Below are 115,343 nucleotides of genomic sequence, written 5' to 3' on the forward strand. Positions count from 1 at the left end.
TGACGTGGTGCGTAGTGTTTATATTTCATTCCTGGAGAAATCGGACGTTCCATTGTATCTTGATGCTCTAAAACTTCTGCTTCTAACACTTCTTGTAATTCATCGATAGAAATATGACCAGGTCTCGCGATTTTATACGGAAATTGCGTACAATCTAATACTGTACTTTCTAATCCAATCTCGGATTGTTCAGATACTACAATTCCAAAAATCTCACCATTTAAATCATTGATAACGTGACCTGCATCTGTCGGTGAAGGCTTACCACTCAAATTCGCACTTGGCGCCGCGATTGGAATACGAGTATATTCTAAAATCTTTCTCGCTACAGGATGTGAAGGCATTCTCACAGCGACGCTATCCATTTCAGCGACAGTACTTGATGCAAGCACTCCGTCTTTAAGCGGTAAGATAAAAGAAATCGGTCCAGGCCAAAAATAATCCATAAGTTTTTTTACTTTATCGTCAACATAAGACGTAAAAGATTCTAGTTGCTCATAGTTATGAATATGAACAATTAATGGGTTATCACCTGGACGGTTCTTCGCGTGAAATATTTTTCCAATTGCTTCAGGGTTTGTTGCATCTCCCCCGAGTCCATAAACAGTTTCTGTTGGGATTGCTACAATTTCACCGTATTCATATGCAAGTTTAATTTCTTCAAGTTTACTCGTCGTTTCTGAGGTTAACGGCGTTTTTACGTCTTCTGATGTAATTCCCCAAATTTTAGTATCCATTACTTCACCCAATCTATATATAAAATTCGGTCATTTCCATTAATATCTTTAATAACTTCTCTTTTTGATTTTGGCCAATATTTATCGACAAGTGCTATAACATCGTCTTTTTCTTTCCAGCCAATCTCAAAAAACACTTTACCCCCATCATTTAAAACATCATCTAATGATTTAATCATTTTCCTATAAAAGTATAAGCCATTCTCTTTAGCAAATAACGCAAGTTTTGGCTCAAACTTTTTAACTGAATCTGACATATCATCTAATTCACTATAATCGATATATGGTGGGTTTGAAACAAGTACATCTACTTTTATATTTCTATTAACGATTGGCTCGAATAAATCACCGTGGAGTATTTCGACATTTGCGTCTAATTTTTCTTTATTACTTTTAGCAACTTTCAGCGCATCTTTAGACACATCTGTTAAATACACTTTAAACGCATCATTCTCTAATTTTAAACTTATTCCTATAGCGCCTGTTCCTGTGCCAATATCAGCAACAGTTCCACCTTTTGTTCTATTTAAAACAAGCTCGACGAGTTCTTCTGTTTCGTTCCTTGGAATGAGGGTATCTCTCGTTACATTAAATATTCTTCCATAAAAGTGTTGAACACCCGTAATATATTGAACAGGTTCATCGTTCAACGCACGTTTAATGCTGTCTAGAAAGAGTTTATAATCCTTTTCGTCCATCTTTTTATGGCCGTTAACTAATAAAGACACCGTATCCATCGAAAATAAGTCTTCCATCAATATATCTACGATACGTGGTTCTTTATTTTCTAAAGAGAGTGTCTTTTTCGCTTCAGAAAGCGCGGCATTAAAACTCGGCATTATTCAACTCTTCTAACTTAGATTTTTGATCTTCGATCATTAACGTATCTAACAGTTCGTCTAAGTTACCGTCGATAATTTGGTCAAGTTTATTAATTGTTAAACCAATACGGTGATCTGTCACACGGTTTTGTGGGTAGTTATACGTACGAATACGTTCTGAACGGTCACCTGTACCAACTGCCAGTTTACGCTGCTGACTATATTCATCTTCTGCTTCTTGTTGCATCATATCGTAAATTCTAGAGCGCATAACTTTCATTGCACTTTCACGGTTTTTAATTTGTGATTTTTCATCTTGAGACGTAACAACAAGTCCTGTTGGTAAGTGTGTAATACGTACTGCTGAGTCAGTTGTATTAACGTGCTGACCACCGGCACCACTTGAACGGTACGTATCGATTTTTAAATCTTCGTTACGAATATCCACTTCAACTTCTTCAACTTCTGGAAGTACCGCAACAGTTGCTGTTGACGTATGAATACGCCCACCAGATTCAGTTTCAGGTACACGTTGCACACGATGTGCGCCGTTTTCAAACTTTAGTTTAGAGTACGCACCGTCTCCGTTAATAACGAAACTGATTTCCTTAAAGCCACCTTGGTCAGATGCACTTCTATCCACAACGTCGATTTTCCAGCCTTGATCTTCAGCATATCTTGAATACATACGGAATAAGTCTCCAGCGAAGATTTGCGCCTCGTCTCCACCTGCAGCTCCTCGGATTTCCATAACAACGTTTTTGTCGTCGTTTGGATCTTTTGGAATAAGTAAGAATTTAAGTTTCTCTTCAAGTTCAGGAAGAATTAATTCAGATTCTTTAATCTCTTCTTTTAATAACTCATTCATTTCCGGATCATCAGACTCTTCTAACATTTCTTTAGACTCCGAAATTGTATCTCTATGTGATTTATATTCTCTATATACTTCTACTTTTTCAGATAAATCACTCTGCTCTTTAGAGTATTCTCTTAATTTATCTGGATTGCTTGTGACATCTGGGTCACTTAGCAATTCGTTTAACTGTTCGTATCTATCTTCTAATATATCGAGTTGATCAAACATATCTTTCGTCCTTTTCTTATAGATTCTTGTTAATTATATCATAATTTAAATAACTTTTATTTTATTTAAAGTATTAAAATTCCTTATTAATTATGCTGATATACGTATTTAAAACATTAAAAAAAGCTACACAGAATTTCTCTGTGTAGCTATTTAAGCAATTAGTTTTCTTCGTTTTGTGATTTGAAACCAAATTTCTTGTTGAAACGTTCTACGCGGCCATCTGCTGCAGCGAATCTTTGACGTCCAGTGTAGAATGGGTGACAGTTAGAGCACACTTCTACTTTAATATCATCTTCTAAAGTTGAACCAGTTTCAAATTCTGTACCACATGAATCACAGATAACATTTACTCTGTGGTATGCTGGATGAATACCTTGTTTCATAATAACATTTCTCCTTTGCCCTGAACCATCTGGAACAGAGTTATTTAGGGTCTTTCCCTTTATCAATACTTAAAATATTATACATGCCTTTTTAAGGAAAATCAACCATTAAATCAGATGATTTATCTACCTTTTTTACTTGAATCAATCATCTTTTTTCTAAGCACTTCAAAGAATTCATCATTTGATTTAGTTTGTTTAATTGTCTTAATAAAGTTCTCTGTAAAATCACTACGGTTAGTAAATAAGTTTCTTAATTGCCATAAAATTTCCAGCTCTTTTTCTTCTAGTAATAAGTCTTCTCTACGTGTACTTGAACGTTTAATGTCGATTGCTGGGTAAATTCTACGCTCTGCTAAGTTACGGTCGAGATGTAACTCCATATTACCTGTTCCTTTAAATTCTTCGTAAATCATATCGTCCATTCTTGAACCAGTGTCGACGAGTGCTGTTGCTAGAATCGTTAAACTACCACCTGCTTCGATGTTTCTCGCTGCACCAAAAAATGCTTTTGGCTTAAATAAAGACGCTGGATCGAGTCCACCTGAAAGTGTTCGACCTGATGGTGGAATGACTAAGTTATATGCACGCGCAAGTCTCGTAATAGAGTCCATAAGTACGATAACATCTTCCCCCATCTCAACGAGACGTTTACAGCGTTCAAGTAATAATTCAGCAACTTTTACGTGATGTTGTGGGTGCTCGTCAAATGTTGAATAGACCACTTCAGCATTTTCTACTGATCGTTCAATATCCGTAACCTCTTCAGGTCTCTCACCAATTAAGAGTATAAAAAGCTTAGCGTCTGGCGAATTTTTAGTAATTGCTGTTGCAACTTCTTTTAACATTGAAGTTTTACCTGCTTTAGGTGGCGCAACAATTAAACCACGTTGACCATACCCAATCGGTGTAATTAAATCCATAATTCTCGTTGAATAGTCTTTTGGATTTGTTTCTAAAGATATTTTTTTATCAGGATAAAGTGGAGTTAACGCTTGGAAGTGCGGGCGTTTTTTAATTTCTTCAGCGTTGTTGTCGTTAACGAAGTCGACTTGTAGGAGTCCGTAATAATTTTCTTTTTCTTTCGGTTTTCTAACTTTACCAGTGACTTTGTCACCTTTTTTTAGCTCAAAGCGGCGAATTTGTGATGCAGAGATATAAATATCTTTTTCACCTTTAGAATAGTTCACCGTTCTTAAAAACCCGTAACCGTCTGGTTGGATATCATCTAAGATTCCTTCCATATAATAGTTACCATCTTGCGCCATCTCAGCTTCTAAAATCGCTAAGACAAGCTCTTTCTTGTTTAGCTTACTATAGTTTTGTAAATTTAAATTTTTAGCTCTAGCAGTTAATTCTTTTGTTGTATTTCCTTTATATAAAGCATCAAAAGTTTCATACTTCATACCTTCATGTACTTTTTCATTATCTTGTGTCATTCATTACACTCTTTCTTATATATCTATTTTTCATTTATATTTGTTGGTAAGTAGCTATTATACAATAAATTTAATCACGATTAAAATAATAAAAAGTCCGAGTTGAATCTCGGACTTTACAATTCATTATTTATCTTCTACAACCATTTTAGGTTTTTTCTTCATTGAGTGTTTACCTTCAATAAAACGAACTGTTCCTGATTTTGCACGCATGACAAGGCTAGAAGTGTTCACGTAATCTCCTTTAAACTGAACACCTTTCATTAACTCACCATCTGTTACTGCTGTTGCTGCGAAGATTGCGTCGTCTCCTTTAACTAGATCTTCTAGCATAAACTTCTTCTCGTGATCTACACCCATTTCTTTACAACGTGCGAGTTCTTCATCGTTTTTAGGCATTAGACGACCTTGGAAATCTCCGCCAAGTGATTTAATACCAACTGCTGCAAGTACACCTTCAGGTGCTCCACCTGAACCGAATAAAATATCGACACCTGTGTAATCAAAGCATGTGTTAATTGCTGCAGCAACGTCACCGTTATCTACGAATTTAATACGTGCGCCGAGTTCACGTACTTCGTCGATGATGTGTTGGTTACGATCTCTTTTAAGTAATGTAACTGTCACTTCTTCAACTGATTTGTTTTTCGCTTTCGCAACTGCTTTTACGTTTTCTGTCACTGAAGCGTCTAAATCAACGAGGCCTTTTGCTTCAGGACCAACTGCGATTTTATCCATATACATGTCTGGTGCATGTAGTAAATTACCTCTATCTGCAATTGCAATAACTGTTAATGCGTTCCAACCACCATCAGCGACAATTGTTGTACCTTCGAGAGGGTCCACAGCGATATCGATATCTGGACCTTCTTTAGTTCCGAGTTCTTCACCAATATATAACATTGGTGCTTCGTCCATTTCTCCTTCACCAATTACAACAGTTCCGTTCATTGGGATTGTGTCGAATACGTGGCGCATTGCTGTTGTAGCTGCGTCATCCGCTTCATTTTTAAGACCTTTTCCAACCCATTTTGCACTTTCTAGTGCTGCGGCTTCTGTTACTCTTACTAATTCCATTGATAGACTACGTTCCATCTATTGTTTCCCCCTCGAGTTTAATCATATAGTATTATATCACAACAAAAGTAATCGATAAAAATAAAAAAGAGAGTAAAATTACTCTCTTTCGACAAGTTTAATATCCGCACCGAGCTGTTCTAACTTTTTAATAATATTTGAATATCCACGCATAATATGGTGAATGTTGTATATTGTCGTTGTCCCTTCTGCCATTAAGCCAGCAATAACTAAACAAAAACCTGCACGTAAATCTGATGCGTAAACATCTGTGCCACTTAATGTTGACGGATGAATAAATACAGATCCACCTTTATTTTCAACGTTCGCATTCATTCGACGTAACTCGTCGATATGTCTAAACCTCGCAGGGTAGACCGTTTCAGTAATTTTACTTGTATCATCCGCTAAAAATAAAAGTGGTGTAATGGGTTGTTGTAAATCCGTTGCGAACCCTGGATATACTTGAGTTTTAAGTTGAACGGGTTTGAGTTTTTCGGAACGTCTGACAATAACGTCATCGTCATCGATTTCTAGCTCAACACCCGCTTCTTCTAATTTAGAAAATAGTGCTTCTAAATGCTCTGGGATAACGTTTTTAACTTTTACTTCGTCACCTATCGCAGCTGCAAGTGAAATATAAGACCCTGCTTCAATTCTGTCAGGGATAATCGTATGTGAGGCCCCATTTAAACTTTCAACACCTTCAATACGAATCGTCTCAGTACCTGCACCTTTAATGTTAGCACCCATCTTATTTAAAAGTGTAGCGACGTCAATAATTTCCGGTTCTCTTGCAACGTTTTCTAATACCGTACGTCCTTTAGCCATTGACGCTGCAAGCATAACGTTAATCGTTGCACCAACACTCACTACGTCAAAGAAAATCTTAGCACCAACAAGTTCCTCAGCAACAAGGTGAAGTGCCCCATGTTCATTTGTCACTTCCGCACCTAATGCTTCAAAACCTTTAATGTGCTGATCGATTGGTCTAGGTCCTAAGTGACATCCACCCGGTTGACCGATCACAACTTTTTTAAATCGACCAAGCATCGCACCCATCATATAATAAGACGCACGTAATGACTCAACCTTTTCGTTTGGTAACGGGATATTTTCTGCATTTTCCGCATTCACTGTTAATGTGTTATTAGAAAGAGACGTTTTAATTTCTAAATCTTCGAGAAGACTCACCAACGTCTCAACATCAGAAATATTTGGTAAACCTTTTAACGTGACTTCCCCATTACTCGCCATAAGTGTTGCAGGTATTAATGCGACTGCACTATTTTTTGCACCACTCACATAGACTTCACCAGAGAGTGTATTCCCACCATTTATTTGAATGACTTCTTCCATAATCTCCACTCCTGTACTCTATAAGTCTTTTTGGTTCCAATCTTGTAAAAATTGTTCAATTCCTTTATCAGTTAACGGATGATCTGTTAACTTTTTAAGTACCTTATATGGAATTGTCGCAATATCTGCACCACTTAACGCTGCACCATGTACATGCCCTTCGTTACGAATGCTCGCTGCGATTATTTCAGTATCGATATTATGAATCACGAAGATATCGTGAATATCACGTATTAATTCTAAACCATCTAAACCGATGTCATCTAAACGACCGATAAACGGTGACACATACGTTGCACCTGCACGTGCTGCAGTGAGTGCTTGTACTGAGTTGAAAATTAACGTCACGTTCGTTTTAATACCCTCTTCAGATAATACTTTTACTGCTTTCATACCTTCCGCACACATCGGTATTTTAACTACAATATGTTCATGTAACTTTGCAAGTTCTCTTCCTTCTTCAATCATACCGTCTGCTTCAAGTGAGATGACCTCTCCACTTACAGGGCCATCAACGAGTTCACAGATTTCAACTAAACGTTCGTGAAATGAGATGTTTTTCTCTTTTGCGACAAGCGACGGGTTTGTCGTCACTCCGCTTAGCACACCCCATTCATATATTTCTTTTATTTCATTCATATTTGCTGTATCGATAAAATATTTCATTACTTTTGTGTTCTCCTTTTCACATATATATATTGTCATTATAGATAAGTATTTCTTACTCTTCAACGAATACAACATGTTACGATATAACAAACGATTTAATTAAAGGAGTTATTATGGATAAAATACTACACACTCAAATGACAAATATATTTAATAATATAGAACATCAAGAAGAAGAAATAGAAATTGCTGCACGACTACTTGCTCAAGCAGTGATGTCTGAAGGTAATATTTTACTTAAAACTTTTAATGAGGCATCATATTTTAAAGATTATTTTTTAAATAATGAAGAAAGTCTTTCGTCAATTCGACCGTTAAATTCAATAGATGAAATCACAACACCTGATCGTCTTTTAATCATTACAAAAGAATATACTGATGAGGTGAGAACATTTATCGATCAGCTAGATGAAAAATTTATCGACTACGTTTTAATTTCAAATACGACAAAAGACAATAAAGAAGAGTTACAAGAAAAACATCACTTTATCGACCTTTCATCTAAACGAAAGCTTGTACCGATGCCTGACTTTGAGCGCGTGTTAAACCCTTACGGTACTGCGCTATTATTCATTTACTATCACTTATATATATTAATTGAAGAGATGACGAATCCTAAATATGAATAAGTTCGTCGCTTTAGACTTTGAAACCGCAAATAGAAGTCGCGTGTCGGCATGTAGTATCGGTATGGTTAAAATAGACGGTCAACTTATGACTGAAGAATTTTACACACTTATTAATCCTGAAACTTATTTTAGTGAAGGTAATATTAGAGTACACGGCATTACGTATGATGACACGAAACAGTCTCCAATATTTTCTGAAGTTTTTCCTTATATGATGGATTTTATTGGGAATTATCCAGTCGTTGCACATAACGCTCGTTTTGATATGAATGTTTTATACCACTCATTACTAAAGTACGAATTAGACATTCCAGAAATGACGTATTTTGATAGTGTACTACTCGCTAGGCAAACGATTAAAAACGATAGCTATAGTCTAGACAACTTAATGCGTTACTATAATATAACATTTAATAATCACCATAATGCACTTGCTGATGCTAAAGCATGTGCGATGATCACATATCGATTATTGCAGTCGTATTCGTCATTAGACGATTATTTAAACCTCAATAAAAAATATTTACACAGATTAAAATATTAAAACGGCGTGCAGAGCACGCCGTTTCTTATTTTTCATTATTTTCTTTTTCTTTTAATGCCGCTTCAACTAATCCTTTAAATAATGGATGTGGTCTAGTCGGTCTAGATTTAAATTCTGGGTGGAATACTGCACCAATATAAAATGGATGATCTGTAATTTCAATAATTTCTTTATATTTACTATCTTCACTCATACCACTAAATGTAAGTCCTGCTTCTTTCATCTGTGTTTCGTATTCGTTATTAAATTCGAAACGATGACGGTGACGTTCACTAATGTCTTTAACACCGTATAATTGTGAAGCGAGTGTATCTTCGACTACGACAGAATCATAACTTCCAATTCTTAATGAATGTGCGCGGTCTAATAGTTCCGCATCTTCACTCATCAAGTTGATAATTGGGTAGTGTGTCGTTGGATCGATTTCTGTTGAATTGGCATCTTTCAGTCCTAAAATATTTCTCGCTGCTTCAATCGCCATTAACTGCATACCTAAACTGATTCCAAGTACTGGTTTACCTGTTTCACGTGCATAACGTAGCGTTTCAAGTTTACCTTCAATACCTTGGTCGCCAAATCCTCCAGGAACGACAATACCATCTAATCCACCGAGTATTTCATCTACATTTTTGTCAGTCACGTCTTTTGCATAAATCCAGTCAATTTCAATTTCTGTTAACTCTTCAAATCCTGCATGATTTAATGATTCAACAATTGAAAGATATGCATCTTGAAGTTCGACGTATTTACCGACGATACCAATTTTTACTTTTTGATTTAGATTACGAATATTTTCTAACACTTGTACCCAGTCGTCTAAGTTAGCTTCACGTCTACTTTCTAGCCCTAATGTTTTAAGTACAATGTCATCCATATGTTGACGTTGTAAGCTTAAGACGATGTTGTAAATAGTTTCTTCATCTTTTGCTTCAATGACATTTTCTTCACTTACGTCAGAGAATAATGCAATTTTCCCACGTAAATCTTCTGTCATTTCGTATTCAGTACGTACGACAATCATGTCTGGTTGAATGCCTAAACCGCGAAGTTCTTTAACACTGTGTTGTGTTGGTTTAGTTTTCATTTCGCCTGCTGCTCGAATGTATGGTAACAATGTACAGTGTATGTACATTACGTTTTCTCTACCGAGCTGTGTTCTTAACTGGCGAATCGCTTCGATGAATGGAAGACCTTCGATGTCACCAGTCGTCCCACCAATTTCAGTGATAACAATTTCAGAATCTGTCGCTTCGCCGTTACGTAACATTCTAGATTTAATTTCATTTGTAATGTGCGGAATGACTTGAACAGTACCACCTAAATAATCACCGTTACGTTCTTTACGTAACACTTCTGAATAAATCTTACCTGCTGTAGCGTTTGAGTATTTGTTTACTGTAATATCGATAAATCGTTCATAGTGCCCTAAATCTAAATCAGTTTCTGCACCATCTTCAGTCACAAAAACTTCTCCATGTTGAAACGGGCTCATTTCACCTGGATCCACGTTTAAATAAGGATCGAATTTTTGGACTGTTACTTTAAATCCGCGTGCTTTTAAAATTCTACCGAGTGATGCAGCTGTAATACCTTTACCAAGAGAAGATACAACGCCACCTGTTACAAATATATACTTAGTCAAGTAAGATTCCTCCTATAAATAAAAAAATCTCCCTCCCAAATGCACTTGGAAAGGAGCTCGTTCACTTTTCCCTAATTTAGGGAGCCCAATTAAAATAATAGCACGATTTCATGATTTGTCAATAAAATTAATACTCTTCTCCGTCGCCATAATCATCTTCAATCGTATCGCCCTCTTCGATATTTAAATCTGCTGTGTCGATATCCTCGTCATCGATCACTTCATCGATATCTTCATCCTCTTCAAGGTCTTCTTCAAGCGCTTCTTCATCTTCTTCGAATTCCTCTAAATCATCATCATCGACAACTTCAAATTTATGAACTGTTGGTGCGATTTTGTCGTTAATATCATCTACTGTAAACCATTTTCTTAGGCCCCAAACACCATCTTCAGTTGAAACGAAGCGACCGTCTGTATTTAAGTCTGTATAGAACTGTAAAATACGATTTTCAATTTCTTTTTCTGTGTAGCCACCAATTTCTTGGAACTTGTCGATAATCGAATATAAGTCCGTTTCTTTTCCTAATTCTTCTAAGTAAATATATGCCATGTCAATAAATGCTTGTTCATCGATCATTTCTTTAGTGAATTCATCTAGTTTCATAATTTGACATCCTTTCATACGTTCCATTAAACAATAAAAAATATCTTACATTCAATACTAATATAATGCAAGTATTTTTAATAGTGTAGTATATGAATTTTTTATAAGTATTTTGTATAAAATTAAGTGTGTTTATTTCACTCATTTTAGGGTAAGCTATTAAGCAAGTTATATAAATGAGGAGGAAACAATGCGTGACAAATAAAAACGCCACTGAAAGTAGACAGAAAAAAGCTCCTAAACTTAACCTCGGAATAGTGTTTTGGACTTCGGCAATTATAATTGTCGGTGCGTCACTTATTGCAATGATAATACCAAAACAATTCCAAGCAGCTTCTGAAGCTGTTTATGCGGTTATTTCTCAGAATTTTACGTGGTTCTTTTTACTACTTGTATTTGGATTTGGTGTGCTACTTATTTTCTTAGCACTATCACCATACGGTCGTATTAAACTCGGTGACGATGATTCAGAACCAGAATTCGCATTTTGGCCATGGATCGGAATGCTATTCTCAAGTGGTCTTGGTGTAGGTCTCGTATTCTTCGGGGTCGCTGAACCAATGCAACACTTCGTTGAAGCACCATTTTTAGGTGGACCAGTTCAAGATGCTGAAGCGGCGAGAATCGCAATGGGTTACACATATTTCCACTGGGGAATTTCACAGTGGTCAATTTTCGGGGTCGCTGGACTTGCGATTGGGTATTTCCAGTACCGAAAAAATCGTGACGGACTAGTTTCAACGTCACTCGAACCATTATTTGGTTTTAATTACAACCAAAAGAGTAGAAACGCTATCGATATTTTAGCAATCATCGCAACAATTACAGGAATGGCAACATCCGTTGGTCTTGGTATTTTACAAATGGACGGTGGGTTAAACCATGCATTCGGTTTACCACAAGGTCCTGTGACTCAAATTGTTTTAACAGTCGCTATGATAACTATATTTATTTTATCGACTGTAACGGGATTAGAAAAAGGAATGAAATTCTTTAGTACATTAAACATGGTACTTGCTTTATTCCTCACAGTATTTATGATTTTCTTCGGTCCGTTTAGCTTTATTATGGAGTCAATCGTATTAGGTATCGGAGACTATATTTCAAACTATGTTTCATACTCATTACGTGCAGAACCTTATAATAATAGAGATTGGACAAGAGAATGGACAGTATTCTACTGGGCATGGGTAATCGCTTGGAGTCCATTTATCGGATCATTTGTTGCTCGAGTATCACGTGGTCGTACAATTCGTGAATACGTCGCGGGAATTTTAATCGTACCGCCGATTCTATCATTCTTATGGGTAGGTGCACTTGGTGGTACAGCAATTTACTCAGACTTATTTAAAAACACAGATATCGCTTCAATCGTTCAAGAAGATGAAACACGCGCATTATTTGAGCTATTCAATACGATGCCATTTACTACACTCACTTCAATTGTAGCTATTTTACTCATCTTCTTATTCTTAGTAACATCTGCTGACTCTGCGACATTTATCGTTTCAGGGATGAGTTTAGGTGATACCGAGAACCCTCCACTACGCATGAAAGTGTTATGGGGTGTGTTACTCGGAGTACTTACAATTGCGTTAATTATTGCAGGTGGACTTACGAGTCTACAAGCAGCAAGTTTACTTGCCGGACTGCCGTTTGCGATTGTGCTTATATTAATGATTTTCAGTGTACTGAGAAGTATACGTAGAGAACCAAACAAAGCGCTCGCTAGACGTCGCCACAGTGATAACGCAAAAGAAGAGCATAAACAATATTAATTGAATAAAATTTAATATATTTTTAGCACCCATCATGTAGTATAATGGGTGCTAAATTTATGTATGTTGGAGGAAAATTATGAGAATCGGGATTGACGCTGGTGGAACACTAACAAAAGTTGTAACACAAAATGACGACGGAAGCTTTCATTATGAAAGCCGTCCATCAAAAGAAATTGACACACTAATCGAAGAGTTAAATAAACTAGATAATGTTACGTTATATTTAACTGGTGGCGGTAGTGTTTATATTTCAGAAAATGTAAAACACGAGACGCATTTACAAATTGAATTTGATGCGGCGTATACTGGCCTTACTTATTTAATGAAAAAACAAAATATCGATTTAGACCGATTTGTTTACTTAAATATCGGGACAGGAACAAGTTTTCACGTCGTTGAAAATAACACACAGCGCCGCGTTGGGGGTACAGGAATCGGAGGCGGTACATTAATGGGCTTATCACAACTATTAACAGGTTATGAAACATTTGAGAAAATCGTTGAAACTGCCAGAAAAGGAAACCGTGACACGCTAGATTTAAAAGTAAAACACATTTTTAAAGATGGTCCAATTCCAAAACCGTTAACTCCTGATTTAACCGCGAGTAACTTCGCACGTGTCGAACCGCATCACCATAAGACCGCTTCAGATGCTGACAAACTCGCATCCGTCATTGGCATGGTTGCTGAAGGTGCGATTTCATTCGGTGTTACACTCGCTCAAGGTTTTAAAACGAATGACCTCGTATTAATCGGTTCAACGTTAAAAGATAATGACGTGATGCAGTCAGTCATCCATAGCTACGGATCACTTAAAGGTATTCAACCGCATATTATTGAAAATGGTGAATATAGCGGTGCGCTTGGTGCGATTTTAGTTACAGAACAATAAGCCGTTTACCGTTGTACGTTGTAATTTCAATTGGTACGTTAAAAACATCTGATAAATCATCTGCAGTGATATCATTTGGCAAGGTCGTCATGTTGACCTTGCCTTTTTTCATACCAAAAATCTTATCTGCATAACTTAGAACTAGTGATAAGTCATGCACATTTAAAATAACTACCCGTTCTTTAGATAACTCTTTTATATATTGAAACATCTCTTTTTTATATTTAATATCTAATCCTTGTTCAATTTCATCGAGTATTAATATTGGTTTGTTTTCAAGTATAGCTTGGACAAACGCTGCACGTTTAAACTCACCACCAGAAACATTTAAACAAGATAAGTTTTTAAGGTGATATAAATCAAACTGTTTTAATAAATCATCACTATTTTGACCACTCGTTAACTCTGTGAAGTCTTTAATGGTCATGTCTGGTCGATTTAAATTTTGTGGTAAATACGTAACATCTTTATTTAAGACGAGCTGCTCATTGTTAAATAAAACGTTTCTATGCTTAAATTCATAGCCAATGATGCCGTTTAATAACGTACTTTTTCCACTACCATTTCCACCGATTATCATGTTAATCCCTTTTTGAAAAGATAAATTATGAACGTCTAAATCAAAATTAGTATAGTGAACAGACAATTCTTTTATAAAAAGTTCCATATGTAAAAATAAACTGAAGTTGCCTTCAGTTTATAATTCTTCTCCGTTATAAATCACTTTAACGTGGCTATTTGCTTTTAATGAGTTAATTGCCGAGCAGTATTTTTCATGACTTAACTCGACTGCTCGTTTAATATGTTTACCATCAATACTTCCTTTAGCAGTCACTGTAATCGCGACATCTGTAAAGTATTTTGGAAATTCCTCATTTTGATCTGCATCTACATGAATTTCAATTGAATCCACCCCATCAATACGATGACGAATAAAATTGTTAATGTCGATGCCCATACAACCTGCGACTCCGTGAAGTAACATTTCCATTGGTGAAGGTGCTTTACCTTCTCCACCTGCTTTAACGCCCGCATCCATAACGACAGAATGTCCACTGTTAACTCCGACAGATTCATAAGACAATCCGTCATTCCATTTTGCTTTAACTTCCATTGATTATCCCTACTTTCTTCAGTCAGTATAATTCATACCCTTTAAATTTTTAAATATTTTTGCTCATTCTTTTTCGTCAGCGAGTCTTCTTAATTCATCGCGTGTATCTTTTGGTAATCCTTCTCCATAGTCCATCATTCTCACGATATCTTTAAATGCTGCTTGTGGTATTTTTAAATCGTTTAATTCATCGATTTCAAACTGTAAAGTAATCTCATCTTCGTTACCCGCTTCTAACTTTTTAACAAAATCCGGTTCAGTAATAAATGGACTCGACATGCCGACCATATCTCCAAACTGTAGCGCTTCTAATGCTTTTTCTGGAGTATTAATACCACCTGTGACCATTAATGGTATTTTACCTTTGACATGTTCGTAGACAATTTTATTGACATACTCGCCCTCGTTTTTACCTTCAGCACGTACTGTTGCTTTATAAATATTTCTACCCCAACTTGCGATCGCAAGATAATCTAGCGGACGGATTTTTTCAAGTGCGTCGACAAACTGTAAAAATTCTTCAACAGTATAGCCAACATCACTTCCTCTTGTTTCTTCAGGTGTTCCTCTAAACCCTAACATAAAACCTTCTGGCGCATGTTTTTTAACCACGTCAGCGACAGCTTCATATACTTCTAAACCAAATCTTGAACGATTTTCTAAACTATCGTTACCGTATGCATCATCACGTTCATTAGAAAATTTTGAGAAAAATGTTTGAATTAAAAGACGCTGTGCCGCTGACACTTCAACGCCGTCAAATCCTGCTTCAATCGCACGTTTAGTCGCGTCTCTATAGTTTTCAATCACCATATCGATTTTACGTTTAGACATCGGTAATACTTGGTGCTTTACTGGTACATTTAACTCCATAAAACTCGGCCCGTATACAACACCTAAGTCCAAAATCGCTTGGTTTGCAAATCGTCCGGCATGTGTCAGTTGTAAAATTGCTTTACCGCCAGACTTTTTCATTGAGTCCGCAAGTCTTTTTAAACCGTCGATTTTTTTATCATCTGCGACACTGTAGCCATATTCAAAGAGTTGCCCGTAAGGCTCGATGTACGCTGCACCTGTAACGAGAATCGGTGCTGAGTCACTACGTCTTTCATGGTATAGGACGTCTTCAGTTGTCACTTCACCATCTTTTGTCGATGAATTAGTAATCATCGGTGATAGGACAAAGCGGTTGTTGATGACGTCACCATTTGGCATTTTAAAATCTTCAAATAATGGTTTGAATTTTTCGTTCATCATAATACTCCTTATATCGTAGTTATTATCGTTAAGCATAACACATTAACTTTCTTTGACTATAAAATACACTGCCATTATAATAATAGTTGCTTGACGAATTATTTTAAATTGAGAAGGATTGGTTATTATCGTTAAAGTAAGTATTCTCGATTATGCAGTCGTTGACGAAGGTAAAGATGGAGTAACAGCAGTAAACGAAACAGTCGAGCTTGTAAAACACGCAGAACAATTAAACTTTAGTCGTTTCTTTGTCGCAGAGCATCACAATGTTAAAGCATTCGCAAGCAGTAGTCCAGAGTTACTAATTATGAAGTTACTCGGTGAAACTAAAACGATAAACATCGGTTCAGCTGGTGTTATGATTCCGCACTATGCACCGTTAAAAATCGCAGAAAATTTTAGTATGCTTGAAGCACTCTACCCTGGTCGTGTAGACTTAGGTGTTGGAAATACACTCGGAACAACTATTGTTCAAAAGGCTATGGAATCTTCAAGAGAAAACTTTGACTATGAATCGCATCTAAAAGAAGTTCAGGATTTACTTTCTAACGATTCAAAAGAGAATATTACAGTCCATCCACTCATAAAAACACCTCCGAACATGTGGGTGTTAAGTACAAGCCAACGCTCAGCAAAAATGGCAGCAAAATTAGGTATGGGATATATTTTTGGTTTCTTCCCTTATGCATCAACAGATAAAACGTTAGCAGCAAAACATGCGATTGAAATTTACAAGAATGAATTTAAACCTTCAAAAACAAATGACACAGCACACGCAGCAATTGCAGTGTTTGTCGTTATCGCAGATACTACAGAAGAAGCCAATCGTTTAACGAAATCATTAGATGTATGGTTACTCGGTAAAAATAATTTTAACGAATTTAGTCATTTTCCATCAGTAGAAACTGCTGAGAATTATAATTTTACGCAGACAGATTTAAGACGTATAAAGAGTAATCGTACACGTATGGTCATCGGTAACAAAACAACGATTAAAAAAGAACTTACTGACTTGGCAGAAGAATTAAATGCCGATGAACTAGTCGTCATTCCACTTATGCCAGAATTTAAAAATAGAAAACATGCGTTAACACTATTAAGTGAAGCATTTGATTTATAAAAGGAAGGATTGTTTTATATGAGAAGAACAGCAAACTATTTATGGATTGAAAAAAAAGGTGAAGAATATACACTTATTTTAACACCTGAACTACAAGATGACATTGGAACTGTTGGTTATGTTCAATTTAGTAAAGACGACGAAGTGAAAAAAGATGATTCACTTCTAGAATTAGAAGGCTCAAAAACTGTACTCGATTTAATGTCACCACTTAACGGTACAGTTATTGAAAGAAACACTAAAGCAATCGACAACCCTGAAATCTTAAACTCTTCAGATCCAGAGGAAAGCTGGGTAGTAAAACTAACAAACGTTGATGAAGGCGAATTTAACGCTCTAGACGAAGCAAAATAATATGAACTAAGCTTACAATTTTAAAATTGTAAGCTTTTTTAAAGCGAGAAAGGCTGGAGTCACGTGAATTTAAAAGAAAACACAAAAGATTTAATCACATATCTACAAAATGAAGCACATATAACGAATACACTACCAACTAACATCGATCATGCATTTAATATGTACCGTGATCTCGTCAATGTGCGTAATCCTAAATTATTACCCGAGAAATATTTAAATATTCAAGACGAATTTTTAAAAGAATATAACCATGATATCGTCAACTTTAACGATCTATCACCTATAAAAAATAATTCACAGCTTTATTTATTTCAAGGTGACATAACTACGTTAAAAATTGATGGGATTGTAAATGCTGCAAACTCTGATTTACTCGGTTGTTTTATCAAAGGGCACCACTGCATCGATAATATTATCCATACGAAAGCAGGCGTACAACTACGCTACGAATGCTCTAAAATTATGGAGGTACAAGGTAGAAAAGAAGCTGTCGGTCGTGCGAAGATTACAGACGCGTATAACTTACCGTCAAAATACGTCATACACACTGTCGGTCCTTATGTGAAAAGTAAACAAGCATCGAATATGCAAAAAGATTTACTCAAAAAATGTTATACGAGTGTATTAAAATTAGCTGATGAAAACAATTTAAAGTCAATCGCTTTTTGTAGTATATCTACAGGAGTCTTCGGATTTCCAAAAAAAGAAGCGGCAACAATCGCAACAAATGCAGTTAAAGAATATTTAGAAGATACACACTCTACTATAAATGTTGTGTTTAACGTATTTTCTGATGAAGATTATGAAATATATAATCGTATTTTAAACTAGAAAGGGATTACTATGTCTACTTGGAATATTAAAACAAATACTTCAGATGAGGAAACACTCGCTGAACTGATTAAAGAAGCAGATGCTGTTGTCGTTGGTATTGGTGCTGGAATGTCAGCATCTGATGGATTTACTTATGTTGGAGATCGTTTTAAGAAAAACTTCCCAGACTTTATCGAAAAATATGGATTTTTCGATATGCTACAAGCAAGCCTCTTTGATTTCCCAACAACAGAAGAATATTGGGCATTTCAAAGTCGTTTCGTAAAATTAAACTATCTCGACCAACCTGTCGGTAAATCATACACTTTGTTACGAGAAATGTTAGAAGAAAAACCATATTTCGTCATTACAACAAACGCTGATAATGCATTTTACAAAGCAGATTATAATATGGATAAAGTATTCTACTATCAAGGTGAATACGCACTGATGCAGTGCAGTCAATTCTGTCATAACGACACATATCGTGACGATGAAATGATGTTAAAAATGGTCGAACAACAAGAGGATATGAAAGTTCCGTACGAGCTCATTCCATTTTGTCCTAAATGTAACGCTAAAATGGAAATTAATAAGCGTAACGCTGAAAAAGGAATGGTCGAAAGCCCTCATTTCTTTGAACAAAAAGAGAGATACGAAACATTTTTAAACGAGCATCAAACCGGGAAAGTAATCTACTTAGAAATCGGCGTCGGCTATACGACACCTCAGTTTATTAAACATCCGTTCTGGAGATTCACTAGAAATAACCCCGATGCTAAGTTCGTTACTATGAACCAAAAAGCTTACCGAATTCCTAATGATATAAAACCACACTCTATTACTTTAACTGACGATATTCAAAAAACGATCGTCGGTGCAAATCAAATTTTAAAGGAGCAAAATTATGTATCTAATTGAACCATTTCGTAACGGAGAATATGTAGACGACGGTGCCTACGCACTTGCAATGCAAGTATATGCAAACGAAAATATTTTCTTAGATGAAGGAATCATCTTTCCTTATTACTGCAAACCTAAAATAGAGATTGGACGTTTCCAAAACGCACGTGCAGAAGTTAATCAAGATTATTTAGATGAAAATGGAATTATCGTTGTACGACGTGATACTGGAGGTGGCGCGGTACTTGTTGATGAAGGTGCAGTCAACGTTTGTTTCTTAATTCCTGAAGAAAGTGGTCTATATGGTAACTACAAAATGATGTACGAACCAGTGATTCAAGCACTGAAAAATTTAGGCGTTAAAAATGTTGAACAAAGTGGACGTAACGACCTACTCATCGACGGTAAAAAAGTATCAGGTGCTGCGATGACAAAAGCACACGGTCGTGTCTATGGTGGTTTCTCATTACTGTTAGATATCCACCCTGAACGTATGCTTGAATCATTAAACCCAAATCAAAAGAAAATCGAGTCTAAAGGGATTAAATCAGTCAGAAGTCGTGTAACGAGTATTCGTGAACATTTAAAACCAGAGCTTCAAGATATTACAACAGATGAATTTAAAGATTTAATTATTAAAGAATTACTCGATATTACGTCAGTTGATGACGCAAAACGTTATGAATTTACCGATGAAGACTGGAAAAACATCGACAAACTCGTCGACGAGAAATACAAAAATTGGGATTGGAACTATGGGAATTCACCAAGCTATAGTTACCAAAGAGATGGTCGTACCACAGCGGGAACAGTTGATATTCACTTAGAAATTGAAGAAGGACGTATTGAAAAATGCCATATTTATGGAGACTTCTTCGGCCAAGGTGAAATTACTGACGTAAGTAATCATTTAATTGGTACAAGAGTAAAACGTGAAGACTTACTTGAAAGACTTTCTGAAATCGATCTTAATTATTACTTCGGTAATATTACTAAAGAAGAACTCACTGATTTAATTTTAAGCTAATTGAATATAAGAAAAGACGACTGCGATTATTATTCGCGGTCGTCTTTCATTTCTTCAACGCTCGGACGGTGTTTTCTATATGAGAGTAATAGTAATGTAAAAATAATAAATAGTACAATTAGTAATCCGAATATAAGTACATAGCTCAGTGGGTTCTCTTGAGTAATTGCTCCAGTTACTGAAAAGATTGTACCACCTGTAAACAATGCACCTATAAATGCATATACAAATACTTGCCAAGTTTTCATCATAAGATATCTCCTACCTCTTATTAATTCCAATGTAACATGACTATCGTATCACTTTACATGCATTTTTGAATATTTCGTTACATTTACTATTCTTCCCATAAATGTTTAATTGATTTAAATCGCTCAATACATTCTTCTAAATCTTCATCTGGAATCGCAAGAGATACTCTAATTCTGTTTTCACCAAGCGGTCCAAACGGAACTCCTGGAATAACCATGATGGATTGTTCTTTTAATAAGTATTCAAAGAACTCTTCACCGTTAAATCCTTTTGGTGTCTCTACCCATCCGAATATTCCACCTTCGATATTATTTACCGGAATACCCGCTTCACGAAGTCCATTTAAAAATTTATCGCGTCGACGTTTAAAGATTTCATTTTGCTTTACTAAAAAGTCATCTGAATCATTTAATGCTGTTGTAGCAGCTTCTTGTTGAACTCCCCACATACCAGCTTGTGAATATGCGTGGTATCTATTTAAAGTACCAACCATATCTTTATTTCCTACAGCAAATCCGATACGAAAACCAGACATGTTAAATCCTTTAGATAATGAGAATAATTCCATTGATGTTTCAAAGTTTTGATCGCTTTGTAAAATACTCGGTGCTTTTTTATCAAAACCAAATGCAGAATAAGCAAAATCGTTAATAATCATAGTGTTCGTATTCTTAAAACGTTCAACTGTTTCATCAAAAAATTCTTTAGTTGCTACTGCACCGAGTGGATTTGAAGGATAGTTTAAAACAATTAAACGCGCATTATCTAATTCTTCTTGGTTTAAACGATTATAGTCTGGTAAAAAATTATTTTCTTCTGTTAAATCTAAGTTATATTGCTCACCACCTGCAAGCTTAACTCCTGGTAAATAATCCACATACCCAGGATTAGGAAGAAACACACCTTCACCAGGCTCGATAAAGAAACTTGGAAATGTAAGTATTGCGTTCTTAGTACCGTAAAGTAATGCAATATTTTCATCTTCTAAATGTACATCATAATGTCTTTTATAAAAATCTTTAACTGCTTGAATTAAATTCTCTCGAACTTTAAATCCTGCATATTTATGATTTTGAATATCATCTATCGATGATTTTACGCTTTCTAAAACGTGATCCGGAGTACGCCCATCTGGTACTCCAATCGACATGTTGATTAATTCTTTGTCGCTAATTTCAATATCTTTTAAACGGTCATCAAGCGTACTAAAGAAATCTACTTCTAATCTTTTTAAGCGTGAGTTTGTCAATATTATTCATCCTCCGGTTTGTCAAAACCTTTAAATTCCTCGTCTATAACTTCGTTAAATCCTTCAGATTGTACTGCTTTAATTAAGTCTTCACGAACTTTATCAGATGCTAAATCATCGTTTACAACGATTCTATTTCTAAAGTATTTTGACATTTTTTCTAAGACGAGCGCATCTTCTAGTTTCATATCACTTGCGAGGGCGAAGTTACCTGGGACAAGTGATAGCCCGATTTGATCGACACTTCTAGGAAGCTGACCTGCATCTTGGAACACAAACTTTAAGTTCTTGTTATTTTCTATAATATCATCTTCTGTGATATCAAAGATATCAACATCTTCTTTTAATTTAATTAAGCCAGCATCATCTAATACCATAAACGCTCGACTCATGTTTGTCGGATCTGGTGGTAAAGCGACTTCGCTACCACTTTCAATCTCTTCTAAAGAATCATATTTACCAGAATATAGTCCCATTGGTGCAGTCGGCACTTGAATTAAATCTATTAAATTTGCGTCGTTTTTATCATTATAGTCATTCATAAATGTAATATTTTGAAATAGATTTGCATCTAAATCACCGTTTTCAAGTGCGGTATTAGGTTGAATCCAATCTGAATACTCAACGACCTCAACAGTATAGCCCATATCTTCAAGTTCAGGTCGAATCGCTTTTTCAACCATATCTGTAAATGGCCCACTCGTTGCACCGATGACAATTTTTTCTTCTGCTTTTTCTTGGAGTAAAAACCAAGATAAAAATACAACAATGAGTGTACCAACTAAAAATTGTATTATTCCTTTCATCTAATCCCTCTTTTACTCTTCACTTAGTACGAATCCGTCGAAGTCTTCTTCAATAACTTCTTTAAAATTTTCAGATTCAACTGATTTTATTAAGTCTTTTGCTAATTGTGAATCTTTGTTTTCTTCATCTACAACGACTAGCGTTGTAATTTGATTATGCATTTTTTCTAATTGAATTGAATCATTTAAATCTAATCCACTGACAATCGCATAACTCCCTGGAACCATTGATAACCCGATTTGGTCTACACTTCTTGGTAGTTGTCCTGCATCTTGGAATATAAATTTCAGATCTTTTTTATTTTCAATAATATCTGATTCTGTCAGTCTAAATAGATCTGCATCTTCTTTTAACGTAATTAAACCAGCGTCATCCAATACTTTAAATGATCTTGATACGTTGGCTGGATCTGGTGGTAAGGCAATTTCACTGCCCTGCTCGATTTCATCTAATGAGTTATATTTATTAGAATAGAGTGCCATTGGTGCAGTTGGCACCTCAATTAAGCTGACTAAATTTTCATTTTCTGAATCATTAAAGTTATCCATAAACCATTTATTTTGATAAACGTTCGCATCTAAATGACCGTTAATTAGTGCATTGTTTGGCTGAATGTAATCTGAATATTCTACAACTTCTACAGTATATCCCATATTTTCTAACTCTGGCTTCATACCATTATTCACCATATCTGTATAAGGACCACTCGTTGCACCTATCGTAATAATTTCGCCTTCTTTTTCATTTAGTAAAAAGAGAGATAGCCCGATGACAACGAGACAAGATACTAGAAATAAAACAATATTTCTCATATTCCTACCCCTCTCTATTACTTAAGAAATCTCCAATCCACTGAACAAGTTGAACGATAATTATTAATAATACAACCGTAATTAACATTACGAACGTATCATAGCGGTAATAACCATATCGGATCGCTAAGTCACCGATACCCCCACCACCAACAACTCCTGCTGTCGCACTAAATGCGATAATAGAGATGATTGTTAACGTAATCGCTTGTGTTAAACTTCTTTTTGATTCTGGGATTAACACGTCAGTAATAATTTGTGAAAGTGGTGCACCACCAGCAATACTTGCTTCAATTACTCCTTTGTCGATACTGTGAAAACTTGATTCTGCAAGTCTCGCAAATAACGGAATTGCCGCAATACTTAGTGCGACTGATGCAAATATTGGACCGTGTGATGCATTTACTAACCAAGTTGCAAATGGCATAATTGCAACGATTAAAATAATGAACGGGAAACTACGTACAACGTTTACTATAAATCCTAAAACTGTATTTAAAGTTTTGGCTTTAAATAATTGACGTTCACTCGTTACAAAAAGTAAAATTCCTAATGGTAATCCAATTAATACCGCAAAGAAAATTGAAATAGATACCATCAAAACTGTTTCTAAAAATGAGCGGTATAGTAATGGTAAAATAGTGTCTAATTTATCCATAAATTTCAGCCCTCTCTAACCCTTTAGTATCATCAATATGTTCAAAGAATCGTTTAATTTCAGCTTCATCTCCAACTACTTGCAACATAAGTAAGCCAAGTGGATCACCATTAATATATTCGATACGACCGTTTAAAATACTAATATCTAAATCAAATAGCTTATATAACTGATTTAAATGATTTCCTTCCGCAGTATCTTTTACGAACTTTAACGTAATTATACGATTCGTATTAGACGTTTGAATATGCGGAGGTACTTCGAAATCGTAAATCTCTTGAACAAACCCTTTTGTCACACTGTGTGTTGGGTTACTAAAAATGTTATATACGTTATCAATTTCGATAATCTCACCATTTGACATTACTCCAACGCGATGTGCGACTTCTTTAATGACTTCCATTTCGTGAGTAATTAATACGATCGTTAGCCCGAGTTTTTTATTGATATCTTTTAATAGATTTAATATCTCTTTAGTAATTTCCGGGTCTAATGCACTTGTTGCTTCGTCACAAAGTAATACTTCTGGGTCATTGGCAAGTGCTCTTGCAATTCCGACACGCTGTTTTTGACCACCACTTAGATTACTTGGGAGGACGTCTTTTTTATCAGATAGGCCAACGAGTTTCAACAACTCATTGACTTTAGCATCTCTTTTATCTTTTGGATATTTCGCTGCTTTTAAAACGAATTTGATATTTTCAGATACTGTTTTACTACTAATTAAGTTAAAGTGCTGAAACACCATACCAATCTTTTGTCTTTTAACACGAAGTTTTTCTTTAGATAATTTTGTTAAGTTATCCTCTCCGACAATCACTTCACCACTTGTTGGAGTTTCAAGTAAGTTAATCAGTCGAATTAAAGTACTCTTACCTGCACCACTAAAACCAATCAGACCAAAAATTTCACCAGATTTAATATGTAAATCTGTCATTTTTAACGCTTCAACTGACTTATCTTTTAACTGATATGTCTTTTTAACGCCTTTTAATTCAATACTACTCAAAACAAATCCCCCCTGTAATAATAAAAAAACCATTTACTCTATATGAGAGCAAATGGTGTTTAGATATCTGTCAAGCATCTGCTCGTTGGATTTAGCACAGTACTATAAAAGCCCGCTGCTGAACTGTCATTGGGCCAAATCCCTCGAGTTCTCTTGATATTTATTATTTAATTTAATGATAATCGTATATTACTTTTTAATGTTTGGCAATACCTTTTTCTAAATTGTTTGAAAATTCTTTATTAAACCCATTTAGACATATAAATTAAATCCGTATAACTGCCATCGTTTAGTTTAACTTGGTCTTTTAACGTCGCTTCGGTTTCAAATCCGAATTTTTCGTACAGTCGAATCGCGCCGTCATTATTACCGAACACTGTTAAAATCAGTTTTTCGATATGTTCATTCTCTTTAGCGAATTGCACAACTTCCTCTATTAATTTAGAACCAATACCGTGACCCGCGTATTCTTGTTGAACACTAATTCCAAATTGTCCAATGTGACGGAATTTATGACGATGATCGTGGAACATATTAATGATTCCAATCACTTTATCGCTATCTACTGCAACGAGTTTTAAGTCATTTTCACCTGTATTTTTTATCTTTTCTATTTGATCATTTAAATCTGGTTCTTGGTTTTCAATTGCTGTTGCAAGTGTGTCTGGATTTTCTTTTGTTACTTTAATTTTATGTTCTATCACTGATTCTGCATCTTCAATTCTAGGTTGACGTATTTCAAAATTCATATAATCCCATCCTTTTCAAAGTTAAATCTATAGTAACATGTAAATTTTACTATCTCACTTCGTCTGTTTAGCGCTTAAATAGACATCTCTCTAATAATTTGTAACAATTAAGATGATTATAAAGGAGGGCATTAATATGAAACATCTTTCTAATGAACATTATTTTTACCACATGTCTAAAGATAACGAACCTAAGTTAACTGTAGAGGCTGGAGATACAGTTAAAATAGACACTCTTGATTGTTTTACAAATCAAATACAAGATGAAAGTTACGAATTTGACGCACTCGACTGGGACAAAATGAATCCTGCAACAGGGCCAATTTACGTGAATGGTATTCAAGCAGGTGACGTTTTAAAAGTAACGATTGAAGATGTTGAAATCCGTGATAAAGGTGTTATGCTAACTGTTCCTGATGCTGGAGTAATGGGTAAATATTTACACGAACCAACAATTAAAGTCCTCGAAATTAAAGACGATACAGTCGACTTTAACGGTATTAAAATACCACTAAATAAAATGGTCGGAGTCATTGGGGTTGCACCAAAAGATGAAGCAATCAATAACGGTACACCAGATACACACGGTGGTAATATGGACTCTGTTAAAGTCACTACTGGTGCAACACTTTACTTACCGGTCTACCACGACGGTGCATTATTTGGATTAGGAGACTTACACGGTGCAATGGGTGATGGTGAAATTTCTGTCACTGGTCTAGAAGTTGAAGGTTCTGTCACGGTAACGTTAGAAAAAGCTGAAAACATACAAACTGAACACCCTATTTTAGTAAATGATGACGGAATTTATCAGTTTGTTTCTCACGAAAGTTTAGACGAATCAGTTGATCAGTCCGTACAGGTGATGATTCAAAATATTTTAGAGCCAAGAACGACGTTAACACTACCAGAGCTGACAATGCTGATGAGTTTAGTCGGTCAAACTGAAATTAACCAAGTCGTTGATCCTTTAAAAACTGCACGTTTCTTCGTACCACAATATATTTTAGATGAATTAAATATTAACTTAAAATAATGAATAGGAGGCTTTCATATGAAAGCAGTCGCAATAGATTTAGATAGTACCGCTTTAACAAATGATGGTAAGTTCAGTGACCATTTAAAAAGAACAATTGAAACACTTCACGAAAATGGCACATTGGTTTTTATCGCTACAGGACGTTCGATGAAATCATTAAAAACTAAAATTCCTGAAGACTTACCAGTAGACGGATTCGTTGCAGCGAGTGGCGTTGTCGTTATGGCTGACGGAAAAACGTTAAGAAATTCAACGTTTAAAAAAGAAACGGTTGAAGAAGTCATCTCTATTGCTCGAGACCAACATGTCTACTATGAAATCAATACGACAAATGATGGGCCGTTTACATTTAAAGAAGATAAAGAATATTCATTAGAGGATTTACTTCACCCTCCTGAAGAAGATGTACTTGCGTACGAAACAATCGGCGCGAATCGTAGTATTAAAGATAGTAATCAGTGGGTAGATACGGTCGATCTAGAAGATGTTATTAAACTATACTTCTTTAGTAACTCTAAAGATAAAATTAATAAGTTTTACAAAACACTTGATAACAATTCAGAGAAAAACACAAAATATGCACTATACCAAACAGCAGCGCATAACTCTGAAATTATGGTACCAGGCGTCGATAAAGCTACAGGGTTAAAAGTATTGTCGAAGTATTTTAATATCGAGTTATCAGACATTCACGTCTTCGGAGATAGTATGAATGACATTCCGATGTTTAAAGTAGCGGGTAAATCTATCGCGATGAAAAATGCGATTAATGAGTTAAAGTTGTTAAGTGATGATATTACTGAACACACAAATGATGATGATGGCCTCGCACGATATATTGAAGCGCATTACTTATAATGCGCTTCTTTTTTGAATATAAAATACGTGACCTTGCTGCGACATCAAGTAAATCAGTTTCGTGTCCAACTGTACCTTGAAGGAGAATTAACTTCTCTTCAAAATTATATTTACAAAATATTGAAGACTAAAAAAGACTAGCCCCGGCTAGTCTTTTACTCTATTTCTTTAGGGAGTTCTATTTCTTTTACTTCGTTAAATTGGCTGAAATTACTTTCACCTTTTAACTCTACGTTGCCTTCATCATCATTAATTTCCACATCAAATTCTACTTTTTCGATAAGTTTGTCATTATTAATTACAAACTTAAGTTTTGTATCGTTATTTGAAACATCAACATTTCCGAAGTTCACATGAATTAACCGTTCAATCGCACGGTAAACATTTTCGTCATTTCCTTCGTATTTATAGACATCTTTACCGTCCTTTGTTTCATGTTCAAGTTTATCTTTAACTGTCATGAGTGTGTTTACGACTTGTTGATAAGTCACACTAAATAATGCAGATTCTTCAACAGAATCTGTAATTTCAACCCACTCTTCATCGTTATTAAAATATGTGTGACCATCTTTAGAAACAGTTCTTAATACATCGAAAGAAGAGAGCGAAATTTCTGGTGGGTTTGAATTGATATAATCGACTTCTACGTTGATTGTCTCATCTTCCTCTTCATCTAGTTCAGCTTCAATGTCTAGTGAAGTATGATAAGATTCTACTTCTTTTGATTGATCTACAACTTTTTGTAAGACTTCGTCATCTATGTCCGCTTCAGTCACTTCTTTTGGTTCTGCCTTTTCTTCTGTTGTACTTTCTTTTACCTCTTCTTCAGTCGAACAAGCAGTCAGTATTAAAAAAGAACTTAAACCTAATATAAATAAGCGTGTTAGTCTCATCCATGATTCCTCCGTTAATACTCTTCACTTTTGATAATACCATGACAATTACACGAAAACTAATAATAACTACCTTACATTGTTAATGTGTCGATTAAGACATCCATATGTTTTTTTAGTTCATTAAATTTAATACCTCCAAAGCCAATCACAAATGATACCGCTTTATGTTCTTTGTCGTACGTATACATTGGCTCTATTTTTAAACTATTTTGTCGCGCACGCATTAAACATTCTTCGAGCGTTAAATCATTATTTACAGTTAACACAAAATGCATACCCGCTTGTTCCCCGCTGATTGTTAACTCATTTTGATAAGGTTTAAGACGTTTAATAATATATGATATTTTCTTTTTATAAATATGACGCATTTTATTTAAGTGTCGATCGAAATGACCGCTTCTTAAAAATAACGCCATTATTTGCTGCATATGAATCGGCACAGTATTTGACTCGATATATTCTAACTGATGAAAATCTTGTAACAACTCTTTTGGCAGTACCATATACGCCATTCTTAGTGACGGAAATAATGCTTTAGAAAATGTACTAATATATATTACTCTGTTTTCTGTATCTAAACTTTGTAATGCAGGTAGTGGCTTTTTAAAATATCGAAACTCTGAGTCATAATCATCTTCAATAATATACCGATTTTCTTTTTCATATGCCCATTTTAAAAGACGCGTACGCTTTTCAATCGTAAGTACTGTACCCGTTGGAAAATGATGACTTGGTGTAACAAAAATAACGTCGTGATTACTCTTTTTTACAGATTCCATGCAAATACCATCTCTTTTAAGCGGTATTTTAACGTAATCTATATTATATTTTTCTAAAACATCACGCGCTGGTGGATAGCTCGGTGCCTCAATCATAAACTTTTGCTTTTTTAAAATTTGAACGACATGTTCAATCAACTGATTTGTCGACGACCCGATAATAATTTGGTCATGAGAAGCGTTTACCCCTCGACTATTAAATAAGTAAGTAGCGATTTGTTGACGAAGTTCAAATAAACCTTGTTTGCTGTCTTCATTTACGAGTGTTTCAAATGATTCATCAAATACTTGTCTTGAAAGTTTTCGAAACATATCAAACGGGAAGTGTTCGACGTCAACTTGTGCAGTTTTAAACTCGTAATCATAAGTTTTTTTATCTTTTTGAATACTCACTTCTTCAATTTCTTTTCGAACAACTGGTAGCACTTCTAGTTTACTCACGTAATATCCACTTCTTGGCTTAGAGTAAATAAACCCTTCGTCTAGAAGGAGTTCATAGGCGCGTTCTATTGTCGTTTGTGATAAGTTTAAATGTTTTTCTAACTGGCGTTTTGACGGTAATTTATCGTTTGTTTCGTAATCTCCAGAAATTATTTGTCTTTTTAGTGACTCGTATAAGTCTAAATATAATGCCATAACTGACCTCTGTTTTTTATATAGTTTTGAGTATTTCTAAGTATCAGATTATCAACTACACTGAAGATAATCAATCAAATAGAGGTGGAACACAGTGAGTCAATCATATGTACATTTAGAATCAGAACTTAGCCAAAAAATGAAAGGTGGCGTCATTATGGACGTCATTAACGCTGAGCAAGCGAAGATCGCTGAAAAAGCAGGAGCGGTTGCTGTAATGGCATTAGAAGCTGTACCTAGCGATATTCGTAAAATGGGCGGTGTTGCACGTATGGCGAACCCTTCAATTATCGAAGAGGTACAAAATGCAGTGTCAATTCCAGTAATGGCAAAAGGACGTATCGGGCACATTTCTGAAGCACGTACGTTAGAAGCGTTAGACGTTGATTATATTGACGAATCAGAAGTATTAACACCAGCTGACGAAGATTTCCATTTAGACAAATGGTCATACGATACACCATTTGTTTGTGGATGCAGAAACTTAGGAGAAGCTGCACGTCGACTTGGTGAAGGTGCAACAATGCTACGTACAAAAGGTGAACCAGGTACTGGAAACATCGTCGAAGCTGTAAGACATATGAGACAAGTCAATAAAGAAGTCGAGTACATTTTAAACTTAGATGAAGCGGAATTAATGACAGCAAGTAAAGAATTTGGTGCACCAATTGACGTACTTCGTGCGATTCGTGAATACGGTCGTTTACCAGTATTAAACTTTGCTGCAGGTGGTGTTGCAACACCACAAGATGCTGCACTCATGATGGAACTCGGTGCGGATGGTGTATTCGTCGGTTCAGGAATCTTTAAATCAGAAAATCCTGAAAAATTTGCTACAGCAATCGTTCAAGCAACAGAAAACTATCAAGATTACAAACTCATTGGAAAACTTGCAAAAGATTTAGGTTCTGCAATGAAAGGTTTAGACGTTAGAACACTTGACGATAAAGACCGTATGGCAGACAGAAGTGAATAATTTTAAAAAGAAAAGGCACTCTGAGAGTGCCTTTTTTCATTATACTGGTCGAACGACTATTTCATTGACGTTGACATAATCTGGTTGTGTGAGTGCGTATATCACTGCGTTCGCAATGTCTCTTGCTTCTAACTTTTTACGATCTGACTTCACGTTTTCAGCGAGTCTCGTATCAACCATCCCTGGTGAAATACTCGTCACTCTAACACCTGTATGTGCGAGTTCTTTTTCTAACCCTTGACCAATTGTAAGTGCAGCAATTTTTGTCGCTGAATAGACTGTACTTTGTTTAGTCACTTCATGTGCAGACACACTTGTCGTATTAATGATATGACCGTTTCCTCTTTCTTTCATATCATTAACGACGTGATGTACTCCGTAAAGGACACCTTTAATATTCGTATCAATCATACTTTCCCATGACTCAACATCACCATCAGTTACTCGGCTACTCGTCATAAGTCCAGCATTATTGACGTAAATATCAATTTCACCAAATTTTTCTTTAGTTTTTTCGACTAAATTTTTTACTTCATCAAATTTTGACACGTCTGTTTTTAATGCAAGTACATGATCACTATTTAATTCTTTTACAGCATCTTCTAATTTATCTTCACTACGACCAGTAATTGTCACGTTCGCACCTTCTTCAACGAGTCGTTTCGCGATTCCTAGACCGATACCTCCGTTACCACCTGTTACAATTGCTGTTTTACCTGTTAATTCCATGAAATTCTCCTTTATACATTCATAATTGCTTCGTAAATTACTTTTGCGCCGACTGGCATCATCTTATGATCAAACGTCATATTTGGATGATGAAGACCTGGCGTTAAATCACATCCAAGACCAATCATCGCACCTTTTAAATGCTTATTATTCACTGTATAATTATGAAAATCATCTCCCCCACTCGTTACAATTGGTTCGAGGAGATTTTCTTCTCCGACAGTATTTATAATCGCTTGTTGTAATACTTGAATCGCGTCTTCGTGTGATTCACTTGCGACTGTTTTGTCGGTTTCTTCAAATTCAACTTTAACGTCATATAGTTTCTCTATAGTACTTATCACTTCTAGCACTTTATCAAACATTTCGTCCATAACATCATTTTTCTGCGCGCGTAAATCAATGCCGATGGATGCACTCCCTGGAATTATATTTAATGACTGACCACCCGCAATAAATTTCGTTAATTTAATCGAGTGTGGGACCATCGGATTTAAGTGTATATTTTCAATCATACGCATCATTGTCGCACCAATTTCAATCGCATTCGTATTTAAATGTGGACGTGCGCCGTGCGCGTCATCTCCGATAATTTTAAACGAAATTGTACCTGTTGCGCCGTGCTCGATACTTGGAGATATAAATCCACTTTTCGCCTCCTCAACTGGTCGTAAGTGGATTCCAAACATGTAGTCTAAATCATCTATAATACCTGTTTCACTTACTTTTATTGCACCAATTCCTATTTCTTCAGCTGGTTGAAAGATAAACCGTACACCCTTATTAATGAGTGTTTCATCTTGTAGCATTAACATCGCTCCGATAACCATCGATATATGAGCGTCATGTCCGCATGAATGATTCGCTTGCTCAACACCGTCAACTTCTTGCCATAATGCATCTATATCTGCACGAATTCCAATTTTTATATTATCTTTAGAAAAGTCACCGACGTCACAATATAACCCTGGAAATCCGTCAAACTTTACAGGAGAAAATCCTTTATCTTTTAAATAATTAAAAATGTAATCCGTCGTTTCGTATTCTTCTAAACTTAACTCCGGATTGTTATGAATATGATTAAATATTTGATTTATTTCACTTTCGACCATAGTACCCCTCGATTTCGTTATTATAATAATTAGATATTACCCTTAATTCTCGAAAGACAAAACAACATTCATATCATATATAATAGATGTAACAGAAAAAAGGAGACATTCTATGAAAATCGAAACAGTAAAACTACATAAGTTAAAAATGAAGATGAAAACCCCGTTCACAACAAGTTTCGGGACACAAATTGACCGCTACATCACGATTGTTGAAGTGATTGACGAAGATGGCCTGAGTGGATTTGGAGAAACCGTTGCTGGAGAAGATCCGCTATACTCTGAAGAGTTTATGGATAGCGCAGTCATCGCAACGAAAAAATATTTTGCGCCATTATTAATCAATAAAGAAATTAACCATCCAAAAGAAGTTACAGAAATCTTTAAACCGTTTAAACGTAACAATATGGCTAAATCTGGGATTGAAACTGCAGTGTGGGATTTATACGCAAAACAAATCGGAGAGCCATTATATAAAGTTCTTGGTGGTAAAAAAGCTGAAGTCGAAGTTGGAATTTCACTCGGTTTAGAAGAAACTGACGAAGCAATTATTCCGAAAATTGAAGAGAAAGTAAATGAAGGTTATAAACGTATTAAAGTTAAAATTAAACCTGGACGTGACATTGAATACGTGCGTTTTATCCGTAAACATTTCCCGGATATACCACTAATGGTCGACGCAAACTCAGCATACACGTTAGACGACGTTGAAACATTAAAAGCGTTAGATGAATTTGATTTAATGATGATCGAGCAACCACTTGGTAGTACAGACATCGTCGATCACGCAACACTTCAAAAACAAATTAAAACACCGATTTGTTTAGATGAATCTATCGATAGTTATGAAAATGCGAAAGCTGCGATTGAACTCGGCAGTTGTGAGATTATAAATGTAAAAATCGGTCGTGTCGGTGGATTAACAGAATCTATTAAAATTCATGACCTCGCAAAAGGAAATAATATCCCGTTATGGTGCGGTGGAATGTTAGAAGCAGGTGTTGGACGCTTAACAAATATCGCAATCACGACATTATCTAACTTTACACTACCTGGGGACACAGCATCTTCAAGTAGATACTGGGACATGGACATTATTACGCCAGAGGTGGTTGCTAAAGACGGTGTCGTTACGGTAAGTGAAGCACCAGGAATCGGTGCAGAAGTTGACTTTGATAAGTTAAATGAATATTTAATTGAAACAGATGTTATAACTAAAAATGATCAGCCACAAATGGTATTTTTCAATTAAAAAAATAGGTATCACTGTAATTACAGTGATACCTATTTATTTTGATTTCAGTGTGACTGAAATGATTTCTGGTTTATTAAACACACGCCACGGAAAACGGCTATTACCAAGCCCCCGACTCACAAGTAATGTTGAGTCATTTAGCGTATGTGTGCCTTCAGTATATGTCGGTAAGATACCTTGGTCTGGTGCGTATAATCCTTTAACAACCGGCAATCTAATTTGACCCCCATGCGCGTGGCCACTAAAAATAAGGTCGACCGGGTATTTAGAGTATCTTTCAAACTCTTCTGGACGATGCGCGAGAAGAACTGTGAAGTTATCGTTAAGATTTTTAAAACGGTCTTCGAGCATTTTATCGTAATCAGAAAATATACTTGGATTTGTTTCGAGATCTCCAAGTACTCTTAAATCATGGATACCTGTAATCGTTATTGCCTCTTTACCGCGTGTAATTTTAAAATCGTGAATCGATGCATTATATACACCGGTGTTTAATATTTTCTCGTAAATGCCTAGAAAGTTTTTGTAAAACACTTCATGATTTCCTGTGACGTAATAACATGGTGCGATTTCCATTAAATTTTTTAGCATTTTAATACCGCGTGCTTCGTTTGGCGTTCTTCGGTCTATTAAATCCCCCGTGACTAAAATGATGTCAGGTGTTGTGTCTTTTACTTTTTTAAGTAAGTGTTTACCTCCACGTCCGTAATACGTATTATGAAAATCCGACACTTGAGTTATTTTAAAATTATTGAAGCTTTTAGGAATTTTCGGTGACTCGTACGTGACTTCACGCGTGTAAATATCTTTATTTTGTACCCATAAAAATCTCGATACCGCGATTAAAAATCCGAGTCCACCAGCAGAAAGTTTAGACCATTTCTTCATCTTCTTCTACCTCTAACTTCGTAATTCGAACGAGACGAATCGTGTTTTCTTCCATGACTAAAATTTCATAGTGGTTTTCATCGTCTTCAACGGTTTCAAAGCGTTCAGGGATATCTTCAAACAAGTAATATAAATATCCAGATAATGTGTTTTCCTCTTCAGGTATGTTCGATTGGAAAATTCCGTTCAGTCGATGAAGCGTAATTTTACCGTCACAGATAATCACGTCATCTTTTAAGTACCTAACAATCGCACTTTCTTTCGTATCAAGTTCGTCTTTAATTTCAATACCAAGGAGTGTTTCAATAATATCCTCGTGAGTGAGAAGCCCTTCAGTTCCACCGAATTCATCGAGTACAATTGCCATATGTCTACGATGCTTTGTCATCAGTCGTAACACTTCTTCAATATTGTTAAACTCTCTCACTCTTAATGGGTCCATATCACAAAATTCTATAAAACTACGCTCAGGTTCTAGAGACCACTTTAGTAGATATTTCGTATGAAAAATACCAACAAGGTCATCCGTGTCTTCATCATACACCGGATATCTCGTATACATTCCTTCAATCACGAAGTCTCTCACTTCATCGAATGTCGAATCAATCTGAATTGCCTGCATTTCAGTACGTGGTGTTTGCAGAACGTCTTTAACGTTAAGCGTATCAAAGTCTAATACACCGCGAACTCGTAACGATTCACTACGTCTTAATGCACCTTCGCCACCAGCAATATCCACCATTGACATTAATTCATCTTTTGTCACTGTCCAAGACTCACGCTCGCCTTTAGATAGCTTTTTTGTAATCAGTTCTGTAATTTTATTTAAAACGATTGTAATCGGCTTTAAAATAAAAATAAATAGATTAATAATCGGCATAACTAGCTTTCCGACTTCCTCAGGAAAAGCTGCTGCGATAGATTTTGGAATAATTTCAGCAAATAAAATAATACTTACTGTTAAAATCATCGTAAGTATTGTTAAATTTAAACCATACTCCATCGCTATCATCGTCAGAAGTACTGGCATAATAAGGTTAGCGATATTATTTCCAATCAAAATCGTCGTAATAAACTCACTCGGTTTAGACACTAAATTATGTAATCTTTTCGACTTTAAATCTCCAGCGTTTGCTTCACTTTGAAGCCTTAAATGATTCGCTGCAGTCAGCGCCGTTTCACTACCAGAGAAAAATAGTGACACAAAAAATAATATAAAAATGACGATAATCATAATCATAGTCGTCGACTCCTCATTTGTATTAATTATCATTTTACAAAACTCAACGTACGAAAACAAAATAATCAAAATAAAAATCGGTGGAGTTAGTCGTTTATCTTAAGGATAGGTGGCGATATGGTGATTACACTTTAAATTTCTAATGTTCTTTTCCTTTGATGACATCTAACGGAAGTTTTAATTCACAGTTTTTCATCGTTTTTGTTAATTATTTCGATATATTTAACATATCTTCATGGAAACGACCTAATTTTGTTAATTAAAACTTTTTATTTAACAAATTCTTTCGTGCACACTCTATTTCTGTTAATTAAACTATTTTATTTAACAAAATTTAGATAATCTTACTATTTTTTGTTAATTATCCATCACTCATCACTCGCTTGCCTAACTACCTAACACTTATATACAAGATAAACTACCCTCACCAACACCATATAAAAAAGCTCCACGCCAAATGCGTGGAGCTACCGCTTTAAACAACGTCGTAGCCTTGATCTTCGATTGCTTCTGACATTGCTTCTTTCGTAACACTGTCTTCATGTTTGACTGTAACGTCGCCGTTTTCTAAGTCAACTGTTGCTGATTGTACACCGTCTAAATTGTTTAATGCTGTTTCTACAGACTGTTTACAATGACCACATGTCATACCTTCGACTTTAATAATTGATTCCATTATATAATCACTCCTATAATTTTACACGTTTTAATCGTAATGCATTTGATACTACACTCACTGAACTAAATGCCATCGCACCTCCAGCAACCCATGGTGCTAAAAGTCCTAAGGCTGCGATTGGTATTCCGAGTGTATTATAGAAAAACGCCCAGAATAAGTTTTGCTTAATATTACGAATAGTTTTATGGCTCAGTGAAATTGCTTTATGAATGAGTGTTAAGTCTTCACCAAGTATTGTTAAGTCCGCTGCTTCAATCGCAACGTCAGTCCCTGTTCCAATCGCAATACCAATGTCAGCGAGTGCTAAAGCTGGCGCGTCGTTTACACCGTCACCAACCATCCCTACTACTTTACCCGAATTTTGGTATTTTTTAACAACTTCTGCTTTTTCCTCTGGTAAAACTTCTGCAATGACTGTATCAATTCCAACAGTTCTTGCGATTGCTTCTGCAGTACGTTTATTGTCTCCAGTTAGCATGACGACCTCTAATCCGTCTTCATGGAGTAATTTTACCGCTTCTTTTGCAGTATCTTTTACAGTATCTAGTACAGCAATCGTTCCCTTATATTCTCCGTTTACTGCAACAATCATCGCTGTTTTACCGTCATATTCATAGACTTCCATATCATCTGCTGCTGATAAATTAACCGCTCGATCACGCATTAGTTTTCTCGTACCAACTAACACTTCTTTACTTTCAATCGTCGCTTCAATACCATGACCTGGTATTGCTTTAAAATCGTCGACAGATAATAATTCGAGTCCTTCACTTTTAGCGTATTTAACAATTGCATTTGCGAGCGGGTGCTCGGAATGATTCTCTGCACTTGCGAGCAATTGTAATGTCTCATCACTACCAGTATAATCCGTTACTTCTGGTGTGCCGTTCGTGATTGTACCAGTCTTATCTAAAATGATCGTGTCGAGTTGGTGAGTTTTCTCTAAGTGTTCTCCTCCTTTAAAGAGAATTCCTTGCTCTGCACCTTTACCCGTACCAACCATAATTGACGTTGGTGTTGCAAGTCCTAACGCACATGGACATGCGATAACTAATACTGACACACTCGCAACAAGTGCTGATTCAACTTTACCTGTAATTAAATACCAAAGGATAAATGTCACAATTCCAATTCCAATAACGATTGGCACAAAGTAGTTTGAAATAACGTCTGCCATACGTTGAATAGGTGCTTTCACACCTTGTGCATCTTCAACGATTTTTACGATAGACTGAAGTGCAGTATCTTTACCCACTCTCGTCGCGCGCATTTCTAATGTACCGTTTTCGTTTACAGTCGATCCAATTAACTCGTCACCTTTATTTTTTTCGACTGGAATAGATTCACCCGTTAACATCGACTCATCGATTGATGAATTTCCTTTTAATACAATACCATCTACCGGTATCTTTTCACCAGGTTTAATCATTAATATATCGTCAACAACAACTTCTTCAACAGGAATCATTACTTCTTTTCCGTCACGAATGACTCTTGCTTCTCGCGCTTGCATATCAAGAAGTTTTGAAATTGCACTAGACGTTTCGGATTTTGCACGCGCTTCTAAATATTTACCGAATAAGATTAATGTAATAATAACTGCTGACGCTTCAAAATATAAATGTGGTTCTGTACCAAATTTCATCCATTTATACGTCTCATATAAACTGAATAAGAATGCTGCACTTGTACCCATAACGACGAGTACGTCCATATTCGCGTTAAATGTTTTTAAATTTTTATAGGCACTCTTATAAAATTGCCAACCAATTATAAATTGTACGGGTGCCGCGAATGCGAGCTGAAACCAAGGGTTCATGAAAATTGCTGGTAAATGAACACCAAGTAAGTGATCGAGCATCGTTAGTAAAAGTGGTGCTGAAAGAATCGCACTAATTATCACTTTTCGTTTTAACTTTTCAGTTGCTTCATCTTTTTTAGAAGCACTGTCTGTGTCATCTTCTACTGTTTCAGCATCATATCCAATTTTTTGGATACGTTTAATAATGTCATACTCTGATAATTCTTGTTCGTTATATGTTACTGTCGCTTTTTCTGTCGTTAAGTTAACAGTCGCTGTTTCGACACTATCCATTTTGTTTAGTACTTTTTCGATTCGAGATGAACAAGACGCACACGTCATACCTGTAATATTAAACTCTGACGTCTTCATTTGAACGTCGTATCCTAGGTTTTTAATTTTATCTTTTACGTCTTTGGTCGATAACTTGTCATTATCATATTTAACTGTCGCGAGTTCAGTCGCGAGGTTCACTTGTGCATCTACGCCGTCCATTTTATTTAGTACTTTTTCAATACGTGAAGAACACGCACTACACGTCATGCCTGTAATTTTGAGTGTTTCTTTTTTCTCACTCAATTTAAGTCACCTACTTTTTTGAAAATTGTTTTAAAATACCCATTAACTCTTCAATATATTCGTCACCTTCACCAGTTTTTACCGCGTGTGTGACGCAATGTTTCATGTGACGCTCGGTTACTTCTAATCCAACATTATGAAGTGCGGATTCAATCGCACGAAGTTGAATTAAAATATCCATACAATATCTATCATCTTCGACCATTTTCTCAACACCTCTTACTTGCCCTTCAATTCTTTTTAAGCGATTAAGAAGTTTCGTTTTTTCTTCATCTGGTCGAATTGTGTGTGTTGCTTGCACACTCATCACCTCAACTCTCATTTCTCATTATATACCCTATAGGGGTATAAATCAAATGCTTAATATATAAAGTATAAAATCAATCATTGTAATGTTTTCTAAATGTTGATAATATTAAGATAATTCAAACGAAGTATTAAAGGAGATATCGTTATGTCACTTAAATTTGTAGAAAGACAACAATTAAAAGAAAAACCAAATATAAAAGAAGTCGCGTTCGGCACAACATTTACAGATTATATGGTCAGTGCAGATTACAATAAAGATGATGGGTGGCATGACTTTAAAATTATACCGTACGAACCACTTTCACTCGATCCAAGTACTGCTGTCTTACACTACGCACAAACGGTATTTGAAGGACTGAAAGCATATAAAGTTGATGGTGAGACTGTCCTATTTAGACCAGAAGAAAATTTCAAACGCTTAAACCGCTCATTAGAACGACTATCGATGCCTAAAATCGATGAAAATCAAGCACTCGAGAGTTTAATCGAGTTACTAAAAATAGAAAAAGACTGGGTGCCTAATGGTAAAGGTGAAGCATTATACATTCGTCCAGTCGTATTCGCAACGAGCAAGTCCATTAACGTACTTCCAAGTAGCGAGTATAAGTTTTTAATTATTTTATCGCCAGTTGGTGGCTTATTCTCTCAAGATGGACTAGGCACAACTAAAATTTACACTGAAGATAAATACGTCCGTGCAGTTCGCGGAGGTGTTGGTGAAGCAAAATTCGGTGGGAACTACGCTTCAAGTATGCTCGCTCAAGAGTATGCAAACGAAAAAGGTTACAGTCAGGTGCTATGGTTAGATGGTGTTGAACAACAGTATTTAGAAGAAGTCGGTGCTATGAATATATTCTTCGTTAAAAATGGAGAATTATATACACCAAAATTAAACGGATCAATCTTACCAGGCGTGACACGTAAATCAATCATTGAATTCGCGAGAGACCGTGGATATACCGTTCATGAAGACCGCATCCATATTGACGACTTTAAAAAAGGCTTAGAAGACGGGTCAGTGACTGAAGTGTTCGGTGCAGGTACGGCAGCAGTTGTAGCTCCGGTATCACACTTAAACATTCACGGTGAAGAGTTAAAAGTTGGTGACGGTGAAGTAGGACCAGTCGCAAAAGAAATTTACGACACGTTAACAGGCATTCAAACGAAACGCGTAGAAGATAAATTTAACTGGGTAAAAGAAGTAAAATAAAGCAAAATAAAAAGGCGTTACGATGTAACGCCTTTTCTCTATTCTTCTTCACGGCCTGTATAATATAAGTACACAATCGCTAATATAAGTAAAACAAATGAAACACTTAATATTACAATCCACGTCGTATGTTTAGGCATCGTTTTTACGTTTGACTCTTCACTCATAAACTTATTTTCTTCGCCTTCAATATTTTTTTCCATAATACGTGGTTGATATATTTTGTATGCTTCACTTAATTCATTTGTTGCTTCATCGATGTCTGATTGTGTCACATTGTCATCGGATTCTTGCTCTAAGAGACGTGTCGCTTTTTCTTTAGAAGTTTTTAATTCTTCTGTCATATTACCGTCACCAATTTTACCGACTTCAACGAGTAACGTACGTAGTGAATTTGTATCGACATCTTGTTGAACTGCTGTGTAGATTGTTTCAGAATACGTCGTTGTGATAACTTCATCATTCTTATCTACTGATTCCACTTTCACCTCGTACATCGTACTTGGATCTAGCCCTTCAACGACAGCACTTAAGTTTGTCGTCGTCTTTACAACTTCGTCATTTACGATGACATTATAGTGATCCGCATCGAAATCATCCCAATATAATGTAAATCCGTCACTCATAATATCTGTAATCGTAGAAACTTTATTATGTATACTCTTTATAAATGCTGCTGTTTTTGGAGCACGTGCTTCTAACACGACTTTCGTACTATTATTTAAATAATAATAAGCAAACGCTTCAGCAAAATATTCTTCAACGTAGTTAAAATACGGTTGGTTCGGAAACATTGTTTCATGTTCTTCAGAATGAATTTGTTTAAATTCATCTTTTTGTGAAATCGTTGTTCCATCAACTAAAAAGCTATCGACGATATGACCAAACTCGTGAAGTTCTAAATTTACGTCACCGTGATTGTTTTCAATACCTGGCTCACTCGCTCCCACTCTTACGTATGATTCAAAACCACCAAGTCCAGGTATATCATCCCACGGGTCTGTATGCCCTCTTGGCACAACTCCTTTTAAATAGCTAAACTCGTCGAATTCTGTCATCGGAAGATCAGACAGTATTAATGTCACACCACTTGTTTGCACGTTTTCTAAAATCCGACTATCGATTTTGTTCAGTCGCTCTAAAATATCATTCGTATTCTCCACGTTTTCAGGTGTTTCTTCACTTAAACGAATATCGACAATCTCAGATAAATAAGGATTTATATCTTTCTCAATCGTTTCAGCATATACTTCTAACGGCAAAGCAATTAAAAGTAATGCACTTATAGATATAATCACTCTTTTATACGAACACATAGTCTCACTCCTAGTATGGACATACTATCATATAAATAGTTGTAATCGCTATATTCACGACTAACTTCCCAAAAAATAGGGTAATTTAACAATATGTTATAGTTATTATATGCATTTTATCGATTTAAAAAAGAAAAGGAGAATACGATGTTAAAGATTAGAAACTTAACAAAGGTCTTTGGTGGAAAAAATAAAGCCGTAGACAATATTTCGCTAGATGTTAAAGAGGGAGAATTCATTGCATTTATTGGTACAAGTGGTAGTGGTAAGACAACCGCACTTCGTATGATCAATAGAATGATCGAACCAACATCAGGAACGATTGAAATTAACGGTAAAGATGTGACACATATGAACCCTGTTGAACTTCGTCGTAGTATCGGCTACGTCATTCAACAAATTGGGCTTTTACCACATATGACGATTAAAGAAAATATCGTACTCGTTCCAAAACTTCTGAAATGGTCAGAAGAAAAGAAAGATAAAATTGCTAGTGAACTCATTCAACTTGTAGATTTACCTGAATCATACTTAAACCGTTATCCATCTGAACTATCAGGGGGACAACAACAACGTATCGGAGTTATCCGAGCACTTGCTGCTGAACAAGATATCATATTAATGGACGAGCCATTCGGGGCACTTGACCCAATCACTCGTGACACATTACAAGACTTAGTGAAAGAACTACAACAAAAATTAAATAAGACATTCATTTTCGTAACACACGATATGGACGAGGCAATTAAACTCGCAGATAGAATTGTCGTCTTATCAAAAGGTAAGATCGTTCAGTTCGATACGCCGGATGAAATATTAAAAAATCCAGCGAATGACTTCGTACGTGACTTTATTGGTCAAAACAGACTGATTCAAGACCGTCCAAACATCAGAACAGTTGAAGAAGCGATGGTTGAAGCGATTAAAATTACACGAGATGCTTCTATTCAAGATGCAATTAACATTATGCGTGAGCGCCGCGTCGACTCAATTTTTGTAACTGAAGAAGATGGTACGTTAATCGGTCACGTCGATATCGAAGATATAAACGAAGCATTCCGTAAAGGATATAACTTAATGGACGCAATTACTGTGAATCAATTCGTCGTGAATATAAACAGTAAACTGCAAGACTCAATGCGTGCGATTTTAAAACGAGGTATTCGTACGATTCCTGTCGTCGATGAAAATCATAAGCTTGTCGGAATTATTACACGTTCAAACCTCGTAGATATCGTATATGACTCAATGTACGGTGAGCCAGAAGTAGAAACTGGGGTTGATAAGTAATGGCTGAAGTTCAAACATTTTTTAGCCAGTACGGGACAGAGTTTTTATTTAAGATTTGGGAACATTTCTACATCTCAATGATTGCTTTAGGTATCGGTATTATAATTGCTGTACCGATTGGGATGCTTCTCGCTCGTACTGAAAAAGTTGGAGACTGGATTTTAACAATTGCTGGTGTACTTCAGACTATACCTACACTTGCGGTTCTAGCATTAATGATTCCGCTATTTGGTATCGGAAAAGTACCTGCAATTATCGCACTATCGATTTATATTTTACTGCCGATTTTAAATAACACAATCGTCGGTGTTCGCGGTGTAAGTAAAGATGCTAAAGAAGCGGCAGTCGCTATGGGTATGACAAAAAGACAGTTATTATGGCAAGTCGATTTACCGCTTGCGTCACCGCTTATTTTAAGTGGGATTAGACTCGCGAGCGTTTACGTTATTTCATGGGCAACAATCGCGAGTTATATCGGTGCAGGTGGATTAGGTGACTTTATCTTTAACGGATTAAACTTATATGACCCAGTCATGATTGTTATAGCGACAATTGGTGTCACATTACTTGCACTCGTGACTGACTTTATACTCGGAATTATTGAATCAAAAGCAGTACCAAGAGGACTAAACATTTCCAGATAAGGAGACAATTTATGAAGAAATTAACTAAATTTTTTATCATTGTAACACTGTCACTCACTGTCTTATCTGGATGTACACTTCCAGGTTTAAGCGGCAGTGATAAGGACTCTATTAAAATTACGTCACTCGCTACGAGTGAATCTCAAATTTTATCGCACATGATGCGTTTAATGATTGAACATGAAACTGATGGTGAAATTAAGCCTACGCTAATTAACAACTTAGGCTCTAGTACAATTCAGCATAACGCAGTTTCAAGTGGGGATGCACAGCTTTCAGGTGTGCGCTACTCAGGAACGGATCTTACTGGTGCTTTAGGCGAAGAACCAATTAAAGACCCCGACGAAGCATTAAAAGCAACACAAGATGGTTTTGAAGAACGTTTTGACATGAAGTTTTACGACAGTTACGGTTTTGAAAACTCATACGCATTTTTAGTTTCTAAAGACGTCGCAGAAGAGTTTAATTTAGAAAAAACTTCTGACTTAAAAGATCACGCTGACCAATTAGCATTCGGTGTCGATTCGAGTTGGATGAACCGTAAAGGTGACGGATATCAAGGATTTATCGATACGTATGGATTTTCATTTAATGACATTAGTCCAATGCAAATTGGTTTAGTTTATGATGCTTTAAACGCAAATAGTATTGATGTTGCGTTAGGTTATACGACAGACGGAAGAATCGCAGCATACGATTTAGTCGTATTAGAAGATGATTTACAATTCTTCCCACCGTATGACGCATCACCATTCGCAACTTTTGAAGCACTTAATAATCACCCTGAAATTGACGTTGCGTTAAGCAAATTAGTTGGTAAAATTTCAACAGAAGAAATGCAACGATTAAACTACCGTGCAGATGGTGAAGGTATCGAACCAGCACTCGTTGCTGAAGAATTTTTAGAAGAACATAACTATTTTGACGATGAAGAAACGGAGGCTAAATAATGGTTCTTTCAAATATATTTACAGAACTATCGACGTATTACTCAAATAACTTTACGTACTTACTTCGCCTCTTTTTTGATCACTTATTAATGTCAGTATACGGAGTATTATTTGCTGCGATTATTGGGATTCCACTCGGTATTTTAATCGCGCGATTTGGTAAACTTGCAAATCCAATTATTACGCTTGCAAATATTATCCAAACAATGCCAGCGTTAGCATTACTTGCTATTTTTATGCTCGTCATGGGACTTGGACAAACAACAGTCGTATTTACAGTGTTTTTATATGCTCTACTACCAATTTTAAAAAACACATATGCTGGAATACGCGGTGTCGACCCAGATATTAAAGATGCTGGAAAAGCGATGGGAATGACGAAAAATCAGGTGTTACGTATGATTGAATTACCACTCGCATTATCTGTAATCATCGGTGGGCTTCGTATTGCACTTGTCGTTGCGATTGGTGTCGTTGCAATCGGGTCATTCATCGGTGCACCGACGTTATCAGACGTCATCATTCGTGGTACGAATGCAACAGACGGCACAGTATTCATATTAGCAGGTGCATTACCGATTGCTTTAATTGCAATTATTATTGATATTGCTTTAAGATTTTTAGAATTTAAATTAGACCCAACTAAAAAGACATCTGCTTAACTGTAGATGTCTTTTCTTAAAGGAGAAATTACTATGGCAATGTTAGACATAAATTTTCACTCAAATACTCTTGGCAAACATCATGAATTTAAAGTTTTTTTACCAGAAACTACTGATATGTTTGAAAATAATGACGTTCAGCCACTTCGTACCTTAACTGTCCTCCACGGATTATCCAGTGACCATACAATGTTTTCAAGATATACAAATTTAGAAATGTATGCAAATGAACACAACTTAGCTGTAATATTACCAAATGCAGATCATTCATTTTACTTAAACATGAAATATGGTCATAGTTATTTAGATCATATTAAAGAAGTCTGGCAATATGCACATAATATACTACCATTATCTAAAAAACGTGAAGATAATTATATTAGTGGGAATTCAATGGGTGGCTTTGGTGCATTTTATGTATCATTTAATTTTCCAGAGTTATTTAGTAAAACTATCCCAATGAGTGGCGCTTTAGGCGTAGATGAAGACTTTTTAAACCTCGATTGGTATGACTTTGATATTCAGTCATTAATCGGTGAACATACTAAAATAAAAGGTTCTGAGTTAGATAGTGAAGCTATCATCCATCGAGCGATTGAAACACATGGCAAAGAGAACCTTCCAGAGATTTATGTTTTATGCGGTATTGATGACTTCTTAATTGAATCAAATAAAAAATTTATTGAACAATTAAAATCAGCAAATCTTAACGTAGAATCTCAATTTAAATCTGGTGGTCATACATGGAGTTATTGGAGTGAATCTATTAGAGATGCTGTGGATTGGATATTTAAAGATATAGAAGTCGATAAAAGTAAACAAATCATCAACTGGGTCGGATAAATAATACCCCCTTAAAACAAAATCGTTTTAAGGGGGTATTTCATTATTTTAATCCTTTTTCACTAATAAATTCTGAAAGAATAGAATTTAAATTAGGAGTTGTAACCTCATTTAAATTATAAAATACACGTGCAGATGGCTTTTCAATATTAATGACACGATTTAAATCAATCGGTGTTCCGATAATAACGACATCTGCATCAGATTGATTAATAGTTGCTTCTAAATCTTTCAGTTGCTCCTCGCCATATCCCATAGCTGGTAGCACATGATCTAAATGTGGATATTGTTTAAACGTATCTATTAAGGATCCCACCGCATACGGTTTAGGGTCAATAATTTCTTTTACACCTAATCGTTCTGCTGCTACAGTACCTGCACCAATCTTCATCTCTCCATGAGTTAACGTCGGCCCGTCTTCAACAATTAATACACGTTTATCTTTCACTAATTCAGGATTGTCTATTGTAACTTCTGATTCTGCCTTAATAATTGTACTATTTGGTGCAACTGCTTTTATATTTTCTTCTACAGTTTCAATATTTTCTTTTTTAGCACTGTCAATTTTGTTAATAATCGAAACATCTGCAGTGCGTAATGAGACTTCACCAGGATAATACTCTAGTTCATGGCCAGCACGATGCGGATCTAAAACAGTAATCGCTAAATCTGTCTCGTAGAAAGAAAAGTCGTTATTACCACCATCCCATAAAATAACGTCACATCCGTCTGGATCATTTTCTGCTTCATTTAATATCGCTTCATAATCTACACCAGCATATATAATATTTCCACGTTCAACGTGTGGTTCGTATTCTTCCATTTCTTCAATTGTACAATTATGCTTTTTTAAGTCCTCAATTGTCCCAAAGCGTTGGACACGTTGAGCAACTAAATCACCGTACGGCATTGGATGACGAATCACCACTACGTTTAATCCTTCATTCAGTAATGTCTCTACTACTTTACGAGATGTTTGAGATTTCCCTGTACCTGTACGTGTTGCACATACAGAAATCACAGGTTTACTACTTTTTAATTGTGTATCTTTTAGTCCAAGTAATTTAAAATTTGCACCTGCTGAATTCACACGCGCACCAATTTGCATCACTTTTGTATAATGCACGTCACTATATGCAAATACACATTCGTCTACATCATATTTTTTAATTAGCGTTTCTAATTCTTCTTCTTTAAAAATTGGAATACCTTCAGGATATAATTCACCCGCAAGTTCTTTAGGGTACTTACGTCCATCGATATCGGGAATTTGTGCTGCTGTGAAAGCAACTACATTATATTCTTCATTATTGCGGTAGTACGTATTAAAATTATGGAAATCGCGTCCTGCTGCTCCTATAATTATTACGTTTTTCTTTGCTTTCATTAACAATCAGCTCCTAAAAATTTTCTATGTAATTAATAATACATATTTATGTATATTAATTCAATTATTTTCTGAAAATTTCTTAAATAAAAAAAGCATTATCGAGAAAATCGATAATGCAAATATATTTATATTAAATTCCTCTTTGATCACTTGTCTCATCAATATAATCTTGAATATCTTGACTATGTTCCTCTGGTGTACTCGATAAATATTGTTTCATATTCTCTTCGTCTGGTTGTAGGGTTAAACCTAAATATTTACGTTCATTGTTTGCATCTTTGAAGAAACTTATCGTCATTAAAATAACTATTACACTAAATGGGAGTGCGGCAATAATTGCTGCAGCTTGAATCGCGCTTAAAGCATTTTCACCACCTGCAATAATGAGTGTGTATGAAATTAGCGATAACGCAATGCCCCAAACAATTTTAATACGTGTTCTTGGTGTAAGTGATCCATCTGTCGTTTGCATCCCTAAAACAAATGTTGCAGAATCAGCACTCGTTATAAAGAATACTGATACTAAAACTAATGCAATAATTGATAACAGCGTGCCTATCGGCATAACATCGAATATGGCAAATAATTGTTTTTCTACTGGTAAGTTAAAGATATGTGGATGTTTAAGTCCTGTTGTCATACCAGTCGTACCAAACACACTAAACCATACCATACAAATCGTTGCTGGTACTAATATTACTGCGAGGATAAACTCACGAATCGTACGTCCACGTGACACACGTGCGATAAATATCCCTACAAATGGACACCAACTGAACCACCAACCCCAGTAATAAATTGTCCATTCCTGAATCCATGCTGCTTTTTGTGAATCATTATAACCAGTATCTAACGTTAAATATAAAAATTGTTGTAAGTATGATCCCGTTGCAGTTGCGAACATATCTAGACTCGCAATTGTTGGACCGACAAATAAAATTATAAAGAATAATAGTACTGCAAGTACCATATTTGAGTTACTTAAAATTTGAATTCCTTTAGATAACCCGCTCCATGCACTGATTAGAAATAAAATCGTTACAACGAGTATAATGATTCCTTGAATAATGACTGTTTCTGGTACACCGAGTAAATAGTTCAGTCCACCATTTATTTGTAGAGCACCCATACCAAGTGATACCGCAACACCAATCACTGTAGCGAAAACTGCCATCGTATCAACAATTTGTCCAAGAGTACCGTCAACCTTATCTCCAAATATTGGTCGTAACGTCTTTGAAATTAAGCCACTCTCACCTTTACGATATGCTGTATACGCAAGTGCTAAAGCAACTATACCGTACACACACCATGCATGTAGTCCCCAGTGAAAAATTGTCGAGCGGACTGCTTGAACTTGTTGATGTCCGCCACCTTCTCCTGTCGGTGGGTTCATCATATGATTCATCGGTTCAGCAGCACCCCAGAACACTAAACCAATCCCCATTCCTGCACTAAATAACATCGCAAACCATGAGATCGTACTGAATTCAGGTTTCTCATGAGGTTGCCCAAGCTTTAATTTACCAATCGGACTAAATATAATGAAGACCGCAAAAAAACCTAGACCGGTAGTGACAAACATATAATACCAACCGAGATTTTCAGCTATAAATCCTGAAATGCCACTAGCTGTCTCATAAAATTTATTCGGCATTAAAACACCTAAAAACACGAGTATTAAAACGACAATTAATCCATATGTAAATACGGGAGTAAACGGCTTTTCTTTCTTTCTTTTCTTTTGACTCATCATATTTCTCCTTATAAAAAAACAGGTGCTAACATTAGCACCTGTTGATTATAACATTAAACAACTCTATTTAACTAAATACCTTTGTCTTCTGAAGTTTCTTCAATATAATTTTGTACTTCTTCAGAGTGCTCTTCAGGCGTATTGTGTAAGTAATTGTCGAGATGTTTTTCATCTGGTCGAATTGTAAGACCGAGATATTTACGTTCGTTATTTGCATCTTTAAAGAACGCAAATACCATTAAAATTACGACAACACTAAACGGCAATGCGGCAATAATCGCTGCGGATTGAATCGCACTAAGTGCTTCTTCTCCACCAGCAAGTAGTAATACAACCGCGATTGCTGATAAAGATATACCCCAAACAATTTTTAGACGTGTAGAAGGTTGTAATGAACCATTTGACGTTTGCATACCGAGTACGAATGTTGCTGAATCTGCACTTGTAATGAAGAATACAGCAATTAAGAATAGTGCAATAATTGATAATAAAGTACCAAGTGGTAACTTATCAAATATCGCAAACAACTGTTCTTCAGGTGCAAGGTCTAAGATTCCTGGGAATTGTAACCCGATATTCATACCAGTTGTACCAAATACACTGAACCACATAATACTAATTAATGTTGGAACGAGTAATACCGCAAGTACGAATTCACGAATCGTACGTCCACGTGATACACGTGCAATGAAAATACCAACGAATGGGCTCCAGCTTAACCACCAGCCCCAGTAGTAAATCGTCCAGTCTTGTAACCACTGAGATTTTTGTGGGTTGTTAAATCCTGAGTCTAACGTTTGGAATAAGAATTCTTGTAAGTAAGCACCAGTTGATGTTGTCATCATTGTAAAGATCATAAGTGTTGGTCCTACAATTAAAACAATAGCGAATAATAATGTTGCTAAAACCATATTCGTGTTACTTAAATACTGGATACCTTTAGATAATCCAGTATACGCACTAATTAAGAATAATATTGTGACGATAATAATAATAATCAGTTGAACTGAGAATCCATTTGGGATACCTAATAAATAAGATAATCCACCGTTAATTTGTAATGCACCCATACCAAGTGATACCGCAACCCCTACAACTGTTGCGAATACCGCAAGAACATCAATTATCGTACCGAGCCATCCATCGACTCTATCTCCGAAAATAGGACGTAATGTTTTAGAAATTAAGCCATTTTCATTTTTACGGAATGCTGCATATGCAAGTGCTAAAGCAACAACTCCGTAAACTCCCCATGCGTGGAAGCCCCAGTGCATGAATGTTGAGCGCATCGCTTCTAGTGCTTGATCCGCTCCACCTTCACCAGCTGCTGGGCTCATCATGTGACTCATCGGTTCAGATGCACCCCAGAACACTAAACCAATACCCATACCTGCACTAAATAACATCGCAAGCCATGAGAAAGTATTGAATTCTGGTTTCTCATCAGGTTTACCGAGTTTTAATTTACCGATTGGACTCAGTAATAAGAATACTGAGAAAAATACAAAGGCTGTCGTGATAATCATGTAATACCATCCGACATGTACAGAAATCCAGCTAGAAATACTTCCTGCAATATCACCGAATTCTTCAGGGAATATTGCACCAATAATAACAAGTAGAAGTACAGCTGCTGCACCAATTTTAAATACGTTCGTCATTTTACTTTTTTCTTTGGCCAATACATTCACTCCTTTTAAAATTTTACAACAGTCCTATTATAAGACATATATTTTTTGATTGGTCAAGCCAGTAAAATATCCTTTACCACTTTATTTCAATATGTTTTAAATTTTATTTGCTTTTTTGGACTAATTTATGCATTGATATTTGGACCATACAATCTACTTATCTGACTTTCTTCTTCACCACGGAGTCTTGCACGTAATGTTTTTTTAAAACTCTCCGGAATATACTCACAGTCTATTAGACTTTCTGCGAGCCCTAAATTATCTGTATATACATACATGACGTCGTTGACCTTTTTTATCGTCCACTCTTTGCACGGACGTTTAAGTAGTTTGAGAGTATCATCTTTAGTAATCTTACCTTCTTGAATTACTCTAAAGTACCAACCAGTTATACCTAAATCTTGAATTGTCTTTGAAAAATCCAGTGCTCTATGGCGCCTTGCAGGTTTCCAGCAAGGACGTCGTGGCTGTGATACTTCAATCACTGATTCACCTAGCTGATATACGTCACCGACACAAACATCTCTTTCATTAATACCAATAATTGAAATGTTTTCACCGTTACCTCCAACTGGTATCTCTTTTCCAAGTTCACAACTTAATTCTAAGTAATTTTCTTTTGGGTACATAAACAGTGCTTTTTCTTTTCCACCATGAAATCTTTTATCTGCTTGCTCATCCCCCGTTAAGCCAAGTGTTGATAAAAACACCGAACCGTTAATAGGTGCTTTATATCCTGCTGTAATGTACTTATCATCAAATGGATCTTCAGCATTTTCTGTTCCATGTGTTTTAATTTCACCGACATAAATCTCATGTATTTTATTGCGCTTCACTCACCACACCTCTATTCTCTTTATGTTAGTATTAAAGTTACCCTATTGGGTGATTATACAACCATATATAAGGAGATTTTTTTATGGGACACATTGCAGAAACTGAAATTCAATTATTATACGCAGATACGGATATGATGGGAGTCATGTACCACGGGAATTACATTAAATGGTTAGAACTCGGTAGAATTAAACTCATTGAAGATCTCGGATTTAGTTACGTTGATATGGAACGTGAAGGATTCGTTGCACCCATTCATAATGTCAACATTACATATAAAGTTCCGATTATGTATGGTGACCGTGCATTCGTTAGAACGTGGGTGACAAAAAACACGGGTATTCGCGTCACGTATGCATTTGAAATCGTTAATCAGCATAACGACGTGTGCGCAGATGGTGACGTCACATGTATTGTTGGAAAACGTACGGAAAAGGGATTTAAACCAGTAAACTTTAAAAAAGCATATCCAGAGTGGTTTGCCAAATATGAAGAGATAAAATTTGAAGAATAGTACATTCTTTTTCAATAATTTTCTTCAGTATAATTGAAATAGTGTTATAGTTGTATTGGGGAGTGGATTAAAATAGATATTTTAATTGGAACGGGATTACTTCTTCTTATTCTCGTTTTCTTCACTGTTTTTACTTATTACGCTCCAGATGGTAGCGCTGTTATGAGTGCGCTTGCATCTGCAGCAATTGCAACATTTTTAGTTGAAGCACTACAAGGGTTTGTACTTGGAGATATTTTACAAATTGAATTTTTAAAAGAAACTGGACAACTCGCAGGTACGTTAAGTGGTGTAATCGTCGCATTCTTAATCGCGATGAACCGCAAAATCAATCCGCAAAACGCGGCATTACTTGCTGTAGCCTTTGCTGAAATCGGTTTAGTTCCAGCATTTTTAGCAGCATATTTAATGTCATTTTTAGTGAGATTCGTTGAAAGAAAGATCACGAATGGTCTCGACTTTATTGTAATCGTTATATTCTTAATTCCATTAGCGAGATTTTTAGGTGTATTATTTACACCACTCGTCGACGGATCATTACTAAAAATTGGAGGCGTTATCGACGGGGCGATGTCGACAAGCCCATTCCTTATGGGACTTATCTTAGGTGGAATCGTCACAGTAGTTGGTACTTCACCACTGAGCTCGATGGCACTTACTGCAATGCTCGGATTAACTGGTGTACCAATGGCCGTTGCAGCACTCACAGCATTTGGTTCAAGCTTTATGAACACAACAATTTTACACCGTTTAAAAATCGGTAGCTTAAAATCGGTGATTTCAATTGCGATTGAACCACTATCAAAAGCAGACTTAGTATCTGCAAACCCCGTACCGGTATACGTTACAAACTTTATCGGTGGTGCGTTAGCAGGAATTGTACTCGCGTACTCTGGTTTAATTAACGACGCACCAGGTACTGCAGCACCAACGCCAGGGTTACTCGTTATGTTTGGATTTAACCCAGCAATGGAAGTTGTAAAATACGCAGCGATAACTGCAGCCATCTGTTTCACAGTTGGTATTATAATGTCATATGTATTTAGAAATTATCCAATTAAAAACAGTGAAGTATTACCAAATGAAGATGTAAACAGTAAAAAAGCATAAGAAAAAAGGTCGCTAATAGCGACCTTTTATTTTTCTTCAGATAATCCATTACGTTCAAATCTAAATTTATGCTTATTAAAACTCACTTGGCCATCACTCATTTCTGAGTCTTCTACGACAATCCCTTCTTTAATGAGTGCATCTAGCTTTTTACTATCATTATAATTAATAGTCATCTTTTGACTCACGGTCTCATCACTATGCACTGTAAAATCAAATTTTACAGTTCCTCTTGGTAATTTCTCATAATCTTTTTTTAGTTTCTTTTTTTCGTCTTGTAAATTGTCACGTGCTTCATTTTTAGTTTTATAGCCCCAATATTCAAGTGGTGCTGTCGTTTCATAGACTTCTTTAGTAACGATGTTATTTTTATGATATACCGTTACTTTACGATTATAACTCTCAAATTCACCAGAAAATATAGTCTTTTTCGTACTGATACAACCACTTAAAATAAGTACAACAGACAGTACAGTAATTATTACTTTTAATTTATTCATTTAAACAAACCTTTTAAACGTTGTGCTTGTCATATCGTATCATATGTCTATGTTTAATTAACAGTAAATATAAAAAAGCACGTATAAAAAACGTGCTTCATGTACTATTCTTGCTCTTTTAAACCGTCCGCTTCATATTGTTCTTTCGTCTTTTTAAAGCTAACAAATTCTGATTCTTCACTATCCTCTAAAAATCCTTGTTCAGTTAATGCTTCGATATTTTCTGAAGTTGAATAGTCTAGATCATAATTCATAATAATCGCTTGTTTCTCTTCATCTGCTGTTACTTTAACCTCTACCGCACCTTCAGGCGTGTCTTCAATTAAAGAGTTATATGCTCTCTCCTGAATACCCGCAGCTTCTTCAGCTTCATCTTGGTTTGAAATACTCGCTGCGTCATATGGTAACTCATACGTTAAATGTTCTTTTTGAATTTTATCGCCATCTACAGTTAATACAGACTTAACATCCATATCTTCTATTGTACCTTCAAACACATGCTCTGACGGAGTTTTATTACATGCAACAAGCACAATAACCATTAAAGATAGCAATATAGTTCTTAATTTCATTGTCACAACCCCCTTTTATCACTTATAAACATTATATATATATCATTAAATATTATGTATTAGAATAAGTCCAGAAGAACTTATTCTATTTCATGAACGTTGATTATTTAACTTCTCTCAAACCGCCTTCTTCACTAAGGGTTTTTATCGTTTTTGAATGACTCACGAGATCTTCACCTTTACCACTATCATCTTCAGTTACTAAGTCCGCATCCGTTAATGCTTTAACATTTTCAGGTGAATCATAGTTTACGATGTGATAAACTTTTATCATTTCATTTTCTTCATCGTTAAAAATTTCAAAAGTTGCGATATCGTCAGAAACACCTTTTAATTCCTCTTCAAACTCTTTACTCTTTTCTTCAATCAATTGTTCTATATCTTCTTCAGTTTCAACACCTAAATCACTGTATGCGACTTCAGATGCCTGAACTTCATAGAGTATTTGATCTTTTTTAGTATCGACGACATACATCTTATAAAAATTTTCTATGTCATTATTTGCTTCATAATAATACTTGTCGTATTTCTCAACTTCCTGTTTATCTGCAACAAGTAGTACTTTTTCTTGTAGTGTTTCTTTATCTAATTTAGAGTTTGAAGTTGAATCATCTTCAATCACTCCAATCTCTTTTAGTGACTCAATATATGATTCATAACTGACAGTCTCTTCAGTGCCATCTCCTTCAACGATATCATATGCTAAAAATCTCTGAACGTTCTCAGGATCTGAGTAGTTATAGAACTTATCAATCTTTAAAGCTTTTTCATCTGGAAGGTTTTCTGCAGTCACTTTTGCGACGTCATCCGGGAAGTCTGATAGTAATTCGTTTTGATAATCATTTTCATCTTTAACGAGTTGGTCCGCTTCTTCTTCGTTTTGTAAGTCATAATATTCATACGGAATTTTTTCAACTTGGTGTTGGGTGAGCAAAATGTCGTTTTCTTTGTCTGCTGTAATCTCTATTTCTACTTCAATACCATCCACAACATTTGAGTACGTTTCTGTTGTCACTTCACCTTGAGATGTATTATCATCACTATCGTTGTTCGCTAGCGTGTCAATTTTATTGTCTCCATTGTCTTTTGACGTATCTTCACTTGATTCATTTTCTTTTGACGTATTTTCTTGAGAGGTCTCTTCGTTGTTCGTTTCATTTTTAGTAGAAGTATCTTCGTTTGTCTCTTCGGTCGGTGACTGACATGCTGTTAACATCACTATAGTAGCAGATAAAAATAATAATTTACCTTTCATGATAGTCTCCCTCTTTCTAAAACACCTCAAGTTTTTAAAGCGTTCTTATATTTTACAACTATAAATTTGTCTTTTTTAGTCATTCAGTCGATGACTGACACGTTGAGAAGTACACATATTTAAAGTAAGTAAAATAATATTACTCTTTAAAAGAAAATAAACCTCCCATATTTTAGATTTGAATGACATACATCGCATCACGTATCTCTTGAACGATTTCTTTAGTTCTCCATTCTCTTCTATAACCGAGACACGCACATATAAATGTGACACCATTCTCTATAAAATTATAACGAAAATGAATATGCCCAGAAATACTATACTTAATGTCATATTCACTATAAAATTCGTCATATTTCGTTGTACCCATATAAGCATTGTAATAATCGAATATTTTATGCGGCATTGGGACTCTAAACCTTTTATTCGTCGCAACGTGTGTGACAAGAATGATCTTTTTATCTTTCACTTTTTCAAGATCTTTTTTTGTAAGCTCTGCAAAATAATTCGCTACATCAATATCTGAGATTTTAAAATCCACATAAAACTTATCTTGCCAATGACCACCTTTAAACGCGCGACGTTCTAAATCTTCATAGGAAAACCTTTCGCTCGCAAATGAATAATCATACCACGCTGGACTCCCAACAATCGCCCACTCATCATTAATAATATACGGACGCTCTAAAAGAGACTCCGGTTGCTGTTTAAAATAATCGTAAATCTCCCAACTCGATCTATTATTATCATCAAAATTCCAAAAATCATGATTACCAGGGATAAAAAGCACCTTCACACCCGTCATCATCTCGACCGTTTCAATAAAATCATGAGTTTTAACATAATTATTCGACACATCACCCGCAATTATAAATAAATCCAGCGAGAGACGATTCACTTCATTAGAAACCTCACGCAAAAACGTCGTTTCGTTAATTTCATCATTATGATATCTATCGACATGCAAATCAGAAATCACACCAATATTCATACCCATCTACTCCAAAACATTTGTATAGAAATAGTGTAGCAAAGAAGTGATACAAAATTACAGAAATGAAAAAAGAAGCTAACTGAATGTTAGCTTCTGAATAGTTTTTTACCTCTCATATAGCGGTGCGATTTCTTTAATGTAAACGTCTTTTAGATTTTCTTTCAATTTACGGCGATATTTCGTAGGTTTTACAGCATCTTCGTTTCTTGATTTATATACTTGATAGTCTCTTGATTTAATCAAGTCATTTTCTCCTAATTGATTATCTGAAGAGACTTTAAAGTTATCAACGACAAACATTAAATCGTTCTCGTCTACAGCGTACTTATACGCAAAGTTTTTTACAACACTCTCTTTTTCTTCTTCTTTCAGTTGTTCAAAAAGAATCAGAACGTCTTCTTTATCATATTTCTCTGGATTTTGTTTAATATTTTTCCAAAGTTCTTCAACGAGATAACCGAGTTTTTCATTCGACTGTTTTAAATCTAAAATGTATGATTCTATTTCCGACTGTTTTGCTTCGACTCGTTCTTTTGATTCATCTTGAGTAATACGACTTTCCATCACACTTTGAATCAGCCCTAATATATATTCATGATTGACAGTATCTTTTGAAACTGAATTTATTTCGTATGCAATGTCGATGATGATATCATCGTCTTCATCGTCTTCACCTGATTCTGCTTTAATTTCTTCGATGATGTTATTGTATTTCGCAGTATAGTCTTCTAGCTTTTCATTTGTAATTCCAAATTGCTCAGCAATTCCCTCACTGTAGTTCGAATACACTTGTAACTCTTGAAATTTTTTATCAAATGCTTGGAATGCTTTAGCGAATTTTTTCTTGCTCGTAATTTCTGATAAAAGATCAATACTTTCTAAGTTCGGCGCAATATCCATTAACTCGTTAAATGCTTCTTTAAAAGCATCCATAGCATCTTCCCATGTCGGAGCTTGGACAAATGATTCTCCACCATTTGAGTATAAGTAAAGTGCTGCATCTACTTTTTCTTCAAATGTATGCGGTGTTCTAAATGTCATAATTTGACCGTATTTTTTACCTTCATCATACAATCTATTCGTTCTAGAAAAAGCTTGAATTAAGTTATGTGGTGGCATTGGATTACGGTCCATAAATAGAATTGCTAAACTTGGCGCATCAAATCCTGTTAATAGTCGGTCAACAACAATCACTAGATCTAATTGCTCTTCTCTAAACTTATACTTATCTTGTTTTCTAGCAAGCCGATGGTTAACATCTCTGTTGTATGCTGAAACTTGATCTAATGTAAAGTTTGTTCCAAACATTTTATTGTAGTCTTCCATCGTTTCTTTCATTTGCTCTTGATTTTTAATGGATGTCTCCTCATTTTCAGAGATTGAATACGTAATCGCGACTTTCGGGAAATCTGGGAGTCTTTTCTTCACTTGTTCTGAGACTTTAACCTCTGATTTACCGTCAATTACTTCTCTAAATAACTTGTAATATTCTTGTGCACTCGCGATAGAATCAGTTGTCAAAATCGCACTATATTGTTTGCCAAGATCATTATGCATACCAAACTTCTGACGAGATTTATTAATAATTTGATCAATAACAATTAGCTTATGTTCTCTTGTTTCAAAAGCTTCTTTTTTAATTAATTCTTCTCGCTCAATGTCGTTAAGCTCATCATAATTTGTAATATTGCCACCATATTGTCTATCCACGTGGTCTCTTAACTCGTCCTCTGTAAATGTACTCTTATATTCAATTTGAAAACCGAGCACAGCGTTATCATGAATTGCTTCTTTTACAGTATATTCGTGAAGTCGTTTGCCGTACTGCTCTTCTGTTGTACGTGCGAGATCTCCAAATTCTTCTTTTGCATTCTCTTCAAAAATAGGAGTCCCAGTAAATCCGTACCAAAGCGTGTCGTTAAAGAACTTTTCAATTTCTTGCTTTTTAAGTGAGGATACTGCACGGTGACACTCATCGACAACAAACGCGAGCTTTTTATTTCTAATTGATTTCCATTTAGCGCTGTCCTCATTACCACCATATCGGCGCATCACATGATTTAATTTTTGGATTGTCGTAACAATCACTGTTTTATCTTGTGAGTATAATTTTTTAATTAAATCATTCACGTTATCTGTATCATCAATAGAAATAACGTCATGCGCAGAGTAAGACTTAAACGAATCACCAGTTTGTTGGTCAAGGTCTACCCTGTCGACAATAAAAATCGTTTTTTCAATGCTATTCATGAGTAGTAAGTTTCTTGCGACTTTATAAGACGTTAATGTTTTACCAGAACCTGTTGTATGCCACACGTATCCAGATTCATGAAGTTTAGACGCTTCTTGAACCGCTTCAATCGCATGGATCTGATAGGGTCTTAGTAAAATAATCGAACGTCTCTCACTATCTAATACAGAATATTGTCCGACCATTTTATGTGCCTGTGGAATAGATAGTACATCTTTTGCAAAGTCTAAATAGTTATTTACTGGCTTATTATTCTCATCCACCCAACGTGTTAAAAACTTAGAGTTCAATTTCCCTTTTTGGGCTGCCGCAATATAGCGCGTATCAACACCGTTTGTCACAACAAACATTTGAATCGAAGAAAATATCCCTTTAAACTTACCTTCACCGGAATACTTATCAATTTGTCTAAATGCATCCATGTAAGACGTCGAACGATTTTTAAGTTCGATATGAATCATCGGTAACCCGTTAATTAATAATGTCACGTCAAAAATACGATTACGATCTGTACTACTCGTCTTACTCGCTTGATACTGATTAATAATCTCATAAGAAGACGAACCACCTGCGATATCACGGTTATTCATGACCATTAAACGAATCTCACCAACACGTGGATCATCACGAACGACACGCACATTCGCAATCCCATTTTCACCCGCTAAAAACTCAGCCGCACGATAAAAATTCGGGAAACTCAGTTCGTTCTTAACTTGCTCAAACTCCTTATCAGAAAGCGGCACATCATCTAAAACCGCTTTGTTGTTCATATTCAACTTATGACGTAAATTCTCCCACAAATCATCCTCAGTCCGTAAATCATCACGATATGTCCACTGAGACACATTCTTCGTCAATTCTTCAATCAAACTACGCTCCATCGCCTCTTCAGCCGTGAACCTCATACACTCACCCCAAATAAAATACCTAGTTACTATATTATTACATATAATCTATTTAACGTTTATGTAGATTTATACATACCGTTTAATCTTAATCAGAAAAATAATTAAATCGTGCATTTATATCAAATGATTTTTTGTAACATGTATGTAATAATAAAAATGTAATTTCAATTAATTAGGAGGGGTTTTATGAAGAAAGTTTCTAAAATCGTTTTAGCGAGTGGTATCGCTCTGAGTTTCTCTGTAACACCCGAACTACTTAATACAACTGAAGCACAAGCAGAAGAGTACGTAGAACCTTATTATAATTATGAAGGTCATACTGAATATCAAAGTGATTTTATATTAGACAAGAATTTTAAAGAATCATTGAAGTACGATAATTTTACTATCAATGGATATCAAATTTCCAAAAATGAAAATGTTAAAAAACAAAAAGAGCTATATGACCAAACACTTTACAGTGTATCTGGAAATAAAGCGAATGGTGTTTTCTTCTCATTAGATGGTCAATCCGTTAGTAAAAAAGCATTAGTTAGCACTTATGGAGAACCTATTTACACATCTCCATCAGCATGGGGCGAAGAATATGTTTATGAAGTTGGAAAGAAAGACGTCAGATTCTTCTTTAATGAAAACGGATATGCAATCAAAGGTCAAATTACGAGTAATTAAAGATACTTTATATATAAACTTATAAAACATGGGAGATGAATTTCTCCCATGTTTTTTATTTAGAATTAGTGAGTATAAAGCATAATATAAACTATTTAAATGTATACAAAAATTATAAACAAAGTGAGTGAGTGAATTGGTTAATTATAACTGTGCATGTTTAGTAAATATCGAAGAAAAAAGCATATTTTTAGTAAGATCTTATGATAATAATAAATACTATCTACCTGGCGGAAAAATTGAGGATAATGAAAGTTTTGACGACACACTTATAAGAGAATTAAAAGAAGAACTTTCTTTAAACGTTAAGAAAAATGAAATAACATTTTGGAAGTCAATAGAAGGTCCTGCATATCCTAATACTAAAGAAAGTGTATTATTAAATTGTTTTCTCTACTCTGGTGAAAATTTTGATTATAAAATTAACAATGAAATAACCGATGCTAAATTTTTCTCAATCAATAACAAAGACATAATGGCTCCGGCAGTTTTAAAAGTGATAAGTGCCCTAGAGCAAGATGGATATGTGTAAAATAGAACACGTATCAATGACGAAAAAGTAATTTTGAAGCGAACTAAAACCTTTAATAAACTTAAAAAAAGGAGGTTTTAGATGCTTTTAACAGTTTTAATAATCTTATTATTAATTAATATTTTACCTGCCCTGTATTTCGGTAAAAAATATTTGAATTTAAAAAATAATGAATCTGGAGATAAAGAATTTGAAAGATTATCAGATTCTATGATGAATGCAGATAAGTTAATAATCCCACTTTCTATAATCATAGTTATAATACTCTATTTTATTCATAATTAAGCTTTCGATTTAAAATTATTAAAAATAACCCTCTAGTAATATTAAGAAATCCTAATAACTTAGTATTACTAGAGGGTTTCTATTTGCCTATTAATAAGTAGTGTAAATCAGTACTCAAAGTCTTCAATGAATTAAAACAGTTTAGACAGTACTCAAGTATGCTATGAAAATAGTGACAATCAATATCTATATAGGATTTTATACTTAATTGGGAGCAGTGTAAGTTTGAAAAACTACTAGATTATGATGATGGAATACGACGTGGTCCGTTTGGAAGTGCTCTTAAGAAAGAGTATTTTGTACAAAATAGCGACTATGTAGTGTATGAACAAAATAATGCAATCTCTAACCACTTTAAAACAAGATATAAAATAACTGAAGAAAAATTTAAAGAGTTACATAAATTTGAACTATTACCAGGAGACTTTATTATGAGTGGAGCTGGTACAATTGGTAGAGTTTCATTAGTTCCTCCGAACATATCAAGAGGGGTAATCAATCAAGCTTTAATAAGAATAAGACTTAATGAGACGACAGATTCAGGCTATTTTTTAGAATGGATAATGTCACCTAAAATGCAAAGAAAACTAACAGAAACAAACCCAGGTTCTGCGATGGTTAACTTAGTACCTATGAGGGAGTTAAAAAACTGGAAAGTAAAAATCCCTACTGTAAAAGAACAAATCAAAATCTCTAGGCTATTAAACACCTTACAAAAGACTATTTCCCTTCATAAGCGAAAATTAAAGATTATAGATGAGACAATTCATGAGTTAAGGGAGCAACTATTCTCAACAAAATATATTGCTGGCAAAAAAGTGAAGTCAGAAAAAATGAAATTAAATGATTTTCTGGAAGAAGTCATCGAACATTCAAATAAAGAGAATCAATATCCCCTTTTGAGCTCAACTAACAATGGAATTGAAACGCGATCAGGTAGAGTAAGTGGATCTAGTAATATTGGTTATAAAATTTTACGTAAAAATCAATTAGTATTATCCCCCCAAAATTTATGGTTAGGGAATATAAATATTAACAGAGATTTCGAAGTTGGTATTGTATCTCCATCTTACAAGGTTTTTGATATAAAGAATATTAAAATCATATATTTAGAAAATATTTTAAAAACAGAACGAATGAAATATAACTTCGACAAAATTTCTATTCAAGGTGCAAGCGTAGTAAGAAGAAATCTAGATATGAAAGAGTTTCTTAACCTAGAAGTAAGAGTAACTCAAAAGAATGAGCAAGAAAAATTAGTTAAGACTTTTGTACAGTTGCGTAATATAAAGTTTAGTTTAAGAAGCAAGATTAAAATTTTAGAAAAACTTAAAATTTTATATTTAGATAAAATGTTCATTTGATTAAAAATACCTTTACACTAAACCTCTAAAAACTATTTTGGAGGTTTATTTTTATGGTTAGAAAATTAAGTAAGAATCGTTTGTTTCACAGTTATTTTAAGGATTGGGTGGAACTCTATAAAGTTGGAGCAGTTAGGGATGTAACTTTAAATAAGTACAATATCACCTATCGTCGACTTAAAGAGTTAGCGCCTGATTTAAAAATATCTCAGTTGAACAGAATGACATACCAAAAGTTGATTAACGATTATGCTTTAACCCACGAAAAACAGACTACAATGGATTTTCATCATCAAGTTAAAGCTGCTATTTTAGATGCTGTAGACGAAGGTTTAATTGAAAGAGATCCAACTAGAAAAGCAGTAATTAAAGGGAAGAATCCAGGTGATAAGAAACAAAAGTATTTAAACCAAAGTGAGTTACAAACTCTTATTTCTACTCTAGAACTTAAGAGTGTGATAAATAGAGATTGGTTTATACTACTCGTTGCTAAAACAGGACTTCGATTCTCTGAAGCACTTGCACTTACTCCAAACGATTTTGATTTTAAGAACCAAACATTATCAATAACCAAATCTTGGAACTACAAAAATAAGAGAGGTGGGTTTATACCAACAAAGAATGAGTCATCTAATCGTAAAATACAACTAGATTGGCAAACATGTATGTATTTTTCGAACTTAACTATAGGTCTACCAAAAGATAGACCAATGTTCATTAGACGAAGAATATTTAACTCAACAATTAATGACTATCTAAAAAGAAAATGCACAGATGCTGGAATACCAGTAATTTCAATCCATGGACTTAGACATACACATGCATCGTTATTATTATTTGCAGGTGTATCGATTGCAAGTGTATCAAGAAGACTCGGACACTCAAACATAACGACAACTCAGCAAACATATTTACACATTATTAGAGAATTAGAAAATAAAGACAATCATAAAATGATGCAATTCCTAGCGACTATAGTATAAAAAAGAGTCCCAATGAAAATTGGGACTTTAATTTAGATAAAAAGATAATTTAAGTATTCTTTCTTTAAAGACTCAAGTTTATTTAGTTTTTTGTTATGAAGAGTAATCATAGAATCTAATCTATACATCATTTTACCAATCTTTTTCTGTTCATTAATACTCGGTAATGCAATTTCTAATTTCATGACATTAGTTTTAGAGATATTATATCTAGAAATCCCTTGTGCAAGTATATACATTTTCTTTCGGAAAGTTGGTGTCCTGAATAAATAACTTGAAAAAACTACATCTAAATCTGTTTCTGTATGTGGCCTAAACCCAAAAGAAAAACTGTTTAAATAAAGGTCTTTTATATTTTCTATCATTACAGAAGACATACCAACTTCTTCTGGAATCTCTGAAGAAATTGTAAAGAATATATCACCATACTTAACTTCATTTTGTTTATTTTTAACATTTACTTTTTCTAAATTATTTACATCAACAATATGATTATTAAATATATTTTTATATGGGACATATAAAGATTCTCCATGTCCAAAGTCTTTTTTTGTTTTACCACTTAGACCTGAATAATCTTCTCCTATTTCTTTTAACTCTCGCTGCTCCCAAGGCTCGATAAACCCTTTAAATCGTAATTGAACATCACCTTGTTGTGAAATAAACATTTTATTTAAATATAGATTTTTCTGATCTTTTAACACTTGTATTTTACGCTTATGAAGATTTATAAGATCATTTATTTTTTCTAAAGTTTTAGCAATCTTTATTTGTTCTTCAAATTTTGTAGAAAAAACATTGATGTTTTCAATTGTTTTTTTTGACAAACTGGGAACTCCTGTTGACTCATCATATTTTTTCCATCGTATTCTTAGAAGGAGGTAGAAAATAAAATTTATATGATTATCTTTTTCCGACGTTAGATAAAATAGTGTGTCGACTGTCCAAAAAGGAGGTTCGAGAAAGAAAGGATTATCTATTGTCCCCTTTCTACCAAGACCAACGGCAGGTTGATTTGATAAAAAATCATCGACACGGGCGATTAAACCTCCAGTTCCATATACAGGAATATCTCCTTTAGCAAAATGCTTATAGTCTCGTCCGGAGTTAACTTTTAGAATGTCTTTAAGTTTACACTGCTCCCAATCTTCACTGAATCCTTTGAATCTTAGCTTAGGCACTAGTCTCTGTTCATTTTGTTTTTTCATTATTTGAACATCTCCCTTGTCGCCTCAATGATTTCTCTTGATTCGTCTGTCACTTCTAACTCATCAAGCATTGCAAGGAATTCTTTCTCCGCTTCAGCGATTTCTTTATTAATTTCCTGCATTTCTTTTGATAATGCTTTTATATCGATTGGTTCTGGCTCTTCAAATGTATCGACGTATCTCGGGATGTTTAAGTTAAAGTCATTTTCTTTTATTTCTTCAAATTCTGCAACATAAGCATATTTGTCTACGAACTCTCTGTTTCTATATGTTTCTAGAATTTTTTCAATATTTTCTTCAGTTAAATGATTCTGATTTCTCTTTTTCTCAAATCCCGCTGACGCATCGATGAATAGAACGTCACGATTTGGACGGTCTTTTTTCAAGATTACGATTGTCGTTGGAATGGATGTGTTAAAGAATAAGTTTGAAGGTAATCCAATTACTGTGTCGATTGATCCATCTTCTAATAATTTTTTACGGATTGCTTCTTCTGCACCTCCACGGAATAGTACACCGTGCGGGAGTACAATCGCCATCGTTCCTGTATCTTTTAAGTGATAAAATCCATGTAGTAGAAATGCGAAATCTGCTTTAGATTTTGGTGCAAGTCGGCCGTATCTAGAATATCTGTTATCCATTAAGAAGCCTTTTTCTGCTGACCATTTTGCTGAATATGGTGGATTCATAAGGACCATATCAAAGTTTGTTGGCTCTTCTGTTGGCCAGTCAGCATCTAACGTATCCGCGTTATGTAGATGTTGCTGCTCGATTGGTACACCGTGTAAAATCATATTCATTCGTGCTAAGTTATATGTCGTATTGTTTAATTCTTGACCGAAATATGAGATTTTTCCTGGATGATTTGAATATTTCTTCGCGTTTAGCATTAAAGATCCAGACCCCATCGTTGGGTCATATACAGTAAGTCCTTCTTTATCTTCTTTTTCTTCAATTGCGATACGTGTCATTAACTCTGATACAGGTTGAGGTGTATAGAACTCCCCTGCTTTTTTACCAGATTCAGACGCAAATTGTCCGATTAAATATTCATACGCATCACCAAGCACGTCACCAGCGTGACCTGTTAGATTTAATGTAGATAATTCTTTCATTACAGATGCGATTAATTGGTTTTTCTTATGATCTGTTGTTCCGAGTCTACGCGCATATAAATCAATATCTTCAAATAAATCTTCAAACGCTTCAGAAGACTGCTCGATATCTTTAAATCCTCTAGCAAGTGATTCTAATTCAAACGTACCTTCATTAATTTGTGTCATTAAATTTGTGAAAGTTAATTCTGGTTTAATTGTATATGAAAATGTATCTTGCACATCATATAGTAGGTCTTCGCGGTCTTCATCATCACTGTAAATTTCCTCATAAATTTGCTGTGCTTCATTTAAATCTTGAGTTGGTGACTCCATTAATTCAGATATGTAATATAACATTTTGTCAGATAAGTATTTATAGAAAACAAGCCCTAGAAGATAGTCTTTATATTCATTCGCATCCATTCTAGAACGTAAAATATCAGCTGAATTCCATAATGTTTGGTACAACGTTTTTGTATTTATTTTTTCTGCCATTGTAAGAACTCCTATATTAATATCAATTATTTTCCTAAATTAAGGCAAAAAAAGTCCATTATACTTTGCCTTATATGTCAATAATACATCAATTATGTTTAATATTAAATATATTGATTTTTAACTTTCTCGTTATATTTTATTACCTTAATTTCACCGCTTCGTAGTATAATCAAGGTACTAATATAAGGAAGTGTTTTAGATGAAAGCGGTTGTTTACTATGACACTAAAGATGTTCACATTGAAGAGGTTGAAGAGCCTAAAGTTCAAGAGGGACTTGTGAAAGTTAAAGTTGCATGGACGGGTATTTGTGGTACTGATTTACATGAATACCTTGGCGGTCCGATTTTTATTCCTGGTGACGCGCCGAACCCAATTACTGGTCAAGAACGTCCGGTGATTATGGGGCACGAGTTTTCTGGTGTTATTGAAGAAGTTGGTGGAGATGTTGATGGTCTGAATGTTGGAGATAAAGTTTGTATTAACCCAGCGTTAACGAACAATTTACATCCAGATCCATTATATGATTTCTATAAAGAAGGTACTTTTATCGGTCTTGGTTGTGACGGTGCATTCGCAGATTATGTCGTTGTTCCAAAAGAGAATATCATTAAATTACAAGATTCAACGTCACTAAAAATCGGTGCGCTTGTTGAGCCGACGGCTGTTGCGTTACAAGCGATTCGCGAATCTGAAATGGAATTTGCAGAGTCTGTTGCGATTTACGGTGCAGGCCCTATTGGTTTAGTGACTGTACTTGCGGCACGTGCTGCGGGTGCTAAAGATATTTTTGTCTTTGACTTATCGAATGAACGTTTAGAAAAAGCAAAAGAATTCGGTGCCACTCACATTTTAAATAGTGGTGAAAATAACCCGATTGAGTACATCCATAAATTCTATCCTGACGGAGTAGACCGTACTTTTGAAGTTGCAGGTGTACCGATTACGTTAGAACAAGCGATTCAATCGACTCGTCCAAGAGGTATGGTGACAATCGTTTCTATCTTTGAAAGAGCGATCGACTTTAACCCAATGCTACTCACAACAAGTGGTGTGAGAATTTCTTCAACACTTGGATACGAGCCAGACATTTTTGAAGCAACTGTTAAAATGATTGAATCTGGTCAAATTGACCCAAGTCCAATGATTACAAGTGAAATTGAACTCGATGAAATTATCGAAAAAGGCTTTAATCAACTGATTGAAGATAAAAAACAAGCAAAAATCTTAGTAAAACTTAGCGGTGAAGAATAAAAACACTAGCGCATCAAAGAGAAATTCTTTGATGCGTTTTTTTATTTTATCGTCTGATAAGCGTATTTTAAAAAAAGTTATCGAAAATCTAGTAAAATTTATATAAGTCTAATACTTATCATAAGAAAATTTTAGGAGGCACTTAATTTGGAAAACTTAGAAATGCTAAATTTCTCAAAAGAAGATTTACAAACACTTGCGGATAACAAGCAACTCATCGATGTCCGTACAAAAGAAGAATTTGATGAGGCGAATATACCGGGTGCGATTTTACACCCACTCGATGAAATCGATACGTTCAATCTACCTAAAGACCGTGAGTATTATATTTATTGCCGTGCAGGTCAGCGTAGCGCGCTTGCTGCAAACTATTTAGAACAATTCGGATATACAGCAAATAATTTAAACGGTGGAATTTTATCATATTTAAATAACGATGAATAATTGAATCCTTAAGGAGATATACATTTGATATTAAGAGAATTGACCCCACTAGATAAAAAAAGCTACGAAAAATATTACAACTCGTGGAAGAATGAAGAAATCATTCTAAAAAATACTGATTTAAAAATTTACGATAGTTTTGAAGATATGGTTGAAAAATTATCATTATCAAAAATGAATAAAATAAATCTGTTAGTACCAAATACGACTTTATTCCTATTTCACAAATCTGAAATACTCGGTGCTGTGAATATTCGTTTTCGTTTGAATGAGGATCTTGAAAAACACGGCGGACATATTAATTTTGGAGTCACACCGAACGCTCGCGGAAATGGCTATTCTAGATTTATGACACGATACGCACTTGATTACTTAGAAACACTCGGCGTCGATAAAGTGTTACTAAATGCAGATATTGAAAATGCGCCGTCTATAAAAACGATACTTACACATAATAGTGTCGAAATTGAACCGCTTCAAGAAGGTGAACGTAAAATCCGTAGATTCTGGATTAATAGACACTAAGATACGTATTGAATACGTATCTTTTTTATTTTGCGTTTAGATTTTAATTTTTGAGGGGGTTGAGAAGTAACTCTCAAATAATCTGTCGATTGATTTACTATATTTCAAAAAGTGACTTCTGTTCTTTAAATATCGCTTGCGGGCTGAAGTTTTCACGAGGTAGTCTATCAGTTAATATAAGCGTAAAACTACTGGAGGTTATGTATGCTAGAAAGAAGTTTTGCGCATGAGGAGTTGCGGGCGCTGAAGTGGCGCTTACCGTTAAATGATGATTTTGAGAATTATTTAAGTCGCTTAGAGCGTGGATTTCATGGGGAGAATGAGTTTTCAAAGAAATTAGCTGACTATAATGAGTACGCGCACGTCTATGATTTTACGTTTGAAATAGATGGATCGACGCGGCGCAAATTGATGCGCTTTTACTCTTTAATAATGAGTGTGTGCTTTTTGAAGTTAAAAATTACATAGGGGATTTTATTTATAAAAATGACGAGTTTTACACGTATTATACGATGCAGAAAATATCGTCGCCCATTCGTCAACTGGATGACGCAGCGGAGAAATTTAGTGCGTTCCTTTATCGGCTAGGTATCAGACGTTCGGTTCGTAAGTTTGTTGTATTTATAAATGAAGAATTTCACTTATATCAGGCACCAGACCACCAGTCGATCATCACCCGACCGCAGCTTCGAAGAGCATTAAATCAGTTAACGAGACATCAGCGACCAGCAAATAGTGCGACATTAGAACTAAGAGATACGTTACTTAAGCTAAATATTAAAGACACTCGGCCAGCGAAAGTACTTTATCAGTATGAAGATTTAAAAAAGGGACTATTTTGTTATAAGGACGGTACGGTGTTGGAGAATTATAATCGCGTGACTCTCATATGCCCAACTTGCGGAAATAAAACTTCTATAAAAGATGCTGTGCTGCAATCTGCACAGGACTTTAATACGCTATTTCCTCGAGAAAAATTGACGATACCTGCACTCTATGACTTTTCAGGTGGCCTTTTATCAAAATACAATTTAAGAAAAGCATTATCCGAAGCGTGTGAGCGTCATAGCCAGGCACGTGGGACATACTATACCTTCCCTAAAAGATAAAAGACTGATACCACTTTGTTTGTAATTTGGTGCAAAGAAATCATCAATTTGATTAATGTTATCGGTATTTTTTAGTATCGTATACGGAATTTAATTTGAATTGACGCAGATGAGAGTATCGTATACATGATTTTATGTCGTATACAATAAACGGAGTATCGTATACGAGATTGACGAAATTCAATTTTCGTTGACGATATACTCGAAATCGTGCATACGAAGAAATCTCATTAACGATACTCCTTTCTGCGTAAAATAGTTTTCTTTTTCGTAAACGATACGGCGAACTGTCTATGACTCCACAGTCTTGTTGACAATATTCACTAATTTCACCAACAATCCATGATTCTTCACCCTACTCCACTACTCGCAGACGATAATCCTTACTGTTCTCTCTAAAAAATCCCCTGAACTCTTCTATCAGTCCAAGGGGGGTCTATTGATTATGCACTTTCTTTATCTTTAATTTTTTCTTCTTCTAATTCTCCGCCTTTAAGTACATATAAGCGATCTGCGTATTTAAATATTCTTTGGTCGTGCGTGATGAGTATGCATGATGCGTTATTTTCTTTGACGCGTTTTTGAATGACTTCGACGACTTGTACTGCACGCTCAAAGTCGAGTGAAGCGGTTGGTTCATCTGCTAATATTAATGACGGATTATTCATAAACGCACGTGCAATCGCTACGCGTTGTTGTTCTCCTCCAGATAGTGCTTTTGGATAATGTTCTAATCTGTGGCTTAAACCAAATAAGTCTAAAATTTCTTTTGCACGTTTTCGTGCATCTTTTTTATCCATCCCAGCTTCTCTACCGACAAATTCAAGTTGCTCTCGAATTTTTAAATACGGTAATAAGTGTGATTCTTGAAATATAAACCCAATCTCATCTAAACGTAGCGCCGTCATTTCACTGTCTTTATACGATGTCCAATCATTATCATCCATCATAATTTTTCCAGAAGTTGGTGATAAAAGTGCACCAATAATTGAAAGTAAAGTGCTTTTACCTGAACCTGACGGACCATATAATACAACGAGTTCTCCTTCATCGACTTTTAAGTTAATATCTTTTAAAACTTCTGTTTTCGTATCTCCACTACCAAATGCTTTTGTTACATCTTTTATATCTAACATATATTATTCTCCTCCAATCGCGCTTAATGGATCAATTTTTACCACTTTAATAATCGATAATAGTGCACCTAATAATGAAACGAGTATGAATGATCCAAATAATAGTAATACTAATTTATTATTCACAAAAAATGGCATAGTTACCGGTAATAATTCTCCAAGTAGATATGTTAAACCTATCGCAATTAACGTACTGACAATTACAATCGTTAGAACTTCTGTCATTATCATTGAAATCATACGTGAACTTTTAGTACCAATCGCTTTTAATATTCCGTATTCTTTCGTCTTTTGAATTGTAATGACGTAAAAGAATGCACTAATCACAATGGCTGAAATGACGAATAAGAAAACGACCATTAAATTTAACGGTAACTGCTCTGCTTGATAGCTTGGTATTCCGTTCATTAATTCTTTTTTCTTAATTGTTTTTGCTTCATCTAAATTACTTAAATTTTCACTACCAACCATAATATTTACGTCCGCAGGTTTAATTTCTTCAAAACCATCTTTTGTCGTAAATGCGATTGGTGTATGTGCGTACATTTGACGTTTCGCAAATCCAGTAATTTTATATTCAGTATCTGAATCTTTCACTTTAACAACGTCACCGACGTCGTAATTTTCACTCATTGTAGAATCGACGACGATTTCGTTACCACTTTTAGGTTTACTTCCACTTGTTAATTTATAATCGACAGCATCTGTATAAATTAACTGAACACTATCGTTGTTATCAAAACGTAGCGGTGTCATTGATAATACTTTAAAGTCTTTATCTTTTGCTTGTTGGATGACATCATCACTTAATTTCGATTGTTGAATTTCATCATTCGCATCCTTCTCAATGACGATATCTTCTCCAGATAATGACTCAATCATTGAAATATTATCTTTTCCAAGTCCTTGTGCTAAACTTGAAACAAACATCACTAAGAATGCGAGTAAAAACAAAATCACTCCGATCATTAAGTATTTAAATTTATAGTATTTGAGTTCTTTAAATGCTATTTTCATTGATAAATCCCTTCCTTCACACTGTATATTACAGCCTCAATGTGAACTCAATATGAACAAATTATTTTAGGAGGAAATTATGGTTAACATTTTAATCGTAGACGACGAAAAATCTCTTCGTGATATGGTTGCGTCAAAACTTAAACCAACCTACACCCCATTTCTTGCTGAAGACGCCATGCAAGCATTTGACATCTTACAAGATAAAAACATTCACCTCGTGGTCGTTGACGTCATGATGCCTTATATGGACGGGTTTGAACTATGTAAAAATATAAAAGAAGATTACGACATACCTGTCATCATGCTCACTGCACGTAGTGAGTTATACGATAAACGTGAAGCCTATCAAGCAGGTACTGATGACTATATGACAAAGCCATTTGAACCTGAAGAATTAAAATTTAGAATTGAAGCGGTACTATCACGCTACGGAACAAGCACCGATATGACTATTGGAAACGTAAAGATAGATAGTAATGCCTATTTAGTGGATGTAGAATCAGAAACATTATATTTCCCGAGAAAAGAATTTGAGTTACTCGAACAGTTATTCATCAATTATCCAAACGTCTGTAGTAGAGATATGTTAATTGAAGAAGTTTGGGGATTTGATTTTGAAGGAGATGAACGTACAGTTGACGTCCACGTAAAGCGAATCCGTAAACGACTAAGTATTGTAAATAGCGGTATTGAAATTAAAACTGTCCGCGGAATAGGGTACCAAATTCATGAACTTTAAACGACTATCCACGCGCTTTATTGTAAACACACTTATAGTCATGGCGATTAGTAGTACGCTCGCATTTATACTCTCAAACGTTTACTATCATTTTTATGAAAAAGATAAAAACGACGCGCGCATCACAGAAACATTACTTACACAAAAAGAGTTTATAGAAAATGATGATAAGAGATCACCAGAAGAAATTTTTAACCAGATCGCAAGTTTAGACTTTCAACTTGTAGTAATTAAAGACGGTAAAAAAGAATTTTACGGTTACCCTTTTAGACTAGACAACTTGCCAGAAGAACCGTTAGAGAAAGAAGAAATCTATCACGGCATAAAAAATCGCCCGTTCAATATTCTCATTACAGGATTTTTTGATAACGAAACTAAAAACACTGTTGGTACGAATATAACCATTAATAACGAAACATACTCAGTATTTATGCGCCCAAGTGTTGGAGATAGTATGGGAGAATTCCGTATATTTTTAGCAATACTACTCATTTTATTAATTGTATTTTCAATTATATTTGTCGCGCTATCATCAAATTTAATCGTCGCACCAGTCGTTCAACTTAAAAATTTCGCACAAAAAATACGATTCGGGAAATACGATTCAAAAAATATCGTCAATCGACGAGACGAAATTGGAACACTGCAGCGTGAAATGGCGAGAATGAGTCAAGCAATTAAAGAACAACAAGAAACGAACGAACGCTTCGTCGCGAACGTATCACACGAAATCCAGTCACCAATTGCGAACCTTCTTATGCAACTTGAAGCATTAAAACAATCTAATGATGAAGCAACCATTAAAACTATGGAACACCAAGCAAAGAGACTGAGTGGCCTTACAAAACAATTATTACTACTCGCTTCTATAGAACAATCAGAATCTCAACTTGAAACAGAATACTTTAAAGCAAAACCTTTTATAAACGAACTCGTTCAAAGTCATATGTACATGTTAGATCAAAAAGAAATATTTTTAATGACACATGTCGAAGATATCGAAATATATGGAAACAGTCATCTACTCTTCCAAGCGTTTACTAATCTATTAACAAATGCGATTAAGTACACAGAAAACTTTGGAGAAATCACAATTTCTGTTAATAAAGAAGAACATAACACAAAAATTAGCATTGAAGACAACGGAATCGGTATGAGTGAGGAAACTAAAAAACACTTATTTGAAAGATTTTACAAAGACCACCGCGCAGAAGACAACGTCCCGTCAAACGGACTTGGCATGGCAATCGTAAAAGAAATTATCGACCTACATGGCGGTGAGATAGAAGTAGAATCTCGTGAAGGTGAAGGCACGAAAATAGTGGTGATAGTTTAAATAGACCGAATTTACGCAGTAAATTCGTACATTATAGAAGGTTGGTGCTTTTAAAAACATGGTGAGGTGGCCGTTTCGGCGATACGATGCAGTTTATCGGCAGTGATTGTGTATTTTTCTACTATTACTTATGATAAAGGGAACTTTATAGTAAGTCATAGTATCCTATTACACTATCTCTTGCGATAAACGACGCTTTATCATAAATCATAGTGTAAATTTCTACTATCTTTTGCGATAAACCGCCCGTTATCTTAAATCATAGTATCTTATTACACTATCTCTTGTGATAAAGGACACTCTATCATAAGTCATAGTCCCTTTTTTACTATCATTTGCGATTAATGCCGATTTCTATTATTATTAGTCATAAGGAATAAGGAAAGTCCTACCTTGCTGCGTCTAACCACGCGGATAGAGGCAAAAGACATGTCAAAATGACATGTCTTTTTACGTTATTAATAATATTTAACTTAATAAATTATAATTTAAATAACTCGTACAGTAAGTATTAAAATACCTACTATACGAGTCATTTCTACTCTATCTCTAAATTCTCTTTATACTTTCTCTCTGCTTCTTTTAGACTTTCTTCGAATACCATAATCCGTCTTCCATAGTTTCTCCAGTACCCTCTAATTGAATACGTTCAACATTACGGCGTGCACCATTATACTTTGTACCAATATCTTGGATATCCGCCATTTTTAAGTCTGTTCTCACGTTATTCCCTAGTGTGTCTAAAATTGAATTAATTCTCGTAATTGATCCTGCAGATAATAACTTATCTCCTAAAGCTTCTACAACTAATTGTTGACGCTCTTGTCGACCAAAGTCACCACCAGACCCGTCCTGATAACGACTTCTTGTAAATGCAAGTGCCTCTTCACCATACATATCATACGGTAATCCTTCAACATAAGAATTACCTTTGACCTCAAACGTTGAGTTACTTACTACTGTAACCCCACCAACAATATCTATTAAATCTTTTAAACCATCCATATTAATACTCACATAATGGTCGATTGGCACATTCATTAGATTCTCAATTGAGTCTTTTGCCATTTGTGAACCGCCGTAAGCATATGCGTGGTTAATTTTTTCTACTGAATCATTACCTACAATCTCTGTACTTGTATCACGTGGGATACTAACCATCACTGTTTTATTAGTGTTTGGGTTTACTGATAAAATCATAATTGAGTCCGAACGCTCACCTAAGTCATCACGTGATTCGTCAGAGTTCACACCAAATAATGCGATTGAGATTGGATTTTTCTTATCAACACGTCAGCTGAACACAATTACTATAGAAAATAAGATTAAGCAGAGTATGTCAAGACGTGAGAATTGCGTAGATATTTCACCGATGGAGAATTTTCTTTAGATTAGTTAAACAAGAAATTTATTATGATGTTACTTACATATAAAAGTATTAAAAAATTAATACGAAGATTAGAAGAATATGTTGATTGGTACAACAAGAGAAGAATTAAAGAAAAGTTAAATGGCCTGTCTCCTGTTCAATTCAAGGAACAAGCCATATAAGAAATTCTCGGACAATTAATGTCCAGGTTTAAGGGTTCAGAACAAAAATGAAATATACAATAGAGCATTATTTTAATAAATTCTCTATCATAATAGCTATTTTTTCAGAAGATTGATTTAAATTTAAATTATAGTACTTAGACGGTAAGTCTATAAGAAGCTCATTTTGTATAAGCCTTACTAAATCCTCTTCATTTTTACACACTATTGGAGAGAAGTCATTAATCATATCTTTATAAACACCTCTAGTTACTGTGTATTTGTGATAGTCATTGATAAATAAATAAAAAGGTTTATTTATATGAATAGCATCGAATATTATTGATGAATAATCCGTTATTACAATATCTGAAATAAGCAGTAATTCTTGGGTTTCCATGAAATCTTTTGCCTCTATGAGTCTATGATCACGCGATAAATTTTTAGACATTTCGAGATTATGTGATTTATTAATTATAATATATTCCGATCCTAATCTATTTAACACCTTTGGACCATTCAGTAAGTATGTCAAATCAATATCATTTATGTTCTTTTTATAATTATAATCTCTCCAAGTTGGGGCGTATAATATAATTTTTTTATCAATAGGAATATTATATTTTAATTTTATTTCTCTTTTTAGTAAATCATTTCTACAGTTTTGAATTAAATACTCATTTCTAGGATATCCTAGTTTCTTTATTTTTTGTTTACTAATATCAAAAGCAGATGAAAACTTATTATTAGCAACTTCCGTATCAGCCAGTAATAAATCCCATCTCTCAATATCATATTTCATTCTAACTTTATGATAAGGATTTAAACTGATAAGGTTCGATTCATGAGAATCAAAAAGCAATTTTTTAAATGGTGTACCATGCCATAATTGAATCCAAGTCTGTCCTTCTCTTTTTTTAAAAGCCTTAGGTATCCAAGATTCAGCTATTAAAATTTTACAGGTTCCCAATATTTCCCAAAATTCTTGACTTCTCGGAGTAATTCTATGTTCACTAGGAACTCTCATATCATCAGTAACAAATTTCAGACTTTCTCCAGAATACTTATCTTTTAGAAACTCAAATAAGTATCTAGAGTTCCCAGTATATCTATAATCAAATCCTATCATTAGAATAATATTCTTTATATTTTGATTTTCTATATTACGTATATAACGTATCTTTTTATTTCTTCTATATTTATGTACTGCTCTACGTGTATTATAGATAAGTGGTTGGGTGTAGTAATTGTTATCCAATTTATTCTTTAAAGTTTTAATTTTATATTCTCTATTTTTAATCTTGTTTTGATGTTTTTTCGACCGGCTATTAAAGTAATTGATTTTACCCTTCTTATACATTTTATGTATTTTTAAAAGCCTCTTAACATCTCCATTAGGAATAAGATTACTATTAAAGATAAGATTATTATATGCGCTTAGCCCATACGGTATATACATTTTTTTATTGTAATTATAAACTATTTCTAATACTTCCTTCAAAAACTTCTTTCTAATATTTCTTTTGTTTGGAATTCTTTTTTCTGCATATATTAGGGACCTCCCTATAACATATCTTGTGAAATGATAAGGGGTCTCCACATTTCTATATCCATCACTAAATAAATCGTAAGATGCAGAAATTGCTTTTTTGAAGGACACATAGTGTTCCATAGTGTCTGAATTCGTTTTTGTAATTGAATTACCATGTACTCTTACTTTATAAAGTATATTCGATATTCTAGGGACTCGTTGGGCTCTTAAAGATCTCTTTACGAAAAACTCAAAATCTTCGTAAATGTAACCTTCTCCATAATATATTTGATTATTCTTTAAAAAACTCGTTTTGTAAAGACTATGTACTGTAAAATATGAACCGGATCTAAGTAATAATTCGCATCCTTTTTCTCGTAACACTGAAAATTTATCATAAGGTTCTGGTGATGAATACACAGTTTTTTTACTATCATCTTCATAAAAAGCCCAATCATAGTGAACAAAACTATTTACTTCATACTGAAACAACTCATTATAAGCTAACTCTAGTGTATTAGCCATTAGAAAATCATCAGAATCTAAAAATTGTATTGCTTTACCAGTCGCTAAGTTAATACCTTGATTTCTACGTGTTCCAGGACCTAGATTTTTCCCATCATCTAACAACCTGAAATTTATATTTTTCATAGAATTATTTAGAATATATTTCTTAACATATTCAACAGAGTTATCCGTAGACCCATCATTAATAATTATAACTTCTATACTACCCTTAAATGATTGATTCACAACAGAGTCAAGTGTTTCATATATATATTTCTCTGCATTATACAGGGGAATTATAACCGTAACATCCATTTTAGTATCACCTTTTCAAAATTCTCTTTAACGTTCTTTTTACTAAAGATTTACTTGTTATTTCTATATTTATATTTTTACTAGAGTTTATTATAATGAATTTTTGATCAAATAATGATTCAAATATATTTAAATGAACCATGAAAACTTTATTTATAGTATTTTTTTTATTAAATAATGGTTCAATATAATACTCCTCATTTATTAGATTAGCAACTTGATTAGTTAAAAATTTTGTTCTCTTATACACCTGATAATCTGAGTCTATTTTTTCAATTTCTTTTGAAAAAGAAAAATATAATTTTTGTCTCAAAAAATCATATTTCTGTCCATAAACTTTAATCTCTGACTTATTTAATTCAGTATTATATTCCAGTTCTTTTAATTTAAATAGTATGGACTTATAAAAATACGAAGTTCTTAAATTTTCTATAACATCAGTATCTATATAATTAAAGATTTGTTTTGAAGCATATAAAAAATCAGAATCTTGTTTTATATAATCTTTATTAATTAAATCACTATTTGATTTAATAATGAACTGAAGGTAATGACTAGCAATTAAGAATTGTATATAATCAATAACTTTTCCATATAAATCAATGGACTTTATTACTAATTCTCGATAATTTTTTTCTATATGATATTTATATCTCTTTTCATCATTCCAACTTTGTATAGTTAACGAATTATGGGGATCACGATTGTAGTAATAAACAGATTCTTTAAGTAACCCATACTTTTTTTTCTCTAAAAGAATAGAGTTAATTAATTTCGCATCTTCCCAAAAAGATATCTCTTCATCGAAACGAAATTTTTCCTCTAAAAAAAGAGCACTTCTAAAAACTACTCCTCCCATATGATAATGAATCATTTCTGGAGCGTTAATTATGTTAACTTTATGCGACATATTATTAAATCTAAAATTTAAATTATGATCTTCTAATACATTATTAGTAAGTTTTTCTATCCTGCAAATTGCTAAATCCACATCTTTATAATCTCTTAAAAATTGAATACCATCGCTAAGAAAATTTTTAGAGATCAAATCAGAATCATCAATAAAGGTTATGTATTTTGATTTTTTAGATATATTTTGAATTCCTGTATTTCGTGCTGAACTGACCCCTCTATTATCTTGGTTAATAACCTTAATGTTGCCATTTGTTTTTAACTCATTTAAAATCTGTAGACTGCTATCAGTACTACCATCATTTACTACAATTAACTCGTAATTCAAGTGGGTTGCACTCTCAATTATATTTGTTATAGTTTTCCTAATAGTCTTTTCTCCATTAAATGTCGGTACAATTATAGAAATCATATTATTCCTTCCTGTTTTTAAAGTTTATGATTAAATGTATATCGTGAATTAACCCAAACCCTAGTGTCAGATAAAATTCCATAAAACCAAACATTCTTACCAATCATCACAGTTCTTGTAACATAAAAAGGATTGTTTTTAAATTTTGACAAATCTTTATGTACAATTTCACTACCTCCACCCCAAGGTGCTGATAGTGCATAGCTTTCTCCAGTTAAAGAAACCTTAAATTGATCATAACTAATATCTTTATATTCTAAATAAGTTAAATCTTTTTTCTTAACCCATCCAACTACTTCATACTTAAAACTTTCCATTTTACTTAATTGAAAATATACTTCATTATTTATTATTGCTTGTTTTTTTACGTAATACACTTTTTTTAAATATGTTTTTGATAGCTCAAATGAATTTGGTTCACTAATATTTTTATAAATTTTAGTATCACCGCTTTTGAAATGGCATAAGTAGCTAGTTAATTCAAAACGCACTTCATGTTTTTTTTTCAACCAATCATAGTTTTCTTGAAGTGGATAATATAATCTAATATTTGGATTGTCTAATCTTTTATAAACTGTCGCATTGGTGACCATTTCTAGATACTCTTTTTTTTCATAGGCATTAAGTTTCTTCCAAAATTCAGAAAATTGTTTGTAATAATGTATAACTTCTTTTGTTTTCCCAATAGATTTAATTCTTCCAACTTCTAGCCACAGGATTTTATCACAAAACTTTTCAATTTGTGATAATGAATGGCTTACAAAAATCATGGATTTACCTTTATGCTTATATTGCTCTAACCTGTTTAAAGCCTTACTTGTAAAAGCACTGTCACCAACTGACAGTGCCTCATCAATTATGTAAAGATCTGGTTCTAGAGAGATCGATATTGAAAATCCTAACTTTGCTTTCATTCCACTAGAATATAGCTTAACCGGTTGGTCGATAAAATCATTCAACTCTGAAAATTCAATAATCTTAGGCTCTAGTTCTTTTATTTTCTTTTTTGTTAACCCCAGCATTAAACATTTTAATTCAATATTTTCTCTGCCTGTTAATTCACCATTTAAACCCGCAGATATACTTAATATAGAGGAGGAACCGTTAATTTTTATAGTTCCTCTAGTTTGATTTCCAAGTCCTGCTATTATATTCGATAATGTTGACTTACCCGAGCCGTTAATACCAACGATGCCTATACTTTCGCCCTTTTTTAAATCAAAATTAATACCATTTAATGCTAAAAATTTTTTAGTATTAACTTTTGCTCCCAGTAAAGATTTTAATTTATGTTTATTATTTGTGTATAATTCATACTCTTTAATAATATCTCTTACTTCTAATATATTATCATCCATTTTATGAAACATTCTCCATTTCTATATATACAAGATATACTAGAGAGTAAATTATTCTAACTCTAGATTCTCAATATATTCATTAGAGATTTCTTCTAGATTATTTTCATCCGGTAAGAAATACCATAATCCATCATCTAGAGTTTCGCCTGCACCCTCTAATTGAAGACCTTCAACATTACGACGTGCACCATTATATTTTGTTCCAATATCCTGAATATTAGACATTGTTAAGTCTGTTTTTACATTATGGCCTAATGTATCTAAAATTGAGTTAATTCTCGTAATTGAACTCGCAGATAATAACTTATCTCCTAAAGCTTCTATAACTAATTGTTGGCGCTCTTGTCTGCCAAAATCACCACCAGAACCATTTTCATAACGACTTCTTATAAATGCAAGTGCTTCTTCACCATACATATCATACGGTAATCCTTCAACATAAGAATTACCTTTGACCTCAAACGTTGAGTTACTTACTACTGTAACCCCACCAACAATATCTATTAAATCTTTTAACCCATCCATATTAATACTCACATAATGGTCGATTGGCACATTCATTAGATTCTCAATTGAGTCTTTTGCCATCTGTGGACCTCCATAAGCATATGCGTGGTTAATTTTTTCTACACTATCATTACCTACAATCTCCGCACGTGTATCACGCGGAATACTAACCATCACTGTTTTATTAGTGTTTGGGTTTACTGAGAGGATCATAATCGAGTCAGAACGTTCACCTAGCCCTTCACGAGTTTCATCAGAATCAATCCCAAATAGCGCAATAGATATAGGATCTTTGTCATCAACATTTACATCTTCTCTTCTTAGTTTAGATGGTTGCCTTTCTTCCGCACCATCATTAATCGTTGCACCTAGTTGATTTAATTTATAAAAAGTAAAACCTGCAAAAGTGACTCCTGCAATAATAACTAAAAGAAAACTCATAAATAGTATTTTAAGCCATATAGGCATCCCTTTTTTATGAGCTCTTTGTTTTCTTAATTTCTGTGGATGATTTACCATAAGAATTCCTTTCTCACTTTAGATGAATTAAAATGTTTTTCAATATTTTTATCATAAGAAAATAACATTCAGCAGCTTTTAAGCTCGATTCTACAAGCAAGTAAATATCTATATTAAATCGGACTTGTAACAGATTATTATTTTATAAAATGTATGAATAATATTAGAAGTTAAAGCTTTATTAAATTATATTTATCATTGTTATCTAATACTCATATTTAAACTATCTTTTAAGGATTAAAGCTATTATGTGATGTATTTTGTTAAATTAAAAACATCCAAAATCAATTTTAAACATTAAGAATAATTATATCATTTTAAATATAAGTTAACAATGTACTAATTTTTCAATCGAATATATCTTTTCTTCGAAAAACTTTTACTATCTTTATCATAATTAGTTCACATTTTTATTTAACTAATCTTATAAAAGCGACTAACTCTCTAGTCAGTCGCTTTCACTCTTTCATCGTTTAGATCATAAAATTTACGTTTAACGATTTTTCCTTTATTGTTTCCTACTTCTACAACACTGTTCTCTTTTACTTTTGATGTATCAACGAGTGCAAATCCAATATATTGCTCTACTGTGTAACCGTAGATGACACGAATGACTTTTCCCACTTTCTCTTCATTAAACGTAATTGGTGTGTCACTTTTAATATACTGATCAACAAGTAATCCTTTTACTTCATTTGGTGAACGCGTCTCTTTTTTATGGTCATTTAGAATTTTTTCTTTACCGATAAAATCTTTACTCCAGTCGACGGTCCAACCTAGACCCGCTTCATGGGGTGTTAAACCTTTAATATCTTCTAAAAGAATATATCCTTTTTCCATTGGAATACTGTCGTGATATATATTTGTTGTGACTTCCGTTAGATTGTATTTCTCTCCAGCTGTTTTAAGGCGACCAATAAACTCATCCTTAAATTCAGGTCGTACATATACTTCGTAACCGAGTTCCCCAGTAAATCCTGCACGCATGATTTCAACTGTTTCATCTGAAACTTTATACTCCCGAACGTGAAATCTTTTTAAATCGTCGATAGTTTCATTTATCAGCTCATTCACTAAATCACGTGATTTTGGCCCTTGTATTGTGATCATACGATTTTGATGTTTCACATTTTTAATTGTTACTTTAAAATCATTTTTATGAGATTCTAACCACTCAATCATTTTTTCTCCACGTAACGTTGAAACGTGGAATGTATCTTCATTTTTACGAATAATGATGACGTCGTCTATAATTCCGCCACTCTCATCAAGCATTGTTGTATAGACGTTATCATCTACATTTAAGTCGTAAACATCGTTTACAAAAATATAATCTAGAAATTTTGCAGCATCTTCGCCGCTCACTTCTATTAAATCGTGCGTATATTCATGAAAACCGACATTATTTCTTATTGCTTCATGCTCTAAACGGCGTCTTTCATCATTTTTTAGCATGTAACATCGACTCTCCTAAATAATTCACAATATCCATTGCAGTCATTGCTTCAACTGCTTTGAATTTACTTACGTATTCTGCAGTATACCCGTGCATAAAAACTGCACTATGAATCGCATCAATTAAATTTTCATAGCGATTTGAAAAACCTAAAATCATCCCCGCTAATACATCCCCTGATCCTCCTTTAGAAAGACCGGTGTTTCCTCTATTTAAAACTGTTGTATTTGTTGGTGATGAAACTATTGTTTCACTTCCCTTTAATACAACATAGACATTATTTTCTTCAGCGAATCTTTTGGCAACTTCTTTTTGGTTATTAATAACTTCTTGAATATTCACACCTAAAATACGTGCCATTTCACCAAAATGCGGTGTGATAATTGTTGGTGCTGTTCTTTCTCTTATATATTTAAGTAGTGGCTTCACATGTGTCAGACCATCAGCATCAATAACTAATATGCCTTTAAATTTTTGAATCAGAGTTTTTAAATAATCTTCTTCAAAATCTCCAAGTCCTGGTCCAATCAAAATGCTGTCGAGACCTTCATAAAAATCTTCTAAATTATCTTCACGATTATAAAGCATCGCTTCAGGGACATGCACTCCGAGAATAGAAAAATTTTCGTTCGGTATATTAGCTGTCGTAAGACCCGCACCGCTTCTAACAGCAGCTTTCGTAGCAAGGACTGAAGCACCAGGCATATGAATACTACCCGCAATTATTCCCACTTTACCAAAAGTTCCTTTGTAAGAATTTTGATCTCTTTTTGGCCATAATTCTACGACATCTTTTAGTTCAAATTTATTCATATTAAACCTCTAACCGCTTCACTGTAATTTCTCCGATAGATTTCGCACATATGAGTAACGCTTGTTCATTGATCTCAAATTTTGGATGGTGGTTTGGGTATGCTACCTCTACGCCTTCTGGTTTTGCACCGACGTTAATATATGTCCCTGGTGCTTTTTGTAAATAATATGCAAAGTCTTCAGATCCTGTGAGTGGTTCTGTCACTTGTACGTCTGTTAAATAATCTCCGATACTATTTTTCAGTAACTCTCTGACGTACTCTGATTCTTCTGGATGGTTATATAATACTGGGAAATGGAAGTCGTAGTTTAAGTCACACTCCACATCAAACGCGACTTCTAACCCTTTCACCATATCTTTAAATCGTTCATAGACAAATTCTTTATTTTCTTCTTGTAAATAGCGGACAGTTCCGCGTAATGTTACTTTGTCTTGAACGACGTTATAACCGCCTGTTGCGTCCTCTAAAGAAGTAATTGAAATGACCGTCATATCTAACGGGTTCATGTTTCTAGAAACTATCGTTTGAATGTTTGTAATAAAATAACTCGCGGCGACGAGTGCGTCTCTCGTTTTATGTGGAAGTCCACCGTGACCACCGCTTCCTTGAATGACTAAATCAAAGTTTGAGCATCCTGCCATCGCATTGCCTGTCGCAAATTGTATAACACCTGTGTCAAACATTGGGAATACGTGCGCCCCGTAAACTTCGTCAAGATCATCTAAAATCCCAGATTCTACGATAGATTTCGCACCACCAGGTGGCACTTCTTCCGCGTGCTGATGAATAATTTTAATCGTACCGTTCCATTCATCTCTTAACTCATAGAGAGATTCTGCAAGTATAAGTATATATGCGGTATGCGCGTCGTGACCACACGCATGCATAACGCCTTCGTTTTTAGATTTAAATGGTACATCTGCTTCTTCAGTCACTGGTAACGCATCAAAATCTGCACGAAGTCCAATTGTTTTACCTTCGTTTTTACCTTTAATTTCAGTGATAATACCGTAACCATTTCCAACGTTAGTAGTAACTTTTACATCTTTATCTTTATAAAAATCTTCAATAAATTGTGCTGTTTTTTCTTCTTTAAAAGATAATTCAGGGTACTCATGTAAATGACGTCTAATTTCAATCATTTTACTTTCTTTTTCTTCGAGCTTTTTAAATAATTTTTCTTTAACACTCATTTCAATCCCCACTTTTATTTCATTATTAGTTACACTCTTTTAAAACATCAAAAATGGATGCATTAATAATCGCAATTCCTGGTTGGTAAGGCATGACAAGACCAGATACCATTACTTCTTCCCACGGATATTCATCCATCGTAAATAGAATTTCACCCGCTTCAATTTTCTTAATAAACGCATGACGTTCTTCGTCTTCCATCGTTTCTAATATTAGTTTTAAAACGTCTCTATTTGTTAAGTGCTTACTAATCATATTAATTAATTGTGATCTTGTTGTTGTATCGTCAAATTCTAAGTTTAAATAACTCGCAATCATATATAACTGCTCTTCTCGAGTGAGCATATTGTAATACTCGATAATTGGGTAATCAAATAAGTTTACTGCCGTTGTATACTCTGCATGATTTAAGTCAACATTTTTAAGGTTGATATCTTCTCTCACTGTTGGTAGTTCGATTTGTCTTCCAAAGCTACGTAAAATACCGTCAATAACCTCTTCATGAATGACCCCTTCATCTTCACCAATAAACAATAGATGGTGGTTAAACGTAAGATATGGGTATTTGTCTAAATCAAATGGTACAACTTGTACGTTTGACTCATGATGGAAGTTTGAAAACCGTGTAATTAGTTCAATTTCATCTGGTGTCAGTGACTCTGAAAGTATTGATAAGTACTGATAACTCATAGCTTCTTCGATTTTTTCATCGATTAATTTATATAGATTCGTACCTTTTTCTCCTACTTTTTCTAGATGAATATCGGTGAGGTACATTTTATAAAAGTTTGCTAAATCCATGTATTTCAATCCTTTACATTAGTAAATAGTGGACGTTCTTGATGTATAAGTTTTGATAAGTGTGTATTAATTGCGGTTAGTGGATATCGTTCTCTATAGTTACGTTTACGTGCTTTTGTATAGATTGATGAATAGTTCGGATGTTCTTTATGATGTAACACTTCTAGCATAGATAATACATCATCCACTGTTCCAACATTATCTATAGGTGCTTCACCTGAATAACTAACGACTGTCGGTGAGAAATAATCTGTCGTTACGGTTTTATTAAGGATGCCCTCAACTATATAATTTTCTGAACTATTATAGTTAAATGTAAATTGTTTATGTTTCGTTAGTAAACCATCGACTTGTATTAGGTCTGATTGAAGACCTTCTTGATGTTCATGTATTGTAAACTCACCGATTTGAATCGTATTTTTATTATTTTCCCATATAAAACTTGATTTAATGATTTGAATCAATTCATAAAAATTTAATCGTGTCGGTATGACTACTTTACGCTGAATCGTCGGGATATTTTTAACTGTGAGTGATAATTCATAGCCATTATAATATTTACTCTTTTCAATGGCGGTGATATTAGAAAAGTTAATCGTTTGTATCGTTTTTAAAATATCCTCATGCATGACTAAATAATCACGATGGACCGGAACTAAAATACCGAGTGCTTTTGCTTCATACCACATCGTTTTGTTTTCATAAATATAAATTTCATTGTCTACGTTATGTTTTATAAGTGACAGTATCTCATTTGGTAATAAACTTAACGCGTGAGTCAGATGCTCTTTAGTCGTTAAATAATGAATCACATTTTCAATATAACTATCTTTATAAGATCCATAGTCTGTAATATTTAATTTACTAATAATTCGTCTTAACTCTCGAGTTGTTAAATTATCGTATAGCCATATTTTACTACCAGTATATATTGGTTTTAACTTATAAATATCTCTTGGTGCAGAAATGTCTTTATCTTCTAACATCGTTTTTACTTGACTCATTAAACCTTCAGAAAGAAGTGCATCATGAATGGGCTTGATAATATCCTCATGTACTAAAGTTCCATTAGATGTTTCAATTCCATATTGAAATTCTTTTAAAGATGTCAGTAAGTCATTATCTTTAATGACATAAATATTATCTTCAGGCACGTCTTGAACTAAACGCTCGATCCATTTAATCTCAGGCAAAGAAAATGTATGAACGAGTTGTTTAATTTCTTTACCCTCTTTTAGCTGAGTGAGTTTAAATTCTATAAAATCATCTAATGTATCAAAATCTCTGTCATACCAAATTAACGCACGGTATAAAATATCATTTTTATAGTATGTATCAAAAAAAGTACGTAAATCCATAGAATCACCACCACTATTGTTATGTCTATATTATCACTATCCATTTAAAAGATAAAAAAAGAACCTAACTGTTAAGTTAGGTTCGAATTATTTAACGGAATTTTTTAATTTCTCCAGTTTCTTCTAAGTACTCTGGATAATCATGTAGCCAGAACTGTGCATTTTTAGCATCTTCTTCTTTTGGTTCGTATAAAATATACTGACTGTCTTTTTCTTTTAATTGTTTTGTATAGTCTTTATACGTTCTAAGTGCTGGCTTAAATAATATCCAAATGCCGATTAAGTTTAGCCATGCCATTAATCCGACGCCTAGGTCACCGAGGTCCCAAGCAAGTTCAGCTGATTTAACTGCTCCGTAGAACGTTGCAAGTATTAACGCAACTCTTAATACGTTCATGAGTAGTTTTCGTTTACCGGACGACATTCGTCTCGTTAAGTATGAAACGTTCGTCTCACCCATATATGAGTACGCTAATATTGTTGTAAATGCAAAGAAGAATAATGCGATCGCAATAAATTGTGATCCAATTCCAGCAAATGTTGGGTCAAAGACGTAATCTTTACCTTCAAACGCTTTGTCTACACCTGCTTGTACGTACATTGCTGTACCTGAATAGTCTCTATCTCCACCAGGCATTTCAATGTAGATGTCGTCACTGTAAAGCATACTTGGACGACCGTTTTCTAGTGTTGTGCCGTCAGTTGTGTTATATGTACCTGATAGTAAGATAATTAATGCTGTTGCTGTACATACGAATAACGTATCAACGTACACTGAGAATGATTGTACGAAACCTTGTTTTGCTGGGTGTGATACTTCCGCCGCCGCTGCTGCGTGTGGACCACTACCTTGACCGGCTTCGTTAGAGTAAACTCCACGTTTTACCCCGATTTCAATCATCGCACCAAAAATACCACCGAACGTTGCTTCCATGTTAAATGCCGCTTTGAAAATTGTTGCAAACATCGCTGGTACTTCAGTAATGTTAATAACGATAATAATTAACGCCATTAAAATATAGCCAAGTGCCATAAACGGTACAATTGTTGACGCTACTTTAGAAATTGACTTAACGCCTCCAAAGATAATTAAACCTAAGAGAATCGCCAGTCCTAAACCAACGACCCAATACGGGATTCCCCAAGCATTATGGAAACTTGATGCAATCGCGTTCGATTGTACTCCAGGCATTAATAATCCCATCGCAATAACCGTTACTACTGCGAAAATAAAACCAAATATTTTACCAAACTTTCCGCCGATCCCGTATTCCATATAATACGCTGGACCTCCGCGGAATTCACCATCTTCTTCTCGTTTGTATAATTGGCCGAGCACACTTTCAATATAAGCTGTGGCCGCACCTAAAATCGCAGTTACCCACATCCAAAATATCGCACCAGGTCCTCCGATAAAGATCGCAGTAGATACACCAACGATATTACCAGTACCTACACGTCCGGCAAGTGATAATGCGACAGACTGGAAAGTAGAGATTCCACGATCTGATTTTTCACCTTTAACCATAAGCTTAATCATTTCACGTATGTAACGCACTTGGAAAAATCGAAGCATAAACGTGAATAAAATTCCGGTTAAAAGTAACCCGATAACTAAAACTGGACTCCAGACAATATTGATGAGTATGTCAACTGCCCGTTCCATGAAAAAACCTCCTTATATTTTCAAAACATAGTTAGTCTTAAATATATTGTACAAAAATTCACTAACTTTTCAAACTAAATATACAAAAAGACTAGGAAACTCCTAGTCTTTAAAATGAATTAGCTTTTATTCTTTTTGTAATTATTAAACATATCAATTTCACCTGTACGCTCTAAGCGTTCTGGATAATCTTTGTGCCAGAATACTGCAGTCGGCACCTCATCTTTAGATGGTGAATATAGAGCATAGTTACCAGAACCTTTTTCTTTCATTTGATGCTCATAATCTTTAAGTGCCCGAATTGCTGGCTTAAATAAGAACCATATACTGATTAAGTTTAGCCAAGCCATCGTACCGACACCTAAGTCCCCTAAGTCCCAAGCAAGTTCTGCGGCACGAATTGTACCAAATACTGTCGCAAAGATTAAAAGTAATCTAATGACATTTATAAATAATTTCGTTCCGCTATCACTCATATTCCGCGTTAAGTATGTGATATTTGTTTCTCCCATGTATGAGTACGCTAAAATTGTCGTAAATGCAAAGAAGAATAATGCAACCGCAATGAATTTAGAACCGACACCTGCAAATGTTGGATCAAATACATATGATGCGCCTTCAAAAGCCTTATCTACTCCTGCTTGGACATACATTGCCGTACCTGAATAGTCTCTAGAACCATCTGGTGACTGAATGTAAACATCTCCACTATAAAGTAAACCTGGACGACCGTCTTCAACTGTCGTTCCATCAGTTGTATTATACGTTCCTGATAAAAGAATAATTAACGCTGTTGCTGTACATACAAATAAAGTATCAATGTATACTGAGAACGCTTGAACCAATCCTTGCTTTGCAGGGTGTGATACCTCTGCTGCTGATGCTGCGTGAGGTCCTGTTCCTTGTCCTGCTTCGTTAGAATAAAGTCCACGTTTTACCCCAATTTCGATCATCGCACCTAAAATACCACCAAACGTTGCTTCTAAATTAAATGCTGATTTAAAGATTAATGCGATCATCGCTGGTACTTCAGAAATGTTGATGACGATAATAACGATTGCCATTAAAATGTAAAGAATCGCCATAAACGGAACGATTGCTGTCGCTACGTTTGCGATAGATTTTAATCCTCCGAATACGATTAAGGCAAGTAAAATCGCAAGTACAACACCGACTATCCAGTGCGGGATACCCCATGCGTTATGTAAACTCGACGCGATTGCGTTAGATTGAACCCCTGGAAGTAATAATCCAGTTGCGATAACGGTTACAATCGCAAATAAAATACCTAAAATTTTACCAAATTTGTTATTAATACCGTACTCCATGTAGTACGCTGGTCCCCCGCGGTATTCTCCGCGTTCTTCACGTTTATAAATTTGGCCAAGTGTCGATTCAATATAAGCAGTACTCGCACCTAAAAATGCTGTTGCCCACATCCAAAAGACTGCACCTGGACCCCCGATAAATATTGCTGTAGAAACCCCAACGATGTTACCAGTTCCTACACGTCCAGCAAGTGACAGTGAAAGTGCTTGGAAACTCGTTATCCCCTTTGGTGAAGTTTCTCCTTTAAACATTAAACGAATCATTTCTTTAAAATGACGTAATTGAAACACTTTTAACAGTAATGTAAATGTAATACCTGTAATTAAAAGTCCGTAAACAAGAACTGGACTCCACACGATGTCTGAAAGAAATCCGACGATATTATCTAAAATACTCATGTGTATCCCCCTTTTAATGTTATTAATTTTATTATAGATTTATTTGAAAGCCTTTACAATTGTTTTAATAAAATTTTTAAAATAAAAAAGCAGAGTTTTAATAAACTCTGCTTGTAGATGTGTTCGTTAATTATTCTTCTGGCAACTCTGAAATGCCAATGTTTGTCATTTCGTATGGGTTTAAAACATGATCAAGTTGATTTTTCGTTAAAATACTATGCTCTAAAATTAACTCTCTCACACCTTTACCAGTGAGTAGTGCTTCTTTTACGATTTCTGATGACTGTTTGTACCCAATATGTGGTACGCACGCTGTAATTACACCAAGAGATTCATTTACATAGTTTTCCATTACTTCTTTGTTCGGTGTAATTCCAGCAACACAATATTCGGTGAATGCTTTAAAGCCGTTATGCATTACGTCAATCGACTGTAATAAGTTATAAACTAATACAGGTCCCATAACGTTTAACTCAAACTGCCCCGCTTCAGATGCAAGCGACACTGTTAAATCATTCCCGTACACTTGAAACGCGACTTGGTTAATCATTTCTGGCATAACTGGATTTACTTTACCTGGCATAATTGATGATCCTGGTTGACGGCCTGGAAGTTTAATTTCATATAACCCAGCTTTTGGTCCTGATGCCATCATACGAATGTCGTTTGCGATTTTAGACATGTTCGTCATCATAATTTTTAAATCCGCAGATACTTCAACGTACGCATCGGTAAACTGTGTGGCGTCAACTAAGTTTTCAGATGAAACTAAATCGTAGCCTGAAATATTGCTGAGTTCTTCAACGACGTGTTCGATATACTCGACGCTCGCATTTAACCCTGTACCAACCGCAGTCGCTCCGATATTAATTTCTTTTAAATCGTCTAATGAACGTTCAATTCGTTTTCTATCGCGACCAATGACACGTGCATATGCACCGAACTCTTGACCGAGACGAATCGGAATCGCATCTTGTAAATGCGTACGCCCCATTTTAATATAACCATCAAACTCAATTGACTTCTCTTTAAATGCCTCTTGCATTGTGTCAATCACTTCTAATAACGCTTCAGCACGCATCAGAATGGCTAAGTGAATCGCTGTTGGTACTGCATCGTTTGTTGACTGAGCCATGTTGACGTGGTTATTCGGTGAAATATAGTCATAATCACCTTTTTCTCTACCGAGAATCTCTAACGCACGGTTCGCGATTACTTCATTTGCGTTCATATTCATAGATGTCCCTGCGCCGCCTTGGATACTATCAACGATAAATTCTTTCACATGTTTTCCGTCAATAATTTCTTCAGCTGCTTGTACAATCGCATTCTTTTTATCTTCTTCTAAGTAACCGACTTTAAAGTTTGCAATCGCTGCTGCTTTTTTAACCATGCCTAGTGCACGTATTAGATCTTTGTTTAACGGGTGGCCAGTAATTGGGAAGTTCTCTTTTGCACGAAGTGATTGTACTCCGTAGTACGCATCGTTTGATATTTCCTTTTCACCAAGAAAGTCAGATTCTATTCTTGTATGTTGAGTCATCATTTACCCTCACCTTATTTTAATATCATTCCGTCGATATCTTTTTTAAATTCGTTTAATACAATTGGCCCTTCTTCTGCTGCAAATAACGCGTCTTCAATACGAACACCGCCGTATTCTGGAATGTAAATACCTGGTTCTATTGTAATGACGTTACCTTCGTTTAATTCGTCATGGTTATTGTCGTCTACTGACGGTCTTTCGTGTAAATCATGACCAAGCCCATGGCCAACGCGATGCGTAAAGTATTCACCATAACCATCCGCTTCAATGACGTCACGTGATGCTTTATCGATTTGACTGAACGTTGTACCGATTGTTGATGCTTTAATACCTGCTAAGTTAGCATTTAGTACTGAATTGTAGATTTCACGTTGTTTGTCATCTGGTTCACCGATGAAAAATGTTCGCGTCATATCTGAAACATAGTTATCTTTAGACACGATTCCAAAATCGATCAGTAAAAAGTCACCTTTTTTAATGACACGGTCTCCTGGTTCACCGTGCGGAAGTGCAGACTTGTCACCCGCAAGAACTGTTGGACCAAATGAAGGACCCACTGCGCCGCGTTTTTTAAATTGTTCAACTAAGAAATCTGCGATTTCTGTTTCAGTTTTACCTTCAACAGTAATGTTATATAACTCACTCAGTGCATCTTCAGTAACTTTAACTGCTTCTTTTAATTTTTCTAAATCATCTTCTTCTTTTACACCACGAAGTTTATTTACAGTGTTTGAGATATCTTTAATATCTGTATCATCATACTTTTCAACGAGACGCTTATAACGCTCATACGTTAGATGATCGCCTTCAACACCGACTGTTTTTCCTTCAGGAATTTTGTCAAAGATATATTGAAACGCATCTTCACCATCTTCATGGGGAGATAAATGATTTACAGTACCATCTTTTTTAATTGTCTCTTCGTCTAATTTCGGGTAAACAATTGTTGATTCTTTTTTGTCTTTGTCGATAACGACTGCGAGTAATCTTTCATGTGGGTCTAGTTTTGCACCTGTAAAGTAAAATACGTTCATTGGATTTGTAATGAGTGCATAATCTGTGTCTAATATGTCTAATAATTCTTTAGCTTTTAAATTCATTATCATTCTCCTATTATAAATATTTGTTAAACCATTCTGTCATATATTCGAGTCGTTTCACTCTTAAGTGTGGCGCACCTGTTCTAGAAAGGTTATGGTCAGCATCCGGGAAGCGAACGAATTCAGCTGTCTTTTTACGGTATTTTAATTCGATATAAAACTGTTCTGCTTGCTCAATTGGGCATCTAAAGTCGTATTCACTGTGTAAAATAAGTAGAGGTGTTTCAACATTATCCACGTATTTTAACGGTGAATGATGCCATAATTTTTCAATGTCATTCAGGCCTGCTTGAATTTGCCAATCTGTAAAGTAATATCCAATATCAGATACCCCTCTAAAGCTAATCCAGTTTGAAATCGAACGCTGTGTAACTGCTGCTTTAAAGCGGTTCGTATGACCAACAATCCAGTTCGTCATAAACCCACCGTAACTTCCACCTGTGACACCGAGTTTATCTTCATCGATAAAGTCATATACCTCTAACGCATAATCTACTGATGCCATAATATCTTTATAGTCCGTATTCCCGTAGTCTCCGCGTACGTGGTCGACAAATTTTTGAGAATAGCTATGTGATCCGCGTGGATTTGTAAATAGTACCGCATAACCAAGACCTGCCAGTACTTGCATTTCGTGGAAAAACGTATGTGCGTAAAATGCATGTGGTCCACCGTGAATGTTTACGACGAGTGGATATTTCTCATTTTCTTTAAAGTCAGCTGGTTTCATAAACCATCCGTGAATTTCCTCATCGTCAAAACTACCAAAGCGAATGGATTCAGGTGTTACAATTTTACGCGACTCTATATATTCACTGTTTTCTTCAGTGAGTTGCGTTAATTGATTTGTATTTAAATCAAAAACATATAACTCACTCGGTGATATTGGTGTTGAAATCGTTAAGTATACTTTATCGTCATATGCGTCCATACCAAAAATATTGTGCTCACTTTGTAGAAGCGGCTGAACTTCAGCATCCACATTTCCTTTATAAAGATTTACCGCACCGTCTTCAGAAAGTAAAAACACGAACTCACGATTTGAAATCCAAGAGAACACTTTCGTCTCTTCTGACTGCTGGACATCTTGGACTACTGCAGATCCTGCTGGACGGTCGAGTTTTCCTGTAACGTCTGTTAATTTAAATGTTTCTAAATCTAAGATTTCAATTGTTAAATGTGCTGCGTTTTTATAGTTAAAGTCTGACGTTAACAGGAGTGCATGTTTTTCATCTTCTGAAACTTCTACGTCGTATACTGACTTGTTCTGAAGCGCGACTGCTTTTTCTTTTACGTATAATGTGTTTGTAAAGTTAAAGTCTGCATCGTCACTTTCATTTGTCGTGTAAATAAACCCGTCTGTTAACTCACTGAGAAGTGTATAATCCGCACTTCCGGAGAGAACGGTTTCAACTTCACGCGACTCTATATCTATTTTTTTAACTACCTGATGGGATTCTTCTTTATAACCAAATGGTCCAGGCAGTCCGTCTGACTTATACTTCATATTTGTAATGTGTACTGGTTGTTTTTTATCGTTCGTTTTGTCGTCGTCTTTGTTTTCTTCTTTAACATTTACATGATAAAACACAGACGTTCCATCGTTAGAAAACATCGGATTTGAAACACCGTCTGTTTCATTTGTTAACTGCTCACGCTCACCGCCTGTTCGTCTAAGTAAAAAGATTTGCGGCTTATCGTTATCTCCTTTAGCAACAAATAACGTTAAATTACCGTCATTTGAGTGCGCAACTTGAGAAACCCTTTCGTTATCAAATGTAAGTTGTTTTAAACCGTACGCATTCGCTTCATGTAAATGCGTCACGTATTTATTTTCTTTTTCATCTAAATGTGTGACGTAATACGTCGCACTATTTTCTTCTTTAATAACTTTTGGTGCGCTTACTGATTTGATGTGAAAAATATCGTCTATTGAAACGTGCTTCATACACTTCGCCCCTTTTAAATAGATTTTATCACTTTTTAATTGGTCTTTTGAAGAAATCGCTTATACATTAAAAATAAAATAAGCGGAATACTAAATATGCTAAGTAACACACCTGTTGGCAATTGGACAGGTAAAAGAATCGTGCGTGCGAGTGTATCGACAATCGCAAGCATAATAGCCCCGTATAACCCAGATAATATAAATAATTCTTTTGATTTTCGCGGATGAATATACTGAATCATCTGTGGAATAATAATACCAATAAATCCAATAACCCCCGTAAAACTTAATAAAACAAGTGATGGAATAGACATCGCGATAAGTACTTTTAACCTGAGTTTCGTTACATCTACACCAAGACTAAACGCACGAAGCTCTCCTAACGTCAGTAAATCTAAATCTTTTGCTGATTTAAATAATACGATTAAACTCATAATGAAACATACTAAAACGAGCAGTATATATTCATATTTACTTCCTGAAAAGCTTCCAAACATAAATTGGACCACTGATTTTGTTTTTGTTGGATCAATCATAATTATGATATATAAAATTCCACTAAGTAATGTTGAAAATAAGACTCCCGTAATGACTAACGTTTGTGGCTGTAACGTTGAATCAATTTGTTTTGCGATAAATAACACTAAAAATAAAGAGAATATCCCTGAAATGACTCCAAACAGGGGAATTAAAAATATCGATGCACTCATATAAATCGCAATTGCCGCACCAATGACCGCACCATTTGCCATACCGAGTGTAAAACTATCTGCCATTTTGTTATTCAGTAAAATTTGAAACGCCGCGCCACTCACGGAAAGGACTGCTCCCCCGAGAGCTGCAAATAATATTCTCGGAAGTCGAATAGAGTAGACGATATTTAAATGGCCTTCAAATATATTAATCGTCCCGATGATTAAAGACGTGAGTATTACTCCGATGAGTATACTCACGAGTCCTATATATTTTTTATTCATGAATACATTCCGCTACAGACTTTACTCCTGAAATAATACGCGGGCCTGGTCGAGATATTTCGTCGACATCTGGATTGCACTGTTTGTTTTTATCAGTAAATGACATGTTGTTAAATCCTTTTTCGTTTTGAATCATGTCATTTAACTCCGTATCATTCATACCGATGGCTGATATTAAATATTCAGGGTTTCTATCGATAATTTCTTCGATATCAACAAGTGGGAAACCGTCAATATCGTTAAATACATTATCGATTTTAACGTCCGCGAGCATACTGTCCATGAAAGTATCGTTACCTGCAACGTAAACATCCGGTGCTGGAGAAATTAACACAAATGCTGAAGTTGCATTTTTGTCTTTAAACGTATCGACAAGCGATTGGTAATCTCTTTTCATGTTTTCAACGAGTGCGTTACTTTCATCTATGACATTTAAAAATTCACCAATATCTTCAATTGTTTTATATACACCGTCGATATCTAAAGCGTCATCAACAACTAAAAGTTCAGCATCTGTTGCGTCAACGACTTGATCGATTTCTGCTTTTGTCATTTCATTAATCGATTCATGAGAGATAATGTGTGTCGGATTTAATTCAATAATTGTTTCAGGTTCTAAATTAAACGTATCAATTCTCTCAATGTCACTCTCATTTAGTGACTCTGGATATGTATCAACCGTCGTAACACCAACTAGATTATCTGTCCCAATTAACTCACTCACTATTTCAGTGTTACTCGGAATGAGTGATACGATACGCATATCACTCTCTGTATTTTGGCTACAAGCACTTAAAATAAGCACAGCCATTATTAAAACTAAGCGTTTCATAAATTCAACCTCACAATGATTATTTTCATCTTCAATCATACTATAAATTTTAGTACGTATTATATTTATTCGTAACCAATGAATCTCTTAAATATTTTAAGTATAAAAAACACCGAGCACATGCTCGGTGTCTAATTACATTGATTGTGGTGCATCAACACCGACAATTGTCAGTGCATTTTCAATTGTTTGACGTACTGCTTCAATCATTAATAAGTACGCATATGTTTTTTCTTCATCTTCGCCGAGCACTTTTTCTTGGTTATAAAATTTATGGAATTCTGATGCGAGTGTTTCGACGTAGTTTGTAATTCTATGGTTTGCACGTGCTTTTGCCGCACTTTCAACTGTACGTTTAAAGTTACCGACGTGTTTTAGTAACTCGAGTGCTTGCGGATGCGTAATGACGTCGAGTGATTTACTTCTATCGAGTGTAAATCCAGCTTCATTAGCTTGTCTTAAAATACTACAAATTCTCGCGTGTGCATACTGAACATAGTAGACCGGATTCTCACTAGACTCTGATAATGCTAAGTCTAAATCAAAGTCAAACGGTGTGTCCGCACTACGCATTGCTAAGAAGTAACGTGCTGCGTCAACGCCAATTAAGTCCATTAGTTCTCTTAACGTCACTGCATTTCCTGTACGCTTACTCATCTTCACTTCTTCGCCGTCTTTAATTAAACGAACCATTTGCATAATTTCAATTTGTAATTTTTCTGGATCTTCTCCAAGAGCCCCGATCGATGCTTTTAGACGGTTAATATAACCGTGGTGATCTGCACCAAATAAATCAATTAATAAATCATATCCACGGTCAAGTTTATCGTAGTGATACGCAATATCTGGCATAAAGTACGTGTACGTACCATCTGTTTTTCTTAACACGCGGTCTTTATCGTCTTTCCAGTCTGTCGTTCTTAGCCATAATGCGTCGTCTGCTTCGTACGTATGACCGTTATTTGTCATAATATCTAATGCTTTTTCAACTTCACCTTTTTCATAAAGTGTCGTTTCACTAAACCAGTTGTCAAAGTTTACGCGATACTCTTTTAAGTCTTCTTTTAATTGCGCCATTTCATATTCAACACCGAGCGTTCTAAATTTAGAAATACGCGTATCTTCATCTAAATCTTTATATTCTGGGTGTTCTTTAGCGAGTCTTTCACCAATTTTTTTTATATCTTCACCACGATAGCCATCTTCAGGCATTTCTAGTTCTTCACCGAGTGCTTCAAAATATCTCGCGTTAATTGATAATGCGAGGTTATAAATTTGGTTACCTGCGTCGTTAATATAATATTCACGCGTCACACTATATCCAGCAAAGTCTAAAATATTTGCGAGCGTATCACCAACTGCTGCGTTTCTTGCGTGCCCGATGTGAAGTGATCCAGTTGGGTTTGCTGAAACGAATTCAAGTAACACTTTCTCTTCGTTACTGTCACTTCTACCGTAATTCTCTTTCTTATCGAGCACTTCGTCGATAATTTTAGTGAGTGATGCTTCATTCATTTTAAAGTTGATAAAACCTGGTCCAGCGATGTCAATTTCTCGAATGTCGCCGGCTTCTTTATCGATATGATTGACGATTTCTTGAGCGATTTCTCTCGGATTACGTTTTAATACGCGCGTCAATGCCATCGCGATGTTTGTTGAAAAATCGCCGTTTGACTTATCTTTAGGGATTTCAATTTTAATTTGTGGAATATCTTCTACAAGACCTGATTCTTTTAGTGCTGATTCAATAACTTTTACTAAGTTTTCTTTTAAATCCATGTTACTCCTCTTTCTTTAAATGATATTCATAAGACCCGAGTAGTTCGTCGGCTTCATATAATTTATAGCGAATATATATTTCTTCATCTTTTAATTGAATGTCTGTCGTATAAATGTTGAATCGGTGACGACCAGCGACTGTTTCGTAGACTGTATCTGTGTTTACACCTTCAACGAATTTAAAATTCATCGTCATCGGTCCTTTACGCATAATTCGGACGACATTTTCTTCAATGCTTAAAACAACTGAAACAGTTTCGTCTTGCATCGTTTCATCGTACTTTAAATACGTCCGGTTACCTTTTTCAATCCTCTCTACTTGAACACGTTGAGAGAATTTTTCGTTATTATGTTTTGATTGAATCGTCTGTTTTAATTGATACAAAACTTGCCACCACCATAATGTGTAATTATAACATAATTTGGTTACGATTCTTTTTTACAAGAACTTTTTATAAAATAAAAAAGGCAGAGCAAAAGCTCTACCTTTAGTGTCTTAGTTATCTGATATAACTATTTTTTATTGTACCTTTTCTCTCAAAATTAAGCAAATAGAAATTAATAATTATACATTTAAGTATTCGTGGAGTTCTGTTGAGTTTTCCCACGCGACTTGATCTCTTTCTTTTAAAAATTTAATGAGAGATGCTTTTGTTTTATCGTCTAATTCTTCTAGACGATAGCGACCTTTCATTGCGTGATCAAGACTATTGACATGCTCGTGCATCATTTTATATCCGAGGCGACGACGTCCCACCTTATTTGTCATGAAATAGCAACTCGTCACACCGCTATAATACACACCGCGGTCGTCTTTATCGAGTGCCATCCAAATAAGATTATAATCTTTACGCTCACCATCTTCTTCTAAGACTTCGTCCATATTTGTAAACCACTTCACTGCTTTTTCAGGTTTCGCACGTCCATGTAGTCCACCCATATCGACGAATGGTTTTTGTTCTGTTAACTCAATATATACTGGCGCAACATCTTCTATAATCATCGCACCTTTATGGCCATCTAATTCATCATTTTTAATAATATTAAACTGAAATCCTGGTTTCTTTGACACAATACGCCCTCCTAAACATATATTCACTTTAAGATAACTCGTTTAATAAGTTCAAGATTTTAGTTCTTATTGTATCATCTTTTATATTTAACACTTTTTCTTTTGGATAATATAACTTCGCATCTTTTCGGTGAAGTCCAGTAATTGCTTCAATAATTTCTGACACTTCACTAATTTCTCGTATTTCACCATTTTTCTTTAACAAATGAATCGGTTGACGTTTTGACCCCGGACGATCGTAGTCATACGGCATATCTGAATAACGATCCGTAAATAAATTATATTCTGGGTCGATCCCCGCTTTTTCAAATAATGTTTCAAACTCTAATTTTGTTAAAAACCCGTCATAAAACGGGACGAATTTAAAGAGTTTACGGTTTACAAATCGGTCCGCTAACTCACTTAACACGTCGTCCATCTCTCCGGTCCACTCTTGAAGATAAAAATTCATAATCGTCTCGTCGAGTATTAAATAATCATGTACTGTTTCACGATCTTCAAAAAATGGGATTAAATACTTCGGTGGTTGTTTAAACTCGTAGCCTGACTCATACAATTCTTTCGCACGTTTAAAAATTAGAGTGAGTAACACTTCTCCCCCGCGACTGACTGGGTGAAAGTAAATTTGCCAGTACATTTGATAACGACTCATTAAGTAGTCTTCAACCGCATGCATCCCGCTTTCTTTTATTAACACTTCATTTTTTGAAGGAATCATCACACGAAGCAATCTATCGATATCAAACTTTCCGTACTCGACTCCTGTAAAATACGAGTCACGTTGTAAATAATCCATGCGGTCAGCATCAATTTGACTTGATATCATCGACACAACAAGTTTATTTTTATGCGTGTGCGAAATAACACTCGCGACTTCTTCAGGGAAATCTTCACTTACTCTTTTTAATACACTATTAATTTCAGTGTTGCCTAAAATAATTTCTTTTGTATACATTTCGTGATCCGTATTAAAAATTTGTTCAAACGAATGTGAAAATGGTCCGTGCCCAACGTCATGAAGAAGTGCCGCACTTAGTGCGAGGATTCTATCGTCATTATCCCACTCATCATATTGAGAAAAGTTCTCTACGATTTTTCTAACGATTTCATACACTCCTAAACTATGTGTAAAACGTGAATGTTCTGCAGACGGAAACGCAAAATATAACGTTCCAAGCTGTTTAATTCGTCGTAAACGCTGGAACTCTTTTGTCTTAATCAAATCCCAAATAACTTGATCTGTCACGTGTACATAGCTATGTACTGGATCTTTAAACACTTTTTCATCTTCAAGTTGTAAGTCTTTATAATTTGAAGACATTTTCTCACCTCGTTAGTTTAAGCGCTCATTTCTTTCTACCATACGTTCTCTTTGCTTATCAAAACGCTCAAGTGCTTCTCCGCTAAATAGTTCAGCTGTTTTTAATTCACCGAATTCTTTTTTAATTGTTTCTAATATACGGTTTTCAGCATCATCGACTGTTAAACCTTTCATTAATTCGCTTAAAGAAATCATGACGTCTCGGTTCATTTCTAATCTCGGTGGATTTGACGAAACATCATAAAAATCTTTCATTACATTTGCGCGGTCACCCCCGCTACCTTCAACCGCTAAATAGATTTGTACAGCGACTGCTTCTTTAATTCGTCGCTGAGAAATCCCGGCAAATTTTTGTCCATTTACGGATAAATCAAAATTTCCCGGGCAATAACTACCGACGATTTCGTAAGCATCGATTTTTAATTCGGGAAAGCTTTTTTTAATAATGTCATACATTTTTTCGTATCCGTTATCGATTGTCGGCACTTCACTTTTTGGTAAAATTAATGAAATATTTAAAACACCTGAGTCTAGGACAACACCAAGCCCTCCACTATTTCTTACGATATAGTTATAGCCTTTATTACGCAGTGTGTTTAAACCGTCCTGTAAATTCTCTAAACGCATGTCTTGTAGTCCTAAAATTATAAAGTTATCATGCACCCAGCTTCTCACTCTAGGAATTTTATCTTGAGAAACGAGATGCTGAAGCACATCGTCAAAAGCAAACGAGTCAAACGGATGATTAGTATATGAAATTGGGTAAAATAATACTTCGTTCTTCACTATTTTATCTCCTACATTTTCTTTACGTACCAATATTATACTTGTTTTGTCACAATTTATCGATATTCGCTATTTGAAAAGCGTTATGCAGGTTGTACACTAAAGTTAATGAAACTTTTTAAGGAGAGATATTGATGAGTGAAGCGGTTAAAACATTAGACGGTTGGTGGAGTTTACACCTACTTTACAGCGTAGATTGGTCAGCGTTAAGAATGCTTACAGATGAAGAACAAGATAGAATCGTCACAGAGTTTGAAGAGTTCTTATCGAGAAGTGAAGCAGTTAGCGAGAAAAAAGAAGGTGACCACACGATGTACAACATCACTGGTCAAAAAGCTGACATTTTACTTTGGTTCTTACGTCCAACAGTTGAAGAATTAAATAACCTTGAAAATGAGTTAAATAAACTACAAATCAGTGACTTTTTAATTCCTGAATACTCATACTTCTCAGCAATTGAGATGTCGAGTTATCTTGCAAAAGACTCTGACGAAGATCCATACGAAAATCCGTATGTGAGAAGTAGATTATATCCTGAACTTATGGACGCACAGTACTGCTGCTTCTATCCGATGGACAAAAAACGTGAACTTGATGACAACTGGTACATGCTTCCAATCGAACGCCGTAGAGAGTTAATGAGAGACCACGGCATGATTGGTCGTCAATATGCTGGTAAAATTAAACAGTACATCTTAGGATCTCAAGGCCTCGATCTTTATGAGTGGGGTGTAATGCTCTTATCAGATGATATGCTTGAATTCAAAAACATTATTTACGAAATGAGATTCGACGAAACAAGCGCAAGATATGGTGTATTCGGAGACTTCTACGTCGGTGTACGCTTAAGAAAAGACGATTTAAAATCATTCTTTAGAATTTAACTGTAAAAGTTTAAAACTTCTTGAAAACGAGTATAGTATAATATCTCGGTCAGGAGGAAAAACGAATGAAAAGATTAGTAAAACGCGCAGTCGTATTTATTACACCGATTATTGTCGCAAAAGTTGTCGATAAAGTACTCGGTGAAGACGATTCTAAGAAAAAACGTAAAAAATAAACAAAACGGCACACACAATAAAATTGTATGTGCCGTTTTTTGTATGTCGGTGTGTTTAGATGAGTATCGTCAACGAGAAAAGATTCTTTTAAACAGAGAAGCGAGTATCGTCAATGAGTTTTTTTATCTTTGATTATTTCAAGCGTATCGTCAACGAGAATTTAGTTTTCTGAAATCTCGTTAACAATACTCGATTTATCGTAAACCCTAGAAATTTTCGTATACAATACTTCAATCTACGTCAATTAGATTTAACTGTCGTAAACGATACCTTAGCCACCCTCTAAAATACTTACTAGCATGCATTTCATCTTCTACAAGATTAACTTACTTATTCTTATTTTTACTGCAACCTGCACTCATACCGTTGCTATTATCTAATCCCCAGAACTCGTTACTCGCTTTAAATATTTTATTACTTAATAATAGCATAACGATTAGGTTCACGAACATGACGAGTCCTAAGAATACGTCTGTTAAGTCCCAAATTGCTTTTAGGCCACCGATACCTCCGACAAATACCGCAACTAAGAAAACGTAACGGTAAATTCTCGCTTTCTTTCTATCGATAATCGTAGAAAGTTGTGTTTCTCCAACGTATCCAAGTCCAATAACTGTACTATATGCAAATAAAATTGTCGCAATTCCAACAGCTACTCCTAAAATTGGAGAAATATCTCCAAACACTTTCGCAACAATTGTTGCAGCATCTTGACCTTCAAGATCAATACCACTCGTCAGTACTGCGAGTGCTGTAAATGTACAAACAACTGTAACTAAAAATACTTCTGTCACTCCGAATATCGCTTGCTCAACTGGGTGCTTCACTCGTGCTGGCGCATGCGATACTGTAAATACAACTTGCCCAGATCCAGATACGAAGAATCCGCGCGCAATTCCGTACTGCATTGCCTTCATAATCCCGTAACCTGCAACTCCTGCGCCCGCTTCCGCTGGACTAAATGCAGATGAAAATACGAGTTGAATCGCAGGAATAATTTCTTTGTAATTTATTACGATGACAATTGTCGCAACGATGATATAAAAGAGTGACATGAACGGAATGAGTTTCTCAGCAACGTGACCGATACGCTTCACTCCACCTACAATAACTATTCCAACCGCAACCACATTCAATGCAGATAAAATATAAATAACATTTGATAAGTTCGGTGCAAGATTTGTCACGTTAGATACTGTCACATTGGACTGTATCATCGCACTCGCGAGACAAACAAGTATCATGAGTATAACGATTGTTTCACCTAAATATCTGGCGCCTAACCCTTTACGTACATATAAGGCTGGCCCACCAACATACGTCCCGTCGTTTGTTTTTTCTCGGAATAATATAATCAAAATAATCTCTGAGTATTTAATAATCATGCCGATGAATGCAGCAATCCACATCCAAACAAGTGCTCCAGGTCCACCACTAATTAACGCACTCGCAACTCCGACAACACTTCCCATTCCAATAACAGATGCGAGTGATACAAACATCGATTGTAAAGATGATAAATCTCCGTCAGTATCGGCATTTTTATCATTTTTAATGCTGCTAAATGTATCTTTTATAATGCTAAAGAACTTTCTAATATGTACAAATTTCGTACCTACGGTTAAGTAGATCCCGACAAATCCTAAAAATACTAATGCAACAGGACCCCATATAAAATCATTCACAACATCAACGATATGAATTAATGTTTCTAACATTTCCAGTCACCTCTTTTTAAATTTATTCACTTTATTAATACAATATCATATGTTTGCCGTATTTTATAAAATTAAAAAAGCATCTCTAACGGTTAGAGATGCTTGATCTTAAATTTAAATTTTTAAAACTTGAACGATTGTCATTACCCATGCAGCGATGAACAGCACACCGCCAATTGGTGTAATTGCGCCGAGTATGCCAATTCCTGTTGTCGATAAAATAAATAATGAACCTGTAAAAAATATAATTCCAATGAACATGACGATACCTGCTGCGTTAAACATTGTCGTACCTGTTACACCGTTTAAAATACCAAGTAAAATTAAACCTAGACCATGGTACATTTGGTATCTACATGCGGTTTCCCACACTTCTAAATAATGCTCAGTTAGTTTTCCTTCTAAACCGTGCGCACCAAATGCACCTGCTGCAACACTAATCAGTGCATTTATTGCACCTAAAATAATTAACATTTTCATTTATAAGACTCCTTTAAAAATCAAAAATAGATGTGCTTGAATGACTACTCTCTGCGATATATGTATCGTCGAGGGTACGTTTTTTAAGTGGTTGTGCGTCTTTTTTACGTATCGACGGTTCATTTGTTGTCGAGCTGTTTTCACCCTTTAATAATTGTACCAACTTTTCAATCGCATATAAATGTTTTTCGTCGTTTGATGATTCATATAGCTCTAACTCATCTTTAATTGAATTAATCACCTTTTTTCTCAAAGTTTTCACTCCAATCAATCGGCGTTTTCCCGACGCTTTCTAAATACTTATTCGTCATACTAAAAGGGCTTGTTCCGAAAAAGCCACCGCGATTTGCAGCAAGAGGGCTCGGGTGAACACCAGTAATGACTTTATGCTTTGACGTGTCGATCAATTTGATTTTTTTCTTTGCCGGGTTCCCCCACAAAATAAACACAATATTTTCTCTATGTTCACTTAACATCTCGATAATTCTATCCGTAAAATATTCCCAACCAATTCCTCGGTGAGAGTTCGCTTGATGTGCGTCTACTGTTAATACAGTGTTTAATAATAATACACCTTCACGTGCCCAGTCTGAAAGATCGCCATCTGTACGTGTAATACCAAGATCATTTTCAAGCTCTTTATACATATTTCGTAAACTTGGTGGAATCGTAATTCCTGGACGAACACTGAATGCGAGACCATACGCTTGGTTTTCACCGTGATACGGATCTTGTCCAAGAATCACCGCTTTGACATCTTCAAACGGTGTTAACTGAAATGCACGATATATTTCATCTCTTTTAGGAAAGACTGTACCCGTACTATATTTCTCTTCTAAAATATTATCCATTTCACTAAAATCATATTCGTTTTTTATCGTTCTAAAGCATTCTGACCAATTCATTCATAAGCCTCCTAAACTATAAATAGTATAACATTTAAGTTAAGCATCATTGTAGATAAACCACCTCTTATATAGTAAAATATAGACATTATTGCCTAGGATAGGAGAATTAAACTTATGACACAGAAAAAAGTATTAACAATTGCTGGAACTGATGTTTCAGGAGGTGCTGGTTACTCAGCAGATATAAAAACTTTTGAGGACCATGATTTATACGGTTTTTGTGCACTTACAACGATCGTTTCTATGGACCCAAGTACTTGGGCACATCGAGTACACCACGTACCATTAGAAATACTCGATGAACAAATTGAAACTGCACTATCTTTAAAACCAGATACAATTAAAACAGGTATGTTACCAAACGAAGAAGTGATCTCACGTGCGCGTAAAGCAATCGAAAAAAGTGGCGCGGACTACTTCGTCTTCGACCCAGTCATGGTATGTAAAGGTGACGACACTGTCTTAAACCCTGGCGTTGTAGATAGTATGCAAAAAGAATTACTACCAATTACAACAATCGTGACACCAAACTTAGTTGAAGCAGGAAACTTAGCAGGTATGAATACTCCAAAAACAATCGATGAGGTCAAAGAAGCTGCTAAGAAAATTCACGAATATGGTCCAAAATACGTTGTCGTTAAAGGTGGAACAGGACTTGAAGGTGACAACGCATTAGATATTTTCTATGACGGTGAAAAATTCTACGGATTATATGCTGATAAATTAGAGAAAGCTTATAACCACGGTGCAGGTTGTACTTTCGCAGCAGCAGTTGCTTCTAACTTCACAAATGGTTTAGAGCCACTTGAAGCAGTCAAAGAAGCAAAAGCATTCGTTACTTCTGCAATTAAACACGGTTCACAAATGAACGAACATGTGGGTGTAGTCAGACACAACGCATACAATAAAGTTGATAAAGTAAACGTACAAGCCAAAGAACTTTAATAATAAGAGGGATTTTTATCTCTCTTATTATATTTATGAGGACTTAGGGGGATATTCATGGCTTTAAAACCGATCGATGAAAAAGAAGTTCAAGAACTGATCAATAATTACAAAAACACACCCGTTTACTTACACATTGAAGTTACAAGTGGTGTATACGCAAGTCATAATGATGACAATGTATTTAACTCAGGTACATTTGTCCGAAATATTCAAGTTACTTACACTGAAGGCACATTAAAAGGTGGCGGCAATTTTGAATACCGCGTCGGTCTTAAACTCGACAATAGCGGCTGGGTATATGTTACTGGACTTTCACATTACACTGTTGAAGACGGGGTCTTCATCTTGCATGGTATTGACCATGAAGGTAAACTTGCTGCAGCATTAGAAATTAGCATTGATAAGTTAAAAGAATAAATTTAAAACGAGGGATATTATGTCACTTGAAAAAGAAAATCACGTGCTAATCATCTACCCTCACCCGGACGATGAAGCGTTTGGTGTGTCAGGGTCAATTATGGCGTATAGAGACATGGGAGTTCCAGTCACTTACGCTTGTTTAACTTATGGTGATATGGGGAGAAACATTGGAAATCCACCAGTCACTCGTGAAGCACTATCTAAATTACGTAAAGCTGAACAACTTGAAGCTGCACGTTTAATGGACTTAGACGTTAAGTTTTTAGATTATAGAGACAAAACGTTAGAATTCGAAGACAAAGACTTACTAAGAAGTGATATTAAAAAAGTAATAGATGAAACAAAACCATCACGTTTAATTACGTTTTACCCAGGGTACTCTGTACACCCTGACCATGAAGCAACAGCAGAAGCTGTATTAGATGTTGTCGCAGAAATGGATGAAGCGGATCGTCCGACGTTAACGCTCGTTGCGTTTGATAAGCGTACATTTGACGATTTAGGCGAGCCGACACTTCAAACTGATATTAGTGAATACGCAGAACGAAAAAGAGAAGTGCTCGCGGCACATAAATCACAAACAGAGAGACTATTAATCGAGTTATGCAAAGATACTCAATTTAGTAAAGAAGCACGTGAACGTTGGTTTGAAAAAGAAAATTTCTATTACTATGATATTAATGACTGGATAAGTAAAGAGAAGGAGTAGCTAAGTATGACGAATATAGATCTTTCTAATCGCGAAACGCGATACAAACACTTTGGTTCAGTAGATCCAATTAAAGGTACAAAGCCTAAAAATAAAGAAGACATGGCGGACCTTCAAAATACGAAAAAAGACTTCCTTTTTGACGTACAATCTGTTGGGATTAATAACCTAACATACCCAGTCAAAGTTGGAGACTATCAATCAGTCGGTAACTTTGAACTTGCGACAAGCTTACGTCGTGATGAAAAAGGTATTAACATGAGTCGTATTTTAGAGTCGCTACAAACTCAAAATGACGGTGGTATTAAACTTGAATTCGACACGCTTAAAAAAGTACTTGAAGTATTAAAAGAGCGTATGGAACAAGAATCATCAGAACTTACTGTTGAGTCCACTTGGTTCTTTAATAAGCCATCACCAGGTACAAAACTAGATGCTGTTGCACATGCTGATGTACTTTATCATATGGAATATAACGATAATAAAGTGACTAAAACACAATTTGGTATGACAGCAAATGTTACGACACTTTGCCCTTGCTCAAAAGAAATTAGTGAGTATAGTGCACACAATCAGCGTGGTTACGTAAAAGTACTTCTAGATATCGATGAAAATGAAGAAGTACCTGAAAACTACAAAGAAATCGTATATCGCGCATTAGAAATTAACGCATCAAGTCAACTGTACCCAATTCTTAAACGAACAGATGAAAAAATGGTGACAGAACGCGCATACGAAAACCCACGTTTCGTTGAAGACTTAATTCGACTCGTCGCTTATGACATTCACGATTTACCTTGGGTCAAAGCATTTGAAGTAGAATGTCGAAACGAAGAAAGTATCCACCAACATGACGCATTTAGTCGTATGAGATTTGAAAAATAATATTTTAATGAGAATCAGACCTTAAAAGGTCTGATTTTTATTTGTTTCACTTTGGAGATGACAGGGCGTGTGTGTGATTATTTAACAAAAATAATCCGATTTTGTTAAATATAATAGTTTAATTAACAATAATCGGAGCTTTTCATCAGTTTTTGTTAGATAAAACAATTTAATTAACAAAACAGCTTAATTAAAATGAAATTTTGTCAAATAAAACAATATATCTTACATTTTCGGCCAAATTCTGTTAATTAAAAAAAAGTTTACTACTTCAATAATCACCTCTCGCCTTTTCTCACCGACTCCTTTATAGTGAGTATAGATTATCATATAAGGAGACTCGTAATGACTAAAAATAGAATACTTTACGCGCTGCGTGTATTACTCGTTGCGTTTTTAGTGTTTTCTACGATAAACTACCTCGTTGAATCGCCGTCTGGAAGTATAACGAGTATTATTATGTATGCAGTAATGTCAGCAGTTCTGACTGTTCTCGCTACACTTTTCTTACTTGGAAAACCTGATGATTTCAAATAGAAAGAACCTTTAAGCTTGGCTTAAAGGTTCTATTTTTTTCTTTTTTTATCTTCTCGAAGCTGCTTAAAGAAGTGTTTTAGCATTTGACTACACTCGTCTTTTAATACACCTTTCACGACTTCTGCTTGATGGTTAAATCGTGACTCATTTAGTAAGTGCATTAAACTATTTACAGTGCCACCTTTTGGATCGTCTGCGCCGTATACGACTTTTGGAATACGACTCATAACAACCGCACCACTACACATGACGCACGGCTCGAGTGTCACGTAAAGTGTACAATCTTCTAAACGAAACGTCCCAAGTACTTCACACGCCTTTTCTATCGCAAGAAGTTCTGCGTGTGCAGTCGGCTGCTGCGACGTTTCTCGTAAATTATGAGCGCGAGCGATGACTGTATCGTCTTTTACAATAACCGCACCAATTGGCACCTCATTGATTTCAGCAGCTTTTTTTGCCTCTATAATTGCAAGTTGCATGTACTTTTCATGATTCATTGGATGATAAACTTCCCGTTGTTAAAAAGTTCACCGACACCATTTAAAATGATGTTTGCATCTTCTAAATATTCTTTTGTCGATGTACCACTAAGTACACCGATGGTTCTTACACCATTTTTTATACCTAGTCTAGTATCAGTATAATTATCACCAACGACAACGATGTCTTTATACTCATATCCCGCTTCAATAATTGAATCTAGTACGTTTACATCTGGTTTTGAGTACTCTGAATCATCTCCTGCAATGACAAAATCAATATAATCATTTAAGTTAAATTTTTTTATGAATGCTTCAGTACTCAGTCTAGAATCTGACGTGACAATGGCATTTTTATAACCGAGTCGCTTACCTTCTTTTAGTACTTCGACTGCATCTGGCAAGAGTTCCATATTTTTTAAGTATTCACTGACATGTTTAATATAGAAATCTTCCGCCCAGTCCGCACCACCTTTTGCACGTTTTTCATAAGCATTTTGAATATCTTTACCAGTACCAGATGCGAATGTTGAATTCGGCTGAATTGTTCCATCGACATAACCAAGTTCACGTCTAAATTCATCATCATATGGAAGATTAAAGTGTGCTTCAAACGCATCTAGACTCACTTTAGCAAATGGTGTCCAAATTTTTTCGTAATTTAATAATGTTCCATCTTTGTCATAAGCGATAACCTTTACCAAATAATCACCTACTGAGTCTTTTGTTTTAATTTCTCACTCACGTTTTCGAGCATGACTTCTGTCATTTTATCTAAATCATATTTTGGAGAGAAATCCCATTGTTTTTTAGCTTCCGAGACATCTAATGAATTTGGCCACGTCTCAGCTATACTTTGACGTTCAGGATCTACGTCATAATTTATTTTAAAGTCCGGAATATGTTTACGAATCGATTCCGCAACCATTTCTGGTTCAATACTCATCGCTGATACGTTAAAAGCGTTACGCGTCGTCAGTCGATCAGGATCCGCATGGAGTAATTTAATTACTGCGTCTATTGCGTCATCCATAAACATCATATCCATATATGTACCTTTATCTATAAATGATGTGTATTCACCTTTACGAATCGCATCATAATATATTTCAACCGCATAGTCTGTCGTACCACCACCTGGCTCTTGTACGTAACTAATTAACCCTGGAAAACGTACTGAACGGGTGTCTACACCGAATTTTGTGTAGTAATAGTCCATTAGTAATTCCCCAGTCACTTTGTTTACACCATACATTGTTGTTGGACGCTGTGTTGTATCTTGTGGTGTATTTTCTTTTGGTGTTGATGGTCCAAATGAGCCAATTGAACTTGGTGTAAAATACTGTGCATCGTATATACGCGCAGCTTCAATCGTATTAAATAATCCACCCATATTAACATCCCATGCGAGTGCTGGATTCTTTTCAGCTGTAGCACTAAGTAGTGCTGCTAAGTGGATAATGGAATCTGGTTGGAATGATCCAACCATTTCCATTACACGGTCTTTATCTGTTACATCTAAGATTTCAAACGGTTTCCCTACCATCGGACCAGCTTCTGGCATACGGATATCCGTTGGTAAGACATTTTCATCCCCATACATTTCTCTTAAACGTACAACAAGTTCTGTACCGATTTGTCCTAACGCACCGGTGACTAGAAATTTTCTCATAACTTAGAATCCCCCTTAAATAATTCCGAGTTCTTGACCGACTTCTTTATAGATTTCAATTGCATCATCTAGCATTTCTTTAGTATGTGCCGCTGTTGGCATATTTCTTACACGACCTGTACCACGTGGTACTGTTGGGAATACGATTGATTTCGCGTACACACCTTTTTCTTGGAGTAAGCGTGAAAACTCTTGAGCTTTCTTTTCATCTCCAATTATTACTGGTGTGATTGGTGTTTCAGAATTACCAATATCAAATCCAGCATCTTTAAGTCCTTGTTTTAAATAATCTCCATTTTCCCATAATTTGTCATGAAGTTCTGTAGATGCCATTAACTTTTCAACTGCTTTAGTAATTGCAGCAGTATCCGCTGGAGTAAGTGCTGTTGAGAATAAGAATGGACGTGCAGCAACTTTTAAATAGTCCACTAAATCTTTAGAACCTGCTACGTATCCACCAACGACACCAATCGCTTTAGATAAAGTACCCATTTGCATGTCGACTTCTTTTTCTAAACCGAAGTGTTTTACAGTACCTGCACCTTTACCCATAACTCCTGAACCGTGTGCATCGTCAACGTACGTAATTAAGTCGAACTCTTTTGCGACTTTAATCATCTCAGGTAAATTCACAACGTCCCCGTCCATTGAGAATACGCCGTCAGTAATATACATTACTTTATTGTACTCACCAGATTCTGTTGCCTCTTTTGCTTTTTTACGTAAGTCTTCTGGATCGTTATGGTTCACACGAATAATTTTCGCACCAGATAAACGGCACCCATCAATGATACTTGCGTGGTTTAACTCGTCAGAAAGAATCGCATCTCCTTTTTTCATGATCGCAGGAATTGCACCTTGGTTTGCGTTAAATCCTGATGTTAATGCAATCACTGATTCTGTTCCTTTAAATTTCGCAAGCTTTTCTTCTAACTCTCTATGAAGATCCATCGTACCGTTAATTGTACGTACTGCACCTGCACCAACACCGTGTGAATCAATCGCCTCTTTCGCAACTTTTTTCATGTCTTCATCTGTCGCGAGACCAAGATAGTTGTTTGATGATAAGTTAATTAAATCTTTACCATCAATGTTAATCACCGGCCCATTGGCACCTTCAACGACATCGATTTCATTATATAAACCGTTTTCTTTTAATTCATTTAAATTATTATTTAAGTACTCTTGTAAAGTTTTTGACATTATAAAAAGTCCTCCTTAATCGTCTTACTCTCCATTTTAACAGAATAGAAAAATTCGTGTAAGGAATCGCATTCAAGTTATATATTTGAAATTTTCAAACTATTCCAACACATTTTAAACGATTTTTGGTACACTAATAATATTATACTTAGGAGTGATTATTTTATGTCTATTGAAAAGCTTGTCGATGAACGAAAGCAAGATATGGTAGAAACAAGACGTTATCTACATAAGCATCCAGAACTCTCGTTTAAAGAATTTAAAACATATCAATTTATTTTAGATCGATTAAATCAATATGATGACATCGATATTATAGAAAATGTCGGTGCAAATGATAATAATTCCGGTAAAGGAATTGTCGCTAGCTTTGGAGAAGGTCATCCACATATCGCATTTCGTGCAGATTTTGATGCACTCCCAATTCAAGATAAAAAAGAAGTTGAATATAAGTCGACGGTTGACGGTGTGATGCACGCTTGTGGACATGATGCACATACAACAACACTTCTCACACTTGTAGATGTCGTTTCTAACAATTTAAAGAATTTAAAAGGAAAAGTGAGCTTCATCTTTCAATATGGAGAAGAAGAACCACCTGGTGGCGCTGAATCAATGATCGAGGACGGCATTTTAAAAGATGTCGATTTTGTATATGGCCAGCATTACTGGAGTCAATTTGACACACATGAAATCCATTCAAAAAATGGCGCGCTAATTGCAACTCCAGATAAATTTAGAATAACAATTCAAGGACGCGGTGGACATGCTGCTTATCCGCAAAGAAATATCGACGCTATTTTAATTGCTAGTGAGTTAATTGTGAATTTACAGTCTATTGTATCTCGACAAATTTCACCAATTGATAATGCGGTTGTTTCTTTTGGTCATGTGAAAGCTGGAGATACATTTAACGTCATGCCTGACAGTGCTGTTCTTGAAGGAACTGTTCGTACGTTTAATTATGATGTTAGAGAAAAAATCGTTGAAATTTTTGAAAGTGAAGTTGAAGCGACGACAAAAAAACGTGGGGCAACAGGAGATTTATATTACCATAGAGGTTTTCCACCAGTCATTAACCATGAAAGAGAAGCGAAAATTGTAGAAGAAGCAGCTAAATCTTTAGGTTTAGAATATACAGATACAAAACCTTTAATGATTGGAGAAGACTTCTCATACTTTATTGAAGAAAAACCTGGCGCTTTCTTTTTAACAGGTTCAGGTAATGAAAGTAAAAATTCTACTTATGCACACCATCATGAATTATTTGATTTAGACGAAGAGGCAATGGAATCAGCCTTAAAGATGTTTATGAAAATAATAGAACTTGAAAATATAATCGATTGGAACTAATCAAGGAGGAAATAAAATGAATATCCGTGAAGTAATACTGGATCATTTTGAGGATGCTGTTAAAAGACGTAGACACTTACACATGTATCCAGAGTTATCCTTTAAAGAACATGAAACAAAAAAATATATTTACAACGAGTTAAAAGATTTACCACTTGAAATTGAAAGAGATGTTGGAGGTAACGGAGTAGTCGCACGTTTAATTGTTAATGACGACTACAAAACAGTCGCATTTCGTGCAGATTTTGATGCTTTAGAAATACAAGAAGAAAACGACGTTGAATATAAATCTAAAAATGAAGGTGTTATGCACGCATGCGGTCATGACGCGCATACTGCCGCACTCATTACATTCGCGCATATTCTCTCTGATTATAAAGATGAACTACCGGTGAACGTGGTCTTTATCTTCCAGCATGCTGAAGAACTTGTGCCTGGTGGTGCGAAGTCTATGATTGAAGATGGTTGCTTAGACGGTGTGGATTACTTCTTTGGAACACACGTCGCTGCTTTAGAGCCTGTTCACCAATTTGGT

The 115,343-nt window shown here is 35.1% G+C and carries 114 protein-coding genes, 1 pseudogene and 1 riboswitch (2 of these 116 cut by a window edge); of the genes and pseudogenes, 42 read left to right on the forward strand and 73 right to left on the reverse strand.

The features are described from left to right. The 8 genes from KPF49_RS06665 to fsa form a co-directional block, all read right to left on the reverse strand. Positions 1-737: the 5' portion of an L-threonylcarbamoyladenylate synthase gene (locus KPF49_RS06665; RefSeq protein WP_183673904.1), read on the reverse strand. The gene continues 319 nt to the left of window position 1, outside the view; the window shows 737 of its 1,056 coding nt (coding positions 1-737); the start codon lies at positions 735-737; its stop codon lies off the left edge, out of view. Then, positions 737-1,576, reverse strand: coding sequence for a peptide chain release factor N(5)-glutamine methyltransferase (gene prmC, locus KPF49_RS06670; protein WP_183673902.1), 840 nt, complete (start codon positions 1,574-1,576; stop codon positions 737-739). Before prmC ends, KPF49_RS06665 begins: the two co-directional genes overlap by 1 nt. Continuing rightward, complete coding sequence (prfA, locus tag KPF49_RS06675) at positions 1,563-2,642, reverse strand: peptide chain release factor 1 (protein ID WP_183673900.1); 1,080 nt, start codon at positions 2,640-2,642, stop codon at positions 1,563-1,565. The genes prmC and prfA overlap by 14 nt, the downstream gene beginning before the upstream one ends. A 161-nt stretch (positions 2,643-2,803) precedes the next feature. Then, a complete protein-coding gene (rpmE, locus tag KPF49_RS06680) occupies positions 2,804-3,028 on the reverse strand; it encodes a 50S ribosomal protein L31 (protein WP_183673898.1) in 225 nt (74 codons plus the stop codon). A 122-nt stretch (positions 3,029-3,150) separates the two neighbouring features. After that, positions 3,151-4,467, reverse strand: a complete 1,317-nt coding sequence (rho, locus tag KPF49_RS06685; RefSeq protein ID WP_375781553.1) for a transcription termination factor Rho — start codon at positions 4,465-4,467, stop codon at positions 3,151-3,153. Positions 4,468-4,593: 126 nt separating this feature from the next. Beyond that, positions 4,594-5,562, reverse strand: coding sequence for a class II fructose-bisphosphatase (gene glpX / locus KPF49_RS06690; protein ID WP_183673896.1), 969 nt, complete (start codon positions 5,560-5,562; stop codon positions 4,594-4,596). Positions 5,563-5,643: 81 nt separating this feature from the next. Next, a complete protein-coding gene (locus tag KPF49_RS06695) occupies positions 5,644-6,903 on the reverse strand; it encodes a UDP-N-acetylglucosamine 1-carboxyvinyltransferase (protein ID WP_183673894.1) in 1,260 nt (419 codons plus the stop codon). A gap of 18 nt (positions 6,904-6,921) precedes the next feature. After that, complete coding sequence (fsa, locus tag KPF49_RS06700; protein ID WP_183673892.1) at positions 6,922-7,569, reverse strand: fructose-6-phosphate aldolase; 648 nt, start codon at positions 7,567-7,569, stop codon at positions 6,922-6,924. A gap of 116 nt (positions 7,570-7,685) precedes the next feature. On the opposite strand from fsa, the gene KPF49_RS06705 reads away from it, so the two are divergent. Together KPF49_RS06705 and KPF49_RS06710 are read left to right on the forward strand one after the other, a co-directional pair. Next, the gene (locus tag KPF49_RS06705) at positions 7,686-8,201 is read left to right on the forward strand and encodes a DUF2529 family protein (protein ID WP_183673890.1); all 516 of its coding nucleotides are present in this window, start codon (positions 7,686-7,688) and stop codon (positions 8,199-8,201) included. Further along, the gene (locus KPF49_RS06710) at positions 8,194-8,745 is read left to right on the forward strand and encodes a 3'-5' exonuclease (RefSeq protein ID WP_183673888.1); all 552 of its coding nucleotides are present in this window, start codon (positions 8,194-8,196) and stop codon (positions 8,743-8,745) included. Before KPF49_RS06705 ends, KPF49_RS06710 begins: the two co-directional genes overlap by 8 nt. A 25-nt stretch (positions 8,746-8,770) precedes the next feature. On the opposite strand, the gene KPF49_RS06715 is transcribed toward KPF49_RS06710, so the two are convergent. Both KPF49_RS06715 and rpoE read right to left on the reverse strand, forming a co-directional pair. Further along, the gene (locus KPF49_RS06715) at positions 8,771-10,387 is read right to left on the reverse strand and encodes a CTP synthase (RefSeq protein ID WP_183673886.1); all 1,617 of its coding nucleotides are present in this window, start codon (positions 10,385-10,387) and stop codon (positions 8,771-8,773) included. 127 nt (positions 10,388-10,514) lie between these two features. Then, positions 10,515-10,991 carry a DNA-directed RNA polymerase subunit delta gene (rpoE, locus tag KPF49_RS06720; RefSeq protein ID WP_183673884.1) on the reverse strand — a complete coding sequence of 159 codons (477 nt, stop codon included), beginning with the start codon at positions 10,989-10,991 and terminating at the stop codon, positions 10,515-10,517. A 194-nt stretch (positions 10,992-11,185) separates the two neighbouring features. On the opposite strand from rpoE, the gene KPF49_RS06725 reads away from it, so the two are divergent. Then, positions 11,186-12,769 (forward strand): BCCT family transporter, encoded by a 1,584-nt coding sequence (locus KPF49_RS06725; protein ID WP_246562717.1) that lies wholly within the window; start codon positions 11,186-11,188, stop codon positions 12,767-12,769. A gap of 79 nt (positions 12,770-12,848) precedes the next feature. Then, positions 12,849-13,664 (forward strand): type II pantothenate kinase, encoded by an 816-nt coding sequence (coaW, locus tag KPF49_RS06730; protein WP_183673869.1) that lies wholly within the window; start codon positions 12,849-12,851, stop codon positions 13,662-13,664. Here coaW and KPF49_RS06735 read toward each other — a convergent pair. From KPF49_RS06735 to KPF49_RS06745, 3 genes are all read right to left on the reverse strand, one after another. Then, positions 13,651-14,331, reverse strand: a complete 681-nt coding sequence (locus KPF49_RS06735; protein ID WP_183673867.1) for an ATP-binding cassette domain-containing protein — start codon at positions 14,329-14,331, stop codon at positions 13,651-13,653. The genes coaW and KPF49_RS06735 overlap by 14 nt on opposite strands. Before the next feature lie 30 nt (positions 14,332-14,361). Next, positions 14,362-14,778 (reverse strand): OsmC family protein, encoded by a 417-nt coding sequence (locus KPF49_RS06740; protein ID WP_183673865.1) that lies wholly within the window; start codon positions 14,776-14,778, stop codon positions 14,362-14,364. A 63-nt stretch (positions 14,779-14,841) separates the two neighbouring features. Beyond that, positions 14,842-16,032, reverse strand: coding sequence for an NADH-dependent flavin oxidoreductase (locus KPF49_RS06745; protein WP_183673863.1), 1,191 nt, complete (start codon positions 16,030-16,032; stop codon positions 14,842-14,844). A 121-nt stretch (positions 16,033-16,153) separates the two neighbouring features. Here KPF49_RS06745 and KPF49_RS06750 point away from each other — a divergent pair, with 121 nt between their 5' ends. From KPF49_RS06750 to KPF49_RS06770, 5 genes are all read left to right on the forward strand, one after another. Continuing rightward, positions 16,154-17,155, forward strand: a complete 1,002-nt coding sequence (locus KPF49_RS06750) for an LLM class flavin-dependent oxidoreductase (protein WP_219490095.1) — start codon at positions 16,154-16,156, stop codon at positions 17,153-17,155. 18 nt (positions 17,156-17,173) lie between these two features. After that, the gene (locus tag KPF49_RS06755) at positions 17,174-17,509 is read left to right on the forward strand and encodes a glycine cleavage system H family protein (protein WP_183673861.1); all 336 of its coding nucleotides are present in this window, start codon (positions 17,174-17,176) and stop codon (positions 17,507-17,509) included. A 63-nt stretch (positions 17,510-17,572) separates the two neighbouring features. Beyond that, positions 17,573-18,343 carry a protein-ADP-ribose hydrolase gene (locus tag KPF49_RS06760; RefSeq protein WP_183673858.1) on the forward strand — a complete coding sequence of 257 codons (771 nt, stop codon included), beginning with the start codon at positions 17,573-17,575 and terminating at the stop codon, positions 18,341-18,343. 6 nt (positions 18,344-18,349) lie between these two features. After that, the gene (locus tag KPF49_RS06765) at positions 18,350-19,246 is read left to right on the forward strand and encodes an SIR2 family NAD-dependent protein deacylase (RefSeq protein ID WP_219490182.1); all 897 of its coding nucleotides are present in this window, start codon (positions 18,350-18,352) and stop codon (positions 19,244-19,246) included. After that, positions 19,233-20,255 (forward strand): lipoate--protein ligase, encoded by a 1,023-nt coding sequence (locus tag KPF49_RS06770; RefSeq protein WP_183673854.1) that lies wholly within the window; start codon positions 19,233-19,235, stop codon positions 20,253-20,255. Before KPF49_RS06765 ends, KPF49_RS06770 begins: the two co-directional genes overlap by 14 nt. Before the next feature lie 29 nt (positions 20,256-20,284). Here KPF49_RS06770 and KPF49_RS06775 read toward each other — a convergent pair whose 3' ends face one another. The 7 genes from KPF49_RS06775 to KPF49_RS06805 form a co-directional block, all read right to left on the reverse strand. Further along, on the reverse strand, positions 20,285-20,506 hold the full coding sequence (locus tag KPF49_RS06775; protein ID WP_183673852.1) for a hypothetical protein: 222 nt from the start codon (positions 20,504-20,506) through the stop codon (positions 20,285-20,287). An 86-nt stretch (positions 20,507-20,592) separates the two neighbouring features. Further along, a complete protein-coding gene (locus tag KPF49_RS06780; RefSeq protein ID WP_246562719.1) occupies positions 20,593-21,756 on the reverse strand; it encodes a pyridoxal phosphate-dependent aminotransferase in 1,164 nt (387 codons plus the stop codon). A 2-nt stretch (positions 21,757-21,758) separates the two neighbouring features. Continuing rightward, entirely contained in the window at positions 21,759-22,562 is an 804-nt protein-coding gene (locus tag KPF49_RS06785; RefSeq protein WP_183673851.1) for a MetQ/NlpA family ABC transporter substrate-binding protein, read from the reverse strand. 12 nt (positions 22,563-22,574) lie between these two features. After that, positions 22,575-23,375 (reverse strand): MetQ/NlpA family ABC transporter substrate-binding protein, encoded by an 801-nt coding sequence (locus KPF49_RS06790; protein WP_183673849.1) that lies wholly within the window; start codon positions 23,373-23,375, stop codon positions 22,575-22,577. Positions 23,376-23,379: 4 nt separating this feature from the next. Next, positions 23,380-24,033: a methionine ABC transporter permease gene (locus tag KPF49_RS06795; protein WP_183673847.1), complete on the reverse strand. Its 654-nt coding sequence runs from the start codon at positions 24,031-24,033 to the stop codon at positions 23,380-23,382. After that, a complete protein-coding gene (locus KPF49_RS06800) occupies positions 24,026-25,042 on the reverse strand; it encodes a methionine ABC transporter ATP-binding protein (protein ID WP_246562721.1) in 1,017 nt (338 codons plus the stop codon). Before KPF49_RS06800 ends, KPF49_RS06795 begins: the two co-directional genes overlap by 8 nt. A 60-nt stretch (positions 25,043-25,102) precedes the next feature. After that, a riboswitch (SAM riboswitch) is annotated at positions 25,103-25,205 on the reverse strand. 79 nt (positions 25,206-25,284) lie between these two features. Continuing rightward, positions 25,285-25,791: a GNAT family N-acetyltransferase gene (locus tag KPF49_RS06805; RefSeq protein ID WP_183673843.1), complete on the reverse strand. Its 507-nt coding sequence runs from the start codon at positions 25,789-25,791 to the stop codon at positions 25,285-25,287. Positions 25,792-25,927: 136 nt separating this feature from the next. On the opposite strand from KPF49_RS06805, the gene KPF49_RS06810 reads away from it, so the two are divergent. Next, entirely contained in the window at positions 25,928-26,827 is a 900-nt protein-coding gene (locus tag KPF49_RS06810; RefSeq protein ID WP_183673841.1) for an acetamidase/formamidase family protein, read from the forward strand. Positions 26,828-26,845: 18 nt separating this feature from the next. Then, positions 26,846-27,688 carry an HAD family hydrolase gene (locus KPF49_RS06815; RefSeq protein ID WP_183673839.1) on the forward strand — a complete coding sequence of 281 codons (843 nt, stop codon included), beginning with the start codon at positions 26,846-26,848 and terminating at the stop codon, positions 27,686-27,688. A gap of 155 nt (positions 27,689-27,843) precedes the next feature. Here the strand turns inward: KPF49_RS06815 and KPF49_RS06820 are convergent, their stop codons facing one another. Both KPF49_RS06820 and pdxR read right to left on the reverse strand, forming a co-directional pair. Then, complete coding sequence (locus tag KPF49_RS06820; protein WP_183673837.1) at positions 27,844-28,581, reverse strand: DUF6612 family protein; 738 nt, start codon at positions 28,579-28,581, stop codon at positions 27,844-27,846. A gap of 74 nt (positions 28,582-28,655) precedes the next feature. Further along, on the reverse strand, positions 28,656-29,999 hold the full coding sequence (gene pdxR, locus KPF49_RS06825; protein ID WP_183673835.1) for a MocR-like pyridoxine biosynthesis transcription factor PdxR: 1,344 nt from the start codon (positions 29,997-29,999) through the stop codon (positions 28,656-28,658). Positions 30,000-30,093: 94 nt separating this feature from the next. On the opposite strand from pdxR, the gene pdxS reads away from it, so the two are divergent. Beyond that, positions 30,094-30,975 (forward strand): pyridoxal 5'-phosphate synthase lyase subunit PdxS, encoded by an 882-nt coding sequence (pdxS, locus tag KPF49_RS06830; protein ID WP_257713880.1) that lies wholly within the window; start codon positions 30,094-30,096, stop codon positions 30,973-30,975. A 39-nt stretch (positions 30,976-31,014) separates the two neighbouring features. On the opposite strand, the gene KPF49_RS06835 is transcribed toward pdxS, so the two are convergent. Then, positions 31,015-31,704, reverse strand: a complete 690-nt coding sequence (locus KPF49_RS06835) for an SDR family oxidoreductase (protein WP_183673833.1) — start codon at positions 31,702-31,704, stop codon at positions 31,015-31,017. An 11-nt stretch (positions 31,705-31,715) separates the two neighbouring features. Continuing rightward, positions 31,716-32,816: an amidohydrolase gene (locus tag KPF49_RS06840; RefSeq protein ID WP_183673831.1), complete on the reverse strand. Its 1,101-nt coding sequence runs from the start codon at positions 32,814-32,816 to the stop codon at positions 31,716-31,718. A gap of 112 nt (positions 32,817-32,928) precedes the next feature. Here KPF49_RS06840 and menC point away from each other — a divergent pair, with 112 nt between their 5' ends. Further along, positions 32,929-34,068: an o-succinylbenzoate synthase gene (gene menC / locus KPF49_RS06845; RefSeq protein ID WP_183673829.1), complete on the forward strand. Its 1,140-nt coding sequence runs from the start codon at positions 32,929-32,931 to the stop codon at positions 34,066-34,068. Between the two features lie 36 nt (positions 34,069-34,104). Here the strand turns inward: menC and KPF49_RS06850 are convergent, their stop codons facing one another. The 5 genes from KPF49_RS06850 to KPF49_RS06870 form a co-directional block, all read right to left on the reverse strand. Next, entirely contained in the window at positions 34,105-34,959 is an 855-nt protein-coding gene (locus tag KPF49_RS06850; protein ID WP_183673827.1) for a metallophosphoesterase, read from the reverse strand. Next, a complete protein-coding gene (locus tag KPF49_RS06855; protein WP_311538884.1) occupies positions 34,943-36,199 on the reverse strand; it encodes a hemolysin family protein in 1,257 nt (418 codons plus the stop codon). The genes KPF49_RS06850 and KPF49_RS06855 overlap by 17 nt, the downstream gene beginning before the upstream one ends. 475 nt (positions 36,200-36,674) lie before the next feature. Beyond that, positions 36,675-36,875, reverse strand: coding sequence for a copper chaperone CopZ (copZ, locus tag KPF49_RS06860; protein WP_083314960.1), 201 nt, complete (start codon positions 36,873-36,875; stop codon positions 36,675-36,677). Between the two features lie 13 nt (positions 36,876-36,888). Continuing rightward, complete coding sequence (locus KPF49_RS06865) at positions 36,889-39,258, reverse strand: heavy metal translocating P-type ATPase (RefSeq protein ID WP_183673825.1); 2,370 nt, start codon at positions 39,256-39,258, stop codon at positions 36,889-36,891. Positions 39,259-39,268: 10 nt separating this feature from the next. After that, positions 39,269-39,559, reverse strand: a complete 291-nt coding sequence (locus tag KPF49_RS06870) for a metal-sensitive transcriptional regulator (protein WP_246562723.1) — start codon at positions 39,557-39,559, stop codon at positions 39,269-39,271. A gap of 147 nt (positions 39,560-39,706) precedes the next feature. Here KPF49_RS06870 and KPF49_RS06875 point away from each other — a divergent pair, with 147 nt between their 5' ends. Further along, positions 39,707-40,777 (forward strand): branched-chain amino acid aminotransferase, encoded by a 1,071-nt coding sequence (locus KPF49_RS06875; RefSeq protein WP_183673987.1) that lies wholly within the window; start codon positions 39,707-39,709, stop codon positions 40,775-40,777. Between the two features lie 38 nt (positions 40,778-40,815). Here KPF49_RS06875 and KPF49_RS06880 read toward each other — a convergent pair whose 3' ends face one another. After that, on the reverse strand, positions 40,816-42,093 hold the full coding sequence (locus KPF49_RS06880; protein ID WP_183673821.1) for an anthrax toxin lethal factor-related metalloendopeptidase: 1,278 nt from the start codon (positions 42,091-42,093) through the stop codon (positions 40,816-40,818). 147 nt (positions 42,094-42,240) lie between these two features. Here KPF49_RS06880 and KPF49_RS06885 point away from each other — a divergent pair. The 5 genes and pseudogenes from KPF49_RS06885 to KPF49_RS06905 all read left to right on the forward strand — a co-directional run. Next, positions 42,241-43,365, forward strand: a pseudogene (locus tag KPF49_RS06885) (betaine/proline/choline family ABC transporter ATP-binding protein); the annotation flags it as partial. 17 nt (positions 43,366-43,382) lie between these two features. Continuing rightward, positions 43,383-44,027: an ABC transporter permease gene (locus KPF49_RS06890; protein ID WP_070458597.1), complete on the forward strand. Its 645-nt coding sequence runs from the start codon at positions 43,383-43,385 to the stop codon at positions 44,025-44,027. Positions 44,028-44,038: 11 nt separating this feature from the next. Further along, positions 44,039-44,977: an osmoprotectant ABC transporter substrate-binding protein gene (locus KPF49_RS06895; protein WP_183673818.1), complete on the forward strand. Its 939-nt coding sequence runs from the start codon at positions 44,039-44,041 to the stop codon at positions 44,975-44,977. Then, a complete protein-coding gene (locus KPF49_RS06900; protein WP_070458591.1) occupies positions 44,977-45,639 on the forward strand; it encodes an ABC transporter permease in 663 nt (220 codons plus the stop codon). Before KPF49_RS06895 ends, KPF49_RS06900 begins: the two co-directional genes overlap by 1 nt. Positions 45,640-45,672: 33 nt before the next feature. Beyond that, positions 45,673-46,482, forward strand: coding sequence for an alpha/beta hydrolase (locus KPF49_RS06905; protein ID WP_183673816.1), 810 nt, complete (start codon positions 45,673-45,675; stop codon positions 46,480-46,482). Between the two features lie 43 nt (positions 46,483-46,525). Here KPF49_RS06905 and KPF49_RS06910 read toward each other — a convergent pair whose 3' ends face one another. The 4 genes from KPF49_RS06910 to KPF49_RS06925 form a co-directional block, all read right to left on the reverse strand. Then, positions 46,526-47,869 carry a cyclic 2,3-diphosphoglycerate synthase gene (locus KPF49_RS06910; protein ID WP_183673814.1) on the reverse strand — a complete coding sequence of 448 codons (1,344 nt, stop codon included), beginning with the start codon at positions 47,867-47,869 and terminating at the stop codon, positions 46,526-46,528. 133 nt (positions 47,870-48,002) lie between these two features. Continuing rightward, on the reverse strand, positions 48,003-49,628 hold the full coding sequence (locus KPF49_RS06915; protein ID WP_375781552.1) for a BCCT family transporter: 1,626 nt from the start codon (positions 49,626-49,628) through the stop codon (positions 48,003-48,005). 71 nt (positions 49,629-49,699) lie between these two features. Further along, positions 49,700-51,289, reverse strand: coding sequence for a BCCT family transporter (locus KPF49_RS06920; RefSeq protein ID WP_183673985.1), 1,590 nt, complete (start codon positions 51,287-51,289; stop codon positions 49,700-49,702). 155 nt (positions 51,290-51,444) lie between these two features. After that, positions 51,445-52,155: an MOSC domain-containing protein gene (locus KPF49_RS06925; RefSeq protein ID WP_183673810.1), complete on the reverse strand. Its 711-nt coding sequence runs from the start codon at positions 52,153-52,155 to the stop codon at positions 51,445-51,447. Positions 52,156-52,238: 83 nt separating this feature from the next. Here KPF49_RS06925 and KPF49_RS06930 point away from each other — a divergent pair, with 83 nt between their 5' ends. Both KPF49_RS06930 and KPF49_RS06935 read left to right on the forward strand, forming a co-directional pair. Continuing rightward, a complete protein-coding gene (locus KPF49_RS06930; RefSeq protein ID WP_183673808.1) occupies positions 52,239-52,670 on the forward strand; it encodes an acyl-CoA thioesterase in 432 nt (143 codons plus the stop codon). A 72-nt stretch (positions 52,671-52,742) separates the two neighbouring features. Beyond that, complete coding sequence (locus KPF49_RS06935; RefSeq protein ID WP_183673983.1) at positions 52,743-53,780, forward strand: PTS sugar transporter subunit IIC; 1,038 nt, start codon at positions 52,743-52,745, stop codon at positions 53,778-53,780. A gap of 26 nt (positions 53,781-53,806) precedes the next feature. Here the strand turns inward: KPF49_RS06935 and KPF49_RS06940 are convergent, their stop codons facing one another. From KPF49_RS06940 to KPF49_RS06960, 5 genes are all read right to left on the reverse strand, one after another. Further along, a complete protein-coding gene (locus KPF49_RS06940; RefSeq protein ID WP_183673806.1) occupies positions 53,807-54,280 on the reverse strand; it encodes a DUF1307 domain-containing protein in 474 nt (157 codons plus the stop codon). A gap of 104 nt (positions 54,281-54,384) precedes the next feature. Then, positions 54,385-54,852 (reverse strand): DUF1307 domain-containing protein, encoded by a 468-nt coding sequence (locus tag KPF49_RS06945; RefSeq protein ID WP_183673804.1) that lies wholly within the window; start codon positions 54,850-54,852, stop codon positions 54,385-54,387. Between the two features lie 103 nt (positions 54,853-54,955). Continuing rightward, positions 54,956-56,107 carry a hypothetical protein gene (locus KPF49_RS06950; RefSeq protein WP_183673802.1) on the reverse strand — a complete coding sequence of 384 codons (1,152 nt, stop codon included), beginning with the start codon at positions 56,105-56,107 and terminating at the stop codon, positions 54,956-54,958. A 172-nt stretch (positions 56,108-56,279) separates the two neighbouring features. Then, entirely contained in the window at positions 56,280-57,098 is an 819-nt protein-coding gene (locus KPF49_RS06955; RefSeq protein ID WP_183673800.1) for a metallophosphoesterase, read from the reverse strand. Positions 57,099-57,206: 108 nt separating this feature from the next. After that, complete coding sequence (locus tag KPF49_RS06960; protein WP_183673798.1) at positions 57,207-60,260, reverse strand: type I restriction endonuclease subunit R, EcoR124 family; 3,054 nt, start codon at positions 60,258-60,260, stop codon at positions 57,207-57,209. A gap of 189 nt (positions 60,261-60,449) precedes the next feature. Here KPF49_RS06960 and isaB point away from each other — a divergent pair, with 189 nt between their 5' ends. The 5 genes from isaB (at position 60,450) to KPF49_RS06985 (ending at position 64,099) form a co-directional block, all read left to right on the forward strand. Continuing rightward, complete coding sequence (gene isaB / locus KPF49_RS06965; protein ID WP_183673796.1) at positions 60,450-60,935, forward strand: immunodominant staphylococcal antigen IsaB family protein; 486 nt, start codon at positions 60,450-60,452, stop codon at positions 60,933-60,935. Positions 60,936-61,071: 136 nt separating this feature from the next. Then, positions 61,072-61,467 (forward strand): NUDIX domain-containing protein, encoded by a 396-nt coding sequence (locus KPF49_RS06970; protein WP_219490096.1) that lies wholly within the window; start codon positions 61,072-61,074, stop codon positions 61,465-61,467. Between the two features lie 81 nt (positions 61,468-61,548). Then, complete coding sequence (locus tag KPF49_RS06975; RefSeq protein ID WP_183673793.1) at positions 61,549-61,752, forward strand: hypothetical protein; 204 nt, start codon at positions 61,549-61,551, stop codon at positions 61,750-61,752. A 254-nt stretch (positions 61,753-62,006) separates the two neighbouring features. Further along, positions 62,007-63,116: a restriction endonuclease subunit S gene (locus KPF49_RS06980; RefSeq protein WP_276516322.1), complete on the forward strand. Its 1,110-nt coding sequence runs from the start codon at positions 62,007-62,009 to the stop codon at positions 63,114-63,116. Between the two features lie 278 nt (positions 63,117-63,394). Continuing rightward, positions 63,395-64,099 (forward strand): site-specific integrase, encoded by a 705-nt coding sequence (locus KPF49_RS06985; RefSeq protein WP_477529363.1) that lies wholly within the window; start codon positions 63,395-63,397, stop codon positions 64,097-64,099. Between the two features lie 32 nt (positions 64,100-64,131). Here KPF49_RS06985 and KPF49_RS06990 read toward each other — a convergent pair whose 3' ends face one another. Then, entirely contained in the window at positions 64,132-65,307 is a 1,176-nt protein-coding gene (locus KPF49_RS06990) for a restriction endonuclease subunit S (RefSeq protein ID WP_219490098.1), read from the reverse strand. Next, the gene (locus tag KPF49_RS06995) at positions 65,307-66,899 is read right to left on the reverse strand and encodes a type I restriction-modification system subunit M (protein WP_183673789.1); all 1,593 of its coding nucleotides are present in this window, start codon (positions 66,897-66,899) and stop codon (positions 65,307-65,309) included. Before KPF49_RS06995 ends, KPF49_RS06990 begins: the two co-directional genes overlap by 1 nt. Before the next feature lie 202 nt (positions 66,900-67,101). Between KPF49_RS06995 and KPF49_RS07000 the strand changes: the two genes are divergently transcribed. From KPF49_RS07000 to KPF49_RS07020, 5 genes are all read left to right on the forward strand, one after another. Further along, complete coding sequence (locus tag KPF49_RS07000; protein ID WP_183673787.1) at positions 67,102-68,154, forward strand: 2,3-butanediol dehydrogenase; 1,053 nt, start codon at positions 67,102-67,104, stop codon at positions 68,152-68,154. A gap of 147 nt (positions 68,155-68,301) precedes the next feature. Further along, complete coding sequence (locus tag KPF49_RS07005; protein ID WP_183673786.1) at positions 68,302-68,598, forward strand: rhodanese-like domain-containing protein; 297 nt, start codon at positions 68,302-68,304, stop codon at positions 68,596-68,598. 24 nt (positions 68,599-68,622) lie between these two features. Further along, the gene (locus KPF49_RS07010; RefSeq protein ID WP_183673784.1) at positions 68,623-69,123 is read left to right on the forward strand and encodes a GNAT family N-acetyltransferase; all 501 of its coding nucleotides are present in this window, start codon (positions 68,623-68,625) and stop codon (positions 69,121-69,123) included. Positions 69,124-69,327: 204 nt separating this feature from the next. Then, complete coding sequence (locus KPF49_RS07015) at positions 69,328-69,591, forward strand: hypothetical protein (protein ID WP_183673782.1); 264 nt, start codon at positions 69,328-69,330, stop codon at positions 69,589-69,591. Continuing rightward, entirely contained in the window at positions 69,564-70,232 is a 669-nt protein-coding gene (locus KPF49_RS07020) for a nuclease-related domain-containing protein (protein ID WP_183673780.1), read from the forward strand. Before KPF49_RS07015 ends, KPF49_RS07020 begins: the two co-directional genes overlap by 28 nt. A gap of 443 nt (positions 70,233-70,675) precedes the next feature. Here the strand turns inward: KPF49_RS07020 and KPF49_RS07025 are convergent, their stop codons facing one another. Both KPF49_RS07025 and KPF49_RS07030 read right to left on the reverse strand, forming a co-directional pair. Continuing rightward, on the reverse strand, positions 70,676-71,368 hold the full coding sequence (locus KPF49_RS07025; RefSeq protein ID WP_183673778.1) for an ABC transporter ATP-binding protein: 693 nt from the start codon (positions 71,366-71,368) through the stop codon (positions 70,676-70,678). A 3-nt stretch (positions 71,369-71,371) separates the two neighbouring features. Continuing rightward, a complete protein-coding gene (locus tag KPF49_RS07030; RefSeq protein ID WP_183673775.1) occupies positions 71,372-72,385 on the reverse strand; it encodes an ABC transporter permease in 1,014 nt (337 codons plus the stop codon). Between the two features lie 79 nt (positions 72,386-72,464). Here KPF49_RS07030 and KPF49_RS07035 point away from each other — a divergent pair, with 79 nt between their 5' ends. Next, the gene (locus tag KPF49_RS07035) at positions 72,465-73,127 is read left to right on the forward strand and encodes a response regulator transcription factor (RefSeq protein ID WP_183673773.1); all 663 of its coding nucleotides are present in this window, start codon (positions 72,465-72,467) and stop codon (positions 73,125-73,127) included. Then, the gene (locus KPF49_RS07040; RefSeq protein ID WP_219490100.1) at positions 73,117-74,463 is read left to right on the forward strand and encodes a sensor histidine kinase; all 1,347 of its coding nucleotides are present in this window, start codon (positions 73,117-73,119) and stop codon (positions 74,461-74,463) included. The genes KPF49_RS07035 and KPF49_RS07040 overlap by 11 nt, the downstream gene beginning before the upstream one ends. A 582-nt stretch (positions 74,464-75,045) precedes the next feature. Here KPF49_RS07040 and KPF49_RS07045 read toward each other — a convergent pair. Beyond that, entirely contained in the window at positions 75,046-75,714 is a 669-nt protein-coding gene (locus tag KPF49_RS07045; RefSeq protein WP_246562726.1) for an LCP family protein, read from the reverse strand. A 162-nt stretch (positions 75,715-75,876) separates the two neighbouring features. On the opposite strand from KPF49_RS07045, the gene KPF49_RS07050 reads away from it, so the two are divergent. After that, on the forward strand, positions 75,877-76,014 hold the full coding sequence (locus KPF49_RS07050) for an IS3 family transposase (protein ID WP_219490104.1): 138 nt from the start codon (positions 75,877-75,879) through the stop codon (positions 76,012-76,014). Positions 76,015-76,081: 67 nt separating this feature from the next. On the opposite strand, the gene KPF49_RS07055 is transcribed toward KPF49_RS07050, so the two are convergent. From KPF49_RS07055 to KPF49_RS07155, 21 genes are all read right to left on the reverse strand, one after another. Continuing rightward, positions 76,082-78,346, reverse strand: a complete 2,265-nt coding sequence (locus KPF49_RS07055) for a bifunctional glycosyltransferase/CDP-glycerol:glycerophosphate glycerophosphotransferase (RefSeq protein WP_183673767.1) — start codon at positions 78,344-78,346, stop codon at positions 76,082-76,084. A gap of 7 nt (positions 78,347-78,353) precedes the next feature. Further along, complete coding sequence (locus KPF49_RS07060; RefSeq protein WP_183673765.1) at positions 78,354-79,670, reverse strand: glycosyltransferase family 2 protein; 1,317 nt, start codon at positions 79,668-79,670, stop codon at positions 78,354-78,356. A gap of 17 nt (positions 79,671-79,687) precedes the next feature. Then, complete coding sequence (locus KPF49_RS07065; RefSeq protein ID WP_183673763.1) at positions 79,688-81,028, reverse strand: ABC transporter ATP-binding protein; 1,341 nt, start codon at positions 81,026-81,028, stop codon at positions 79,688-79,690. Positions 81,029-81,079: 51 nt separating this feature from the next. Then, entirely contained in the window at positions 81,080-82,057 is a 978-nt protein-coding gene (locus KPF49_RS07070) for an LCP family glycopolymer transferase (protein ID WP_246562728.1), read from the reverse strand. A gap of 444 nt (positions 82,058-82,501) precedes the next feature. Further along, the gene (locus tag KPF49_RS07075) at positions 82,502-83,512 is read right to left on the reverse strand and encodes an aminomethyl transferase family protein (RefSeq protein ID WP_183673758.1); all 1,011 of its coding nucleotides are present in this window, start codon (positions 83,510-83,512) and stop codon (positions 82,502-82,504) included. Next, on the reverse strand, positions 83,499-84,326 hold the full coding sequence (locus KPF49_RS07080) for an NAD(P)H-hydrate dehydratase (protein ID WP_183673756.1): 828 nt from the start codon (positions 84,324-84,326) through the stop codon (positions 83,499-83,501). The genes KPF49_RS07075 and KPF49_RS07080 overlap by 14 nt, the downstream gene beginning before the upstream one ends. A gap of 1 nt (position 84,327) precedes the next feature. Further along, positions 84,328-85,521 carry an amidohydrolase gene (locus KPF49_RS07085; RefSeq protein WP_183673754.1) on the reverse strand — a complete coding sequence of 398 codons (1,194 nt, stop codon included), beginning with the start codon at positions 85,519-85,521 and terminating at the stop codon, positions 84,328-84,330. A 25-nt stretch (positions 85,522-85,546) separates the two neighbouring features. Continuing rightward, the gene (locus KPF49_RS07090; protein WP_183673752.1) at positions 85,547-86,323 is read right to left on the reverse strand and encodes a hypothetical protein; all 777 of its coding nucleotides are present in this window, start codon (positions 86,321-86,323) and stop codon (positions 85,547-85,549) included. Between the two features lie 5 nt (positions 86,324-86,328). Next, positions 86,329-87,681: an IS1096 element passenger TnpR family protein gene (locus tag KPF49_RS07095; protein ID WP_183673750.1), complete on the reverse strand. Its 1,353-nt coding sequence runs from the start codon at positions 87,679-87,681 to the stop codon at positions 86,329-86,331. A gap of 91 nt (positions 87,682-87,772) precedes the next feature. Then, positions 87,773-89,347: an alanine/glycine:cation symporter family protein gene (locus KPF49_RS07100; protein WP_183673749.1), complete on the reverse strand. Its 1,575-nt coding sequence runs from the start codon at positions 89,345-89,347 to the stop codon at positions 87,773-87,775. Positions 89,348-89,466: 119 nt separating this feature from the next. Further along, entirely contained in the window at positions 89,467-91,068 is a 1,602-nt protein-coding gene (locus KPF49_RS07105; RefSeq protein WP_183673979.1) for an alanine/glycine:cation symporter family protein, read from the reverse strand. Between the two features lie 136 nt (positions 91,069-91,204). Beyond that, positions 91,205-92,620 carry an aspartate ammonia-lyase gene (locus tag KPF49_RS07110; protein WP_183673747.1) on the reverse strand — a complete coding sequence of 472 codons (1,416 nt, stop codon included), beginning with the start codon at positions 92,618-92,620 and terminating at the stop codon, positions 91,205-91,207. A gap of 11 nt (positions 92,621-92,631) precedes the next feature. Then, complete coding sequence (locus KPF49_RS07115; RefSeq protein WP_246562730.1) at positions 92,632-93,720, reverse strand: M24 family metallopeptidase; 1,089 nt, start codon at positions 93,718-93,720, stop codon at positions 92,632-92,634. A gap of 13 nt (positions 93,721-93,733) precedes the next feature. Continuing rightward, positions 93,734-95,668: a S9 family peptidase gene (locus tag KPF49_RS07120; RefSeq protein ID WP_183673743.1), complete on the reverse strand. Its 1,935-nt coding sequence runs from the start codon at positions 95,666-95,668 to the stop codon at positions 93,734-93,736. Positions 95,669-95,703: 35 nt separating this feature from the next. After that, on the reverse strand, positions 95,704-96,645 hold the full coding sequence (locus KPF49_RS07125) for a FecCD family ABC transporter permease (RefSeq protein ID WP_183673742.1): 942 nt from the start codon (positions 96,643-96,645) through the stop codon (positions 95,704-95,706). Further along, complete coding sequence (locus KPF49_RS07130) at positions 96,638-97,477, reverse strand: helical backbone metal receptor (protein ID WP_219490107.1); 840 nt, start codon at positions 97,475-97,477, stop codon at positions 96,638-96,640. The genes KPF49_RS07125 and KPF49_RS07130 overlap by 8 nt, the downstream gene beginning before the upstream one ends. Before the next feature lie 135 nt (positions 97,478-97,612). Next, positions 97,613-99,256, reverse strand: a complete 1,644-nt coding sequence (argS, locus tag KPF49_RS07135) for an arginine--tRNA ligase (RefSeq protein ID WP_183673739.1) — start codon at positions 99,254-99,256, stop codon at positions 97,613-97,615. 1 nt (position 99,257) lies between these two features. Further along, positions 99,258-99,641: a YwiB family protein gene (locus KPF49_RS07140; protein WP_183673737.1), complete on the reverse strand. Its 384-nt coding sequence runs from the start codon at positions 99,639-99,641 to the stop codon at positions 99,258-99,260. 180 nt (positions 99,642-99,821) lie between these two features. Beyond that, positions 99,822-100,328 carry a YwhD family protein gene (locus tag KPF49_RS07145; protein ID WP_183673736.1) on the reverse strand — a complete coding sequence of 169 codons (507 nt, stop codon included), beginning with the start codon at positions 100,326-100,328 and terminating at the stop codon, positions 99,822-99,824. A gap of 28 nt (positions 100,329-100,356) precedes the next feature. Next, the gene (locus tag KPF49_RS07150) at positions 100,357-101,649 is read right to left on the reverse strand and encodes an HD domain-containing protein (protein ID WP_183673734.1); all 1,293 of its coding nucleotides are present in this window, start codon (positions 101,647-101,649) and stop codon (positions 100,357-100,359) included. Positions 101,650-101,661: 12 nt separating this feature from the next. Then, positions 101,662-102,435, reverse strand: a complete 774-nt coding sequence (locus KPF49_RS07155; protein WP_246562732.1) for a lipoate--protein ligase family protein — start codon at positions 102,433-102,435, stop codon at positions 101,662-101,664. A 134-nt stretch (positions 102,436-102,569) separates the two neighbouring features. On the opposite strand from KPF49_RS07155, the gene hemQ reads away from it, so the two are divergent. After that, positions 102,570-103,319 carry a hydrogen peroxide-dependent heme synthase gene (gene hemQ, locus KPF49_RS07160; RefSeq protein WP_183673733.1) on the forward strand — a complete coding sequence of 250 codons (750 nt, stop codon included), beginning with the start codon at positions 102,570-102,572 and terminating at the stop codon, positions 103,317-103,319. 503 nt (positions 103,320-103,822) lie between these two features. Here hemQ and KPF49_RS07165 read toward each other — a convergent pair. The 4 genes from KPF49_RS07165 to KPF49_RS07180 all read right to left on the reverse strand — a co-directional run bounded on the left by KPF49_RS07165 (position 103,823) and on the right by KPF49_RS07180 (position 106,599). After that, positions 103,823-105,214 (reverse strand): alanine/glycine:cation symporter family protein, encoded by a 1,392-nt coding sequence (locus KPF49_RS07165; protein WP_183673731.1) that lies wholly within the window; start codon positions 105,212-105,214, stop codon positions 103,823-103,825. Between the two features lie 114 nt (positions 105,215-105,328). After that, positions 105,329-105,694 carry a DUF423 domain-containing protein gene (locus KPF49_RS07170; RefSeq protein ID WP_183673728.1) on the reverse strand — a complete coding sequence of 122 codons (366 nt, stop codon included), beginning with the start codon at positions 105,692-105,694 and terminating at the stop codon, positions 105,329-105,331. Positions 105,695-105,707: 13 nt separating this feature from the next. Further along, on the reverse strand, positions 105,708-105,947 hold the full coding sequence (locus KPF49_RS07175) for a hypothetical protein (RefSeq protein ID WP_183673726.1): 240 nt from the start codon (positions 105,945-105,947) through the stop codon (positions 105,708-105,710). Then, positions 105,928-106,599 carry a uracil-DNA glycosylase gene (locus KPF49_RS07180; protein ID WP_183673724.1) on the reverse strand — a complete coding sequence of 224 codons (672 nt, stop codon included), beginning with the start codon at positions 106,597-106,599 and terminating at the stop codon, positions 105,928-105,930. Before KPF49_RS07180 ends, KPF49_RS07175 begins: the two co-directional genes overlap by 20 nt. Before the next feature lie 117 nt (positions 106,600-106,716). On the opposite strand from KPF49_RS07180, the gene thiD reads away from it, so the two are divergent. The 5 genes from thiD (at position 106,717) to KPF49_RS07205 (ending at position 110,101) form a co-directional block, all read left to right on the forward strand. Further along, a complete protein-coding gene (gene thiD / locus KPF49_RS07185) occupies positions 106,717-107,547 on the forward strand; it encodes a bifunctional hydroxymethylpyrimidine kinase/phosphomethylpyrimidine kinase (protein WP_183673722.1) in 831 nt (276 codons plus the stop codon). A 57-nt stretch (positions 107,548-107,604) separates the two neighbouring features. Next, a complete protein-coding gene (locus KPF49_RS07190; protein ID WP_183673720.1) occupies positions 107,605-107,967 on the forward strand; it encodes a DUF1806 family protein in 363 nt (120 codons plus the stop codon). A 19-nt stretch (positions 107,968-107,986) separates the two neighbouring features. Beyond that, complete coding sequence (bshB2, locus tag KPF49_RS07195) at positions 107,987-108,679, forward strand: bacillithiol biosynthesis deacetylase BshB2 (RefSeq protein WP_183673718.1); 693 nt, start codon at positions 107,987-107,989, stop codon at positions 108,677-108,679. 6 nt (positions 108,680-108,685) lie between these two features. Beyond that, complete coding sequence (folE2, locus tag KPF49_RS07200; protein WP_183673716.1) at positions 108,686-109,564, forward strand: GTP cyclohydrolase FolE2; 879 nt, start codon at positions 108,686-108,688, stop codon at positions 109,562-109,564. A gap of 345 nt (positions 109,565-109,909) precedes the next feature. Beyond that, on the forward strand, positions 109,910-110,101 hold the full coding sequence (locus KPF49_RS07205) for a hypothetical protein (RefSeq protein WP_183673714.1): 192 nt from the start codon (positions 109,910-109,912) through the stop codon (positions 110,099-110,101). 29 nt (positions 110,102-110,130) lie between these two features. Here KPF49_RS07205 and tadA read toward each other — a convergent pair whose 3' ends face one another. Genes tadA through KPF49_RS07225 form a run of 4 tightly spaced genes read right to left on the reverse strand, consistent with a single transcriptional unit; the run spans position 110,131 to position 113,455 of the window. Further along, positions 110,131-110,598, reverse strand: coding sequence for a tRNA adenosine(34) deaminase TadA (tadA, locus tag KPF49_RS07210; RefSeq protein WP_183673712.1), 468 nt, complete (start codon positions 110,596-110,598; stop codon positions 110,131-110,133). Continuing rightward, positions 110,595-111,284 (reverse strand): HAD family hydrolase, encoded by a 690-nt coding sequence (locus tag KPF49_RS07215; RefSeq protein ID WP_183673710.1) that lies wholly within the window; start codon positions 111,282-111,284, stop codon positions 110,595-110,597. The genes tadA and KPF49_RS07215 overlap by 4 nt, the downstream gene beginning before the upstream one ends. 8 nt (positions 111,285-111,292) lie before the next feature. Then, a complete protein-coding gene (locus KPF49_RS07220) occupies positions 111,293-112,252 on the reverse strand; it encodes an NAD-dependent epimerase/dehydratase family protein (protein ID WP_183673708.1) in 960 nt (319 codons plus the stop codon). Between the two features lie 15 nt (positions 112,253-112,267). Next, complete coding sequence (locus KPF49_RS07225) at positions 112,268-113,455, reverse strand: glycine C-acetyltransferase (RefSeq protein WP_183673706.1); 1,188 nt, start codon at positions 113,453-113,455, stop codon at positions 112,268-112,270. A 165-nt stretch (positions 113,456-113,620) separates the two neighbouring features. Between KPF49_RS07225 and KPF49_RS07230 the strand changes: the two genes are divergently transcribed. Both KPF49_RS07230 and KPF49_RS07235 read left to right on the forward strand, forming a co-directional pair. Then, positions 113,621-114,808 carry a M20 metallopeptidase family protein gene (locus KPF49_RS07230; RefSeq protein ID WP_183673705.1) on the forward strand — a complete coding sequence of 396 codons (1,188 nt, stop codon included), beginning with the start codon at positions 113,621-113,623 and terminating at the stop codon, positions 114,806-114,808. Between the two features lie 16 nt (positions 114,809-114,824). Continuing rightward, a protein-coding gene (locus KPF49_RS07235; protein ID WP_183673703.1) for a M20 metallopeptidase family protein crosses the window boundary here: on the forward strand, positions 114,825-115,343 show its 5' portion. 660 nt of this gene lie beyond the right edge of the window; the window shows 519 of its 1,179 coding nt (coding positions 1-519); its start codon is at positions 114,825-114,827; its stop codon lies off the right edge, out of view.

The sequence above is a fragment of the Nosocomiicoccus ampullae genome (genome assembly GCF_019357495.1).
Classification (GTDB): Bacteria; Bacillota; Bacilli; order Staphylococcales; family Salinicoccaceae; genus Nosocomiicoccus; species Nosocomiicoccus ampullae.

Excerpts from the sequence above, each read along its gene's own strand:
- prmC (WP_183673902.1), bottom strand. The coding sequence starts at position 1,576 with ATGCCGAGTTTTAATGCCGCGCTTTCTGAAGCGAAAAAGACACTCTCT.
- prfA (WP_183673900.1), bottom strand. The coding sequence starts at position 2,642 with ATGTTTGATCAACTCGATATATTAGAAGATAGATACGAACAGTTAAAC.
- rpmE (WP_183673898.1), bottom strand. The coding sequence starts at position 3,028 with ATGAAACAAGGTATTCATCCAGCATACCACAGAGTAAATGTTATCTGT.
- rho (WP_375781553.1), bottom strand. The coding sequence starts at position 4,467 with ATGACACAAGATAATGAAAAAGTACATGAAGGTATGAAGTATGAAACT.
- glpX (WP_183673896.1), bottom strand. The coding sequence starts at position 5,562 with ATGGAACGTAGTCTATCAATGGAATTAGTAAGAGTAACAGAAGCCGCA.
- KPF49_RS06695 (WP_183673894.1), bottom strand. The coding sequence starts at position 6,903 with ATGGAAGAAGTCATTCAAATAAATGGTGGGAATACACTCTCTGGTGAA.
- fsa (WP_183673892.1), bottom strand. The coding sequence starts at position 7,569 with ATGAAATATTTTATCGATACAGCAAATATGAATGAAATAAAAGAAATA.
- KPF49_RS06705 (WP_183673890.1), top strand. The coding sequence starts at position 7,686 with ATGGATAAAATACTACACACTCAAATGACAAATATATTTAATAATATA.
- KPF49_RS06710 (WP_183673888.1), top strand. The coding sequence starts at position 8,194 with ATGAATAAGTTCGTCGCTTTAGACTTTGAAACCGCAAATAGAAGTCGC.
- rpoE (WP_183673884.1), bottom strand. The coding sequence starts at position 10,991 with ATGAAACTAGATGAATTCACTAAAGAAATGATCGATGAACAAGCATTT.
- coaW (WP_183673869.1), top strand. The coding sequence starts at position 12,849 with ATGAGAATCGGGATTGACGCTGGTGGAACACTAACAAAAGTTGTAACA.
- KPF49_RS06735 (WP_183673867.1), bottom strand. The coding sequence starts at position 14,331 with ATGGAACTTTTTATAAAAGAATTGTCTGTTCACTATACTAATTTTGAT.
- KPF49_RS06740 (WP_183673865.1), bottom strand. The coding sequence starts at position 14,778 with ATGGAAGTTAAAGCAAAATGGAATGACGGATTGTCTTATGAATCTGTC.
- KPF49_RS06745 (WP_183673863.1), bottom strand. The coding sequence starts at position 16,032 with ATGAACGAAAAATTCAAACCATTATTTGAAGATTTTAAAATGCCAAAT.
- KPF49_RS06755 (WP_183673861.1), top strand. The coding sequence starts at position 17,174 with ATGAGAAGAACAGCAAACTATTTATGGATTGAAAAAAAAGGTGAAGAA.
- KPF49_RS06770 (WP_183673854.1), top strand. The coding sequence starts at position 19,233 with ATGTATCTAATTGAACCATTTCGTAACGGAGAATATGTAGACGACGGT.
- KPF49_RS06775 (WP_183673852.1), bottom strand. The coding sequence starts at position 20,506 with ATGATGAAAACTTGGCAAGTATTTGTATATGCATTTATAGGTGCATTG.
- KPF49_RS06785 (WP_183673851.1), bottom strand. The coding sequence starts at position 22,562 with ATGAAAGGAATAATACAATTTTTAGTTGGTACACTCATTGTTGTATTT.
- KPF49_RS06790 (WP_183673849.1), bottom strand. The coding sequence starts at position 23,375 with ATGAGAAATATTGTTTTATTTCTAGTATCTTGTCTCGTTGTCATCGGG.
- KPF49_RS06795 (WP_183673847.1), bottom strand. The coding sequence starts at position 24,033 with ATGGATAAATTAGACACTATTTTACCATTACTATACCGCTCATTTTTA.
- KPF49_RS06805 (WP_183673843.1), bottom strand. The coding sequence starts at position 25,791 with ATGAATTTTGAAATACGTCAACCTAGAATTGAAGATGCAGAATCAGTG.
- KPF49_RS06810 (WP_183673841.1), top strand. The coding sequence starts at position 25,928 with ATGAAACATCTTTCTAATGAACATTATTTTTACCACATGTCTAAAGAT.
- KPF49_RS06815 (WP_183673839.1), top strand. The coding sequence starts at position 26,846 with ATGAAAGCAGTCGCAATAGATTTAGATAGTACCGCTTTAACAAATGAT.
- KPF49_RS06820 (WP_183673837.1), bottom strand. The coding sequence starts at position 28,581 with ATGAGACTAACACGCTTATTTATATTAGGTTTAAGTTCTTTTTTAATA.
- pdxR (WP_183673835.1), bottom strand. The coding sequence starts at position 29,999 with ATGGCATTATATTTAGACTTATACGAGTCACTAAAAAGACAAATAATT.
- KPF49_RS06835 (WP_183673833.1), bottom strand. The coding sequence starts at position 31,704 with ATGGAATTAACAGGTAAAACAGCAATTGTAACAGGTGGTAACGGAGGT.
- KPF49_RS06840 (WP_183673831.1), bottom strand. The coding sequence starts at position 32,816 with ATGGTCGAAAGTGAAATAAATCAAATATTTAATCATATTCATAACAAT.
- menC (WP_183673829.1), top strand. The coding sequence starts at position 32,929 with ATGAAAATCGAAACAGTAAAACTACATAAGTTAAAAATGAAGATGAAA.
- KPF49_RS06850 (WP_183673827.1), bottom strand. The coding sequence starts at position 34,959 with ATGAAGAAATGGTCTAAACTTTCTGCTGGTGGACTCGGATTTTTAATC.
- KPF49_RS06855 (WP_311538884.1), bottom strand. The coding sequence starts at position 36,199 with ATGATTATGATTATCGTCATTTTTATATTATTTTTTGTGTCACTATTT.
- copZ (WP_083314960.1), bottom strand. The coding sequence starts at position 36,875 with ATGGAATCAATTATTAAAGTCGAAGGTATGACATGTGGTCATTGTAAA.
- KPF49_RS06880 (WP_183673821.1), bottom strand. The coding sequence starts at position 42,093 with ATGTGTTCGTATAAAAGAGTGATTATATCTATAAGTGCATTACTTTTA.
- KPF49_RS06890 (WP_070458597.1), top strand. The coding sequence starts at position 43,383 with ATGGCTGAAGTTCAAACATTTTTTAGCCAGTACGGGACAGAGTTTTTA.
- KPF49_RS06895 (WP_183673818.1), top strand. The coding sequence starts at position 44,039 with ATGAAGAAATTAACTAAATTTTTTATCATTGTAACACTGTCACTCACT.
- KPF49_RS06900 (WP_070458591.1), top strand. The coding sequence starts at position 44,977 with ATGGTTCTTTCAAATATATTTACAGAACTATCGACGTATTACTCAAAT.
- KPF49_RS06905 (WP_183673816.1), top strand. The coding sequence starts at position 45,673 with ATGGCAATGTTAGACATAAATTTTCACTCAAATACTCTTGGCAAACAT.
- KPF49_RS06910 (WP_183673814.1), bottom strand. The coding sequence starts at position 47,869 with ATGAAAGCAAAGAAAAACGTAATAATTATAGGAGCAGCAGGACGCGAT.
- KPF49_RS06915 (WP_375781552.1), bottom strand. The coding sequence starts at position 49,628 with ATGATGAGTCAAAAGAAAAGAAAGAAAGAAAAGCCGTTTACTCCCGTA.
- KPF49_RS06920 (WP_183673985.1), bottom strand. The coding sequence starts at position 51,289 with ATGACGAACGTATTTAAAATTGGTGCAGCAGCTGTACTTCTACTTGTT.
- KPF49_RS06930 (WP_183673808.1), top strand. The coding sequence starts at position 52,239 with ATGGGACACATTGCAGAAACTGAAATTCAATTATTATACGCAGATACG.
- KPF49_RS06940 (WP_183673806.1), bottom strand. The coding sequence starts at position 54,280 with ATGAATAAATTAAAAGTAATAATTACTGTACTGTCTGTTGTACTTATT.
- KPF49_RS06945 (WP_183673804.1), bottom strand. The coding sequence starts at position 54,852 with ATGAAATTAAGAACTATATTGCTATCTTTAATGGTTATTGTGCTTGTT.
- KPF49_RS06950 (WP_183673802.1), bottom strand. The coding sequence starts at position 56,107 with ATGAAAGGTAAATTATTATTTTTATCTGCTACTATAGTGATGTTAACA.
- KPF49_RS06955 (WP_183673800.1), bottom strand. The coding sequence starts at position 57,098 with ATGAATATTGGTGTGATTTCTGATTTGCATGTCGATAGATATCATAAT.
- KPF49_RS06960 (WP_183673798.1), bottom strand. The coding sequence starts at position 60,260 with ATGAGGTTCACGGCTGAAGAGGCGATGGAGCGTAGTTTGATTGAAGAA.
- isaB (WP_183673796.1), top strand. The coding sequence starts at position 60,450 with ATGAAGAAAGTTTCTAAAATCGTTTTAGCGAGTGGTATCGCTCTGAGT.
- KPF49_RS06975 (WP_183673793.1), top strand. The coding sequence starts at position 61,549 with ATGCTTTTAACAGTTTTAATAATCTTATTATTAATTAATATTTTACCT.
- KPF49_RS06985 (WP_477529363.1), top strand. The coding sequence starts at position 63,395 with ATGGATTTTCATCATCAAGTTAAAGCTGCTATTTTAGATGCTGTAGAC.
- KPF49_RS06990 (WP_219490098.1), bottom strand. The coding sequence starts at position 65,307 with ATGAAAAAACAAAATGAACAGAGACTAGTGCCTAAGCTAAGATTCAAA.
- KPF49_RS06995 (WP_183673789.1), bottom strand. The coding sequence starts at position 66,899 with ATGGCAGAAAAAATAAATACAAAAACGTTGTACCAAACATTATGGAAT.
- KPF49_RS07000 (WP_183673787.1), top strand. The coding sequence starts at position 67,102 with ATGAAAGCGGTTGTTTACTATGACACTAAAGATGTTCACATTGAAGAG.
- KPF49_RS07015 (WP_183673782.1), top strand. The coding sequence starts at position 69,328 with ATGCTAGAAAGAAGTTTTGCGCATGAGGAGTTGCGGGCGCTGAAGTGG.
- KPF49_RS07025 (WP_183673778.1), bottom strand. The coding sequence starts at position 71,368 with ATGTTAGATATAAAAGATGTAACAAAAGCATTTGGTAGTGGAGATACG.
- KPF49_RS07030 (WP_183673775.1), bottom strand. The coding sequence starts at position 72,385 with ATGAAAATAGCATTTAAAGAACTCAAATACTATAAATTTAAATACTTA.
- KPF49_RS07035 (WP_183673773.1), top strand. The coding sequence starts at position 72,465 with ATGGTTAACATTTTAATCGTAGACGACGAAAAATCTCTTCGTGATATG.
- KPF49_RS07040 (WP_219490100.1), top strand. The coding sequence starts at position 73,117 with ATGAACTTTAAACGACTATCCACGCGCTTTATTGTAAACACACTTATA.
- KPF49_RS07050 (WP_219490104.1), top strand. The coding sequence starts at position 75,877 with ATGATGTTACTTACATATAAAAGTATTAAAAAATTAATACGAAGATTA.
- KPF49_RS07055 (WP_183673767.1), bottom strand. The coding sequence starts at position 78,346 with ATGGATGTTACGGTTATAATTCCCCTGTATAATGCAGAGAAATATATA.
- KPF49_RS07060 (WP_183673765.1), bottom strand. The coding sequence starts at position 79,670 with ATGATTTCTATAATTGTACCGACATTTAATGGAGAAAAGACTATTAGG.
- KPF49_RS07065 (WP_183673763.1), bottom strand. The coding sequence starts at position 81,028 with ATGGATGATAATATATTAGAAGTAAGAGATATTATTAAAGAGTATGAA.
- KPF49_RS07070 (WP_246562728.1), bottom strand. The coding sequence starts at position 82,057 with ATGGTAAATCATCCACAGAAATTAAGAAAACAAAGAGCTCATAAAAAA.
- KPF49_RS07075 (WP_183673758.1), bottom strand. The coding sequence starts at position 83,512 with ATGCTAAAAAATGATGAAAGACGCCGTTTAGAGCATGAAGCAATAAGA.
- KPF49_RS07080 (WP_183673756.1), bottom strand. The coding sequence starts at position 84,326 with ATGAATAAATTTGAACTAAAAGATGTCGTAGAATTATGGCCAAAAAGA.
- KPF49_RS07085 (WP_183673754.1), bottom strand. The coding sequence starts at position 85,521 with ATGAGTGTTAAAGAAAAATTATTTAAAAAGCTCGAAGAAAAAGAAAGT.
- KPF49_RS07090 (WP_183673752.1), bottom strand. The coding sequence starts at position 86,323 with ATGGATTTAGCAAACTTTTATAAAATGTACCTCACCGATATTCATCTA.
- KPF49_RS07095 (WP_183673750.1), bottom strand. The coding sequence starts at position 87,681 with ATGGATTTACGTACTTTTTTTGATACATACTATAAAAATGATATTTTA.
- KPF49_RS07100 (WP_183673749.1), bottom strand. The coding sequence starts at position 89,347 with ATGGAACGGGCAGTTGACATACTCATCAATATTGTCTGGAGTCCAGTT.
- KPF49_RS07110 (WP_183673747.1), bottom strand. The coding sequence starts at position 92,620 with ATGATGACTCAACATACAAGAATAGAATCTGACTTTCTTGGTGAAAAG.
- KPF49_RS07115 (WP_246562730.1), bottom strand. The coding sequence starts at position 93,720 with ATGAATTTAAAAGCTAAAGAATTATTAGACATATTAGACACAGATTAT.
- KPF49_RS07120 (WP_183673743.1), bottom strand. The coding sequence starts at position 95,668 with ATGAAGCACGTTTCAATAGACGATATTTTTCACATCAAATCAGTAAGC.
- KPF49_RS07125 (WP_183673742.1), bottom strand. The coding sequence starts at position 96,645 with ATGAATAAAAAATATATAGGACTCGTGAGTATACTCATCGGAGTAATA.
- KPF49_RS07130 (WP_219490107.1), bottom strand. The coding sequence starts at position 97,477 with ATGAAACGCTTAGTTTTAATAATGGCTGTGCTTATTTTAAGTGCTTGT.
- argS (WP_183673739.1), bottom strand. The coding sequence starts at position 99,256 with ATGGATTTAAAAGAAAACTTAGTAAAAGTTATTGAATCAGCACTAAAA.
- KPF49_RS07150 (WP_183673734.1), bottom strand. The coding sequence starts at position 101,649 with ATGTCTTCAAATTATAAAGACTTACAACTTGAAGATGAAAAAGTGTTT.
- hemQ (WP_183673733.1), top strand. The coding sequence starts at position 102,570 with ATGAGTGAAGCGGTTAAAACATTAGACGGTTGGTGGAGTTTACACCTA.
- KPF49_RS07165 (WP_183673731.1), bottom strand. The coding sequence starts at position 105,214 with ATGTTAGAAACATTAATTCATATCGTTGATGTTGTGAATGATTTTATA.
- KPF49_RS07170 (WP_183673728.1), bottom strand. The coding sequence starts at position 105,694 with ATGAAAATGTTAATTATTTTAGGTGCAATAAATGCACTGATTAGTGTT.
- KPF49_RS07180 (WP_183673724.1), bottom strand. The coding sequence starts at position 106,599 with ATGAATTGGTCAGAATGCTTTAGAACGATAAAAAACGAATATGATTTT.
- thiD (WP_183673722.1), top strand. The coding sequence starts at position 106,717 with ATGACACAGAAAAAAGTATTAACAATTGCTGGAACTGATGTTTCAGGA.
- KPF49_RS07190 (WP_183673720.1), top strand. The coding sequence starts at position 107,605 with ATGGCTTTAAAACCGATCGATGAAAAAGAAGTTCAAGAACTGATCAAT.
- bshB2 (WP_183673718.1), top strand. The coding sequence starts at position 107,987 with ATGTCACTTGAAAAAGAAAATCACGTGCTAATCATCTACCCTCACCCG.
- folE2 (WP_183673716.1), top strand. The coding sequence starts at position 108,686 with ATGACGAATATAGATCTTTCTAATCGCGAAACGCGATACAAACACTTT.
- KPF49_RS07205 (WP_183673714.1), top strand. The coding sequence starts at position 109,910 with ATGACTAAAAATAGAATACTTTACGCGCTGCGTGTATTACTCGTTGCG.
- tadA (WP_183673712.1), bottom strand. The coding sequence starts at position 110,598 with ATGAATCATGAAAAGTACATGCAACTTGCAATTATAGAGGCAAAAAAA.
- KPF49_RS07220 (WP_183673708.1), bottom strand. The coding sequence starts at position 112,252 with ATGAGAAAATTTCTAGTCACCGGTGCGTTAGGACAAATCGGTACAGAA.
- KPF49_RS07225 (WP_183673706.1), bottom strand. The coding sequence starts at position 113,455 with ATGTCAAAAACTTTACAAGAGTACTTAAATAATAATTTAAATGAATTA.
- KPF49_RS07230 (WP_183673705.1), top strand. The coding sequence starts at position 113,621 with ATGTCTATTGAAAAGCTTGTCGATGAACGAAAGCAAGATATGGTAGAA.